This window comes from Paenibacillus sp. MY03 (assembly GCF_002165585.1).
Taxonomy (GTDB): domain Bacteria; phylum Bacillota; class Bacilli; order Paenibacillales; family Paenibacillaceae; genus Pristimantibacillus; species Pristimantibacillus agaridevorans.
Genome location: NZ_MXQD01000020.1, coordinates 57,672 through 161,754, shown reverse-complemented (window position 1 = coordinate 161,754; position 104,083 = coordinate 57,672). Strand labels below are relative to the sequence as shown.

The 104,083-nt window shown below is 53.6% G+C and carries 83 protein-coding genes (1 of these 83 running past the window's edge); 75 read left to right on the top strand and 8 right to left on the bottom strand.

The genetic code is table 11. The annotated features are described in order from the left end of the window. Nucleotides 1–343 precede the first annotated feature (343 nt). Entirely contained in the window at nucleotides 344–2,551 is a 2,208-nt protein-coding gene (locus tag B1748_RS19025) for an Ig-like domain-containing protein (RefSeq protein ID WP_087569509.1), read from the bottom strand. A 205-nt stretch (nucleotides 2,552–2,756) separates the two neighbouring features. Between B1748_RS19025 and B1748_RS19020 the strand changes: the two genes are divergently transcribed. The 4 genes from B1748_RS19020 to B1748_RS19005 are packed head-to-tail and all read left to right on the top strand — an operon-like array spanning nucleotide 2,757 to nucleotide 6,923. Next, nucleotides 2,757–3,845, top strand: a complete 1,089-nt coding sequence (locus B1748_RS19020) for a D-alanine--D-alanine ligase family protein (RefSeq protein ID WP_256975765.1) — start codon at nucleotides 2,757–2,759, stop codon at nucleotides 3,843–3,845. Between the two features lie 4 nt (nucleotides 3,846–3,849). Further along, the gene (gene alr / locus B1748_RS19015; RefSeq protein WP_143810334.1) at nucleotides 3,850–5,172 is read left to right on the top strand and encodes an alanine racemase; all 1,323 of its coding nucleotides are present in this window, start codon (nucleotides 3,850–3,852) and stop codon (nucleotides 5,170–5,172) included. Continuing rightward, nucleotides 5,156–5,872, top strand: coding sequence for a D-alanyl-D-alanine carboxypeptidase family protein (locus B1748_RS19010; protein ID WP_179215669.1), 717 nt, complete (start codon nucleotides 5,156–5,158; stop codon nucleotides 5,870–5,872). The genes alr and B1748_RS19010 overlap by 17 nt, the downstream gene beginning before the upstream one ends. Next, nucleotides 5,862–6,923 carry an acyltransferase family protein gene (locus B1748_RS19005; protein WP_179215668.1) on the top strand — a complete coding sequence of 354 codons (1,062 nt, stop codon included), beginning with the start codon at nucleotides 5,862–5,864 and terminating at the stop codon, nucleotides 6,921–6,923. Before B1748_RS19010 ends, B1748_RS19005 begins: the two co-directional genes overlap by 11 nt. Nucleotides 6,924–6,966: 43 nt before the next feature. Here the strand turns inward: B1748_RS19005 and B1748_RS19000 are convergent, their stop codons facing one another. After that, nucleotides 6,967–7,992, bottom strand: coding sequence for a YeiH family protein (locus B1748_RS19000; protein ID WP_087569505.1), 1,026 nt, complete (start codon nucleotides 7,990–7,992; stop codon nucleotides 6,967–6,969). 142 nt (nucleotides 7,993–8,134) lie between these two features. Between B1748_RS19000 and B1748_RS18995 the strand changes: the two genes are divergently transcribed. Further along, the gene (locus tag B1748_RS18995; RefSeq protein ID WP_087569504.1) at nucleotides 8,135–9,022 is read left to right on the top strand and encodes a LysR family transcriptional regulator; all 888 of its coding nucleotides are present in this window, start codon (nucleotides 8,135–8,137) and stop codon (nucleotides 9,020–9,022) included. Nucleotides 9,023–9,074: 52 nt separating this feature from the next. Here the strand turns inward: B1748_RS18995 and B1748_RS18990 are convergent, their stop codons facing one another. Continuing rightward, entirely contained in the window at nucleotides 9,075–9,881 is an 807-nt protein-coding gene (locus B1748_RS18990) for a helix-turn-helix transcriptional regulator (protein ID WP_087569503.1), read from the bottom strand. Between the two features lie 165 nt (nucleotides 9,882–10,046). Between B1748_RS18990 and B1748_RS18985 the strand changes: the two genes are divergently transcribed. The 33 genes from B1748_RS18985 (at nucleotide 10,047) to murA (ending at nucleotide 46,620) form a co-directional block, all read left to right on the top strand. Next, on the top strand, nucleotides 10,047–10,757 hold the full coding sequence (locus B1748_RS18985; RefSeq protein ID WP_143810332.1) for a hypothetical protein: 711 nt from the start codon (nucleotides 10,047–10,049) through the stop codon (nucleotides 10,755–10,757). Next, nucleotides 10,754–12,607, top strand: coding sequence for an FAD-dependent oxidoreductase (locus tag B1748_RS18980; protein ID WP_087569501.1), 1,854 nt, complete (start codon nucleotides 10,754–10,756; stop codon nucleotides 12,605–12,607). The genes B1748_RS18985 and B1748_RS18980 overlap by 4 nt, the downstream gene beginning before the upstream one ends. Nucleotides 12,608–12,906: 299 nt before the next feature. Continuing rightward, nucleotides 12,907–13,536 carry a uracil phosphoribosyltransferase gene (gene upp / locus B1748_RS18975; protein WP_087569500.1) on the top strand — a complete coding sequence of 210 codons (630 nt, stop codon included), beginning with the start codon at nucleotides 12,907–12,909 and terminating at the stop codon, nucleotides 13,534–13,536. Nucleotides 13,537–13,788: 252 nt separating this feature from the next. After that, nucleotides 13,789–14,937, top strand: coding sequence for a non-hydrolyzing UDP-N-acetylglucosamine 2-epimerase (gene wecB / locus B1748_RS18970; RefSeq protein WP_087569499.1), 1,149 nt, complete (start codon nucleotides 13,789–13,791; stop codon nucleotides 14,935–14,937). Nucleotides 14,938–15,129: 192 nt separating this feature from the next. Beyond that, nucleotides 15,130–15,363, top strand: a complete 234-nt coding sequence (locus tag B1748_RS18965; protein ID WP_087569498.1) for an AtpZ/AtpI family protein — start codon at nucleotides 15,130–15,132, stop codon at nucleotides 15,361–15,363. Beyond that, nucleotides 15,356–15,739, top strand: a complete 384-nt coding sequence (locus B1748_RS18960; protein WP_087569497.1) for an ATP synthase subunit I — start codon at nucleotides 15,356–15,358, stop codon at nucleotides 15,737–15,739. Before B1748_RS18965 ends, B1748_RS18960 begins: the two co-directional genes overlap by 8 nt. A gap of 9 nt (nucleotides 15,740–15,748) precedes the next feature. Continuing rightward, the gene (atpB, locus tag B1748_RS18955; RefSeq protein ID WP_087569496.1) at nucleotides 15,749–16,531 is read left to right on the top strand and encodes a F0F1 ATP synthase subunit A; all 783 of its coding nucleotides are present in this window, start codon (nucleotides 15,749–15,751) and stop codon (nucleotides 16,529–16,531) included. Nucleotides 16,532–16,638: 107 nt separating this feature from the next. Next, complete coding sequence (gene atpE / locus B1748_RS18950) at nucleotides 16,639–16,851, top strand: F0F1 ATP synthase subunit C (RefSeq protein WP_087569495.1); 213 nt, start codon at nucleotides 16,639–16,641, stop codon at nucleotides 16,849–16,851. A gap of 87 nt (nucleotides 16,852–16,938) precedes the next feature. Beyond that, nucleotides 16,939–17,421 carry a F0F1 ATP synthase subunit B gene (atpF, locus tag B1748_RS18945; RefSeq protein ID WP_087569494.1) on the top strand — a complete coding sequence of 161 codons (483 nt, stop codon included), beginning with the start codon at nucleotides 16,939–16,941 and terminating at the stop codon, nucleotides 17,419–17,421. After that, nucleotides 17,418–17,957, top strand: a complete 540-nt coding sequence (locus tag B1748_RS18940) for a F0F1 ATP synthase subunit delta (protein ID WP_087569493.1) — start codon at nucleotides 17,418–17,420, stop codon at nucleotides 17,955–17,957. The genes atpF and B1748_RS18940 overlap by 4 nt, the downstream gene beginning before the upstream one ends. 25 nt (nucleotides 17,958–17,982) lie before the next feature. Beyond that, entirely contained in the window at nucleotides 17,983–19,488 is a 1,506-nt protein-coding gene (gene atpA / locus B1748_RS18935; RefSeq protein WP_087569492.1) for a F0F1 ATP synthase subunit alpha, read from the top strand. 330 nt (nucleotides 19,489–19,818) lie between these two features. Further along, nucleotides 19,819–20,679, top strand: coding sequence for an ATP synthase F1 subunit gamma (atpG, locus tag B1748_RS18930; protein ID WP_087569491.1), 861 nt, complete (start codon nucleotides 19,819–19,821; stop codon nucleotides 20,677–20,679). Nucleotides 20,680–20,720: 41 nt separating this feature from the next. After that, nucleotides 20,721–22,124, top strand: a complete 1,404-nt coding sequence (gene atpD / locus B1748_RS18925) for a F0F1 ATP synthase subunit beta (protein ID WP_087569490.1) — start codon at nucleotides 20,721–20,723, stop codon at nucleotides 22,122–22,124. Nucleotides 22,125–22,148: 24 nt separating this feature from the next. Continuing rightward, nucleotides 22,149–22,541: a F0F1 ATP synthase subunit epsilon gene (locus B1748_RS18920; RefSeq protein ID WP_087569489.1), complete on the top strand. Its 393-nt coding sequence runs from the start codon at nucleotides 22,149–22,151 to the stop codon at nucleotides 22,539–22,541. Nucleotides 22,542–22,857: 316 nt separating this feature from the next. Continuing rightward, on the top strand, nucleotides 22,858–25,086 hold the full coding sequence (locus B1748_RS18915; protein WP_087569488.1) for a methyl-accepting chemotaxis protein: 2,229 nt from the start codon (nucleotides 22,858–22,860) through the stop codon (nucleotides 25,084–25,086). A 194-nt stretch (nucleotides 25,087–25,280) separates the two neighbouring features. Further along, nucleotides 25,281–26,945, top strand: coding sequence for a spore germination protein (locus tag B1748_RS18910; protein WP_087569487.1), 1,665 nt, complete (start codon nucleotides 25,281–25,283; stop codon nucleotides 26,943–26,945). Then, nucleotides 26,942–28,204 carry a Ger(x)C family spore germination protein gene (locus B1748_RS18905; protein WP_087569486.1) on the top strand — a complete coding sequence of 421 codons (1,263 nt, stop codon included), beginning with the start codon at nucleotides 26,942–26,944 and terminating at the stop codon, nucleotides 28,202–28,204. Before B1748_RS18910 ends, B1748_RS18905 begins: the two co-directional genes overlap by 4 nt. Before the next feature lie 9 nt (nucleotides 28,205–28,213). Then, on the top strand, nucleotides 28,214–28,453 hold the full coding sequence (locus B1748_RS18900; protein WP_087569485.1) for a hypothetical protein: 240 nt from the start codon (nucleotides 28,214–28,216) through the stop codon (nucleotides 28,451–28,453). 2 nt (nucleotides 28,454–28,455) lie between these two features. Next, nucleotides 28,456–29,607, top strand: a complete 1,152-nt coding sequence (locus tag B1748_RS18895; protein WP_087569484.1) for a GerAB/ArcD/ProY family transporter — start codon at nucleotides 28,456–28,458, stop codon at nucleotides 29,605–29,607. Between the two features lie 313 nt (nucleotides 29,608–29,920). Further along, nucleotides 29,921–30,286 (top strand): NADH-quinone oxidoreductase subunit A, encoded by a 366-nt coding sequence (locus tag B1748_RS18890; protein ID WP_087569483.1) that lies wholly within the window; start codon nucleotides 29,921–29,923, stop codon nucleotides 30,284–30,286. Next, nucleotides 30,277–30,795, top strand: a complete 519-nt coding sequence (locus tag B1748_RS18885; protein WP_087569482.1) for a NuoB/complex I 20 kDa subunit family protein — start codon at nucleotides 30,277–30,279, stop codon at nucleotides 30,793–30,795. The genes B1748_RS18890 and B1748_RS18885 overlap by 10 nt, the downstream gene beginning before the upstream one ends. Further along, nucleotides 30,792–31,550, top strand: a complete 759-nt coding sequence (locus B1748_RS18880; RefSeq protein WP_087569481.1) for an NADH-quinone oxidoreductase subunit C — start codon at nucleotides 30,792–30,794, stop codon at nucleotides 31,548–31,550. The genes B1748_RS18885 and B1748_RS18880 overlap by 4 nt, the downstream gene beginning before the upstream one ends. Nucleotides 31,551–31,558: 8 nt before the next feature. Continuing rightward, entirely contained in the window at nucleotides 31,559–32,659 is a 1,101-nt protein-coding gene (locus tag B1748_RS18875; protein WP_087569480.1) for an NADH-quinone oxidoreductase subunit D, read from the top strand. After that, nucleotides 32,659–33,669, top strand: coding sequence for an NADH-quinone oxidoreductase subunit NuoH (nuoH, locus tag B1748_RS18870; RefSeq protein ID WP_087569479.1), 1,011 nt, complete (start codon nucleotides 32,659–32,661; stop codon nucleotides 33,667–33,669). The genes B1748_RS18875 and nuoH overlap by 1 nt, the downstream gene beginning before the upstream one ends. Before the next feature lie 17 nt (nucleotides 33,670–33,686). Then, nucleotides 33,687–34,139 (top strand): NADH-quinone oxidoreductase subunit NuoI, encoded by a 453-nt coding sequence (nuoI, locus tag B1748_RS18865; RefSeq protein WP_087569478.1) that lies wholly within the window; start codon nucleotides 33,687–33,689, stop codon nucleotides 34,137–34,139. After that, nucleotides 34,140–34,670: an NADH-quinone oxidoreductase subunit J gene (locus tag B1748_RS18860; RefSeq protein WP_087569477.1), complete on the top strand. Its 531-nt coding sequence runs from the start codon at nucleotides 34,140–34,142 to the stop codon at nucleotides 34,668–34,670. A 4-nt stretch (nucleotides 34,671–34,674) separates the two neighbouring features. Beyond that, complete coding sequence (nuoK, locus tag B1748_RS18855; protein WP_087569476.1) at nucleotides 34,675–34,977, top strand: NADH-quinone oxidoreductase subunit NuoK; 303 nt, start codon at nucleotides 34,675–34,677, stop codon at nucleotides 34,975–34,977. A gap of 7 nt (nucleotides 34,978–34,984) precedes the next feature. Then, on the top strand, nucleotides 34,985–36,898 hold the full coding sequence (nuoL, locus tag B1748_RS18850) for an NADH-quinone oxidoreductase subunit L (RefSeq protein WP_087569475.1): 1,914 nt from the start codon (nucleotides 34,985–34,987) through the stop codon (nucleotides 36,896–36,898). Then, nucleotides 36,895–38,523, top strand: a complete 1,629-nt coding sequence (locus B1748_RS18845; RefSeq protein WP_256975763.1) for a complex I subunit 4 family protein — start codon at nucleotides 36,895–36,897, stop codon at nucleotides 38,521–38,523. The genes nuoL and B1748_RS18845 overlap by 4 nt, the downstream gene beginning before the upstream one ends. Nucleotides 38,524–38,526: 3 nt before the next feature. After that, nucleotides 38,527–40,080, top strand: a complete 1,554-nt coding sequence (locus B1748_RS18840; RefSeq protein WP_256975762.1) for an NADH-quinone oxidoreductase subunit N — start codon at nucleotides 38,527–38,529, stop codon at nucleotides 40,078–40,080. A 1,084-nt stretch (nucleotides 40,081–41,164) separates the two neighbouring features. Further along, on the top strand, nucleotides 41,165–44,596 hold the full coding sequence (locus B1748_RS18830; protein WP_087569473.1) for a S8 family peptidase: 3,432 nt from the start codon (nucleotides 41,165–41,167) through the stop codon (nucleotides 44,594–44,596). Between the two features lie 52 nt (nucleotides 44,597–44,648). Then, nucleotides 44,649–44,894: a DUF1146 domain-containing protein gene (locus tag B1748_RS18825; RefSeq protein WP_087569472.1), complete on the top strand. Its 246-nt coding sequence runs from the start codon at nucleotides 44,649–44,651 to the stop codon at nucleotides 44,892–44,894. Nucleotides 44,895–45,180: 286 nt separating this feature from the next. Next, entirely contained in the window at nucleotides 45,181–46,620 is a 1,440-nt protein-coding gene (gene murA, locus B1748_RS18820) for a UDP-N-acetylglucosamine 1-carboxyvinyltransferase (protein ID WP_087569471.1), read from the top strand. Nucleotides 46,621–47,418: 798 nt separating this feature from the next. On the opposite strand, the gene B1748_RS18815 is transcribed toward murA, so the two are convergent. Beyond that, nucleotides 47,419–49,074: a sensor histidine kinase gene (locus tag B1748_RS18815; protein ID WP_087569470.1), complete on the bottom strand. Its 1,656-nt coding sequence runs from the start codon at nucleotides 49,072–49,074 to the stop codon at nucleotides 47,419–47,421. Then, complete coding sequence (locus tag B1748_RS18810; protein WP_087569469.1) at nucleotides 49,071–49,748, bottom strand: response regulator transcription factor; 678 nt, start codon at nucleotides 49,746–49,748, stop codon at nucleotides 49,071–49,073. Before B1748_RS18810 ends, B1748_RS18815 begins: the two co-directional genes overlap by 4 nt. A 258-nt stretch (nucleotides 49,749–50,006) precedes the next feature. Between B1748_RS18810 and B1748_RS18805 the strand changes: the two genes are divergently transcribed. From B1748_RS18805 to B1748_RS18760, 10 genes are all read left to right on the top strand, one after another. Further along, nucleotides 50,007–51,746 (top strand): efflux RND transporter periplasmic adaptor subunit, encoded by a 1,740-nt coding sequence (locus tag B1748_RS18805; protein WP_087569468.1) that lies wholly within the window; start codon nucleotides 50,007–50,009, stop codon nucleotides 51,744–51,746. Next, nucleotides 51,743–52,504 carry an ABC transporter ATP-binding protein gene (locus tag B1748_RS18800; protein WP_373271285.1) on the top strand — a complete coding sequence of 254 codons (762 nt, stop codon included), beginning with the start codon at nucleotides 51,743–51,745 and terminating at the stop codon, nucleotides 52,502–52,504. Before B1748_RS18805 ends, B1748_RS18800 begins: the two co-directional genes overlap by 4 nt. Then, nucleotides 52,446–53,618: an ABC transporter permease gene (locus tag B1748_RS18795; RefSeq protein ID WP_087569467.1), complete on the top strand. Its 1,173-nt coding sequence runs from the start codon at nucleotides 52,446–52,448 to the stop codon at nucleotides 53,616–53,618. The genes B1748_RS18800 and B1748_RS18795 overlap by 59 nt, the downstream gene beginning before the upstream one ends. Nucleotides 53,619–54,028: 410 nt before the next feature. Then, a complete protein-coding gene (gene spoIID / locus B1748_RS18790) occupies nucleotides 54,029–55,252 on the top strand; it encodes a stage II sporulation protein D (RefSeq protein WP_256975761.1) in 1,224 nt (407 codons plus the stop codon). Nucleotides 55,253–55,584: 332 nt separating this feature from the next. Continuing rightward, a complete protein-coding gene (locus B1748_RS18785) occupies nucleotides 55,585–56,316 on the top strand; it encodes a M23 family metallopeptidase (RefSeq protein ID WP_087569466.1) in 732 nt (243 codons plus the stop codon). A gap of 177 nt (nucleotides 56,317–56,493) precedes the next feature. Further along, nucleotides 56,494–56,781: a sporulation transcriptional regulator SpoIIID gene (spoIIID, locus tag B1748_RS18780; RefSeq protein ID WP_087569465.1), complete on the top strand. Its 288-nt coding sequence runs from the start codon at nucleotides 56,494–56,496 to the stop codon at nucleotides 56,779–56,781. Between the two features lie 150 nt (nucleotides 56,782–56,931). Next, complete coding sequence (mreB, locus tag B1748_RS18775; RefSeq protein WP_087569464.1) at nucleotides 56,932–57,921, top strand: rod shape-determining protein MreB; 990 nt, start codon at nucleotides 56,932–56,934, stop codon at nucleotides 57,919–57,921. A gap of 244 nt (nucleotides 57,922–58,165) precedes the next feature. Further along, nucleotides 58,166–59,029 (top strand): flagellar hook-basal body protein, encoded by an 864-nt coding sequence (locus tag B1748_RS18770; RefSeq protein ID WP_087569463.1) that lies wholly within the window; start codon nucleotides 58,166–58,168, stop codon nucleotides 59,027–59,029. Between the two features lie 31 nt (nucleotides 59,030–59,060). Further along, the gene (locus B1748_RS18765; protein WP_087569462.1) at nucleotides 59,061–59,900 is read left to right on the top strand and encodes a flagellar hook-basal body protein; all 840 of its coding nucleotides are present in this window, start codon (nucleotides 59,061–59,063) and stop codon (nucleotides 59,898–59,900) included. A 20-nt stretch (nucleotides 59,901–59,920) separates the two neighbouring features. After that, complete coding sequence (locus B1748_RS18760) at nucleotides 59,921–60,415, top strand: DNA-directed RNA polymerase subunit beta (RefSeq protein ID WP_087569461.1); 495 nt, start codon at nucleotides 59,921–59,923, stop codon at nucleotides 60,413–60,415. 526 nt (nucleotides 60,416–60,941) lie between these two features. Here the strand turns inward: B1748_RS18760 and B1748_RS18755 are convergent. Continuing rightward, on the bottom strand, nucleotides 60,942–62,435 hold the full coding sequence (locus B1748_RS18755; protein ID WP_087569460.1) for an MDR family MFS transporter: 1,494 nt from the start codon (nucleotides 62,433–62,435) through the stop codon (nucleotides 60,942–60,944). Between the two features lie 56 nt (nucleotides 62,436–62,491). Next, a complete protein-coding gene (locus B1748_RS18750) occupies nucleotides 62,492–63,091 on the bottom strand; it encodes a TetR/AcrR family transcriptional regulator (RefSeq protein ID WP_087569459.1) in 600 nt (199 codons plus the stop codon). Nucleotides 63,092–63,298: 207 nt separating this feature from the next. Here B1748_RS18750 and B1748_RS18745 point away from each other — a divergent pair, with 207 nt between their 5' ends. The 20 genes from B1748_RS18745 to B1748_RS18650 all read left to right on the top strand — a co-directional run bounded on the left by B1748_RS18745 (nucleotide 63,299) and on the right by B1748_RS18650 (nucleotide 96,183). Further along, complete coding sequence (locus tag B1748_RS18745) at nucleotides 63,299–63,826, top strand: CDP-alcohol phosphatidyltransferase family protein (RefSeq protein ID WP_087569521.1); 528 nt, start codon at nucleotides 63,299–63,301, stop codon at nucleotides 63,824–63,826. Between the two features lie 178 nt (nucleotides 63,827–64,004). Continuing rightward, the gene (gene fabZ / locus B1748_RS18740) at nucleotides 64,005–64,436 is read left to right on the top strand and encodes a 3-hydroxyacyl-ACP dehydratase FabZ (protein WP_087569458.1); all 432 of its coding nucleotides are present in this window, start codon (nucleotides 64,005–64,007) and stop codon (nucleotides 64,434–64,436) included. A 38-nt stretch (nucleotides 64,437–64,474) separates the two neighbouring features. Beyond that, nucleotides 64,475–66,184, top strand: coding sequence for a phospho-sugar mutase (locus tag B1748_RS18735; protein ID WP_087569457.1), 1,710 nt, complete (start codon nucleotides 64,475–64,477; stop codon nucleotides 66,182–66,184). Between the two features lie 43 nt (nucleotides 66,185–66,227). Next, a complete protein-coding gene (locus B1748_RS18730; RefSeq protein WP_256975767.1) occupies nucleotides 66,228–68,342 on the top strand; it encodes a DUF5693 family protein in 2,115 nt (704 codons plus the stop codon). Then, the gene (gene csaB, locus B1748_RS18725; protein ID WP_087569455.1) at nucleotides 68,306–69,598 is read left to right on the top strand and encodes a polysaccharide pyruvyl transferase CsaB; all 1,293 of its coding nucleotides are present in this window, start codon (nucleotides 68,306–68,308) and stop codon (nucleotides 69,596–69,598) included. The genes B1748_RS18730 and csaB overlap by 37 nt, the downstream gene beginning before the upstream one ends. Before the next feature lie 7 nt (nucleotides 69,599–69,605). Further along, nucleotides 69,606–70,364: a WecB/TagA/CpsF family glycosyltransferase gene (locus B1748_RS18720; protein ID WP_087569454.1), complete on the top strand. Its 759-nt coding sequence runs from the start codon at nucleotides 69,606–69,608 to the stop codon at nucleotides 70,362–70,364. Between the two features lie 226 nt (nucleotides 70,365–70,590). After that, nucleotides 70,591–71,739 (top strand): glycosyltransferase family 4 protein, encoded by a 1,149-nt coding sequence (locus B1748_RS18715; RefSeq protein ID WP_087569453.1) that lies wholly within the window; start codon nucleotides 70,591–70,593, stop codon nucleotides 71,737–71,739. Nucleotides 71,740–72,221: 482 nt separating this feature from the next. Then, nucleotides 72,222–76,391 (top strand): S-layer homology domain-containing protein, encoded by a 4,170-nt coding sequence (locus B1748_RS18710; RefSeq protein ID WP_179215667.1) that lies wholly within the window; start codon nucleotides 72,222–72,224, stop codon nucleotides 76,389–76,391. A 595-nt stretch (nucleotides 76,392–76,986) separates the two neighbouring features. Next, complete coding sequence (locus B1748_RS18705) at nucleotides 76,987–79,872, top strand: S-layer homology domain-containing protein (RefSeq protein WP_179215666.1); 2,886 nt, start codon at nucleotides 76,987–76,989, stop codon at nucleotides 79,870–79,872. A 187-nt stretch (nucleotides 79,873–80,059) separates the two neighbouring features. Further along, the gene (locus tag B1748_RS18700; protein ID WP_087569450.1) at nucleotides 80,060–82,540 is read left to right on the top strand and encodes a hypothetical protein; all 2,481 of its coding nucleotides are present in this window, start codon (nucleotides 80,060–80,062) and stop codon (nucleotides 82,538–82,540) included. A 69-nt stretch (nucleotides 82,541–82,609) separates the two neighbouring features. Next, nucleotides 82,610–83,161, top strand: a complete 552-nt coding sequence (locus tag B1748_RS18695) for a hypothetical protein (protein ID WP_087569449.1) — start codon at nucleotides 82,610–82,612, stop codon at nucleotides 83,159–83,161. A 202-nt stretch (nucleotides 83,162–83,363) separates the two neighbouring features. Beyond that, nucleotides 83,364–83,645, top strand: coding sequence for an alpha/beta-type small acid-soluble spore protein (locus B1748_RS18690; RefSeq protein WP_087569448.1), 282 nt, complete (start codon nucleotides 83,364–83,366; stop codon nucleotides 83,643–83,645). Between the two features lie 235 nt (nucleotides 83,646–83,880). Further along, a complete protein-coding gene (gene metK, locus B1748_RS18685; protein WP_087569447.1) occupies nucleotides 83,881–85,089 on the top strand; it encodes a methionine adenosyltransferase in 1,209 nt (402 codons plus the stop codon). Between the two features lie 187 nt (nucleotides 85,090–85,276). Next, nucleotides 85,277–89,716 (top strand): Ig-like domain-containing protein, encoded by a 4,440-nt coding sequence (locus B1748_RS18680; RefSeq protein ID WP_087569446.1) that lies wholly within the window; start codon nucleotides 85,277–85,279, stop codon nucleotides 89,714–89,716. Nucleotides 89,717–89,938: 222 nt separating this feature from the next. Then, a complete protein-coding gene (locus tag B1748_RS18675) occupies nucleotides 89,939–90,319 on the top strand; it encodes a hypothetical protein (RefSeq protein WP_087569445.1) in 381 nt (126 codons plus the stop codon). Beyond that, a complete protein-coding gene (locus B1748_RS18670; RefSeq protein ID WP_087569444.1) occupies nucleotides 90,319–90,705 on the top strand; it encodes a type II toxin-antitoxin system RelE family toxin in 387 nt (128 codons plus the stop codon). Before B1748_RS18675 ends, B1748_RS18670 begins: the two co-directional genes overlap by 1 nt. A gap of 218 nt (nucleotides 90,706–90,923) precedes the next feature. Next, on the top strand, nucleotides 90,924–93,635 hold the full coding sequence (locus tag B1748_RS18665) for a stalk domain-containing protein (RefSeq protein ID WP_256975760.1): 2,712 nt from the start codon (nucleotides 90,924–90,926) through the stop codon (nucleotides 93,633–93,635). Nucleotides 93,636–93,751: 116 nt separating this feature from the next. Continuing rightward, entirely contained in the window at nucleotides 93,752–94,939 is a 1,188-nt protein-coding gene (locus tag B1748_RS18660) for a sensor histidine kinase (protein ID WP_087569443.1), read from the top strand. After that, on the top strand, nucleotides 94,920–95,645 hold the full coding sequence (locus tag B1748_RS18655; RefSeq protein WP_087569442.1) for a response regulator transcription factor: 726 nt from the start codon (nucleotides 94,920–94,922) through the stop codon (nucleotides 95,643–95,645). The genes B1748_RS18660 and B1748_RS18655 overlap by 20 nt, the downstream gene beginning before the upstream one ends. 94 nt (nucleotides 95,646–95,739) lie before the next feature. After that, on the top strand, nucleotides 95,740–96,183 hold the full coding sequence (locus B1748_RS18650; RefSeq protein WP_087569441.1) for a DUF488 family protein, N3 subclade: 444 nt from the start codon (nucleotides 95,740–95,742) through the stop codon (nucleotides 96,181–96,183). Nucleotides 96,184–96,306: 123 nt separating this feature from the next. Here the strand turns inward: B1748_RS18650 and B1748_RS36485 are convergent, their stop codons facing one another. Next, nucleotides 96,307–97,935 (bottom strand): LPXTG cell wall anchor domain-containing protein, encoded by a 1,629-nt coding sequence (locus B1748_RS36485; RefSeq protein ID WP_143810331.1) that lies wholly within the window; start codon nucleotides 97,933–97,935, stop codon nucleotides 96,307–96,309. Nucleotides 97,936–98,281: 346 nt separating this feature from the next. Between B1748_RS36485 and B1748_RS18640 the strand changes: the two genes are divergently transcribed. The 7 genes from B1748_RS18640 to flgK form a co-directional block, all read left to right on the top strand. Next, nucleotides 98,282–98,740: a hypothetical protein gene (locus tag B1748_RS18640; RefSeq protein ID WP_087569440.1), complete on the top strand. Its 459-nt coding sequence runs from the start codon at nucleotides 98,282–98,284 to the stop codon at nucleotides 98,738–98,740. Between the two features lie 177 nt (nucleotides 98,741–98,917). Further along, a complete protein-coding gene (locus B1748_RS37585; protein ID WP_256975759.1) occupies nucleotides 98,918–101,674 on the top strand; it encodes an ATP-dependent helicase ComFA in 2,757 nt (918 codons plus the stop codon). Next, on the top strand, nucleotides 101,671–102,501 hold the full coding sequence (locus B1748_RS18630) for a ComFC family protein (RefSeq protein ID WP_087569439.1): 831 nt from the start codon (nucleotides 101,671–101,673) through the stop codon (nucleotides 102,499–102,501). Before B1748_RS37585 ends, B1748_RS18630 begins: the two co-directional genes overlap by 4 nt. A 128-nt stretch (nucleotides 102,502–102,629) precedes the next feature. Then, the gene (locus tag B1748_RS18625) at nucleotides 102,630–103,052 is read left to right on the top strand and encodes a TIGR03826 family flagellar region protein (protein WP_087569438.1); all 423 of its coding nucleotides are present in this window, start codon (nucleotides 102,630–102,632) and stop codon (nucleotides 103,050–103,052) included. 97 nt (nucleotides 103,053–103,149) lie between these two features. Continuing rightward, entirely contained in the window at nucleotides 103,150–103,422 is a 273-nt protein-coding gene (gene flgM / locus B1748_RS18620; RefSeq protein ID WP_087569437.1) for a flagellar biosynthesis anti-sigma factor FlgM, read from the top strand. A 24-nt stretch (nucleotides 103,423–103,446) separates the two neighbouring features. Next, on the top strand, nucleotides 103,447–103,941 hold the full coding sequence (locus tag B1748_RS18615; protein ID WP_087569436.1) for a flagellar protein FlgN: 495 nt from the start codon (nucleotides 103,447–103,449) through the stop codon (nucleotides 103,939–103,941). Nucleotides 103,942–103,956: 15 nt separating this feature from the next. Next, a protein-coding gene (gene flgK, locus B1748_RS18610) for a flagellar hook-associated protein FlgK (RefSeq protein ID WP_087569435.1) crosses the window boundary here: on the top strand, nucleotides 103,957–104,083 show its 5' portion. It continues 1,409 nt past the right edge of the window; the window shows 127 of its 1,536 coding nt (coding positions 1–127); its start codon is at nucleotides 103,957–103,959; its stop codon lies off the right edge, out of view.

The following is a 104,083-nucleotide window of genomic DNA, read 5'->3' as shown; positions in this document are numbered from 1 at the left end:
GCCTAGCCAATGGCTTTTTGGCCAAGATCGACTGGTATATCCGTAAGAGGCTGATGATCTTCTGCCGGAAGAAGTTTAAAAGGTGGAGGCTGCGTCAATCCGGATTCTTCAAGATGCTAAAGGAAGCAGGGTTACAATCCGTCACGACCTGGACGAGTACGTACTGCGCAAGGTGAAGAACGTCGGAAAGCCGTATGCGGGAAAACCGCACGTACGGTTTGATGAGGAGGGGCTGGTAGTCCCAGCCCTTTACTCTACACGTGCCAGACAAGGCAAACTTGTATGAAAAAAAGCCTTCCAAACCGAAGAAATATCGGCTGGAAGGCTTTTTACCTTTATTTGATTATTTCACCGTTACCCGGAACGATGCGCTCTTGCCGCCGAAAGATGCCTTGATTGTAGCCGAGCCTTTGCTCACTGCGGTGATCTTGCCGTCTTTCACGGTAGCTACGCTTTCCTTGGACGAAGTCCATACAGCGGCTGTAGTGGTGTCAACGGGGCTGCCTGTGAGATAGACGGCCTGGATCGTTACGCTGTAAGTGCCGCCGATCGCGAGCTGTGCGGATTTGGATGACAACTGCAGCGACTTCAGCTTGGGAGTAACGAGTACAGGGATTTCTACCGTCTTGCCCTGGTAAGAGCCCGTTACCTTGGTCGTGCCTACATTAAGAGCCTTGACGGAAGAAGTGCCGCTTACGGTTGCGATATTGCTGTTCGCAACGGTCCAGTTCATCTTGGTGCCGATGGAAACTTTTTTGCCATCCTTATAATAGCCGTATACTTTGATCGACTTGGAACGGTTCGGATTAAGCTCGATGATGCTAGGATCCACCTCGAACCTCACGATTTCTTCCTCGATCTTCACGCGAACGGAGACTGTCTTGTTCAAGTACGTGCCGGTCAATGTGACGGTGGACGCCTCCAAGCCTTTCATCGATTTCTCCAACAACAGAATGTTGTCCGATGTTGTCTTCCATTCGATCGACTTGGAAATATCGGCTTCCTCGCCATCCTCATAGATCACGCTCACCTTCGGAAGATCGGAGGACTTGCCTGTGATGATGCTCAAATCCTTTGTCTCGGCGATAAGCTTAACCGGTTTGAGGTGGACAGTCAGCGTGACTTCGGCTTCGTAGCCTTGCGCCGTTGCGGTGAAAGTCGTTTCCCCCAGCGCCTTGGCCGTCCACTTAGTGCCGTCCAGCTCGGCGATCTCGTCATCGGAGTTCGTCCATTTCACGAGCTTGGAGATATCGATGGTGGAGCCATCGAACGTCGTTGCCGTAATCTTCGGCAGCTCGCCCGTAATGCCTTTGAAACCGTCGATTTCCGTTTTCTCGGCTTTGATCTTCCGGATGCTTGGATAGACGGTTACGTCGATGCTGCGGCTGATGCCCAGATGGGAAACGGTAATTTTGGTCGTGCCTACGCCCTTTGGTGTCACCTTGCCTTGCGATACAATGGCGACGGAGACGTCGGAGGAGGTCCATGTTCCCAAGGTCGTAATGGGTGTTTCATTGTTTTTGTTGTCCAGCACTTCTGCTTGAATTTGAAGCGGCGCGTCCTGTAATTGCATGTGGTATTCCTTCTCAGGCGAAAGCCTGATGGATTGGAAAGGTGTCCTAACGACTACGTTGAGCGTGTCCGTGACGCCAAGATGCGATACCGTAATCGTCGTCTTGCCCGCGCCTACCGCAGTGACGACGCCTTTGTCTACCGTGGCTACCTTCGTATTGGCGCTTGTCCACTTGGCTTCGTCCGTGACGTCAAGCGTGTTGCCCGTCTTCGGAGTAGCCGTGGCGGTCAGGACTCGGTCGTCCGACCCGATTTCCATATCAAGCAAGTCGCCGGGCTGTTCCGGACCGATCTCGATCGATTTGTAAGGGGAAGTAATCGTCAGCTTAATGGTGTCGGACTTGCCCTTGAACTTGGCCGTGATCGTTGCCGTGCCGGCACCGACTAACGTAATGCGGCCGGCGTCGACCGTCGCGACGGAGGAGCTTGACGAAGTCCATGTCGCGTCTTCCGTGATGTCGATGCTATCGGCGGAACCTTTCTTGCCGTCCAGCGTGAATACGACAGTCTCGCCCAGCTTAATGTCCGCAATGGACGTCGGCGCAGTGCTGCCGTTCTGAAGCAGAATAACCTCGTCGTAGACGAAATCGGATTTTGCCTTAATCGTTGCGCTGTAGCCTTTATAAGTAGCGGTAATGGTCGCCGTTCCCGAGCCGACCCCCGTCAATACGCCTTTGTCTACTTTGACCGCGGAGCTGTTCGATGTTTTCCAAGCAGCTTCCGTCGTGACGTCCTTCTTGGACGTAGAGCCCGATATGGAAGCCAGCACCGTGACGTTAACCTTGTCGTCCTCCACGAACATCTCGAGCGAAGAGGTGACGGAATTGTAATCGGCATCCTCGTAATCCATCTCGATTCCCGTGACTGTATCCTCGGCCGCCTGCGCGACCCCGCCGAACGTACCCAGCATAAGGGCTAATGCCAACGTCGCTGCAAACCATCTGCGGGCGTCCTTGAACGACAAGCTCCAACTTTTCATCAAATTCACTACATCCCTTTCCTTTCTTTCGTGGAATCAATTGCTTCTCTATTGTTATAACGGCATTTTCCCTTCGAAAATGAACAACAACAGCTTCGTTAACGTTAAGTTAAGCTTAAGCTTTTTTTATGATTTGCTTTCAATCCTTTTAATGATTGGGGTTTATCGTTAGTGGAAGATGTTCCATTCCCTTGAGGAGGCTGCAATGATGAAAATAAATTTGTTCGTGCTGTACGGCGGCAAATCTGTCGAACACGAGGTGTCGCTGAGAACGGCGTTCACGGTATTAAATGCGATTGATCGGGAGACTTACGATGTGTACCCCGTCTATATAACCCGCGAGGGAGTCTGGTGCTGCGACGGCCTGCAGAAGCAGAAGCCGGGCTCCATGGACGAGCTTGCGTCTTTGGGCGGCAACGATAGGGCGGGCAACGCCGCAGCATCCATCGGAGGCGTGTTGCTTCATTATTTCTCCATCCCCGGCAAAAAGGTCGCGCTGCCGCTGCTGCACGGCTCTTACGGCGAAGACGGTACCGTTCAAGGAATGCTGGAGCTGCTGGATATGCCGTACGTCGGCAACGGCGTGCTTGGGGCGGCGGCGACGCTCGACAAGGACGTAGCCAAGCGTCTCCTGGATCAAGCGGGGATCGGTCAGACGCGGTACATCTCCTTTAGTCTGGAAGAGTGGCTGGAGCAAGGTCCGGCGCTGATAAAGAAGGCGGAGCGGGAGCTGGGGCTGCCGTGTTACGTGAAGCCGGCAACGCTCGGTTCCAGCATCGGCATCAGCCGGTGCCAGGATGTCCGGGAGCTCGCGGAGGGCATCGAGGAAGCTTTCCGTTATGACCGTAAGCTTGTCATCGAACGGGAGATAAGGGGGCGCGAAATTCAGGTGGCGGTTATGGGCAACGATCGTCCGATCGTTTCGCTGCCGGGCGAATTCATTCATCGCCATACTTTCTTCGACTTCGAATCGAAATATATGGACAAGGAGCTGGTCATGTCCATCCCTGCTTCGCTTCCGGAAGGCGTGACGGCCCGGATTCGGGAGCTGGCGCTGCAGGCATATCGGGCGCTGTGCTGCTCCGGTCTTGCGAGAGTGGACTTTTTCCTGGATGCGGACGGAGAGCTTTATTGCAACGAAATTAACGCGCTTCCCGGCTTCACGGGCACCAGCATGTATCCCGTTATGTGGGAGAGGACGGACGGCACGACCTATGCCGAGCTCATCGGGAAGCTGATCGATTACGCGTTCATGAGACATGCGGACAAGGGGACCATTCGTTATACGAGGTGAGGACATGTACAGGGATACGGTTGCGCAAGTGGACTTAAGCGCCATAAGAGACAATATCGGGGACATCAAAGCCTCGCTGCCCGCCGGCGTTAAGTTGATGGCCGTGGTAAAAGCGGGGGGATATGGTCATGGCAGCGCGGAGTCGGCCGCGATGGCCGAACGGGGGGGAGCGGATATGCTGGCGGTCGCCTACCTGGACGAGGCGTTGGAGCTGCGGGCGAAGGGCATCTCCCTTCCCATCCTTATATTGACGCCGATCCATCCTGCCGAAGTGATGTTTGCGCTTGAGCATGAGCTGATGGTTACCGTAACGGAGGCGGACTGGTTCCGACGCATGGCCCCTTATCGCCCCTCCTCCTGCCTCGCCAAGCTTCAGGTCCATGTAAAGGCGGATACCGGACTCGGAAGGATCGGACTCCGAACTCGCGAGGAATGGGAGGCGTTCGTTCCTTGGCTGCAAGCGGAGGACGTGGAGGTCGCAGGGTTTTATACGCATTTCGCCACGGCGGGACAAGCGGATACAGGCTTTCTGGAGCGGCAGTACAGGACGTTCCTGGAGATGAAGGCATGGGTCAAAGCATCCGGCGTCGAGGTGTCGCAATATCACTGCGCGGGCAGCGCGGCCGCGCTGCGGTTCCCCGGGCTCGCCATGGACATGGTGCGGATCGGAGCGGCGATGTTCGGCTTTTACCCGGAGAAGCTGGTGAGGTCGGTATCGCTAAGACCCGCCATGAAGCTTAGGAGCACCTTGCTTCAAGTGAAGCTGCTGCGTAAAGGCGAATGCATCGGATACGACAACTCCTACATCGCCCAAGGGGACGAGTGGATCGGCACAGTGCCGATCGGGTATGCCGACGGCTGGTCCCAAAGTTTGCGGGGCTCGGAGATGCTGGTGGAAGGCAAGCGGGTGCCTGTAGTCGGCAAAATATGCATGGACCAGCTTATGGTCAAGCTCCCCGGGCATTGCGAGCAGGGAACGGAGGTCATTTTGATCGGGCGGCAAGGGGATGAAGTCATCACCTTCGCGGAGCTTGCCGGTTTCCTCGGGAGCGTTCCGCAGGAAATCTCGACGTCGTTAACCGGGCGAGTAGAACGTATCTATACGCGATTGGAGGAACCTGAACGTGAGGATGCAAAGTTCGAGAACCGAATATATAGAAGAAACGAGAGTGGCAAAGCCTTTGCGGGCGAGTGTGCCGCAGGCGGCGCTTCGGCCAGGCGCGGCGAAGCAAAAGGGCGAAGGGATCAGAAGGCTTGGCAGAGAGGCCGTCTATGGCGGACAGCTGGCGCTCGTCAACCGGGAGCATCCTGTGCGGGACTTCCATAATCCCGTCCTGAAGGGCGTCGCAGACGCAGATCTTCATGTGCTTGAAGAGGAAATCGCGTTGGAAACGGAATGTTTGGGCCAACTAGGGAAGCTTATTCGCGCTGCCGGCGCTTGGGAGGATATCGTCGTCGTCAGCGGTTTCCGAACGATGGAGGAGCAAAAGGCGATCTATAACGGTTCGCTTGCGGAGAACGGGCCTGTGTTCACGGCGAACTATGTGGCTTTGCCAGGTTGCAGCGAGCATCAGACGGGACTGGCCGTAGACGTGGGGGAGAAGACCTCGGGAGAGCTGGATTTTATCGCGCCTTCCTTCCCGGATCATGGCGCCTGCGCCGTCTTTAAGACGTTGGCGGCATCCTATGGTTTTATCCAGCGTTATAAGGAAGGCAAAGAAGAGCTGACGGGCATTGCGTGCGAGCCGTGGCATTTCCGTTATGTCGGCGTTCCTCACGCGGCCTGCATGGAGAGTCTAAACATGTGCCTCGAGGAATACATCGCTTATTTGAGAGATTTCTCTTACGCAGGAAAAAGGCTCGAGCATGCGGGAGACGGCTGGAGTGCGGAGAGTTATTACGTGGTCGCCCATCGAGATGGAGACACTCCCGTCCCGATTCCGGCCTGCGACGCGTATAGGATATCGGGCAACAATGCCGACGGCTTCATCGTGACGGTCTATTATGGAGACGGCCATGAGATCTAACCCCGCCGGAGGGCGCTACGGGGGCGTCGATGCCGTCAAGCTCGCGGCGGCGTTCCTGGTCGTCGCGATCCATACGGGACCGTTGCTCACTTACGGGGAATACGCTGATTTTCTGGTGACGGGCGTGTTGGGCCGATTGGCGGTTCCGTTATTTTTCCTGGCATCGGGCTTTCTGTTCTTCCGCAAGCTGACAGGCAGACCGCGAAAGAATGAACGGGCGCTGCGCAAATATGGCGGCAAAATCGCGATGCTGTATGCCATTGCCATCGTCATCTACCTGCCGCTTAACGTATACAAAGGCGATTTCGCCGGGAGCGTCACGGCCGGAGGGTTGCTAAGGGATCTGTTGGTCGACGGCACGTTCTATCATCTCTGGTACTTGCCGGCGTTATGGCTGGGCATCCATCTCGTCTATTTCCTTCATAAAAAAATATCGATTAACGGAGTGCTGGCCATTACTATCGTGTTTTATGCAATCGGCCTGCTAGGCGACAGCTATTACGGCCTGGCTGTTCGGTCCGACGTGCTTGAAGGCGTCTATGACTGGATGTTCCTATGGTTCGACTACACGCGCAATGGCTTGTTCTTCGCTCCCGTGTTTATAGCGCTTGGGTTATGGGTGGCGAAGCGTCCCGAGCGGACGCCTCGCGGATCTGGGCTGCTTGCGCTGTTCCTGCTGTCATTGGCCGGCTTATTCGGGGAGGGGATCGCGCTGCGAGCGGCAGACTGGCCGCGGCACGACAGCATGTACATCCTGCTGATCCCGGCGGTGGGAGCGCTCTTTCTGTTGGCGCTTAGATGGAGAATTCGCGTAAGCCCTCTTGCGGGCTCCCTCAGCCAGTGGATCTACCTCCTGCACCCCGCAGCGATCGTCGCCGTCCGCGGAATCGCAGGTGCGACGGGGCTTGACGCTTGGCTGGTCGGCCACTCGTTATTGCATTATGTGTCCGTGTGCGCGGTATCCATCGCGGCTGCTCTGACCGTGGCGCTGCTGACCGAGCGGCGCAGGCGAGCGCGTCGGCAGCAAAGTCAACCGGCGATTCAAGCATAAAGAGCGGGCTGTTGCGAATCGAAGCGCATCTTGTATAGAATGGTTACGCAACGAGCATAAAACCTAAACCCGATAATAACAACGAACCGATCAGGCCTGCCGCGAATGGTTTGACTCCCAAACGGCGGAAGGTTCTAATATCAACGTTGAGACCTAAACCTGCCATAGCCATCGCAATCAGTAAATAGGCTGCAAGCACAACCTGATTTGCGATGCTGCCAGGAATAATACCGAGGGTGTTAACGCCGCTCATAGCCAGAAATCCAAAGATAAACCAAGGAATCGGAATAGATCTCCAACTTGCTTTTTCTAGTTTCCCATCTTCGTTGCGTTGCGTCTTGTTAGTCCAAGCACCGATTATGATGGCCACAGGTACGAGCATAGCCACCCGTGTTAATTTGACCATAACGGCTATATCTACTGCCTCGTTGCCGCCAGGGGATGCCGCGGCAATGACATGAGCAACTTCATGCAACGTGGCTCCCGAAAAGATTCCGTATTGTGCATTGGATAATCCAAGAACAGGGTATAACATGGTATACGATAACGTAAAAATCGTACCAAGAATGGCTACAGTAGCTGCGCCAACGGCTGTTCCATCATCATTGGCTTTAATTTGGGGCGATATGGCGACGACGGCCGCAGCGCCGCAAATCGCTGTACCGCACGCAGTCAAAATGCCTAGCCGCTTTTCGACCTTAAAGAGCCTGGTGATGCCATACACTGTAAAGAGCGTAAAGGTTATTGCGATAACAGCTATGGTTAGCACTTTGGGACCGGTACGGGCAATATCTGCGAGGTTTAGCCTCATTCCTAACAGAATGATGCCGTAACGCAACAGCCTTGTACTGGAGAATTTAATGCCCGTCATTGCCTGTCTCGGTATACCGAATAACGCTCTCCATCCCATACCTAGCAGCAAGGCGATTACCAATTGGCCCATAATGCTTAAAAACGGAAAATGAGATAAATACTTTGCTATTAGCGCAAGTCCTAATGTCATTGCAATACCTGACTTAAATTCTATGTTGCTTTTCTTTTTCATCAGCGTGGCATATGCTTGATTCATGTTGTCTTCCCCCATATTGTTTCGTCATCGTCATTGTCATCGTCAATGTCTTTGACTTCACTATAAGGACTCGGTGATGGGATGGGAAATACGGATCTGCTATCTATATCATGAGAAAAACTAATGATTAGGAGCCTTGTCAATGATCGTAGAGACTCTTCGGGTATTTGTCGCAGTGGCAGAGCAGAGTAATTTCTCTCGAGCGGCCGAGATGTTGAATTTGTCCCAACCGGGCGTCAGTCTACATATTCGGAATTTAGAGAATGAATTCGGGACCAAACTCATGCATCGCTCTCCTAAGCAGGTCAAACTGACTGAAGCAGGGGAGCTTCTGTATACGCGAGCGAAGGCGATATTGGCCTCTTATGAGGCTGCTAAGTTCGACATCCAAAGGCTTCAGGATACGGTGACTGGTTCGTTGTTGATCGGCGCAAGTTTCACGATTGGAGAATATATCGTGCCTCGCTTGTTTGCGGATTTTGCGGAGCAATATCCCCAAGTCGAGATGAGTCTGACGATCGGCAATACGGAAGAAATCATTCGTGCGATTCGGGAGAATAGGATGGATATCGGTCTTGTTGAAGGGCGGGTTCCGACAACCGATCTACTGGTTACCCCCTTTATGAGGGATGAATTAATTATTGTAGCCGCTGCGGGACATCCGTTGACCCGTTTGCCTAATACAGAGCCCGAATTTTTACACCATCAAACATGGATACTACGCGAGAACGGTTCCGGGACACGAGCTTTCAGCGATCAATTTATTAATGAAAACGAGCTTCATGTCAAGCGTTCTTATGTTTTCAATAGTGGTCAAGGGGTGAAGGAAGCCGTTGCCGCTGGTTTGGGGATTGCGCTCTTATCACGCCGGGTTGCGCAGCGGGAACTGGAAGCAGGATGCCTTATTGAAATTCCTCTGAATGACATTCATCTTGAACGAAATTTTTCATGGATACGGATGAAGGATTCGATAACGACAATGGCCATTGATGTATTTACGCAAAAATTGCAAGGATTAAGTCTGAAATAAAGATGGACAGAGAACTGTCTTCCCTGCTGATGACATTCTGGTTCCGTCTTGCTCAGACTCTTGTATGCTGTCCGTTGCGATAGTCGCTGGGCGTTTGTCCGGTCAAGCTGTGAAAAGCTTTGTAGAAGTTGGCGATATTCGAATATCCGCAATCAAGCGCGATGGCGACCACGGTTAGGTCGGTTTCTTCCAAACGGGAGATGGCGTGCCCGATCCGCTTGTGTTTCAAATATTGAGACGGTCCAATGCCGTTGGCTTTCGTGAATGCCTTGGAGAAGGCGCTAGTATTCATATGCGCGATCGCGGCCAATTCGGCAAGCGTGATTTTACGGTCGTAGGCATGCTCGATGTAGGCAAGGACAGCGCCCATCCAGGGCGGGATGCGAGTAGCCTGGGCCGGCGCTACGGACTCCTTTCGCGCAATATGCGTCAAAAGCTCTGTCACATGGGCCGCAATCATAACCGTGCTATAGGCTCTTCGCGACCGATCCTCTTGGTCGATTTTCTGCAGCAGCTCCGCCAATGTCGAATCGGCATGGATGATGCGATGAGCGTAGCCAAGGCTGCGCTGCGTAAATAAAGCGAGCAGCCCGACGTCGTACAAGTAGCGCGGTTCCAGCTCTATAACCAGAAAAATCAAATCCTCTTTAACGCCGATCTCTTCGAGTCGGCGTTTCTCTTCGTTATTGAGCAATACCACATCGTTCCTCCGGATGGAACTTCGATGTCCTGCGATGTTCCAGACCGCCTCTCCTTGCTGCACCCAAACCGCCTTGAAGCAATGCGAGACATAAGTTTTATTCGACTTGTTAGCATTTTGAAAGGTTTGGCGACGCACCGTTAACGTATGGATATCCACAAGAACGCACCTCCGGGTCTCGAAATTGCGAATTCAAAAAAGGAGAGATATTGAACAAAAAAGGAGAAGAGAATTCCCCTTGATTTGATAAGCTTAGATTAACATGCAATATCGTTTGGCTGCAAAAAAGCATACAGTCAGATGAGGATGAATGGAGGAGTAATGGTGAACTATGATCTTGTTATTCTGGGCGCGACAACGACAGGACTTGGTTTGGCCCAGGCCGTGCAGCGCCGGAAGAAGACGCTGATTGTCAACGCGACGGAGATGGTGGCTTATGATGTTGTAAACAGCTACAAGCAGCCTGGCGTGTATACCCAGGGAGCCGCCTACAACAAACGGTTTCTTGACTTGCAGGCCGATGTATTGCTTGGCACCCGTACAATTGCCATTGAGACGGACCATTCGGGTTATGTGCTGAAGTTGCATGGTTCGGGCGGATATCAGACGGTCAGGACGGAACGATTGGTGGATACGACGTTGGAGCGAAGCGGGAAGCAGGTCGTCAAGACGCTTAACGCGGTAATCATCCAGCCGCAAGGAGCGGAGCTGCCTGCTGTTCAGTGGACGGGCATAAAGCTGGTGGCCGAAGAGCAGACGCATGCCTATCGTACGGCTATATTGAAGCTGGAATGCGAACAATCTTGGACGTTGGACCAGGCACGCCACCGCTTGGCGAATCGCTGGGCTCTGCGTCCCGAAGAGCTTGCGTCCTGGCGTATCGCTTCGATCGCGCATGTCTTCGACCAATGGACAGGCGATCGTCCGGCACAATTGGCGGAAGGATATACGTACTTGCCGGCGGAGGCCTATGCGGAGCCGGAAGAGAGCTTGCTGGCGGGCGTTGAACTGGGAAGGAGCTGGATGGCGGAATGAGACATCGGTATATGGAAGAAGGCCTGATCAGAGAGGTTGAAGTAGAACAGCCGGCCTTTGCGCAGCATGTTGATGTTCTCGTGGCGGGCGTAGGAACGGCGGGCGCATTGGCGGTCATTGCGGCTTCGGCCCAGGGGGCGAGCGTGCTAGGGATCGACCGATTGCCCGGCATCGGCGGCATGGGGACGATGGGGTATGTGTCTGGGTATTACTACGGTTTGCCCGGCGGGTTGCATGTGGACATCGACGAAGCGGCCGGGAAGATGGGCAGGGAGCACTTTCTTGATCGGGTAGAAGCCAAGAAAACGATTATGGAGGACCTGATCACCAAACATGGCGCATCGCTTGCGCTAAACACGGTAGTAACGGGCGTATTCATGGAAGGCGATACCGTCAAAGGAGTCTCCTTGTGGTCGGAAGGCAAACCGTGGCTGGTGGGCTGTCAGACGCTCATTGATGCTACGGCGGATGCGGTCGTATCGATGATGGCCGGCAGCGCCACGCGCAGCGGGCGCGAATCCGATGGGAGAACGATGCCCTTTACCAGCGTCAAGGTCTGGCTGACCGCGCATGGTTCGATCAGCCGCACCAACCACGACAGCGGTTACGTCAATCAGTACGACCCGTTCGAATTGTCGCGCGGCATTATGCAGGCCCATGCCAGCCAGCAGCTGGCAGTGTTCGAAGATGTTTCTAAGCGCGTGTTGTTTTTCGCGCCTTTTATCGGAATTCGCGAAGGCAGGATTATCGAGGCCGAACAAATGATCACGATTCAAGACGTCCTGGCCGGTCGCCCCGAAGCGGAAACGCTGTTCTACGGCTATGCGGATTTCGACAAACACGGCAAGGACCATGCTCTCGAAAGTATCGAGCTGCAGGACTTGTATGTGGCAGCCAACCTGAGCACGGCGTGTTTTTCGGTTCCTGTCACGCGGCGCGCCATGACGCCAAAAGGAATCAAAGGGCTGCTGGCTGCAGGTCGTCACATAGGTATGGACCACGAAGTTGCCAGTCTGCTTCGGATGCAGCGCGATATGCAGAAATGCGGGGAAAGCGCCGGCGTTCTGGCAGCATTGGCGGCCCGGAGCGGGGTGGATGTCGGTCAGGTGCCTTATGAGGAGGTTCGCGACATCTTGCGGGCGAGCGGCGCATTGACGGACGAACATAACCGGGGCGTCATGTTCGATGATTCCTTCCGACGGGAAACCATAGAGTGGATGAACGATCCGGCCGACATTCGCGAAGCGTTGGCCAGTGAAATGCCGGGCGTAGCTATCTATTCCTGCAAGCTGCTTGGCCGTTCCATTGCTCCGCATCTCATCGCTTGGTTGACAGACCGGGACGTCGAGCTTCGCTATGGCGCCGCGATTGCATTGGCTCTGACAGGAGATCCTGCAGCCGCTCCGGTTCTGCGGGAAATGGTAGAGCGGCGTGATGCATTATACTTCAAGGACTGCCGCCGAACGAATCAATTCCGCAGCGTCATCGCCGTTTATTTGCTGGGACGATTGGCGGACGCGGCAAGCGTGCCTCTATTGTCGCGAATGCTGACGGATGAGGAGGAATACGGGCGCCCGCTTTACCATGTCATCAAGGAACCGTCCTATAAGCTGAATACGTGCAAGGAATTCAACGAATTGTATTTCCAGCTGATGTCTCATGCGGCTGTCGCGCTCGTTCGGATAGCGGAGCGGCACGCGGAGCATGAAGCTTCGATCAAGTCGACGTTAGGGGAAGCGTTTGCTGATGAACGCCATATTCGCCGCACAACCTCTTTGCCGGAAGGGACGTTCGAATACGATACGATGGCCAATATTCGCCATTTCGCGTTAAACTTTTGCAGAGGCTAGCAATAGCCGCTTTCGAATAGCAAGCAGCCTGTGCGCAAGCGGCATGGGCCCCATTAAGAAGAGCCGCCTGTCGGGTAACCACCTGCCCGGGCGGCTTTTTTCGTGGCGAGCTTTGGCGGCGACCCTTCCCTCCCATGCAGGTATGGCGGCCTGCGGACCGGGCATGTTTTTTTATTTTTCCGACCTAGATGCAAGGCCCAAAGTACAGTGCTATAATATATGGGATTGTGAGCGTGATAAAGGCGAGGTTTCATTGCCACAATAGAAGGCATAAGGAAATGTAGGAGGAATTATGCTCCATGAGCAAATTGGTAATTTGTGATCACCCCTTGATCCAGCACAAGCTGACTTTCATCCGCAACAAGGAAACGAATACGAAGGACTTCCGGGAGCTTGTCGATGAAGTGGCGACTTTGATGGCCTACGAAATTACGCGCGAAATTCCGCTCGACACCATTAAAGTGCAAACGCCCGTGGCGGAGACGGTGGCGAAGGTCGTGTCGGGCCGCATGTTGGGTTTAATTCCGATCCTGAGAGCGGGTCTCGGCATGGTCGACGGCATTCTTAAGCTAATTCCGTCCGCCAAAGTGGGGCATATCGGATTGGCAAGAGACCACGAAACGCTGCAACCAAAGGAATATTATATAAATCTGCCGACAGACGCGCCGAACCGGTTGCTGATTGTCATCGATCCCATGCTGGCTACCGGCGGCTCCGCGATCGCGGCCGTGCAGTCGCTCAAGCAGCGAGGCTGCGACCAGATCAAGCTGATGTGCCTCATCGCCGCGCCTGAAGGCGTCAAGGCGTTCCAGGATGCGCATCCGGACGTCGATGTATACATAGCGGCCCTGGACGAGCGTCTCGACGAGAAGGGCTATATCGTCCCGGGCCTCGGCGACGCAGGCGACCGCATGTTCGGCACCAATTAAAATAAGGTTGTAATACAAATAGAAGTTCAAAAAGCTGCTTTTCAGCACCGAGAAGATTGGATGAAGCTAGAAGCTGAGGAGCGGAGCGTAGCAGAGCTACGTGAGCACCTGCAATGTTTCCGGAGGAAACATACTTCGTAAGCATATGCTTAGTGCCGGCTGAATTCAATATTCGATGTCGAGTAATCTCCTGGAATAGGCATCGTGATCAAAAGTAGCTTTTTGAACTACCTTTATTGGGAGTGGGATGTATTGTCTAAGATTAAGGTAATGACTATATTTGGAACCAGACCTGAAGCCGTAAAGATGGCTCCGCTCGTGCTGGAGCTGCAGAAGCGGGACCGCGACATCGTCTCGATGGTGTGCGTAACGGCGCAGCACCGCCAGATGCTGGATCAGGTGCTGGAGTTTTTCGAGATCGAGCCAAACTACGACCTCAACGTGATGAAGGAGCGCCAGACGCTGACGGAGACGACCGTACGCGTGCTGGAGGGGCTTGAGCCCGTCCTTGCCGAGGCGAAGCCGGATATCGTGCTCGTCCATGGCGACACGCAGACGACGTTTCTGGCCAGCTATGCGGCTTTCCTGAAGCAGATCAAGGTCGGGCACGTCGAAGCGGGCCTCCGGACGTGGAACAAGATGTCGCCGTATCCGGAAGAGATGAACCGGCAGCTCGCCGGCGTTCTGTCCGACATACATTTCGCTCCGACGGATTGGTCGGCGAACAATCTCCGCAAGGAGAACAAGTCGGAAGAGACGATCTATATTACGGGCAACACGGCGACCGATGTATTTCAATACACGGTAGACGATTCCTTTACGCATCCCGTCATCGAGTGGGCCCGGGGCAAACGGATGATTCTGATGACGGCGCACCGGCGCGAATCGCTGGGCGAGCCGCATCGCAACATCTTCCGTGCGGTCAAGCGCATTGCCGACGAGCACGAGGACGTCGCGATCGTCTATGCCGTACACCCGAATCCGGCGGTAAGGGAGCCGGCTCGCGAAATACTCGGCGACCACCCGCGCGTTCGTCTGATCGAGCCGCTTGACGTGTTCGAATTCCATAATATTTATCCTCACGCCTACATGATCATGACGGATTCCGGCGGCATGCAGGAGGAGGCGCCGTCCTTCGGCGTCCCTACGCTGGTGCTGCGCGACACGACGGAGCGTCCGGAAGGCATTCAGGCCGGCACGCTGGAGTTGGTCGGCACCGACGAAGAGCGCGTATACGAACGTGCGAACGCTTTGCTGAACGACACTTCCCTGTATTGCCGGATGAGCCAATCGGCAAATCCTTACGGCGACGGAAAGGCTTCCGAAAGAATCGTGGATGCGATCCTGCATCATTTTGGGAGAAATCCAAATCGGCCGGATCCGTTCACACAAAGTTCATAGTTGTCATGACTCCCTGCTCCCGAGTGCGAAATATACAGCATACAGTAGTACTGTACGGTTGCGAGGGCGGGGGAACCCACATTCTATAAGGGTTTCTCCAATTCCTTCCGCGCAAAAAACGCCGCTGTTTTCATTGACAAACCTTGCGGCGCTTGGATAAAATAAATGAGGATTGACAGGGGTTGTGGCGATATGAACCAGAATGGCAATCAAGACAATCCATGGAAGGCCGCGGCGATGGTCGGGGCTATTGGCGTGGATGTTGGAGTTTGCTTGTTTTTGGGCTATTGGCTAGGCTCCATGGCTGGGGAACGCTTGGGCGATCCGAAAGCCTGGACGGTCTCCGGACTGTTCGTCGGTCTGGCTGTCGGTATCCTTTCAGCCATTCTGATCGTCAGAAAGGTGATGAAGGGTTTCGATGGATAATATGTTGAAATCGGCATTTCGATGGTTGATCTACTTGCTGTCGACATGTTTGATTGTATGGGCATTCATCCCCACGGTTAAGCCTATAATGTTAGGTATAGCGGCGGGGCTTTCAGTCAGTGCTATGAATGCGTTTTTTTTGAAGCGCAGAGTAGGAATGATAGCGGATGCAGCATTGCGGGAAGGCAGCAAGCGAAAAGGTCTAGGATTTGGCAGCCGGATCGCGATGGTTCTGCTCTTGGCCATGTATGCCTTGAAGAATCCCGATGTAATGAACTTGCCGGCAGCACTCGCGGGCAGCATGGTTATGCCGTTCCTGCTACTGGCGGCGGCCATAGCTCAAACGATTAAGGAAAACAGCAGCGGAAAGGGGTGATACAGTACTATGCATTTATTTCCTATCGTGAACGTTTTTGGCTTGGACTTCGATTTGTCGGCGATCATCGCGATTCTTGTCTCTTGCGTGATCACCTTCATTGTTGCAAGATTGGCAGTTCGTAATTTGTCGGTGGACAAGCCAACCAAAATGCAAAATTTTATGGAATGGGTTACCGACTTCATGCACTCCACGATCGCAAGTTCAATGCCGGTTCACAAAGTCAGACCTTATTTGGCGTTAGGCATGACCCTGATCATGTTCATTTTGATCTCTAACTTGTTGGGATTGCCGTTCATGGTGGTAACGGATGCCCATGAACCTATCAAATGGCTAGGGATCGATCAGGCGTATCTTGACAGTCATGGAGGCGCTGCCCACATCGCTTGGTGGAAATCGCCTACAGCCGATTTGGCCGTAACGGCGGGCCTCGCGATTGTTGTGTTCGTGCTCGTCCATTTCCTGGGTCTGAAACTGAATAGAAAGCATTACCTGCACCATTATCTCCACCCGTATCCGGTGTTCTTCCCAGTCAACATTATCGAGACAATCGCTAAGCCGCTTACGCTGGCACTTCGTCTTTACGCCAACATTTATGCAGGCGAGGTTCTTATTTCGACCATCTTGATGATGGGATTCGCGGGTATTCCGTTCATGATCGCTTGGCAAGGCTTCAGTATTTTCGTCGGCGCCATTCAAGCGTTCCTGTTCACGGTTCTTACCATGGTTTATATCTCGCAAGCGACTGTTCATGATGATGATGAACATGTCGAAGCGGCAGCCAAGCATTAACGGCGGCAAGAGCAACAAGCTTTGGAATGCGGCAACACCCGTTCTGTAATCCAAGGTTATATATACATGAACAAATATGACTACCCAAAACGAGGAGGATTTTTCAAATGGAAGTATTGGCAGCAGCAATTGCAGTTGGTTTGGGCGCGATCGGCGCAGGTATTGGTAACGGTATGATCGTAAGTAAAACGGTTGAAGGTATCGCTCGTCAGCCAGAACAAAAATCGGCGCTTCAAACAACTATGTTTATCGGTGCCGGTATCGTCGAAGTTGTTCCAATCATCGGCGTAGTTATCGGTTTCTTGGCGTTCTTCAGCTAATAAGAATCGTACCCGGCGGGGAAGGCCTAGCCCTCTTCGCCTTTGTTTTGACCACAGAACCTTTATGAAACAGGAAGGAGTGCGGCTATGAGTTTCGTTTACACTAATACAATAATTACGATTGCGGCTTTTCTTATATTGTATTGGGCTTTGAATAAGTGGGCGTTTGGTCCGTTGTTCGGGATTATGGAGAAACGCAGACAGCTCATCCTAGAGCAAATGAATTCCGCGGAGTCCAGCCGTAAACAGGCCGAAGCTTCGATGGCGGAGCAAAAGGCTGCATTGGATCAAGCTAGGCAGGAAGCCTACGCGATTCTGGAGCAGGCCAGAACGACAAGCACGAAGCAAGCGGATGACATCGTTCAGTCCGCGAAGGCCGAGGCTGACAGACTGAAGGATAACGCGCTAAAAGATATCGAAAGCGAGAAAAACAAGGCGATCGCTGCGCTTCGTTCCGAAGTGGGCGGCATCTCCGTGCAAATCGCGTCGAAGATTATCGAAAAGCAGGTTGACGAGAAGTCGCAAGAGCAGATCGTTAACCAATACCTGAAAGAGGTAGGAAGCAAATGAGCCGCGACACGGTCGTAGCGAAGCGCTACGCTAAAGCGTTGTTTGAGCTCGCTTCCGCCGAAGGCGTCGTTTCGGAAGTGGAAGCGCAGCTAAAGCTGATCGCCGACGCTCTGAAGCAGGATGAGCAAATCGGCAAGTTTCTTTCTTTGCCGAGCGTGGATCCCGCAGCCAAACTTGCGGTATTGAAGTCTGCATTTGGCGACCGCATCTCGGTGCTGGTCCTTAATACGCTTCAACTTATGATATCCCGTGGACGCCAGTCCATCATTGCGAACGTACACGAAGCGTTCGTTAAGATCGCGGGCGAAGTGCTCGGACAAGCCCATGCGACGGTATATGCCGCTCGCGAACTGTCCGAAGCGGAGCTTGCCGGCGTCGTGGCCGAATTCGGCTCCATCACGGGCAAAAAGATCATAGCTGAGCAATCGGTCGATCCATCGCTGCTCGGCGGCATCCAGGTTCGCATCGGCGACCGCCTGTACGACGGAAGCCTGTCCGGCAAGCTGGATCGTTTACAAAAAACGTTTAAATTCTAAAGCACTGTAGATAGGGGTGAACGAATTGAGTATCAGACCTGATGAAATCAGCACGCTGATTAAACAACAGATCGAACAATATAAATCCGAGATTCAAGTCGTGGATGTCGGCACGGTCATCAACGTCGGTGACGGTATCGCCCGCGTACACGGCCTTGAGAACGCGATGCAAGGCGAGCTGCTCGAATTCGCGAACGGCGTAGTCGGCATGGCCCTCAACCTGGAGGAGTCCAATGTCGGCGTCGTTATCCTCGGTCCTTACACGGATATCCGCGAAGGCGACCAAGTGAAGCGTACGGGCCGTATCATGGAGGTTCCCGTAGGCGACGAGCTGCTGGGCCGCGTCGTTAACCCGCTGGGTCAACCGCTGGACGGCAAAGGACCTACGAACACAACTCATACACGCGCGATCGAATCCCCTGCACCGGGCGTTATCGACCGTAAATCCGTTCATGAGCCTATGCAAACGGGCATCAAAGCGATCGACGCGATGGTTCCGATCGGCCGCGGCCAACGCGAGCTTATCATCGGCGACCGTCAAACGGGTAAAACGGCGATCGCGATCGACGCGATCATCAACCAGAAGGGCAACGGCGTCAAATGTATCTACGTTGCCATCGGACAAAAACAATCCACTGTTGCAAACGTTGTGGAAACCCTTCGCCGCCATGGCGCTATGGACTACACGATCGTCGTAACGGCGAGCGCTTCCGAGCCTGCTCCGCTTCTGTTCCTGGCTCCATACGCAGGCGTATCCATGGCCGAGTACTTCATGTATAAAGGCGAGCACGTCCTGATCGTATACGATGACTTGTCGAAGCAAGCAGCTGCATACCGCGAGCTTTCCTTGCTGCTTCGCCGTCCTCCGGGCCGCGAGGCTTATCCGGGCGACGTCTTCTACTTGCATTCCCGCTTGCTGGAACGCGCTGCGAAGCTCAGCGACAAGCTGGGCGGCGGCTCCATCACGGCGCTTCCGTTCATCGAGACCCAAGCTTCCGACGTATCGGCTTACATTCCTACGAACGTAATCTCGATTACCGACGGACAGATCTTCCTGGAGTCCGACCTGTTCTACTCCGGTCAACGTCCAGCGGTTAACGTTGGTATCTCCGTATCCCGCGTAGGCGGATCGGCTCAGATCAAAGCGATGAAAAAGGTTGCCGGTACGCTTCGTCTGGACCTTGCGGCATACCGCGAACTTCAAGCGTTCGCGCAATTCGGCTCCGACCTCGACAAATCGACGCTTGCCCGTCTGAACCGCGGTGCGCGTACGATGGAGATTCTCAAGCAAGGCGTTAACGTGCCTATGCCTGTCGAGAAACAAGTTATGTCCATCTACACAGCTGTTAAAGGCCATCTGGATGACATTGCGATCGAGAATATCGGCCGCTTCGAGCGCGAATTCCTGGCATTCCTGGATTCCAATCATCCGGAGATCGGCGCTTCCATCCGCGACACGAAAGACCTTGTTGCGGACAACGAGAAAGCTCTCGTGGCAGCGATCCAAGCCTTCAAAAAAAGCTTTGCTTAAGAGGAAATTCAAAAAGTCCGCTTCCCATCACGAAGTATGCCAAGAGGCATAGTCGACATCGAATATTGAATGCAGGCGAAACTAAGCATATGCTTACGAAGTATGTTTCCTTCGGAAACATTGTAGGTGCTCACATAGCGCTGCTATGCTCCGCTCCTCATTTTCTACCTGCCTTCAATCTTCTCGGTGCTGGAAACCGAACTTTTTGAACCTCATTATGAGAGGTAGTTAAATAGATCCTCCTGCGCTCGGACTTAACAATTAGGTCCGGGCGTAGGCCCTTACCACGCCCCGGACCGATTAGGGGCACATGAAGGCGGGTGAAACCAAGTGGCAACAAACATGCGCGATATTAAACGCGAGATCAAGAGCAAACAGAACATGAAGCAGATCACGAAGGCGATGGAGATGGTCGCAGCCTCCAGGCTCAGAAGAGCTCAACAGGCAGCGCTGGCGTCCCGTCCTTACGCGGACAAGCTGAAGGAAGTCGTAGCCAGCATTGCGGCTGGTACGAAGGACGTCAAACACCCGATGCTGGAAACCCGCGAGATTAAGAAGACGGGCTATCTCGTTATCACCTCCGACCGTGGTCTGGCTGGCGGTTACAATGCGAATATCTTGCGTAAAGTGACTCAGACCATTCAACAAAAGCATAAATCCGCGGACGAATATGCGTTGTTCGTCATCGGGCGCAAAGGCCGCGACTACTTCCGTCGCCGCAATATGCCAATCGTTGAAGAGGTAATCGGATTGGCGGATTCCCCGACGTTCGCCGACATTAAGTCGGTATCGTCGTCGGCCGTCAAGATGTTTGCGGACGGGTCGTATGACGAGCTTTACCTGTACTACAATAAATTCGTCAATGCGATCTCGCAGATTCCGACGGAAACGCGCTTGCTTCCTCTCGAGGAGATTAGCGAAGGTACGAAGGTATCGACCTACGAATACGAGCCGTCGCCGGAAGGCGTATTGGAAGTGCTTCTGCCGAAGTTCGCCGAGACGCTGATCTACAGCGCGGTGCTGGACGGCAAAGCGTCCGAGTTCGGCGCGCGTATGACCGCCATGGGCAGTGCGACGAAAAACGCGACGAAGATGATCAGCCAGTTGACACTAACGTACAACCGCGCGCGTCAAGCGGCGATCACGCAAGAAATTTCCGAGATCGTTGCGGGAGCTAACGCACAATCTTAAAAGATAATTCGCATATACCGAAGGAAGCAGGAGGGAAAGCAATGAAAAAAGGACGCGTTGTATCCGTCATGGGTCCGGTCGTCGACCTTGAGTTCGAACGCGGCAATCTGCCGGAGATTCTGAACGCGGTTAAGATCGCCCAAAAAGCAACAAACGGCGGAATCGACATTAACCTTACGCTTGAAGTTGCCGTTCACCTTGGCGACAACATGGTTCGCGCTATCGCGATGAGCACGACGGACGGTCTGGTTCGCGGCATGGAGGCCGTCGATTCCGGCGCTCCGATCACGATTCCGGTAGGCGCTCCGACTCTGGGTCGCGTATTCAACGTACTTGGCGAGCCGATCGACGAGGCTGGCGACGTAACATCCGAAGTTAATCTTCCGATTCACCGCGAGGCTCCGAAATTCGACGAATTGTCCACGCAAGCGGAAATTCTCGAGACGGGCATTAAAGTTATCGACTTGCTTGCTCCTTACACCAAAGGCGGCAAGATCGGCCTGTTCGGCGGCGCCGGCGTAGGCAAGACGGTAACGATCCAAGAGCTGATCAACAACATCGCGCAAGAGCACGGCGGTATCTCCGTATTCGCCGGCGTAGGCGAGCGGACGCGCGAAGGCAACGACTTGTACCACGAGATGAAAGACTCCGGCGTTCTCAGCAAGACGGCGATGGTATTCGGACAAATGAACGAGCCGCCGGGAGCGCGCGCGCGCGTTGCCTTGACGGGTCTGACAATGGCCGAGTTCTTCCGCGACGAAGAAGGCCGCGACGTTCTTCTGTTCGTCGACAACATCTTCCGCTTCACGCAAGCGGGCTCCGAGGTTTCGGCCCTTCTGGGACGTATGCCATCCGCGGTAGGTTACCAGCCAACGCTGGCAACCGAGATGGGTCAGCTGCAAGAGCGTATCACATCGACGAAAAAAGGTTCCGTTACATCGATCCAAGCGATCTACGTTCCTGCGGACGATTACACGGATCCGGCTCCTGCCACGGCGTTTGCCCACTTGGACGCAACGACGAACCTGGAGCGTAAAATTTCCGAGATGGGGATCTTCCCCGCGGTTGATCCGCTGGCGTCCTCGTCCCGTATCCTGTCGCCTGAAGTTCTGGGCGAAGAGCACTACAACGTTGCTCAAGGCGTTAAGAAAATTCTTCAGCGCTATAAGGAGCTTCAAGATATCATCGCGATCCTCGGCATGGACGAGTTGAGCGAGGAAGACAAAATCACGGTTGGCCGCGCTCGCCGCATCCAATTGTTCCTGTCCCAGCCGTTCCACGTTGCCGAGCCATTTACGGGTAACAAAGGCATTTACGTTCCTGTTAATGAATCCGTACGCAGCTTCAAGGAAATCCTTGAAGGCAAACATGATTCTCTGCCGGAAGAAGCGTTCCGTTATGTAGGTGTCATTGAAGACGCCGTGAAGAAAGCCGAAACGCTTTAATAGCGGCAGGCGGGAGGAGTCCATATGAGTACCTTTTTGGTAGAAATCGTGACGCCCGAGCGCAAAGTATACGAAGAAACCGCGAACATGGTGAGCGTGAAAGGAGTGGAAGGCGAGTTAGGCATACTGCCTAACCACATTCCGCTCGTGACTCCGCTTCGCATCGCGCCTGTTACAATCAAGCGCGGCGGCGTAGTTGACATCATTGCCGTGAACGGCGGTTTCATCGAAGTGCGCAAAGACAAAGTTGTCATCCTGGCGGAAAGCGCCGAGCTCGCGAGAGACATCGACGTGAGACGTGCCGAAGCCGCTAAAAAGCGTGCCGAAGAACGTTTGGCCAAGCGCGAACAAATCGACTACCACCGAGCGGAATTGGCGCTGCAACGCGCGCTGAACCGTCTGAGCGTGGGCAGATAATACAGGATTGAACGAGAACGAAGCAGGGATTGACTCTGCTTCGTTCTTTTTTTGACCACAACTAGGCAATTCGATGCGAGACAGGCCCGAAACCTAACATAAATTTAGTTGCATATACCTATTTTGATTAAAAAGATAAAATAAAATGACCAAAAAACTCAAATATGATATTTTAAATATCAAAAATAATAGAATTATAATTATTTTGAAGATATTTGTCATTGCCCGATATAAAGTTATCCAAATGTCGATTCTTGTATGTTAATATAGTTAACATCGAAAGGGAAACAGTGGATAAGGATCGGGGGAGTTACGCATGTTTGACTGGCTTGGAGCAAAGACGGGATTCCCGCTGTGGATTTCGTGGCGACTGAACAAGGATATTAAAGAGGATGTCGAGCAAACGTTCGAAGGATTCGCAGAGACTCGCAAGGAATTGCTCATGAACTGGGCAGAGGATGAATGGCGCCAGCTGGAGAGACTTGGAGCCTCCATTCAAGAGGTATGGCAAGGGGATATAACGCAGCTGCAAATCAATGAATCTCTGGACAAGGTAAACACGCAGCTTGAAGTCGCATTCGCCCGAGCGATCGATATGACGGAGATCTTCTTGCTGGACGCTGAGCGGAAGGTTGTTGCAACCACGCACAGAGCTCATCTGGGAACGGCATATGGGATAGACAGCCTGATCCATGCCGGACTGGCTTACAGCGCTCAGGCCGGCAGCGTGGCGAAAAATTGTTTGTTCGGGCCTTACCATGACGAGTTGACGAAGTCCATCGGACCGCGTTCGTCTTCCTTCCACGATGCGATGACGCTGCTGTTCATGCTGCCGATTACAAGCGGCGGCAAGCTGCTTGGCACTTTATGCGGCCGTGTGCCGAACGACGTCATCGGAGACTTGATTCAGCGGGAATCCGGCCATATCTATCCCGACTCCGGAGACAACTATCTGTTTATGGCGGAGCCAGGTCTGAACAAGCAGATCAAGCCCGGGACTGCGTTGTCGCGAAGCCGGTTCGAGGATCGAACTTTTACGCATGGGGAGAACTTGAAGGATGGTGTAATGACGGAATGGGGCACGGTAACCGTAAGAGAACATACCGAGCTGGAGCTCCTGTTCACCGATCCCGCGACCGGCGAGCTGCATCCAGGGGTATCGAACACGATCCGCAACGGCAGCAATCTATTCGTGGAGTTCCCCGGTTATTCGGACTATCGGCATATTCCCGTAATCGGCAAGGGTGTAACCTTCCAGCTCCCGCATTGTCCGGACAAGTGGGGGATGATGTGCGAAGGCGATCTGGAGGAAGTGTACCGGCTTCGAAGCATCGGGTGGAGGCAGCGTAGACTACATCTGTTCGCAACGGCAGCAGCCAGCTTGTTGACTGCGGCATTAATCTGGATGATCGCGAGCGCGGCCGCTCCTTGGATAATCGTGGCTGCGGCCGGAGGCTTCAATCTGTTGTTCGGTCTCATCGTGATCGGCGCATTCAAGCGCAAAGAGGAGAACCGCGTCGTGCATCATATGCGTTCATTAACGCGATTTATCCGGATGAATGCAGAGGGCAAGGGAGACCTGACCCAGCGGCTGCCGCTTCAAGGATTCGATAACGACGAGCTGAAGGATATCGCGAAGTGGCTGAATAACATGATGGATTCTCTGGAAGGTATCATGCTGCAGGTGAAGCTCGCGGCCTCGGACGTTACGACAAGCCAACGGACGCTTCATGAATCCGCTGCGATTACGACAAGCTCGACCGGACGGGTTAGCAGCCAAGTCTCGAATATGATCGGCAGCATCCGGCTTCAGCTCAAGGACATCGACATGGCAAAGGAATCGGCCGACACGATGAGGGACACGCTCCTCCTCATGGAAGAGGAGGCCGGGCGCCAGATTAAGGTGGCACAGTCCGAGGTCGATCGGATCGGCGACAAGATGAAACATATCTCCGAGAAGGTCGGGGAGACGAACTCAACGATTCATACGTTCATGGATACGGTGCAGGAAATTCAGAATGTGCTGAAGGTAATTGAACAGATTTCGTCCCAGACGAATCTGCTTGCGCTGAACGCCTCCATCGAGGCGGCGAGGGTGGGAGAGCAAGGGCGGGGCTTCGCGGTCGTCGCGAACGAAATCCGGAAGCTGGCTACGATGACCAAAGAATCGACGGAAGAAGTCCACTCCATCACGCACAACATCTACGCCGAGGCGAAGAAGGCTTTCGCGTCCATGGAAGAAGGCACGAGGGTCGTCGAAGAGGGCAATCAGCTCGTGGCTGCAGCAATCGGCACCTTAAACGAGGTCGGGGGCAGGGATGCGCACAAGTCGGCAGTCGTTGAAGAAGTCGTACAGCTGCTGGAGAACATCGCGCTCGTCAGCCGCCAGAACCGGAAGGTGTCCGCCGAGGTGGAAGGGCGCGTGCAGGAGCTGATCGGCGAGATGAACAACGTGCAGCAAACCTCGCAGCACGTTGAATCCATTACGTCGCTGATGCATCAATTGGTCGGGCAGTTCAAGCTGACGGAAACGCGCGTTAGATAAGGGGATTCGGTTATATTCTGGAGATTATAATGGCAAAGCCGCACGGTCGACGCAAACGCGTCTTCCGGGCGGCTTGTTTGCGTTCGCGTACGGCTGATTCTCGGGCAGAGGCAGATGATGCCCGAGATACATAGTTTTACCATGGATGAGTCATCCTAATAAATAACACGACCGGAAGAAGGGAGGGGCCCGCCATGTTCGGGATGTATATGTCAAAAAAAGCCGGCAAGGACCAAAAGAAAGAACGGCGTTCGCCGAGCGCGGACAAACACGTGAACGAACAAATGAAAGATTACGAGCACCAGCCCGTTGTTCCGGTACTGACCGAGCTGCTGGACAAGATCAAAAAAGAGATGGGCGAGAGTTCGGATCTGATCATACGAGGTTTGGACTTGACTGATCGTCAAGGCAAGGACGGGGACAAGGATATTGCGCTTGTCTATATTCAAGGACTTATTGAAGATGAACGATTGGACAAGTTCGTGATTCAAACGATTCAACAGGATCCCGAGCTCCCTTCTCAGTTAAAGCAGCTAAAGGAACAAGTTCGGCAGACGAATGCGGACTCGCCCGAAGAGCCTGTTCTTGGCCGAATCAAGAGTCATCTCATCGCCATCGGATTAATTTGTGAAATCAAGACGTTTAAGGATTTGTTTGAGAAGCTGTTTCTAGGATACGCCCTCGTCTTTATCGAAGGCTCCCCCTCTGGTATCGGCTGCAATGTTTACGGAGGACCCAAGCGCTCGGTAGAAGAACCCAAGACAGAGATGATGATCCGCGGTCCCCGGGAAGGGTTTACGGAATCGCTTCGCGTAAATACGATTTTGCTTCGTCGGAAGATTCGCAGTCCGAAGCTTTGGATGGAGCAGATGAAGGTCGGCGAAATTACGCAGACTCCGGTCGCCATCATGTATATCAAGGGGCTGGCTGATGAAAGCGTGATCGAAGACCTCAAGCGTCGAATTAAGGATATTAAGAACGACGGCATCCTGGAATCCAGTTATATCGAAGAGATGATCACCGATCAGAAGTGGACTCCTTTCCCCACCATCATCAGCCATGAGCGGCCGGATGTCATAGCCAGCAATCTGCTGGACGGAAGGGTCGCTATTATCGTCGATGGAACGCCCTTCGTACTGGTGGTTCCGTCGACTCTGAACATGTTTTTTCAGGCTGCGGAGGATTATTATCAGAACTACCAGATGGCGACGTTTCTCCGCATGCTGCGATTCTCCTCGTTCTTTATCGCCCTTCTCATGCCGTCGATCTATGTCGCCATTATCGGCTACCATCAAGAGATGATTCCGACCCAGCTGCTGCTTAAGCTGGCTGCACAGCGGGAGGGCGTGCCTTTCCCCGCCTATCTGGAAGCTTTTATCATGGAGCTGGTGTTCGAGATTTTGCGTGAAGCCGTGCTCCGAATGCCGAGCACCGCGGGCAGCGCAATCTCGATCGTCGGCGGTCTCGTTATCGGGCAATCGATCGTTGAAGCGGGCATCGTGTCGTCGGCAGTCGTTATTGTGGTGGCCTTTACGGCCATCTCCAGCTTTGTCGCGCCGATATACAGCCTGGGCATCGCGGCCAGACTGCTGCGTTTCTTGCTGCTGATCGCGGCATCTACCCTTGGTTTCTATGGTATTGCCCTCGTCATGCTGCTCATTCTGCTGCACATGAGCAACTTGACTTCCTTCGGCATTCCTTATCTGAAGCCGTTTGCTCCGTTCAACTGGAAGGACTTTAAGGATACGCTGCTTCGCGTACCGCTCTGGATGATGAAGGAACGTCCGCAGCAGATAGGTGACCGCGACCAAGTACGAGACAACTCTGCTGCCGAGCCGAGAAGGGAGCCATCGCAATGAAGCGGAGACTTCCCCTGTGGCGAAAAGTATGGTCGGGTATGGCGATACGTCTAATCAAACGGCTTGCGCTGACAGTGATTATCGCATCCGTCCTGATACCGCTGACTGGCTGCTGGGATATTCGTTACTTGGACAAGCTTGGCGTCGTCATCGCGCTTGGGGTAGATGATGATCCCAGCGGCAAATTCCGCTACGAGTTGACGGTGCAGGTCGTTCTGCCGCAGAACGCGACATCGCGGGACGGAGGCGGGAACGGTAGTCCCGTCATGACATTGACGGATAAGGGCGACACGGTGTTCGAGGCCATACGCAAGATGTCTGCGAAGACTTCCCGCAGGCTGTTCTTCTCGCACACCCAGTTGCTGGTCATCCATGAATCCACGGCGAAGAAAGGCATCTTCCCGCTAATGGACTTGATCGATCGCAATGCGGATATTCGTACCGATATCAGCGTCGTTATCGCAAGGGGCGTTAAAGCGGCCAAGCTGCTGCAGATTCGAACTCAGATGGAATCGGTGCCGGCCAATCAGATCAAAGAGACGATTCTGGTGGATCAGAATGCGAAGGGGCAGTTGTACAGCGTCCTCGTCCGCGATATTACCCGAATCTCCAAGTCGGAGGGGCAGCAGATTGCGGTGCCTGCAGTCGGGGTGGAAGGTGACCCGGAGGCGGGCAGTACGAAGGAAATCGTCGACCGCATCAATCCAAAGGTGCTGCCCGAGCTTAAGACGATGGCGGTCTTTGACGGCGGCAGGCTGATCGGCTATTTGCCTCCGAAGCAGTCGCAGGGACTGACATGGTCGCTGAACAAGCTGCAGAACACGGTCTTGAAATTTCCGTGCGCAAACGGCAAGGGGCATTACATAATGGAAGTCATTCGCACGGATACGAAAGTCAAGGCGGAGAAGCCCAAAGGCGAGAGCGAGTGGCCGACGGTCAAGATGGAGATTCGGATGCAATCCAGCGTGCACGAAGTTACTTGTCCGGGCTTGTCCATTAACGATGAGCAAACGCTGCTCGCTCTGGAGGAGAAGCTCAACGCCGTAGTCGAAAAGGAGATCAAATCGACAGTCGATTGGCTTATGGATCGCAAGCTCGACGCGCTGGGATGGGGAGAGCAAATCTACAGGGACCAACCCGCGCTCTGGAAGCAGATGAAGGCGCGCTGGAAGACGATTTTTCCGCAAATCCAGTACGAAATTCATTGCATCAGCCATGTGGAATCCATGGGGGCAAGAACCGATGCCATAACGGAATGAGGTGAAGACATGCTGCATGTGCTCATCATAGTCGTTTGCGCGATCACCGTGACGATCTTTATCTGGAGGCGAAACCGGGACAAGGGGCAAGTCCGCGAGGCGAGCTGGGCGATCGTTATCCTGTGGGGAGCGGCCGCCCTGCAGATCGCCATTGCAAGGCATCTGCCGGTCAGTCTTCCGACGGATTGGATCTCGATGCTGCTGGAGCCGATTTACGTGCCGATCGTAGCGTGGTTAAAGGGGGGATAACAATGTCCATGAGGTCTGGCTATGTCAATAACGAAATCACGTCCAGGCAGGTATCCAAGTTGTTATATTTATTTTCGGTGGGAAGCGCAGCGCTCATCGTGCCGACGGCGACGGTCACCATCGCCAAACAGGACGGCTGGATTTCCATGTTATTGATCGTACCGGTTCAATATGCCATCGTGCTCGTCTATCTAGCATTGATGAGACGCTTTCCCCGAATGACGATCGCGCAATATGCGGAGTTTATTGCCGGGAGATGGATCGGGAAGTCTATCGCTCTAACGTTCGTGTTTTTTTTCTTCATCTTGAGCACTTTGGTGCTGCGGAACATGGTCGACTTCATGAGCAAGACGGTGCTGCCGCAAACGCCGACCTGGTTTATTAGCGGAACATTTATGATCGTTATCCTGTACGGCGTGTTTCTCGGCATCGAGACGATCGCCCGCACGGGAGAAATTTTGTACATATGGAGTCTGTTCGTGCTAGTTATCATCACCCTGTCGCTCATGAACCAAGTTCATATGGAGTTTTTTGAGCCCGTGCTTGCAAACGGCTTGATCACTCCGCTTAAAGGCATGTATCCCGTGCTGGGCTTCCCTTTGACGGAATGCGTCTTTTTGACGGCGATTCTGCCCATGGTTAAGGAGAGCGAGCGGGAGAAGTTGAACCGGGGGATTTTTGGCGCCGTCGCGGTGACAGGAGCGATTACGACGCTGATCGTTTTCTTGCTGATAGCCGTCATGGGATCGGGCGAGACAACTCGAAGCCCGTTTGCGGTATATGAGATGGCGAAGCTCATAAACATAGAAGAGATACTTGTTCGCGTCGAGATCCTGTTCGCCGTCGTCTGGATCGGCACCGTATTCGTAAAACTGTCGCTAAGCGTCTACGTTCTGTCGGTGCTGCTGGGGCAAGTGCTTGGACTGCGAGCCTACCGTCCGCTCGTATTCCCGCTCTGCATGCTCATTGCTCCGCTATCCTTGATCATCTACCGCAATGGCGTACATTCGACCATCTTCGCCATGAATGTATGGACCGTATACAGTGTCATGCAAGGGCTGCTCGTCCCTCTGCTGCTTCTGCTCGCGGCGCTGCTCATGCGCAAGCGAAGCCGCAAGGACGGCAGATTCCCTAGCAATGAGCCGAACGCGTAGCGGCGCGAGCTAGCCCAACTCCGTCATAGGGTTGTTCAAAAAGTCCGCTTCCCATTACGAAGCAATTCTGGAAGCTTACTCGACATCGATTATTGAATTCAGCCGAACCTTCCGGTGCTCACGTAGCTTCCACTACGCTCCGCTCCTCAGGTTCTAGCTTCATCCAATCTTCTCGGTACTGAGAACCGAACTTTTTGAACTCTCTTTCATAGACGGTCGTGGAAGCATTTGTTATAATTGTGAGGAAAAATGGGCGGCAACTTTCCTGGCAAGTCGAACAGATCCCATACCATCCTGTGACGGAGGTGATCCTGTGGAGAATTACGTCAATCACTATGTTGTCGTCGCGATCTTCGTCGTGCTGGGCATTCTGCTCCCCGTCGTCGCATTGCTGCTGGGCAGAGCGCTCCGGCCGCATAAGCCGACGGAACCGAAGAGCTCCACGTACGAGAGCGGCAACGAGCCCGTAGGCGAAGGTCAGGTTAGATTCAACATCCGGTATTATATGTTTGCGCTTATGTTTGTCATCTTTGATGTGGAAACCGTTTTCTTATATCCTTGGGCCGTTGCATACAATAAGCTCGGCCTTTTTGTTCTGATCGAAATGGTCATTTTCGCCGGCATGCTGCTCATTGGACTCCTATACGCATGGAAGAAGAGGGTGCTTAAATGGACTTGAGCCTGGAATCGATTAGTCTGGAAGAACGCAAGGAGTTGGAACGCAATGTATTCATGGGCACGCTGGAAAGCCTCAAGGCTTGGGCGCGCAGCAATTCGCTGTGGCCGATGACCTTCGGACTTGCCTGCTGCGCCATTGAAATGATGGGGACGGGAGCCTCTCATTACGATCTTGACCGATTCGGCGTCATGTTCCGCACGTCGCCGCGGCAGTCTGACGTCATGATCGTCTCGGGCACCGTGACAAAGAAGATGGGACCGCTGCTGCGCCGCCTGTACGACCAGATGCCGGAGCCCAAGTGGGTTATCGCGATGGGTTCCTGCGCGACCGCGGGAGGGCCCTACGTGAAGTCCTACGCCGTCATTAAGGGCGTGGACCAGATCGTCCCCGTCGACGTCTATATACCGGGCTGTCCGCCTAATCCGGCGGCGCTGATCTATGGCATCAACAAGCTGCAGGAAAAAATTCGCTACGAAGCCAAAACCGGAAAGCAGGTGACCGGCCGATGAGCGAGGAGGAGAAAAAGGAGCCCGGAGCACAGGACGAGGCAAGCGAGGCCGACGCGGCGGACGTGAAGGTGGAAGCCCAGCCCGGCCAAGCTGGCGTGGAAACGGCGGGAGCCGAACCGACGTCGGGGCCAGCCGTCGATCCGGAGCGCGAGGCGAAGCTGAAGGCGGCCGCGGAGGCGCGCGCCGCTAGAGCAGCTGCCAAGGCGCAGGCGGAAGGCGGCACGTCCGCAGGAGGCGGGGAGGGCGACTCCCAGGCGGAGGTGCCCAAGCCGCCGTCGATCCGGCTGCCGGAGCTCGAGCTGCTGCAGGCAGTGGTGCGCAGAGAAGTGGCGGACGATGCGCTGGACGAGGCGTATCTAAACGAGCTGAACGACGACATGCCCACGCTTGTGATCAAGAGCGGGCATTGGCCGGCGACGGCTCTGCTGCTCAAGGAGCATGACGAGCTGCGCTTCAATTATTTGCGCAATGTTACCGGCGTCGATTACGAGACGCATCTGGAAGTGGTCTATCATCTGTTATCCCTGGCAAGCAAACGGGTCGTTGCTATCAAGATCCGAACGGATCGGGACGGAGCGTCGGTGCCTTCCGCAACGCCGGTATGGAGATCGGCCGAATGGAACGAACGCGAAATCTATGACCTGCTGGGTATCGACTTTCCCGGCCATCCCGACATGAGGCGCATCATGATGCCGGACGAATGGGTAGGGCATCCGCTTCGCAAAGACTACGAACCACTGGATTCGGAGGTGTAGCCGCTACCATGATCCGCACAGAGGAACTGCTGCTTAACGTTGGACCCCAGCATCCCAGCACGCACGGCGTCTTCCGGATCGTAGTCAAGCTGGATGGGGAAGTCATCACGGAAGCGACTCCGGTTATGGGTTATCTGCATAGAGGAACAGAGAAGCTCGCGGAAAATTTGAATTATACCCAGATTATTCCTTATACGGACCGGATGGATTACGTATCGGCGATGACCAACAATTATGTCCTCGTCCATACCGTCGAGAAAATGATGGGGCTGGAAGTGCCGCTTCGCGCGGAATTTCTCCGTCTGATCGTCATGGAACTGCAGCGGGTGGCCAGCCACCTCGTCTGGTGGGGCACCTACCTGCTCGACATCGGCGCGATGAGCCCGTTTCTGTACGCTTTCCGGGACCGCGAGATGATTATCAATTTGTTTAACGAGCTGTGCGGCGCACGGTTAACCTACAACTACATGCGCGTAGGCGGCGTCAAGTGGGACGCTCCGCCCGGCTGGATGGATAAGGTCGAAGCCTTCATCCCCTATATGGAGAAGAAGCTCGAGGAATATGACAAGCTGGTGTCGGGCAACGAGATCTTCCTGGCGCGCATCCGAGGCGTCGGTCGATATGACGCGGATACGGCCATCAGCTACGGCTTGTCCGGCGCCAACCTTCGCTGCACGGGCGTGAAATGGGATCTTCGGAAGGAGGAGCCATACAGTCTGTACGACCGATTCGAATTCGACGTGCCCGTCGGCGCGAGCGGCGACTGCTACGACCGTTACCGCATCAGGCTGGAGGAGATTCGGCAAAGCCTCCGCATTCTAAAGCAGGCGGTCGCGCAATTTCCGAAGGATGGCGAGACGATGGGCAAGGTGCCAAGAGCCATTCGTCCGCCCGCAGGAGAAGCTTATGTGCGCATCGAGTCGCCGCGGGGCGAGATCGGCTGCCATATCGTATCCAAAGGCAAGGCTGAGCCGTACAGGCTCAAATTCAGACGTCCCTCCTTCGTCAACCTGGGTATCCTGCCCAAGCTGCTCGTCGGAGAGACGATGACGAACCTCATTACGATTCTCGGCGGCATCGATATCGTGGTCGGGGAGGTGGATTGCTGATGGGAGCTTGGCTGAACGAAAGCATGACCTGGGGCAACGCGTTCGTGTTGTTCATCTGGGCTGTCGTGTTTCTGCTCATTGTGCTTGGATTCGTCACGTATGCGATCTATTACGAGCGAAAGGTCATCGGCTGGATGCAGCTTCGCGTTGGACCCAACCGCGTTGGACCGCTGGGACTTCTGCAGACCGTCGCGGATATTCTGAAGCTGCTGATCAAGGAGGATACGATTCCACGCAAAGCGGACCGGCTGCTCTTTATCCTGGCTCCCGCGCTCGCGTTCGTGCCGGCCTTCGCGGTGCTTGCGGTCATTCCGTATACGGAGAAACTGTATTTTGCCGATCTCAACGTGGGGCTGCTCTATTACGTGGCGCTGTCCGGCATTACGACGCTGGGGATGGTGCTGGGCGGATGGGCCTCCAACAACAAATATGCGCTTCTGGGCGGCATGCGCTCGGCGGCCCAGATGATCAGCTACGAGGTGCCGCTTGTTATCTCCGTCGTCGGGGTCGTTCTGCTAAGCGGCAGCCTGAACCTGAGGACGATCGTCGCCGCGCAGGGAGATTGGTTCTGGCAGTGGAATTTTCTGCCGCAGATTATCGGCTTCGTCGTCTTTTATATCGCGGCCGTATCGGAGCTAAACCGGACGCCGTTCGACCTGCCGGAGGCGGAATCGGAGCTCGTGGCCGGTTATCACGTCGAATACAGCGGCTTCCGCTTCGCGTTTTTTATGCTTGCCGAATACGTCTACGTCTATGCCATCGCGGCACTGACTACGGTTTTATTTCTGGGAGGATGGCATCCTCCGGCGCCGTTTCTTGATTTCGTGCCGGGTCTCGTCTGGTTCCTGCTCAAGTTCGTCGCCGTCGTCTTTTCGTTCTTCTGGATACGCGCCACCTTCCCGCGCGTGCGCATCGACCAATTGATGGGGCTGGGCTGGAAGGTGCTGCTGCCCGTCGCGCTGCTCAACGTGTTCCTGACGGCCCTGTACCTGGAGCTGTTCGTCAAATAACGATTGGAGGAATCGCCATGCTAAGCGGAATGCTGCAAGGCCTCGGCGTCACGCTGAAGTCGATGACGTCGCCCAAGGTCACGACATCCTATCCCGACGAGCCGATTCATATGCCGGACCGCTTCCGCGGCATCCAGCACTTCATCCCCGAGCTGTGCATCGTCTGCAACCAATGCGCCCGCATTTGCCCGACGGACTGCATTACGCTGACGGGCAAGCCGAACCCGGATCCCGAGAAGCGGGGCAAGGTCATCGACACTTTCGATATCAACTTCGAAATATGCATCCTGTGCGATCTGTGTACGGAGGTGTGCCCGACGGAAGCCATCGTCATGACGAACCACTTCGAGCTCGCGACGTACAGCCGGGACGACTTGTACAAGGACGCCGAGTGGTTGACGGACAACAACACACTCGTGCGCAAGGATAACAACAACATCGGGGCTCCGGCCAAAGGAGGCGCCAAATAATTGTTTAACGTGGAGGTTAACGGACCATTTGTCGCCTTCTTCGTCTTCGCCGCCATTATGATCGGAGGCGCCGTGCTGATGATCAGCCTGGAGAAGGTCGTCCATATGGTTGTATCCATGGCGGCCGTCTTCCTTGGCCTTGCGGGGATGTACGTGCTGCTGGACGCGGAATTCGCGGCATTTGTCCAGGTGCTGATCTACGCCGGCGCCGTGTCGATCCTGATGGTATTCGGCATCATGATGACGAAACATAACGCGGCGAAGGAGCCCGTGCGCCCGCTGCACGAGACCTTGGCGGCCGTCGGGGCGCTCAGCCTGTTCGGGCTGCTGTTCTACGCGATCCGCCAGACGGACATACCGGAGAGTGGGGCAGCCGGGGCAGGCGGGGCGCCCGGTGCAGTAACGGACAACACATTAGCGATCGGCGAGCTGCTCTACACGGGCTATATCGTGCCCTTCGAGCTGTTGTCCGTTCTGCTGACCGTGGCTTTTATCGGAGCCATCTCCCTGGCCAAGAAGGAGGCGGAATAACGATATGCTGCCATCATACCTGACGCTTGCCGCAATTTTGTTCTGTATCGGCCTGTATGGCGCACTCGCCAAGCGCAACGCCATTATTGTCCTGTTATCGCTTGAGCTGATGCTGAACGCGGTCAATCTGAATTTGATTGCCTTCTCGAAGTATGGAGTCGTCCCGTCCTTGACGGGACAGATTTTCTCGGTCTTTACGATTACGGTCGCCGCTGCGGAAGCCGCAGTTGCCGTAGCGGTGCTTATCGCGCTTTTTCGGGCGCGCGGCACCGTGGACGTCGAACATATGAATGCCATGAGGAGGTGAAGCGGGTATGGACTTCTATACGAAATCGGCCTGGGTCATTCCGCTCATCCCGCTTGCCGCGTTTCTGGCGCTCACGGCGCTAGGGCGGAATTACCGCAAGGCCGGCGTCATAATCGGCACATTCGCCGCGCTGGCGTCGTTCGCGATGTCCGTGCTGGTGCTGGTGGAACGGTTCGGGCAGGATGCGGTCGACTACAACTATAGCTTCGACTGGATCCGAATCAGCGGCTATACCCTCGAGATCGGCTTCGAGGTGACTAATCTGACGGCGCTGATGCTTATCGTCGTTACCTTCGTCGCTTTGCTGGTCAACGTGTATTCGGCCGGCTATATGAAAAATGACGAACGAATTACCGTCTTCTACGGTTACATATCCTTGTTTACCTTCTCCATGCTGGGGCTGGTGCTGTCGGACAATATGCTCTCCCTGTACATCTTCTGGGAGCTCGTCGGCGTATGCTCCTTCCTGTTAGTAGGCTTCTGGTATACGAAACCGGCCGCCAAGGCGGCTGCCAAGAAAGCTTTCATCGTGACAAGAATCGGCGATGCCGCGCTCTTGATCGGCATTCTGCTCCTGTTCTGGTACATGCCGGATCATGCGCTTGGCTTTACGATGATAGAGAGCGTCTTCGAGGGGCAAGGAGGCATCATCGCCACCGGCATTACGACCGTTATCGCGCTGCTTATCTTCCTCGGCGCGGTGGGCAAGTCGGGACAATTCCCGCTGCATGTCTGGCTGCCGGACGCGATGGAGGGACCTACGCCGATCAGCGCGCTTATTCACGCCGCGACAATGGTGGCCGCCGGCGTCTACCTGTTGGCGCGTACGTTTCCCATTTTGGAGGCTTCCCTGTTCGCGAGCGATGTCGTCGCTTACGTCGGAGGCTTTACGGCATTGTTCGCCGCAACGATCGCTCTCGCGCAAAACGATCTCAAGCGCGTATTGGCCTATTCTACGATCAGCCAGCTTGGTTACATGTTTATGGCGATCGGACTTGGCTCCTGGACGGGCGGCATCTTCCATCTCTTTACGCATGCCTTCTTCAAAGCACTATTGTTCCTCGCCGCAGGCAGCGTTATCCATGCCGTCCATACGCAGAACATTCAGGAGATGGGCGGGCTGCACGCCCGCATGCGCGTAACGACGGCGACCTTCGCTGTCGGGGCGCTTGCGCTGGCAGGCATTCCTCCGCTGGCGGGCTTCTGGTCGAAGGACGCCATAATGGCGGTCGCGCTGGAGCAAAATCTCTTCCTCTTTGCGGTCGGTCTCGCGGCGGCGTTGTGTACGGCTTTGTACATGACGAGAGTGTTCGTGTTGGTCTTTCTTGGCAAGCCGAAAACGGGCTCGGAGGGCGGATTGGAAAGTCCGACCGTTCGCGCCGGCGGAGCGGGAGGGGCGAAGGAGTCGCCTCGCACGATGACCTTGCCGCTTGTCGTGCTTGCGCTCGCGGCTATCGCCGCGGGCTTCGTCGAAACGCCATGGAACGGCTGGCTTGGCGGCTGGCTGTCCGGCGAAGAAGCGGTTGCGCATGTGAGCCCGGCTGCCATCATAGGTTCAATCGCTGTGGCGGCAGCAGGCATATATCTAGGGTGGCGATTCTACGGATCAGACCGAACTCGTCCCGCCGTCGTCAAGGAAGCCGCGCCTTGGCTCGCAAGGCTGCTGGAGCGCAAATATTACGTAGACGAGGCTTACGAGTTCGTCTTCGTAAGAGGGCTTCGAGCTCTCGGCACCTTGCTGGGCGCCTTCGACACCTACATCATTGGCGGCCTTGTTAAGCTGGCGGGCTCGGCAGCCGGCATATCCGGCAAGATGGCTCTAAGGCTGCAGAACGGCAGCATCGGGACCTACAGTCTGGCCGCCGTCATCGGCATGGTCGTGCTTGCGGCCGCGATCATCGGAAGGAGGCTGTTGTCATGAGCATTATCTCCGACATTCCGGTATTGTCGATTCTGCTGCTGCTGCCAATGCTCGGACTGCTTGTTCTGTTGCTTATCCCCAAGAATCGTCATCGCGCCATCACCGCCGTTGCCGTCGTCGCGACGCTGCTTCCTATCGTGTTGTCGCTGTGGTTGTACACCGACTTCGACAAGCAGCAAGGGGGAGCGACTTACCGCGAAGACGCGGTCTGGCTGGAAGTGCCCGTTAATCATGAATGGACACAGGAAGCCGACATCATCTTCTCCTTCGACTATTCGCTTGGCATCGACGGTTTGTCTCTGCCGCTCTTGCTGCTGACGACGGTCGTGACGGCGATGGCGGCGCTTGCGGCCATTCACGTCAAAAAGCGGCGCAAGGCGTTTTACGCCTGGTTCCTGCTGCTGGAAGCGGGTATGCTAGGCGTGTTTATGGCACGCGATTTGTTTCTGTTTTTTATCTTTTTCGAAATTACGCTGGTCGCGGCTTACTTCCTGATCGGCATCTGGGGGTATTACAACCGGGAGAGGACGGCGAATCAATTCCTGATCTATAACGGAATAGGTTCCGCGCTCATGCTGATCGCTTTCGTCCTGCTCGTTAATACGGCAGGCTTCCGAATGGAGGAAACGGCCCGCGGCCTGGAGATGATCTACAGCGGAAGCTATGCCGATATTTTACGGAATCTGGCCGATCCCAATGCTTGGGTGAATCTGCCTGGCGCAGCGGCGGGCGGAACCAATCCGTTCGAGATGAGCGGCGGCATGGCCTGGACAATTTTCGTGCTTCTGTTGATCGGTTTCGGCATCAAGCTGCCGATATTCCCGTTCCATACCTGGATGCTGAAGGTGCATGCGGAAGCTCCTCCGGCCGTTGTCATGATCCACTCCGGCATCCTGCTGAAGATGGGGGCGTACGGCTTCATCCGCTTCGGCTTGCTGCTCTTTCCCGAGCAGGCGCGCGAATGGGCGGTGGCGCTTGCGACGCTTGGGCTCATCAACTTGCTGTACGGCGCCGTGCTTGCGTTCCGGCAGACGGAATTTAAGCTGGTGCTCGCTTATTCGTCGATCAGCCATATGGGCATCGTGCTGTTGGGACTTGCGGCTTTTAATGAAATCGGGCTGCAAGGGGCGATTGTCCAACTGGTATCACATGGCTTCATCTCCGCGCTGCTGTTTCTGATCGTCGGCAGCTTGTATGAGCGGACGGGAACGACGGAGCTTCCCGCGCTTGGCGGCTTGGCGAGATCCATGCCGTTTATGAGCGGCGTGCTGCTAGTCGCGGGACTCGCTTCGTTAGGTTTGCCGGGGCTCTCCGGCTTCGTCGGCGAGCTGCTGTCGCTGCTGGGTCTGTTCGAATCCATGCGCTGGGTGACGGCCGCCGCGGTGCTTGGCATTATTTTGACGGCGGCTTATATGCTGCGAAGCGTGCTTGGCATTACGTTCGGCGAGAGGCGGGAGGAGCATGCGGCGCTTAGGGATGCAAGGTTCGTCGAGGCGCTGCCCATGATCGTGCTGCTGGCGTTTATTGTGCTGCTGGGCTGCTACCCTGCCGTACTGACGGATACGGTGGGAGTCAGCGTCGAAGGGTTTATGGATCAATTATTCGCAACCAGGTCAGGGGGTTAGGTCATGCCGGACAATACGGGATTTTTGCCTCTTACTTGGCCCGACATGCTGCTCATGGCTCCTGAATTGCTGCTGGGCGTCTGTTTTATCGCTTTGGTCGTGCTGGACTTATTTCTCCCCAGAAGCGTAAGCCGCTCCTGGATTGGCGGTTTGACGCTGGCAAGTTTGCTGGGCGCTGCTCTGCTTGTGTGGCTACGCATGAACGAAATGAACGATGGAGCAGGAGATGCGGAGGTGCTCTCGCTCCTTGGGGACAGCTATCGGATCGACGACTTCGGGAGTTTGATGAAGCTGATCTTCCTGCTCGGCACGGCGCTCGTCGTCTTGCTGGGACTAGGGACGGCTTCGCGCGACGACGCCATTACGGATAAAGGCGAATATTATTACCTCCTGCTGCCGGCCGCGATCGGCGCCATGGCGATGGCTTCTTCCGCCAATCTGGTGACGCTGTACATCGGCCTGGAGCTGATGAGCATGACCAGCTACGTATTGGTTGCGATGCGTCGCAGGAATGATCGATCCGCGGAAGCGGCGTTTAAGTACGTCGTGACGGGGAGCATTTCGTCGGCGTTCATTTTGTTCGGCATGTCGTATTTGTACGGGGTCACCGGCTCGGTGCAGCTCGGCGGAATTGGCCAGGCCCTGCCTATGGCGGTGGAAAATTACGAGGCGTTCGTCTACGTCGGCTTCGGCATGATGCTGGCGGGCTTTGGCGTAAAAGTCGCCGCCGCGCCGTTCCATGCCTGGTCGCTGGACGTCTATCAGGGGGCTCCGACGCCGGTTGTCGCGTTTCTCGCGGTGGTATCCAAGGGAGCGACGCTTGCCGTCGTGTTGCGCATTTTGTACTCGACGGGATTGTTCGCCGCGATCGACGCGTCGGGCAAGGGAGTCGGCGACGATATGTTCTTCGCGGTGCTGTTGGTTGCAGCAATCGCAATGCTTGTAGGTACGCTCGCCGCGCTGCGGCAATTGAACGTGAAGCGGCTGCTGGCGCTGTCCGGCGTCGCGAACGCGGGTTACTTGCTCGTCCCGATCGGGCTGTCCATTACGATGGTACATAGCAACAACGTGACGGAGCTTATCTTCTATCTCGCGGCTTATCTGCTGATGACGATCGGCGCCTTCGCGGTATTGACGGTTGTAAGCCGCGCGGTCGGCCATGACGAGCTGAGGGGATTCGCGGGCATGTATTATCGGGCTCCGTGGACGGCGGCGGCCATGGTTATCTTTCTGCTGTCGCTGGCGGGACTGCCGATTTCGGGAGGTTTCTTCGGCAAGCTGTTCATCCTGTTGGGGGCGGCGAACGCCAAAGCCTACTGGATCGTGGCGGCGATGGTGCTAAGCAGCGTAATCTCGTATTACTTCTACTTTGGTTTTATTCGCCAGATGTTTATGCGGGGCGGCTCGGAGGAACGGATATCGATTCCGCCGGCAATCGGCATCGTAATCTGGTTCTGCGCGGCCGGCACGCTGATCCTCGGCGTTTATCCGGGATTGCTGGTGGAGGGGATCGACGCCGTGTTTTCGTTCCAGGGAGATTTGATGAACGTAGAATAGTACTAGAGTTGAGCAGGTTGGGAAGAGAGCAGGAAGAGAAAAACGGAAGAGAACAGGAACAGAAACGGAAGAGTACAGGAAGAAGGAAGAGCAAGGGAAAACGGAAGCTGGAAGAGAAACGGAAGAGAACAGGAATAGAACGGGAATATGGTGGGAGGCCCTCGTGGCGGAGTCGTTATGCATGTCATAATGACTTTGCGAAGCGGGGGCTTTGTTGTTGTGGGCGCGGAATGTTCGTTGTAGCCCTGGAATTTGCGGATCGGATTGCAGGGTGCGAGAGGGAGTTTGGAGGAGCTGTAAGCGATTTTTTCGGGTTGCAGGGTGAGAGAGGGAGTTTTTCGAGGTCTAAGTCGATGAGGCCGACCTAACTGTCCCGCGACGCTCGGATTTTGAGGTATAAGTCGATGAGGCCGACCTAACTGCCCCGCGACGTTCGGATTTTGGGGTATAAGTCGATGCCGCCGACCTAACTGCCCCGTAACGCTCGGATTTCGAGGTTTAAGTCGATGAGGCCGACCTAACTGCTCCGCGACGTTCGGATTTCGAGTTTTAAGTCGATGCCGCCGACCTAACTGCCCCGCGACGTTCGGATTTCGAGGTTTAAGTCGATGCCGTCGACCTAGCCGCCCCGCGACGCTAGGATTTCGAGGTTTAAGTCGATGGCATCGACCTAGTTGCTGCCGTCGCCCATTTCGATGGATCAGTTGGGGCATTAAACCGAGTTTGTGTGAGTTGCAGTCTGAGTGTGAGAGTAACTATTGGCGGATGGGGCTCGTGAGAATGAGGCGTAAGAGAGTGGCTAAATGTGATTTTTCTGCTGTGTGTGGGCAGGGATTCCGACGGGAATTCACCTTTCATGGGGCGAGAGAAATGGGGCAATGCAGGTCGGTCGACGGAATTAAAAAAATAAGTGGCGACGGACCGAAACCTTGAGGCTTGTACGAAGGTATAAAGGAGGAGAGTGATTCAGCAGGTTGGCAATGTAGGTCTTTTCGGCTGTTTCCTTTTTTGGTGCTACTAAAAGAAGGGGTTACGTATGGAGGGGTCGAATGACTACTAAAATACGTAAAAAGGCAGAATATTAATGATTACAATACGCAATTGGTTCACGCATAGACAATCGCTTTCGGACGCGCAGCCGCGCCTCGAGCGCCTCACCCCACCGGGAGGCGCTCATCGTCTTGCTCTCGCAGCGCGAGGCGGCTTGCGCCGCGCGCTGCTCGCCCTGCTGCTCGGGAGCGTTGCTCTCGGGGGGCTGGCCGTCGCCGGCCCAGTCCCCGCCCTGTCGCTCGCTCCCGGCAGCGAAGCGCCTGCCGCCGCGCATGCGGCAGGCGCAGCCTCTACGGAGCAGCCGCAGAGCTGGCTGCTCCGCTGGACCGACCCCGCGCAGGCGCATGAGCTGCGCGGGACAGAGGTGCTCCGCCGCCAGCCGGACGCGGCGGTGGAAGTGGTGCGTCCCGCCGGCGACAGCGGCGAGGACGTAGAGACCTGGCTGCGCCGTCTGCGCGGCGAGCCCGGGGTCGCTTACGTGCACCCTAATGGTATGGTGCACGTTCTCTCCGGCGCCGCCGGGGCAGACAGCGGGGCCGCCAATGCGGCCGGCACAGAGGGCGACGCAGGTACTCTTGATTCGAAGTACGGACGGGCAGCAGTGTCCAAAGCCTCGCCATCCAATCCATCTGCCGGCACTGACGACGTACAGGTTTCTTCATCAAGCAAGTCCGGATCGTTGGATTCAAAGAGCGAGCCGTTCAATCGCGCAACATCGCCATCGAATCCATCTGCTGGCACTGACGACGTACAGATTGCTCCGTCAAGCAAGTCCGGATCGTTGGATTCAAAGAGCGAGCCGGTCAATCGCGCAACGTCGCCATCCAATCCATCTGCCGACCCTGACAACATGCAGACTGATCCCGCATCATCGCCATCCGCTGCCCAGAGCGAACAGGAGGATCCAACGGCTTTGCCATCCGATGCGCCGAGCCAGTCTCCAGCCGTAGACTCTCCGGCGGAGGCGGGACTGGCCGCTGTGAAGCAGCAAGCCGTGAAGGCGAACGATCCGGAGCTGGCGAAGCAGACGCATCTGGGTCTGATTGGCGCCGCCGAGGCTTGGAAGACGGTTACCGGCAATACCGGCATTACGATCGCGCTGGTCGATACCGGCGTGGATCTTGACCATCCCGATCTGAAGGATAATCTGGTGACCGGCGTCAATCTCGTAGAGCGGGGCAAGCCGCCGGAGGATGACAACGGTCATGGCACCAGCGTGGCGGGCGTGCTTGCCGCAGCGGGCAATAATGGAGTTGGCGTGGCAGGCGTGATGTGGAATGCCAAACTTATGCCAATTAAGGCGCTTGACCAATGGGGCGACGGCACGGAGGAAGATCTGGGCGAGGCTATCTTGTATGCCATGAAGAACGGCGCCAAGATCGTTGTGCTGTCCGTCGGCCTGCACCGCGAGTCGCCATATATGGAGGACATCGTCAATCAAGCCGAAAAACAAGGGGTGCTGCTGGTCGCAGCCGCGGGCAACGACGGTGTGTCCCTGGGCTCCAAGGCGGCGGTGAAATACCCCGCTGCTTATCCGACCGTGCTTGCCGTAGGCGGAGCGCGCGCCGACCGCACGGCCGACACGCGCTCCAATCCCGGCTACGAGCTGGATATTATGGCGCCGTGGCATGTGTACACGACGGCCGTCGGAGGCGGGTACAAGAAGGAAGAGGGCACGTCGATGGCTGCCCCGCAGGCGGCGGCCGTTGCGGCGCTAGTCATGGAGCGAAACCCCTCTTTTAAACCGTATCAGGTAAGAGAACTGCTTCGTCAGACGGCGAGAGACATGGGGCCGGCGGGCTTCGATTCGACGTCGGGCTACGGTCTGCTGCAAGCCGATCGCGCCGTTCTTGGCACGTTGTCCAAGGATGCGCACGAGCCGAACAATTCCAGCGGAACGGCATCGACGCTGCCCCTGCGAGCGAATCTGAACGCCGAGCTGTCGTCTGCCAAGGACGAGGATTGGTACATGGTCGATATTCCTTATGACGGTAAGCTGATGATCGGGTACGAGGGCCGCGTTGCGGCTGGCAGCCCGACGCCTACGGTCCGCTTCGGTTATTACGAGGGCGGCAAGCTCGTGCGCGAGGAAGATACAAAGCTTGCCGGCAAGTCGATTGAATTCGCCGTAAATAAAGGGTCGGGACGAATCAAGGTGCAATTCAGCAATCCTGCTCAGACTCAGGCGCTGTCGTATGCTTTAACGACCTCTTTCACCATTCGCGAGGATGCTTACGAACCCAATGACCGTATAGGGGACGCCTACGCGCTGCAGCCGCGTTCGCAGACGGTGAGCGGCAATTTTCACAAGCAGGCGGACAGAGATTGGTACGTTGTCGATTTCAAGCAGAACGGCCAGCTCAAGCTGTCCCTGAGTACGAATACCGCTAGGATCGATCCCGGCATCTCCGTGCAGCGGGAGGGCCAGACGTTAATCATCTACGACGACCACGGAGAAGGCGCTTCCGAACAAACGCCAGTCATATCCGTCACCGCGGGCAAATATTATATTCGTGTTCACAATGCGATCTCTCTGGATGCAAGTCCAGTCGCAGGTACATATTCGTTGACCATGGATTTCCAGCCGGCGCTGGTCGACCCCAACGAGCCGAACGACAAGTCATACGAGGCTTTGTTAATGAAGTCGGGCACCGAATACGTAGGAGTAATTGATAAGTCCGGCGATACGGACTGGTTCCAATTCCGGCTGAGCAGCGACAGCGCGACAGGACTGACCGTGACAGGAGTGCCGCAAGGCGCCACGCTGAAGCTGGAGATCTTCGACAAGCGCATGAAGCTGTCAGGATCGGGGACGACTGATGCGGCTGGCAGCTTGAAAACGAAGGACCAGGTTCTGGAGACAGGGGTCTATTACGTCAAAATTACGGCGGACCGCGTGTTTCAGAACAATTATTACCGTGTAAAGCTAAGCATAGATGAGCTTGTCGCAGGCTTCCGGGATATATCCGGCCACTGGGCGAAGGATGCCATCGTCAGCTTAAAGGGCAAAGGCATCGTAAACGGCTCAGCGCCTTACCGCTTCGAGCCGGACCGTTCCGTAACCCGGGCGGAAGCCGTGACGATGATCATCAAAGCCTATAAGCCGATTGTTGCGGCGCCGTCTACGGGAATGTTCAAGGATGTTGGATCGCACTGGGCCCAAGATTCCATTGCAAAGGCCGTCGCCAAAGGCTGGGTGAAAGGATATCCGGACGGAACCTTCAAGCCGGATGAGCCGATTACGCGAGCGGAGATGGCTATCATTATCGGCAACGCCGAGGGTTTAAAACCGAGAATACAGACGACGAGACCGTTCAACGATGTCGCGTTGTACGATTGGTACACTCCCATGCTGAGCGCCATGAAGCAGGACGGCAAGCTTAGCGGCGTGGAAGCGAATCTGTTCAAGCCGAACGACACGGCAAGCCGCGCCGCATTCGCGACGTTGCTGTACCGATATGTATAATGCCGTGTCTGCCCTTAGGGGATATGACGGATGAGGAGGACGGTTGGCCAAGATGTCCGAGATATGGAACGCAACGGGAATGACGGGGTTATTTTCGATCGTAGTGGAACTGCTCAGTATTTTCTTCGTCTGGATACTGCTGCAGGAGGTAAAGTGGGAGACCTTCTTCCAATACCCCCGCCGGCCCAAGGCCAGAATGCTGCAGGTGGTGCTTGCGGTCGGGATCGGCCATCTGTTTGCCGGCTTTATATTGCAGTATTGGGGTTACAGCGTCATGCTTCGAGGTTTTGTCGAATAACATGCGCGAAACATGTCAACAATGGGTAATACATAGCTTCACATCTTGACGGCAATTGTCGATAACCATTCTAGGCGCTCCCGAATTGGCAATTGCAGCCCAGGATGTAAATCGCGGAGCGGCGGGGCAAATGAATCTTTCCAGAATAATTTGGGAAAAAAATGTTCTTGTCGATTATTGTTGCCAGATGTTATGATGAAGTTTAGTGAATGCTCGAGGACTGCCAAAAAACGACAGGTTCAAAGGCTATTTGAAACAGAAATTGCAATTCGCGGAGGGACACAAGATGACCAAAATTATCGTCCGCGGAGGCCAGCGCTTATCGGGAACGGTCCGCGTCAGCGGCGCCAAAAATGCAGTGCTCCCCATTCTTGCTGCCTCATTATTAGCGACGGAAGGAGACAGCGTCATCTGTGACGTGCCCCTCCTCGACGACGTTATGACGATCCAGAGCGTGCTTGCTTCATTGGGCGCTCAGCTTACTTATAATAACGAGACGATGCGGATCTCCGCACCGATTATTCATTCTTGCGAAGCTCCTTACGAGCTCATCCGAAAAATGCGCGCTTCCTTCCTGGTTATGGGTCCGCTATTGGCCCGCATCGGCAAGGTGCGCATCTCGCTTCCCGGCGGCTGTGCCATCGGCACTCGTCCGATCGATCAGCACTTAAAGGGATTCGAGGCGATGGGCGCCGAAATTACGCTAGGCCATGGCTTTATCGAGGCAAGCGTTAAGGATCGCCTAAAGGGCGCCAAGATTTATCTGGACGTGGCAAGCGTAGGCGCCACCGAAAACATTATGATGGCCGCCGCGCTGGCGAACGGCACGACTACGATCGAAAACGCGGCGAAGGAACCGGAAATCGTGGACCTCGCCAATTATATTAACGCCATGGGCGGCAAAGTGCGCGGCGCAGGCACCGGCATGATCCGAATCGAGGGTGTTGAGCGCCTGTCGGGTGCAAGACATAATGTGATTCCGGATCGCGTCGAAGCGGGCACCTACATGATCGCGTCCGCCATTACGGGCGGCGACGTGTTCGTCGAAGGCGCCATCGCCGATCACTTGATGCCGGTCATCTCGAAGCTGCAAGAGATGGGCGTCGAGATTGTGGAGAGCGACAACGGCATTCATGTAAAAGGACCTCAGTCGCTTAAGGGCGTCGACGTCAAGACGCTGCCGCATCCGGGCTTCCCGACAGATATGCAGTCCCAGATGATGGCTCTGCTGCTTGTGTCCGAAGGCACGAGCGTCGTCACGGAGACGGTCTTCGAGAATCGGTTCATGCATGTCGAAGAGTTCCAAAAGATGAATGCAAACATTAAGGTGGACGGCCGCTCGGCCATCGTAACCGGAGGCGTGCCGCTCTCTGGAGCAAAGGTGACGGCCACGGATCTTCGCGCGGGAGCTGCGCTGATCTGCGCGGCGCTTCGCGCCGACGGAGAGACGGAAGTAACCGGATTGCATCACGTGGATCGTGGTTATGTTGACATTACGGGCAAGCTGGCTGCGCTCGGCGCAGACATTCGCCGTGTCGCGCTGGAAGATGAGCCAGTGCTGGCAAGCACATCGGTACAGATCCAGCAGCATGCCGAGTCCGCACAGCCGAATCCGCAAGTCGCAGCAGCGAAGGCTGCAGCGGTTGCTGCATCCAGTGAACCGGTCGTCGCGTTCAAGCGCGACAAGGAAGCGGTTGTGCTGAAGGTGCAGCCGACCTGGGCGTAACATTTGCGCGCATCATTCTTATAACGGGAGACGACTTTACAGCCCCGGAGCGAATAGGCTCCGGGCTGGTCAAAGGAGTCTCCTGTTTGTTTTGCGGACAAATTGTTGTTCGGCTCATTTGCTACGGGACTCCCACTTCAAAAACTCTTCCTACTTGCATCCGTTTGACAACAACCAGGCCGAACGCGATTTGCGTATGGTCAAGGTCAAGCAGAATGTTCGCACGGAGCAGGGGGCGAAGGTCCTTGCCGTCTGCGGGGCGTGGTCTCCACTTTGATCAAGCAACGCCTTTCCGTTCTTTCTTCGCTATCCCAAGCTTTTCACGGAGCTCCGATTTTGCCAGGTACCTAAGTAGTAACGAAAAATCATACACAATACGCCTGAAAAGTTGGTGAGCGGGCGTATGAGTATGAAATATCATACACAATGCGCCTGAAACGTTGGTGAGTGAGCGTATGAGTATGAAAAATCATACACAATGCGCCGGAAAAGTTGGTGGGCGGGCATTTGAGTATGAAAGATCATACACAATGTGCCGGAAAGGTAGTTGAGCGGGCGTATGAGTATGAAAAATCATACACGATGCTTCGGGAAGGTTGGAGAGCGGGCTTGTGTATGAAAAACATACACGATGCGTAAGTCGGAATTTCAGGCAATCCGCGCATGCCGGCATGGGTTGTTCCCGTAGCCATTAGGCAGGCTGCAAGAACAACCCGTCTTTACTTTCAGGCGCACGCGAGGCTACCGGAACCGAGAGGTCTCAGAGGAGAGGCGCTATAAAGGTGGCTCGCGCCCGCTTCATCTCTGTACGGGCAGCCTCACGACAAAGCAAGCTCCCTGCGAGGAGGACGGCTCCCCATCAGGCCCGCCGTGCTCCGTGACGATCCCGATCGTGCCGCCGTGCAGTTCGACGATCTTGCGCGCGATGGACAGGCCGAGACCGCTTCCGCCGATGCTTCGATTGCGGGACGGATCGGCCTTGTAGAACCGCTCGAATACCCGCTCTCGTTCCTCAAGGGGAATACCGGGACCCGTGTCGCGAACGGACACGAGGATGACGCCGTCCTCTTCGGCCGCGGCTATAACGATAGCTCCGCCGCTTGGCGTAAACTTGATGCTGTTCGCCAGCAGATTGGTCCAGACGCCGTTCATTAGCTCGGTATCGGCCGTTAAGGCGAGCGGTTCGGCTTGGAGCTCGACGCGCAGCGACTTGCGCTGCCAGGCCGGTTCTCCGGCCAAAATAATTTCCCGCAGCTGGCGGTCCAATCGGTAAGGCGCGGGATGGAAGGGATGCTGTTCGGAGTCGAGAGAGGACAGCTTGAGCAGATTGTCGCTTAGCTTGGACAGCCGGCTGCTCTCCTGCTGAATGATTCCGACATACCGCTCCTTCTCTTCGATCGTCACGTCATCGGCGCGAAGCGCCTCGGCGAAGCCGTGAATGGATGTTAGAGGCGATTGAATCTCATGCGAGACATTGGCGACGAAATCCTGCCGCATCGACTCGATCCGTGACAAGCCCTTCGCCATTGTGTTCATACTGCCCGCGAGCTCGCCAAGTTCGTCACGGCGCTTGACCGGCAGCCGAACGGCGAAGTTGCCCGAAGACATGCGTAGCGCGGCATCGTTAATATGTTTGATCGGACGGACGAGGAAGCGCGCGGCGAACAAGATAAGCACGGAACCGATCGCCAGCAGCGCGAGGAGCAAGGTGGCCGTCGTCAGGATAAAGTTGCTGTTGCGCGGATATCGATTATGCTGCAGGAAGATCGACCACTGCTCGCCGTCCAGCGTGACGAGACGGCCGATGGATTCGCCGACCGAAGGCTGGCGTGGGGGCAAGCCGGAGCGATATCCCCATATGCGTGGACTGCCCTCTCCCGTCCATGACTCGGCAGGCACGGCTTTATCTGCTGCATCACCGCTATTCGCGGCATCGGCCGGCCGGCTGCTGTCAGCTTCCGCGGCGGTTTCCCGTTGCGAGCGTATGCCTGAGTACTCGTTATCGAAATCCGAGGCGCTGGCCGACTCATCGATTGTTCCCGTTGAGCTGCCTCTCGTTTCGACCTCAATAGAATCGCTGGCAGATACTCCGTTTGTTGCTTCTACCCCTCGTCTTTCCAACCAGGGCAAAACGCCTGGCGGCCGAAATCCGTTTACTCGCCGCTGGAGTTCCTCCGCAGACTCGCCAACCGAAATGCGTTCGCCCTTGGAGCTGACCGCAAGGATAGTCATGTCCTCGATATCGGCGATTTCTTCGAGGAACCCGGACAGCGAGGATGGTTCGACGACATGATGGAGCTGCCGTATCCGCTCGAAGGCATCGTCGTAGTTCTGGGCAACCGAGCCGCGGGATCCCTTGAACAACTGGTTCGTCAGCAGGAACGCCAGCGCGATGCTTAGCACGACAACCAGCAGGAACGTAGCGACAATGCGGACGTACAGGCTGCGCGTCATCCGGCCGTAGACTCCAGACGATAGCCGAGTCCTCTCACCGTCTCGATGCGGAAGCCGAAGCTCCCTTCGGGGAATCGGGTGCGGAGCCGTTTAATATGGACGTCCACCGTTCTCTCGTCGCCCTCGTAATCGACTCCCCATAGCTGGGTAATGAGATCCTCCCGAGAGAAGGTTTTGCCGGGATAGCTGGCCAGCCTGAATAACAGTTCGAATTCCTTGGGCGGCAGCGACAAGGTTTCCTCGCCGCAGCAGATGCGGAAGTCGGCATAGTTCATGCTGATGCTGCCCAACTCGATGTTCTGGGAAGCGGTAATCCGGTATCGTCTGAGCAGAGCCTTCACGCGAGCTTGCAGCTCCGGCGGGTCGAATGGCTTGACCAAGTAGTCATCCGCTCCCAGCTCAAGTCCCTTCACTTTGTGTATCGTCTCCCCTTTGGCCGTCAGCAGCAGCAGCGGAATGTCGTAGATTCCGCTCAATTCGGAGCATAACGCCCAGCCATCCATCCGGGGCATCATGATGTCGATGATGGCGAGGTCGGGCTTTACGGACTTCAGCTTCTCCAACGCTTCAATGCCGTCCCCAGCCTCCACGACCTGATGGCCGTCCCTCTTGAGAAATAATCCGATCAGCTCGCGAATGTTGGGATCGTCGTCGACGACAACGATTTTGGGCATGCCGGTGTCCCCCGATCTACACTAATTTCTGTACCCTCAAGCATATATGAACAAGCTTAGACCAAGCTGAACCGAATATGAAAGGAAGCTGAAAATCGTGAACCGGAACGAATGAGGATGCGTGCGATGCAACGTATCACTTCTGGTCCCCCGTTCGCCGGGAGCTGCGTTCGGGCAGTAGACAATGACGTTCATATGCCGTTCATGAACCCATGCTATAGTCCCTCTTGATATCGATAGTCGGAAGGTGGAGTGGACATGAAGAAGTGGATGATCGGCGTCGGTGTAGTGCTGGTAGTAGCGGCAGCAGGCTCCGGCGGCTACTATTATTGGGATGCCCAGCGCCCGTTGGCCGCCGCGGCCGAGGCGACGTCGGTCTCAGCAAGAGCGACGAGAGGGGATATTGTCCTCAAAGTGAGCGGTTCCGGCTCCGTGGCGGCCGAGACGAAGGAATCGGTCAAGGCGGGCCTTAACGGAACAATCGAGGAGCTTGGCTTTAAGGTGGGAGATCATGTGACTGCCGGGCAGGTGCTTGCCGTCTTCGAGAAGGAGGATGTGAGCGGCCAGATCGACCAGAAGGTGCTTAGCATCAAGAAGCAGCAATTGCAATTGGAGCAGTACGAGAAGCAATATAAGGAAACGGCTGTGGCGGATGAGGCGGATCCAGCCTCACTGGCATCGATTCAGCTTAATATTGAGGTGTTGAAGCTGGAGATGGCGGCTGGCGAGAAGGAACTGGCGGAGCTGAGGGAGCAGCAAGCGGAACGGCTGGAGGTTACAGCTGCGATTGACGGAGTGGTGACGGTCAGCGAGGTCGCTGTCGGAGATACAGTGCAAGCCAATACCATCATTGCGGATATCGTTGACTACAATGCTCTTACCTTCAACGTTCAGGTGGACGAGCTGGATATGCCTCAGATTACCGTAGGCCAGTCCGCGGAAATTCATCTCACCGCTTTTCCCGACAAGACGTTCGAAGGCGAGATTCTGGAGCTCGCCAAGGAGGGCTCGGTATCGGGCGGCGTGGCGGCATACGAGGTTGCCATTGCGCTCAAGGAAGTGGAAGGCGTTCTTGCCGGCATGTCCGGACAAGCGGATATGATTATCGATTCCCGCGAAAATGTAGTCGTCGTCCCTGTGGACGCGGTCGTGGAGCTGTTGGGCCGGACTTATGTCCGCGTTCCCGCCGAAGGCGCTTCGGACGCTTCCTCGCCGGAGACGGGGCAGCCCCCGGCAATGCCGGGCGGCGAGCGTACGGGCGGCGAGCGCTGGGGCGGCGCCGCAGGAGCAGGAGCGGGAGAAGGAGCGGCAGGTCCGGGAGGCGAGAGCTGGAGTGGCGCCGCAGGCGTAGGAGCGGCTGAAGGCGCGGTAGGTCCGGGCGGCGGCCGTAGATCCGCCGTGCAAGGCGGCGCTGACGGCGAAGCAGTGCCAGAGAGGCGGGCTGCCGGGGCTGGAGGGGATATGGGTGCTATTCCTGCTATGCCTGCAGACGGACAAATTCCACAAAGGCCATCATCCGGTCAAGGTTTCGCGGAAGGGGGAGTTCCGATGCCGTCCGGTCAAGCTCGCTCCCAAGAGGCGACTTTGGCTTCCTCCGCGCCGGGCGAGGCAGACGGTCAGTCCGCACCAGACCAGGCTCCGGGAGCCCAAGCCCCGGGTGTCGGGGGACAGACGACGCCCGACCTGGCAGGCGATGACCGAATAAGCGCCATGGCGGAGCGAATCGGACTTGGCGGTCAGTTGAAAGAAGTCACGGTAGGCCTTAGCGACGAAACGTATGTGGAGATCGTATCGGGCTTATCCGAGGGCGATACGGTGCTTGTCCCGCTGCCGCAGGGTACGGTTGGAACAGCCCCGTCGTCCGCGGGTACCGAGATGATGTTCCCGGGCGGCATGGGCGGCAGCTTTGGCAATTTCGGCGGCGGAGGCTTCGGCGGAGGAGGCCAGGGATCAGGCGGCATGCGCGGTGGAATGCCGCAAGGCGGCGGTGTCCGATGATGCAGGCGAATATGGAGCCTCTTATCGACATTCGGGAGCTGTCGAAGAGCTACCTAATGGGAAGAGAGAAAGTGCGCGTCTTAAACGAAATATCTTTGCAGGTTATGCCGGGTGAATTTGTTGCGATTGTGGGGCCCTCGGGTTCGGGCAAGTCCACGCTTATGAACGTTATCGGTTGCCTGGACGCGCCGAGCGAAGGAAGCTACAAGCTGGACGGCATAGAGGTGAAGGGGCTGAGCGACAACAAGCTGGCCAATATTCGCAACCGCAAGATCGGCTTTATCTTCCAATCGTTCCACCTGCTTCCGAAGCTGTCCGCGATCGAGAACGTGGAGCTGCCGCTCGTCTACCGGGGCATGTCTTCGAAGGAGCGGCGCGAGCGCTCCACCCGCGCGCTCGCGCAGGTCGGCTTGTCGGAGCGAATGTTCCACAAGCCAAGCGAGCTGTCCGGCGGTCAGCAGCAACGGGTCGCCATCGCTCGCGCGCTCGCCGGGCATCCGCCGATGCTGCTGGCCGACGAGCCGACGGGCGCTCTGGATACAAAGACCGGTCAAGAGGTGCTCGCGCTCATTGAGCAGCTCAATGCGGAGGGCCATACGATCGTGCTCATTACGCATGACCAGGAAGTAGCCCGCCGTGCTTCGCGCATCGTCGCTATGAGAGACGGCTGTATGACCGAGCAGGAGAGGAGGATGGAGCATGAAGTTGTCCCAAGGCTTCCGAATGGCCTTCTCCAGCATCCTGTCCAACAAGCTTAGAACCGTTCTGTCCATGCTGGGCATCCTGATCGGGGTGGCTACGGTCATCGCGCTGGTCGCCATGGGCGAAGGCTCCTCCCGTCAGGTCGAGGAGCAAGTATCCTCTCTCGGAACCAACATGCTCTCGGTAACGATTACCGGTCGCGGCACGGACACGACATTAACGAAGGACGAGGCGCTCGAGCTTGCCAACATCGAAGGCATAGCCGGCGTATCGCCGGTCGTCAGCTCTTCGGCGTCGGTGAAGTACGACAAGACGAGTACAAACGTCACCGTCGACGGCATTACGACGGAGTACGAGCTTGTGCAGGACTTCAGCGTGCAGAGCGGCCGGTATATTACGGCGATGGACGAGCGCAACAAGACGCGGGTCGCGCTGATTGGCGTTACGACGTCAGACGAGTTGTTCGGCGGCGACGATCCGCTGGGCAAGGTCGTACTTGTCAACGGCATGCGCTTTACGATCGTCGGCTTGCTAGAGCCTAAGGGAAGCTCGCTAGCCGGCTCCAACGACGAGAAGCTGCTCATCCCGCTGTCGGTTGCCCAGCGTATCTTCAATAGCGACGGCGTGCGGACGGTGTATATTCAGACAACGGAGATGGATGTCATGGACGCCGTGACGTCGAGGCTGGAGACCGAGCTGACGGGGTTGTTCCGCGGCGATTCGAACAGTTATCGCGTCTTCAATCAGCAGGATGCAATGGACACGCTCAATGCCGTTAACGAGACGATGAACACCATGCTGGTCGGCGTTGCGGCCATCTCTCTGATGGTCGGAGGCATCGGCATTATGAATATTATGCTCGTCTCCGTGACGGAGCGGACAAGGGAGATCGGCATCCGCAAGTCTCTTGGCGCCAAGCGGCGCGACGTGATGCTGCAATTCCTGATCGAGGCGATGTCGATCAGCACGCTCGGAGGCGCGCTGGGCGTAGCGCTCGGATACGCGGCTTCATTCGTCATCGAGACGGCGATGGATTCGCCGACGGCCGTCTCCTCGGATATGGCGCTGTACGCATTCCTCTTCTCGGCCTGCGTCGGCATCGTCTTCGGTCTCTTCCCGGCTTACAAAGCCGCCGGCCTGAAGCCGGTAGACGCGCTGAGGCACGATTAACGCTCCTGCGGCGATGATTTGATGGGGTAAGGAATAATTCGCCATTCCATAGCTAGTTTTTCCAACAAACAGGCAATAATCCGCCCTTCCGGCGACGATCGTTGCCTGTTTGGTTTGGCTCTAGAGAGATTTACTTCATTGACTCCAGCCGCTGCCGAACATGATTTTGTTCTTCTACCCTACCAATCGGGCTCATAGAATGTAGTACAGGCGGTTAAGAGGCGGTTAAGAGAATCCCTCTCAACCGTGCTGAATGAAAGAGGGCTGCGCAGCCTGTCAGGGAAGGAGCGTAGGGTAGCATAAGAGCAACAAGATGGTTTGGCAGGTCGAAGGCAATCTATATTCCGGGCAATAAGCAATGGTGGTCTGTCTTCGGGGTAGGAATTGCGCTGGGCTGTGTCGTATTCGGTATGCGATGGTTTCTGACGGAAGCGGACAATGGGCTCGCGAAGGATGTGTACACGGCGTCCATTCCCTTTGCGATCCGGGCTACAGACGGTGATCAAGGACAAGCAATCGAGGAATCTGGCAGCATACTGGAAGATGCGGTGGACTCGAAAACAGTTGACAAGCCGGGCACTCACGCTGGTGCTTTGCCTGTCGTCGAGTCGGAGGATGGGGACAAGCGGCCAACTGATAATGAAGCCGGTACGCCGGGTATTGAGCCTAAAGGAGCAGAAAGCGATGCGATGCCGCCGGCAACATCGCAGCAAGCTCCGGGAGACGTAACCGCGGAGGACAAGTCCGGGACGCAAGCCGAGCCTGCCGTTAAGGGCGCGCTTGAGGGAGTAACCGTCCGAGTCTATCTGACCGGGACAGGCACGGTAGAGAAGGTGCCGATCGAAACCTACGTAATGGGCGTGCTGGCGGGGGAGATGCCGATCGACTTCGAGCTGGAGGCGCTGAAGGCGCAAGCAATCGCGGCAAGAACCTATATCGTTCGCAGACTGGCCTCGGGCGACAATGAGCTGGCGAGCCGGGGAGCGGATGTCTCGGATACGGTGGAGCATCAAGTCTACGTGTCGAAGAAGGAGCTCGGCAGGCGTTGGGAGGGAGATGCGGAGGCGGAAAATCTGGCGAAGCTTGCCCAGGCCGTCCGCGAGACGGAAGGACTCGTTGTCACCTACGAGGGAGAACCGATTCAGGCAGCCTTTTTCTCGACCAGCAACGGATACACGGAAAATTCCGAGGAGTATTGGACGATGTCGCTCCCTTACTTGCGCAGCGTCGACAGCCCATGGGACAAGTCGATCTCGCCCCGATACGAGCAAGAGGAGACATTCGAGCTCTCGCGATTCTATAAGCTGATGGGAATGAAAGGAAAGAAGGCGAAGGGCAAGCCCTCTATTAAACTGGTCGACAAAACGGAGGGCAATCGAATCAAGTCTATATCCGTCAACGGGACGCCCTTTACCGGAAGAGAAGTGAGAGAGCGGTTGGGACTCGCATCCTCGCAATTCAGTTGGAAGATTGGCAAGGAGGGCATTACGTTTACAACCTACGGCTTCGGGCACGGAGTCGGCATGAGCCAGTGGGGAGCGAACGGGATGGCCAAGGAAGGCCGTACGGCCGTGGATATTCTACTTCATTACTACTCGGGGACCAAGGTCGAACAAGCCTCGAATCTACCATAAGAGGCCGCAAAAGTTCCTATCGATCACGAAGTGATACTCGAAGGATACTCTATTGCGCCGAAAGCCGTACTTCTTGAACATGTACGATTAGGTCGTGTCTGAAAACCCGCTCAGGGGCATCTTTCACCGCCTTTCCGCCCCCTGCTTCGTCACTTTTGCTTGACGTACCCCCGGTACGCCTTCACAAAAGTTCCTTGCATGGAACGAAAATTCGGCAAAATCTGCTCCCCTCGGAGTATTCAGACACGCCCTAGGATAAACTCTTAAAAAATGCTATGCCTCACGTATAAACCTAGCAGATCTGGCAACAATGGCTAGTGAGGTGATAGCTAATGAATGAACAAAACCAAAACAAAAACAAGCAAGAAACTCCCAAAAATAGTCTGGGAGGCGCGTCTGCCGCAAACTCTAGCAGCGGACTGAAGAAGCTATTCGCAAAGCGATGGGTTTCTCCAGCGATCTTCATGGCTGCGGCAGCAATTATCGTTACTCTCATGTGGATCTATCAGGGGTCGGGGGAGACGGACCAAGCGACAATGGGTCCGGACAACGCCGCTGAAGAAGCACAAGGGAACGAAGAGACAGGCAAGGGCGAGGATGTCGTGGGCGTGATCACGGACGACGAGAAGATGGCATGGCCGGTAGCCGATTACAATGCGCTGCAGAAGGAAACGCTGTATTATGATGCGGACGCAAGCGAGGCCGAGAAGGAAGCGGCGCTGATCCAGGTCGGCAATTCCTTTACGGCTCATACGGGCATCGACTTTGTTGATCCCAACGGTACGCCATTCGATGTTCTGGCGGCGCTGTCCGGCAAAGTAACTTTGGTGAAGCAGCATCCGACGAACGGCACTATCGTGGAGATTAGCCATGGCAACGGTCTGGTGACGGTGTATCAGAGCCTCTCGGACGTTCAAGTGGCTGAGGGTGACGACGTTGAGCAAAACACGATCATCGCCAAGGCGGGCCGCAGCGAGCTTGAGAGCGACCTCGACGTGCATCTCCACTTCGAGACGCGTCTCAACGGATCGCCGGTCAACCCGGCGGATTTTATCGTCAAGTAATTTCGCACTAGGACGAAAGTCGTCCGAAACCGCTGGCAGGCAAGGGATTTTTCCCTGGCCTGCTTCTTTTTTTGCAAAAATATTCACTTTCCGGGCTTGTCACGCTTGGCCACAACGAATATATACCCACTCCACTCATATAATGTACCAAACTATCTCGAGTAGGGAGGCGGGAACGTGCACGATTACATCAAAGAGCGAACCATTAAAATAGGCCGCTGCATCGTGGAAACGAAGCATACGGTGCGGACGATCGCCAAAGAATTCGGCGTGTCCAAGAGCACGGTGCATAAGGATTTGACCGAGCGGTTGCCGGAGATTAACCCGGACCTGGCCGACCAGGTAAAGCACATTCTCGAGTACCACAAGTCGATCCGGCATCTTAGAGGAGGCGAAGCGACCAAGATCAAGTACAAGAAAACCAGCTCCAAGAAGCGCGAAGTGCTCGCTGCGGGCAAGGTCTGACATTACCCGAATATTCATCAAAAATTGCTTGGCGAAGAGAGGATTTTGGTCTTTTTTGACGAATAATGTACGTTAGGGGTTTTTCCACGGATGTTGGAAGGCCAAATGGAACGCCTACGTACAATTTATTAGTTGGGGGACTTACGCCTTATGCTAAGCAAGGATATCGGGATTGATCTGGGGACGGCTAATGTATCCATTCATGTAAAGGGTAGAGGTATTGTGCTTGACGAGCCTTCGGTCGTTGCGATCGAAAGCGATTCGAAGCGAGTGCTCGCGGTCGGCGAGGACGCGCACCGTATGGTTGGACGTACGCCGGGCAACATTGTGGCGATCCGTCCGCTGCGGGACGGCGTCATCGCCGACTTTGAGATTACGGAAATTATGTTGAAAGCGTTTATTGACCGGGTGGATGGCCGCAAGTGGTTTAGCCGTCCCCGCATTCTGATCTGCGCGCCGACAAACATTACGTCCGTCGAACAGAAGGCGATACGGGAAGCGGCGGAGAGAAGCGGCGCGAAGGAAGTTTACCTGGAGGAAGAACCGAAGGCCGCGGCTATCGGGGCCGGCATGGACATCTTCCAGCCTAGCGGCAACATGGTTGTGGACATCGGCGGAGGCACAACGGATATAGCGGTGCTGTCTATGGGCGACATTGTAACGGCATCTTCCATAAAGGTGGCGGGCGACAAGTTCGACGATGCCATCATGAAGTACATCAAAAATAAGTACAAGCTTTTGATCGGGGAACGGACCAGCGAGGATATCAAGATCAAGATCGGCACTGTCTATGCGGAGAATCGGAACGAAGAGATCGATATTCGGGGCCGGGATATGGTGTCCGGCTTGCCGCTGACCGTAACGATTCGCTCTCACGAAGTGAGAGAGGCGTTGTGGGATTCTGTTATGTCGATCGTAGCCGCAGCCAAATACGTGCTGGAGCAGACGCCGCCGGAGCTGTCGGCGGATATCATCGACAGAGGCGTGATTCTGACCGGCGGCGGAGCGCTGCTGGGGGGCATGGACGCGCTGCTGGCGGACGAGCTTAAGGTGCCGGTGCTCATCGCGGAAAATCCTATGCACTGCGTCGTAAAAGGGACGGGCATTCTGCTCGATCACTTGGACAGGCTCAAGAAGTAAGCCCTGCGGCATAGGAGCTTTGGATGGGGACCCAGGCATAGGGGCGGCATGGCGGAGCAAGGGCGGACAAGCTTGGCAGAAGCGGCGGATTCCCGCAGGTAGGGCGCCTTAGGGGGGCGCGCCGAGGCGGAATATAAGTCTCTGGTCTCATGTTCAGCTATTAAGCGGTCTTGATTCCGGACCGATAAATATAGAAGAGTCATCACATTGAGCAGAACTTAGGACAGAACTTAGGAGGAGTACCGTGCTAAGAGGTCTATATACGGCAGCGTCCGGCATGATTGCGCAGCAACGCCGACATGATACGGTTACGAATAATATATCCAATATCAATACGCCGGGATACAAACAGACGAACGCCGTGACGCGTTCATTCCCGGAGATGCTTCTGTCCATGACGGGAGTGCAAGGCGCAGAGCGGACGGAGATCGGCCGATGGACGAGCGGGGTGTTCGCCGAGGAGAGCTTGTCCATTCATCTGCAAGGCGACTTGACGCAGACGAATCAATCCTCCGACTTCGCGTTGATCTCGGACATCGAAGTGGATGGCCTTACTTTCGACGCATCCGGCAAGAGGGTATCGGCTGACGGCGAGGTAGTCTTTCAGCCTCAGGCATTCTTTACGGTGCAGGATCCGTCTGGCGAGATCCGTTACACGCGCGGCGGCAAATTTACGTTAACGGGTGACGGCTTCCTGATGACAGGCGATGGTTCATTCGTGCTTGGCACGAACGGGCAGCCGATTACGCTGCCGCAAGGCGTAGGGCTCGACAACCTGGTGCTTACGGCGGATCAACGCTTTATCGACGAGAATGGCAACGATGTCGGCGCGCAGCTGCTCATCTCCCGGATCGAAAATCCGAATGATCTCGTGCGCGAAGGCAATGGCAACTTCCGCTTCAAGAACGGCGAGGGAGAAGTGCAGGCGATTGCAGCAGATGAGCGTATCGAAGTCAGACAAGGCTTCATAGAGCGCTCCAACGTCGATGCGGCGCAAGCCTCGGTGGATCTTATGGCGGCGCTGCGCGCATACGAAGCGAACCAGAAGGTCATCCAATTCTACGATCAGAGCTTGCAGAAGGCGGCGAACGAGATTGGCCGCGTTTAATGACTAAGGGAACAAGGGGGAATTACGCGGCATGAACGCTTCGATGATTAACGCCATGGTGTCGATGAACGCCCTCCAGCAGAAGCTGGATCTGTTATCGGATAATATTGCCAACGTCAATACGGTCGGCTACAAGAAGAAAGAAGCGTCCTTCGAGGATCTGCTGACGAACATGAAGACGCAGCCGGGTTCATTCGAACGACCGGGACGGCTGACGCCGTTGGATCTCAATCAAGGCTGGGGCGCGCGGGTGACGATGATTCAGCCCAATCTGACCCAAGGTCCGCTTAAGTCGACGGACAATGTTTCGGATCTCGCCATCGAAGGCAATGCCTTGTTCGAGGTCCAGGTGGATGGAGCGGGGACGCGCGCTTACACGCGCAACGGAGCGTTCCAGTTGACGATGCGGGCAAACGGTGATACGATTTTGGCAACGGAAGACGGTTATCCGGTTGTGGCGAACGTGCCTGACGGCAACGGCGGATTCGTGGAGGGCAACGTTGTGCTGCCGGCAGGGTACACGCTGCGCGTGGATGCCGATGGCACGGTTCGCGGCGTATCCTCCGAGAATACGATTGAGCTCGGCAGCATCAAGCTGCTGCAAGCTTCCCGCCCTGCGGCGCTTACGCCGGTGGCGGACAATTTGTTCACGATTGCGTTCGGCATTAATGTCGACGACGTCGTGCAGGAGATTGTGCCGACGATGGATAATCGGATCGCTCTGCGTCAAGGCTACTTAGAGCAGTCTAATGTACAGCTTACCGACGAGATGACAGAGCTAATCAATGTCCAGCGCGCTTATCAATTGGCAGCAAGAGCGTTATCGTCCAGCGATACGATGATGGGTATTGCGAACACGATGCGCGCGTAGGATGGAATGAAGGTGATCGTATGGCTGACGAACGAAGAGATTCGAGCCGTATCGAATTGGAAGACAGACCAGCCCCGGGCGGAGTCAGAGCAGGCGGAGCAACGGCCGAGCTGAGGACTCCTATGAGGAGCAGCGGATTGTCCCGTATGGAACGGCATGGCGGATCTTCGTCGAACTCGAGCACAGCGAATGATCAAGAGAAGGAAGTCCCTGCTAAGAAGGCGAAGCTGATCTTCGGCAAGAAGAAGTCGGAGGAGCCCGCGAAGCCGGAAGCGGAAGATCCGGTGAACGAACCGGAGTGGGATGAGGAAGCAGAAGAGGAACGCGAATACCCGAGATGGGCAGTCGTGTCTTTCTGGTTGTTCCGCAAGAGTATCGTCCCCGTCGTCATGATTGTGATGCTCATCGTCGGCTTGTATGCCGGATATGTGTTCCTCGGCGACGCTCCCAAGGATGAAGTGTTCAAATGGTCGACTTGGCAGCACTTGTACGACCTCGTTTTTGCAGAGTCTTGATTGGCTATATTCATTCCAGGCCCATGGCCTGACGCGCGAGTCCTCCTGGAGACGGGGGGCTTTTTTGTTGTTTAGGAGAGACGTTATTTGGAAAAATCCGTTTCGCTCGTGACACGCGAGTATGAAAAATCATACACAATCGAGTTGGAATGGTGGATTCGGGGCAAACAAGTATGAAAAATCATACACAATTGAGCTGAAATGGTGGATTTGGGGCACACGAGTATGAAAAATCATACACAATCGAGCTGGAATGGTGGATTCGGGGCAAACGAGTATGAAAAATCATACACAATCGAGCCGGAATGGTGGAATCGGAGCACACGAGTATGAAAAATCATACACAATCGAGCTGGAATGGTGGATTCGGGGCACACGAGTATGAAAAATCATACACAATCGAGCCATAACAAAAGCCCCTCCATCAGGAGAGGCTCTTTATCATGTCAATTAGCTCAAGGAACAAGGAGCAAGGAAGCAAGGAACTTGCAAGACTCCCTGCTGCCCTGCTGTCCCCGTTGCCCCATTAATGCGCTGCACTCACGCGTTGCTCAGCGGCTCCCTCTTCTTTAGGAGACACGGATCTTCTAATGAAGAAAGACAATACAAGAGCGACGATCGCGAAGATCATGCCCAGCCGGAAAGCGTCGTGGATACCTGCATTCAAAGCGAGGGCTCCAAGCGCAGGATCAGTCGGATCAGCCGCCGTAAGTGCATAATCCTTGGTTCCAGACGACATTACGCTGATGAAGAACGCGATGCCAAGTGCACCGGCAACTTGCTGGAGGGTGTTCATGATAGCCGTACCATGCGGGTAATACTGGCGAGTCAATTGGTTCAGACCATTAGTCTGAGCCGGCATCATGATCATGGACATCGCTATGCTCATGGTGCAGTGAAGCAGAACGATCGTCGATGTTGCGGTGTCGAGCGTGATGCGCGTAAAAAACCACATGACCAGCACGAGAATCGCGCAGCCTGGAATAACCAGCGCTCTCGGGCCGAACTTATCGAACAGCTTGCCTGTAACAGGAGACAGAAAACCGTTCAGAATGCCGCCCGGCAACAGTACGAGACCTGCTGCGAATGCGGTCATGCCCATACCTTGCTGCATCAGAATCGGAAGCAGCATCAGTGTGGAGAACAGCGACATCATAACGATGATTACCTGCACGGTGGCAAAGGAGAACATCGGAGCTTTAAACGCCCGAAGGTCCAGGATCGGCGTCTTGGAAGTGAGCTGACGCCAGATAAATAAGGCAAGCGCTACGGTTCCAGCAGCGACGAACGCGTATACGCGTGGATTCGACCAGCCGTTCTCCACTTCGCCAAGGCTGCTGAAGCCATAGACGATGCCGCCGAACGCGATCGTGGACAACAGGATGGAGAGGATATCAACCCGCGGTTTGGTTACATCGGTAACGTTTTTGAGGAAGATGAACGCAAATATGACCGCGAAGATCGCGAACGGCAGTACGAGATAGAACAACCATCTCCAGTTCATGGATTCCAGAATCAGACCGGAGAGAGTTGGTCCGATCGCAGGCGCGAACATGATGACGAGACCGATACTGCCCATGGCGGCTCCTCGCTTCTCGGGCGGGTACAGAACCAAAATCGTATTCATCATAACCGGCAGCATGAGGCCTGTGCCGAATGCCTGGATGATGCGTCCAACGAGCAGGAAGGAGAACTGCGGCGCAATGGCGCACACAAGCGTTCCGATGGAGAACAAAATCATGGCGCCGAGGAACATCTGTCTCGTCGTAAACCACTGCACGAGCAGGGCCGATGCCGGAATAAGCACCGCAACGACAAGCATGTAGCTGGTCGACAGCCATTGGATCGTTGTATAGGCGACGTTGAATTCCTTCTGAAGATCAACAAATGCGATGTTCAGCAACGTTTCATTAAGGATGGAGAAAAATGCGCCGATGATGAGAGAGATCAGTATCGGCAGTCGTTTGATATTGCCCAGATCGATCGATCCGGGTCCTTGCGCGGATGCTGCGCTTTGCATGAAAGGTACCCTCCGTATCCATAAAAAAATAAATCATTTTGTCTTGTAGTGTAGCCCTATTGTTCCCGTACAATTCCATGCAGCAGAACATGAAGAGCCGCTTTGTAAAGCTCCAATGTTTCCATTGGATTCATGCTGCCGGCCGTTTCGTTGATGCCCCGCACCATGCCTTCTAATATAATGCCGTATTGCCTGGCGTTGCCCGGCTTGAACTCTCCGTTGACAATGCCTTCCGTCATAAGGCCCTCGTAGAAAAGCCGATTCTTCTCGATCTTGGCCGCGAGCAGCTTTCTGACCATGCTGGATTCCTCGGCGTGGCCTTCAATAAACTCACACGCAGCCATATAGAGCGGATGAGCGAGCCCCTGCTTGGTGGAGAATTCAATCACTCCGAACAGTTGATCGGTCACAGTGTCGTAACTGGTCTTATGAACCTCCCAATTGCGATACCATTCTGTCTCGAGCAGCTCGGCAATATGTAGGAAAAGCCCTTCTTTGCTCTTAAAGTGATAATAAATGTTGGCTTTGCTGCATTGGGCGGCTGCAGCCATCTCCACGATGGAGGCGGCGTTGTACCCCTTTTTTGCGAATAACTCGCTTGCGACTTCGACGATTCGATGTTTGGTTTCTTCGCTTTGGAGTTGTTTTTTGTTCAAATTTCACCTTCTTTCTAAGTAGGAAAGTTGGGGCCGACTACATCATACTGAACGCTAAGTCAGTATTTTATCATGGAGGGAATTTTTAGGCAATCGGTCCCGGGACTGAGGTCGATATGGATTTGTTTTCATTTTCGAGGAGGTAGTTTATAATAGTTGGGAACCAAGGTAGACCATGTACGGACAATCGCCGGGGAGCGTGATGTGTTGAATCTGCCGAATTTGTTGACGTCGCTGCGTTTCGTCCTCATTCCCGTCTATATCGGAATATTCGTCAGCGGACACATGATTCCCGCGTTTCTTGTCGTGGTCGCCGCCGGCGTGACGGATGTGCTGGATGGTCATATCGCCAGAAGGTACGGCCAGGTGACTCCCGCAGGGGAGATGCTGGACCCGCTGGCCGACAAGCTGATGCTGTTCACGGTGATCGTGTCGCTGCTCGTTTCGGGGCATATTTCCTGGTGGGCGGCAGGTGCGATGTTTTTGCGCGATTTGGGAATGATAGCCGCAGGGCTTATCGCCCACTTCCGCAAAAAGAAAAACGTGCCGGCCAATTGGATGGGGAAGCTGACAACGGTCATGTTCTATGCGGCCATCATGTTCATCTTCTTCGAGGCGTCGTTTGCTTCGACATACTTATGGATTGTGATCGCTTTTTCGTTCGTGACCACGTTCGTCTATGCGGCCTCGTACCGGACATTGAACCCGCCTCAGCCCAAGACCCCTCACATGTAACGCTATAGCATCATCATCATCGCACAGGACAGAAAGAGGCCGGGCGACGAACGCTTCGGGTTCTTCGCCAAGCCTCCTTATCTTAACCTTCGCAAACTGCAGTTTTGCGCAGGATAACCTTAGTGTTTCTGACTAGGACATGTTTTATACGGACACGGACATGAGAGGAGCTTATTAAATGTTAGATATCAGCCAAATCCAGGAGATTATACCGCATCGCCCGCCTTTCCTGCTAATCGACCGCATCTTGGAGGTGGAGCCGGGCGTCAGAGCCGTCGGCATCAAAAATGTAACGATGAACGAGCCGCATTTTGTCGGCCACTTCCCGGGTTATCCCGTTATGCCAGGCGTATTGATCGTCGAGGCGCTGGCGCAAGTCGGCACTGTAGCTATGCTCATGGTGGAAGCGAACAAGGGCAAGCTGGGCTTCTTCGCGGGCATTGACGGCTTCCGGTTCCGCGATCAAGTGAAGCCGGGCGATACGCTCACGCTGGAGGTGCAGATTACGCGCCTCAAAGGACCGATCGGCAAGGGACAAGCTACAGCGAAGGTTGGAGATAAGATCGTTGCAGAGGGCGAATTGATGTTTGCGCTGTCGGAGCGGGCCTAGATAAAACCAAATTTCGATAAGTGGCGGAGGGAATCCTTATGATAAACAAAGAACAGATTCAATTGCAATATGAAAGCTGGTTGGGCGATCCATTGATCGATGCCGCGACCAAAGAAGAGCTGGCCGGCATCTCGAGCCAAGAAAACGAAATCGCGGATCGCTTTTACCGCAACCTGGAGTTCGGCACGGGAGGTCTGCGCGGCGTAATCGGCGCCGGCACGAACCGGATGAACGTGTATACCGTGGGCAAAGCGACGCAAGGGTTCGCGAACTGGCTGTTGTCGCAAGGCGAGTCGCCATCCGTAGTGATTGCTCACGACTCCCGCCGCATGTCGCCGGAATTTTCGCTGGACGCCGCGCTGGTGCTGGCGGGCAACGGCATCAAAACGTACCTGTTCCGTTCGCTCCGTTCGACGCCGCAGCTGTCCTATGCGGTAAGAGCGCTGAGTGCGAGCGGAGGCATCGTCGTGACGGCAAGCCATAACCCGCCGGAATATAACGGCTACAAGGCTTACGGGGCGGATGGCTGCCAATTGATCCCGGAGGATGCGGAGCAAGTCATCGCGGCTATTGCGCGGATCGATAGCTTGGGCGATGTGAAGCGGATTTCGCGCGAAGAGGCCGAGGCGCAAGGACTGCTGGTTTGGCTGGACGAGAAGGCGGATCGCGAATACGTAGAGACGGTCGTCGGAGAGAGTCTGAACCGGGAATTGCTGCAAGGGGAGCTGGGAGAAAAGTTCAGCATCGTATTCACGCCGCTGCACGGTACCGGCAATGTGCCGGTTCGCGAGGCGCTGAAGGGCGCAGGTTTCCGCAATGTACATATCGTGCCCGAGCAGGAGCAGCCGGACGGCAATTTCAGCACGGTGAAATCGCCGAATCCCGAAGAACGAGAAGCGTTTACGCTTGCGATCGAGCTGGCGAAGAAGGTCGGCGCGGATATCATCATCGGCACGGATCCGGACGCGGACCGCATGGGCGCGGTCGTGAAAAACAACGAAGGCGAATACGTGGTGCTGTCGGGCAACCAATCCGGCGCCATCATGGTTTATTACAAGCTGAGTTTGCTTAAAGAACGCGGCCTGCTGCCGGATAACGGCGTCGTCGTCAAGACGATCGTAACCAGCGAGATGGGCGCGGACATCGCGAAATCATTTGGCGTGGAAGTAGAAAATACGCTGACCGGCTTCAAATATATCGGCGAGAAAATGACAAGTTACGAACAAACAGGGGAGCGTTCCTTCCTGTTCGGCTACGAAGAGAGCTACGGCTATCTGAGCGGCACCTATGCCAGAGACAAGGACGCGATCGTCGCCTCGCTTCTCATCTGCGAAGCGGCGGCTTACTACAGCAGCCAGGGCAAGACGCTGTATGACGTGCTGCTGGAGCTGTACGCGGAGTACGGCAGCTATCTGGAAGGGCTGGAATCCCGCACGCTCAAGGGCATCGACGGCGTGGCGCAGATCGGCGCCATCATGAACGACTGGCGTTCGAACCCGCCCGCGGAGATTGGCGGCGTCAAGGTGACGGAAGTGCTGGACTACAGCAAGGGCCTGGACGGACTTCGTCCGGAGAACGTGCTCAAGTACCGTCGCGCGGACGGTTCCTGGTTCTGCCTGCGGCCGTCGGGCACGGAGCCGAAGATCAAGGTTTATTTTGCGGTGAAGCAGGATTCCCCGGAGTCGGCGAAGTCCGCTCTGCAAACGTTGAAGGAAGCCGTTATGTCCCGCGTCGACGGCGTTCAGTAATCGATAAGCAAGCTTAGAGGTGGAACGGAGGATTTACGTGCGTATGTTATGGCAGCGATGGAATAGGCAAGCGAAAATAGGGTTATGGGTCATTACGCTGATCGGAATCGTGGCGGCATTGCCGCTGGGCCTTCAAAGGATGACGATGGAGGACTCCGCCAATACGGTGGAGTACGCATTCGATTACAGGGATCTGATCGAGGTGGCTGAACATCAGGCGAACCCACGGGAGTTTCTGGACGAGCAACTGGGATTGCTGAAGGAAGCGGGCGTCAATACGATGGCCGTCTACGAAAGCACTCTGAAGGAGCTTAGCCAGGCAGGAAGGCTGACGTATTACAACGAGAAGGACGCCGCGCTTCTGCAGGGCAAGCTGCCTAGCGAACGCGTCAATTATACGTATATCCTGTTCGCGGGCGAGGAAGAGGAAGAGAAGGTGGGCAAGGTCGTGCGCGAGGCGCTTGACCGCTCGGGCGTCACTTACCGCGACTGGTCCTTCGGCGATCGGAAGGGCATGGTGGTGGAGCAAGCTCTGACCGCCGTTCATCTCAAGACGATGGACTTCGACCCGATGTCGCTGGAGAAGCTCCGCGAAAAGGGATTCCACATTCTCGCGAGATTCTCGGACAGAGTGGTCCCTTATGATGCAGAGCGTACCAGCGCGCAACTTGCCATGCTCAAAGATTATGGCGTGACAAGACTGCTGTTCGACGGCGAGAAGTCCAAGGGCGCAAGCGATCAAGGCGCTTTGGGCAGCCTGGATAGCTTCGGCACGCTGCTTAATGATTACGGAATCGGGCTGACGGCGATCGAGAATCTCAAAAAGCCGCAGCAAGGCATTCATAAACTTGCTTATTTGACAGATTATAATGTGGTGAGGGTGTATTCCTTATCGCCTGAAGACAGTATCGAGATGACACGCGAAGGCATTGCCGACCGCTTTCTCCTGGCAGCCAAGGATCGCAATATCCGCATGTTCTTCTTGAACACGATGCTGCAATCCAGCATGGATACCGGCAAGCTGAACCATTCCGCGGACAAGCTGGCGATGGTAATGGGCGGCGAGGACGGCGTTATCGCACAACTTGAGGAAGCTGGTTTCCCCCATGGGATAGCGCAGCCGTTCGAGTCCGTCAACGCCTCGTGGGAGAAGCCTGTTCGCGCCGTTGTAGCGCTTGGAGCCATCGCGATCATTACGCTTTTGGTCGCCGCATTTTTGCCCGCGCTCGCGATACCGGTGTTCCTGCTCGGACTCGTGGGATCGGCAGGCCTGTATGTGCTTAACAGCTCGCTTATGGAGCAAGCGCTCGCGCTGGGCGCCGCGGTAAGCGGACCGACGCTCGCGATGATCTGGGTCATGAACCGCATCTATGCCCGGACGATCGGCAATCGTCGGATGGTGGGAGGTGAAACCTGGAAGGTAGGCGGAGCTTCTTACGAAGGAGAACCAAGAACGCAGTGGGTATTCCCTGACGTGCCTGCCGGCAAGCGGATCGTCACCGCGCTGAGCTGGTTCATCGTCGGCACGCTGATTACGCTATCGGCGGTACCGCTCGTGTTCGGCCTGTTGCACAATATTACGTACAGCCTGGTGCTGGAGCAGTTCCGCGGGGTTAGCGTCCTGTTCTTTGCGCCGCTGTTCCTTGTAGCCTTCTACGTGTTCCTGTATGAAGGAAGCGACGGTCATGGCGTTGTCAAGCGCGCGATCGGCATCCTGTCTCGTCCCATTACTTTATTAATGGTCGTGGGCGCGATTGTCATCGGCGCTATTGGTTTCTACTATATCTCCCGTTCGGGCAATGCCGGACAAGTGAGCTCCATCGAGCTGCTGATACGCGGCTGGCTGGAATCGACATTCGGCGTACGTCCGAGATTCAAGGAATTTATGTTAGGCCATCCGCCGCTTCTGCTGGGCTTGTTTCTGGCGATTAGATACCGCGCGGCTTGGGTGCTCATTATCGTCGGAACGATGGGGCAATTGTCCATGGTAAGCACGTTTACTCACTTGCACACGCCTCTGTACATCTCGACGATCCGCACGCTGCTTGGTCTCGGAGCGGGCATTCTGATCGGACTCGTATGTATCGGAGCCTGGATCTTATTGGAGGGAGCTTGGCGCAGATGGGTTCAGCCTCACATTCGCAAACCGTCCGCATAGCCATATCCGGTTACTACGGCTACAGCAACAGCGGAGATGAAGCGGTCCTGCGCTCCATCCTGCTGGCACTCGAAGAGCAAGGGGCTGCTCAAGGCGTACGCGTCCAGCCGGTCGTCCTCAGCGCCGATCCGGCGTGGACGAGCTCCATGTACGGCGTGGAAGCGGCGCATCGCATGCGTCCGGCCGACATTTTGCGGACGCTGCGAGGCTGCGACGGCCTCATTAGCGGCGGCGGGAGCCTGCTGCAAGACGCTACGGGAACGAAGACGATTCCGTATTATACCGGAATCATGAGACTGGCCCAGCTGCTGGGCAAACCGACGTTCGCATACGCCCAGGGCATCGGACCGGTAAATCGCCGATGGATGGATCCGCTCATTCGCGGCGTTATGCGGCGAAGCGCTTATGTGTCCGTTCGGGATGCCGAATCTGCGGACTTGCTCGCACGCATTGGGGTAGCGCGAGAGAGGATCGAGGTTGTACCCGATCCCGTTATGGGGCTGCCGTTGCCGGAGGGCGCAGAGACGTCGGTGGATGCCGACGCATTGCAAGCGCCAAGCGGGGCGCTCGCGGCCGACCTCGCTGGATCAGCAACTGCGGATAACGCATCGCAGTTGTCGACGGGAATCGGCCAGGCGGCACTCGGGGAAGCTACGCTTCGCGGCGTCAAGCCGCCAGTCTCGCCGGACGCGTCTGTCACGCCGATCGTCGGCGTGTCGCTGCGAAGCTGGCGACAAGACGGCGCCGACTTGGCGCGCGCGGCGGAAGCGCTGATCGCTCTGTCTAAGCGCCGCCCCGTCACGCTGCGCTTTCTGCCGTTCCATACCCCTTCCGACGTCGTGACGTCGCAAGAGATGATCGAACGGCTGCGCGGCAAACTTGGCGAGGGAAGCTCGGCGGAGCTGGCCGCTCCCGGCGATGACCCGCAGCAGATGCTGCTGGAGGTAAGCCGTTGCGATGTTCTGTTCGGCATGCGTCTTCATGCGCTTATCTACGCGGCGAACCGGATGGTGCCGATGCTTGGACTGTCCTACGACCCCAAGATCGACCATTTCCTGCATCGCATTGGCCTGACGGCGATAGGCGATACGGAGCAGCTGGATCCCGAGCTTTTTGCCAACGAAGCGGTCGCGCTGCTCGACAATCCTGACGAATGGCGCAAGAAGCATGTACCCGCAATCGACCTTTTGAAGCAACAATCGCAACAACCGGCGCAACAAATCGTAACTTACTTGCGTCAATATAGATCGAGGTGATTTCCTCATGTCGAAACAACATCCAACCGTGACGATCTTTGGCATACCGTTCTCGAAGATGAGCATGGACGAGACGGTCCGTTATTTGACAACGGCAATCGAGGAAGGACGCCAAACGCATATCATTACGGCTAATCCGATTATGATTATGGCGGCTTTGGACAATCCCGCATTTGCTGACATCATGAATAAAGCCGATCTCATCGTACCGGACGGTGCGGGAGTCGTATGGGCTGCAAAATATGGCGGAAACCCCGTCGCCGAGCGCGTTACGGGCTTCGATCTTATGCATCGTCTGCTAGAACAGGGCGAGAAGCGGAGATGGAAGGCGTACCTGCTTGGCACATCGCAAGAAATTATCGAAGCGGCGGCGGAAAAGCTTCAGCTTCAATATCCGCAAGTTCGCATCGTCGGGTATCGCAACGGATTTTTTGGACCTGACGACGACGCGGAAATCGTGGATGAGATTGCCTCGCTTCAGCCGCATTTGTTGTTCGTGGCCAGAGGCATGGAAAAGGAAGCCTGGAATGTGCAGTACAAGGAGAGACTTGGCGTTCCGTTTATCATGGGCGTCGGGGGCAGCTTCGATGTCGTGTCGGGCAAGCTGAAACGCGCTCCGATGGTGTACCAGAAGCTTCGTCTGGAGTGGCTGTATCGGCTGCTGCAGGAGCCAACGCGCTACAAAAGAATGCTTGCGTTGCCGAAATTCGTCGTGAAAGTGATCCGCAACAAAGAAAATGTAACAAAATCCCGCCCAATTGGGTGAAACTACGCCTTTTTCAATGAAAATTGGTTGAAAACGGCGTTGGTATTTCTTTTTCGATCAGGGTATAATTCACTCTGGAGCAAAACGAAGAAGCGTTGGCGGCGACTGACGGATCGCAATCGTTCCCGAATCGTTCGCATAAGGTATCGTTTCGCAGTGAAAGATAACGGGGTAATAGCTTGTTAAGCGACCTGCTTAGGCTTTCAGAAAAAGGAGAGTTGTACACATGCCTATTGGCTTCTTGTATTCCATAGGATTCGTAATCGCATTATTGCTTGCATTGGGGATGACCCCGCTCGTTAAAAAATTCGCATTTAAGATCGGCGCCATCGACAAGCCGAATCATCGGAAAGTACATACGCGCATCATGCCGCGTATGGGCGGGCTGGCGATCTACGTCGCATTTGTGGGAGCCTTCCTGCTAGTGCAGCCGTTCATTCCCGAAGGGCTGTTGCGGCCGCAAGACGTCAATATGATTAATGCCCTGCTCGTCGGCGGTACAATCATCATCATTTTGGGCGCCCTCGACGACCGCTTCGAGCTGTCGGCGAAGGTAAAGCTGCTGGGTCAAGTCGCAGCTGCGTGCGTCGTTGTATTCGGCTTCAACGTACACATCGACCTTGTTAACGTACCATTTGGCGAAACCATGCAGCCAATCGCGCAATGGATCGGCATTCCGCTGACCATTTTATGGATTGTCGGCGTTACCAACGCCATTAACCTGATTGACGGACTGGACGGCCTCGCTGCCGGCGTCTCCGGTATCGCCATCGCAACGATTGCGATCATGGCCTCGCTGATGGGCTTCCAGCCTGTTATTTTGCTCAGCACGCTGCTTTTGGGCGGCATTATCGGTTTCCTGGTGTTTAACTTCCATCCGGCCAAGATATTCATGGGCGATTCGGGCTCCCTGTTCCTTGGCTTTAGCTTGGCCACCTTGTCCATGCTGGGCTTCAAGCAGGTTACGATCGTATCGTTCGTGACGCCGCTTTTGATCATCGGCGTGCCGTTGTCCGACACGTTTTTCGCCATCGTTCGCCGCTGGGTAAACAAAAAGCCGATCTTCGCGCCGGATCGCGGACATCTGCATCACCGTCTGCGCGACCTTGGCTTCAGCCATCGCCGCACGGTTCTGATCATCTGGGGAGTGGCTGCCCTTTTCGGAGCCATCGCTATCGTACAATCCGCTGTCGTGCAGTCCAGCGCGGCTAACTGGATTACGTTCGCCGTAATTTGCTTGCTCATGTTCTTCCTGCAGATTGGTGCCGAGCTGACGGGCATTGTCGACAAGACGCGTCGTCCGCTCATCAACTTCCTGGTGCGCATCGGCTTGATTAGAACCGCCAAGACGCAAGCGCAATCGCGCGGCAAATAAAGTCATTATTTTTGTATTCCGAGCTCCGCAACCTGCTTTTACGCAGGGCGCGGAGCTTTTATTTTTGGCTACACAAAAGCGCCAGGGGGTCGCAAGTCCCAAGTTGATCCCAATTGCCTCTAATATCCAAGACGTCCCTAAACATATGCCGCGCTCGAACCGATAAAGAAAGTACGTAACTTTTCTGATGTCAGTGCGTCTATCATGTAAATTATAGGAAAGTATGGGGTTTCTACATATTTGACCTATAATTCTCGGAATGAAACGTGCTGTGCCTCCAAAGGATGGCTCAGCCGTTTCACCTTGGACCAACTAAATCTGACTAAAGAGGAAGAGGGAGGAATATTATACGCGGCTTCGACATGTTCGGCGCGAGGGTCAAGCTTTCTGGCGACTTTAGACCTAATCCGTCCAAACGTTCGTATGCTCCATGCAATTAAACCCGTATTTAAGGAATGAACTACATAAAGGAGGAACATGTTTTGAAAAGAGCATTATCACTTATTCTGACCATCGCCTTGTTCGTCACGCTGCTGCCGAGCTTCGCAGCCACTCAGACGGCTTCGGCGGCGGGAGTATTTTTCTTATTCCCTAACGAGCACGACACGCCAACCAATGCCCGCATTGTATCCACTGAATCCATATCTCTTCAAGGGACGATTAATGGCGTTGTGGGCAGTTCCATCAGCTACAACGTTAAGCAAGTGACGGCTTCCGGCACGGTATTGAACACGACGGAAGAGATTACGACGGGGATCTCTACAACGGGAGACAATCGAATCACAGTCAGCAGCCTGATTTTGTTCCCTGGCCTTAATAAAATCACATTCAAAGGTATTGCTGGCTCCTCCGAAGTTAGCGAATCCATTTATATTGATTACCGGAACAGCCCGATGCTGTATGATCTTAAGATTACGTTCGAGAACAGGGATTATGAAATGCCTGAATCTCAGCCTACCATGCTGTACTCTACGGCACCTGCAATTCAAGACAAAGGTCAAATCGTCATATCGGGCAAGGCCCCGAACGCAACCAAGGTGACTATTGTCATTAATGGCCGCAGCTATGATTTCAACGTGTCCACGGCGTCGAGCGAAAGCCGCTTCAGCACGTCGCAGCTGACGATTGACAAGGGCATCAATAACATCACGTTTAAGGTTATTAATGGCGGGCAAGTCGTGGAAACAACTCGCGAGGTAGCCTTCTATAACGGAGAAGTTACTTACTATAATCTGAAAATCAAGGATTCTCAAACAACTCCGCAAGTCGTCAACCTTGAGAACAATCTAAACTTCCTGACGCCAAGTGTAGCTGCGAACCAGCTCCAAATCAGCGGAACGGCAATCATTCCGCTTCCGCTGCGCGATCTGCCATCCAATCCGAACAACATCATTGATCCAAACGGAGCAGGCGTTAACTTTGCTGCAGAATTGGCAAGTCGTCTCAAGATGGAATTGCAAGAAGGCAACGGAACAACACAAGTCATAACGCCAGTAGGGAGCAGCATTACGTATACTCCCGCGACCATCGATAACAATTCGACCAAGTTTATAAGCGTTAACTTCACCTATTTGTTACCTGAGCTTACGTTTGACCAATCCAACCGCATTCGTTTCATGGCGCCTAACAATTCTGCCTTCAATTATTCGAACTGGACAAGCTTCACCGTGCGCGATAGTGATGTTGCCTATATCTACGACATTAACTATCTGTCCGGCTTCGATAGCTCCATGACGAGTCCAACGACCAACGTGTCGCGTATTCTGGGTCTCCAAGGCACGGATATTGCGAGCGATGGCGTTAATGTATTTTCGATGCCGATGGCCGTAGAAATTCTGGTTGGTAATCATGCGGCGCTTGGCACAGCTTTAGGGAATTTGTTTAAAGTGAACGGGTTGCAAGAGAGCGACCCGAACGCTAAATTTAAACAAATCAATTCTGCAAGCACTACTCCTTTGACTGAGGTTGTCTACCGGACGGTTAATGGACAATCTGTGCCTTTTCTTAGAGCGTTCGTACAAATTAATGAGCTCCCGAGATCCGGGACCAACACAGTAGGCTTCACTCTGAACAGGACGACTGAAGTATCATCAGAGACGAAACAGATTATTGCAAAGCTGCTTTACGGCCCTCATATGAAGTTCGACAAAGTTGTAGACGGGATGAAAGTGGAGTTCGACTCTGTTCGTGAATCCAAAGACAGCCTGATTAGCAAACTGGGCGACTTGAAGGGTCAGCTCTTCAACGTTGTTAACAGCGCCGAAATTGGTTATGGAACCTCTGTCTTCCTTTATATTAATAATGTTGAGATACCGCTTGAGCAAGACGGAACGATTACCAAGTTCAAGCCGACTAATCTGGGCAGCACTAATACTGCGAACCATGAGGCAGCCAGAGATCGGATTTTTGGCGTGCTTAACAAAGCCGGGGACAACACGATCAAATTCGTATTCCGTTCGGAAAAGAACAACTATGAGAATACGCTGAAATTTACAATCGTACCAAGCAATCTGCCGGTTATTCCTGCACCGAATACGAATGGCGTTTTCCCATACAGCTTAAACCTGACAACACCGTTGCCGAACGATCCGAATTTCCCTAAACAAGGGACTGTATTCACAACCAAAGAAGCATACTACAACGTATATGGCACATTCGATTTCGTCGACCTGGGCAGCGACTTCAGCAATAATTCCAATACGGCTCATGCTGCGTTAGGGGATAAACAAAATTATATCGTGACGATTGCTTCGCCGAATTGGAAAACCAACGTAAAGTGGCATCTTGGCATGGAATTCACTCCAACTCGCGGCGGTGTTCCGCTTGCGGGGTACGAGTCGACTCCGTTCAATAGCACAGGCCCGAATTCGGCTTCAAATCCATCGACTGACGAAGCAGATATTGACTTCTTCTATGATGTAGACGGGCAATATTTCTATTATAAGATTACGAAACAAGTCATGCCGTCAGACGGAAGCGCGATGGTGTATGTCACTACCGTCTTTAATGCGGGCGAAGCAGGACCGCGGGCGACGCATCGTCTGGAGATCGATTCGGTATCGATTCCGTACACGATCCAGAAGCCGCTTAAAGAAGAGCTCGTTACGAATCAAAACTTCGTGGAGGTCATTATTTCGTCTCCAGGCGCGGATTCCATGACGATCAACAAACAGCCGGCGGAAAAAATAACTTACATTAATTACAATGAAGGCGAAAATCTAATTGAAGCGTTCCGAGTCGTCGTCAAAGATTTGCGTGCCGGAAGAGAAACGAAGATTGACTTCGAAATCACGCGCGGCCAAGACAAAATTAAAGAAGAATTAAAGATCAAATACGTACCGACGAATATCCCGGGCGCACAGATGCTGGAAACCATGAAAGCATCGCACAAGCTGTTTAACAACGCGCTTACTCTGACATTCGGCAGAAATACGCAGTTGATTCGCCCGAAATACAATAACTCGTCAGGCGAAGCGACGCAGGTATACAACGGCAACGATATTCTGTTCGCCATTGCCAACCCGAATGACGGCATCGTCAATCGTCATATGTACGATAGCCAACCGCCTAACTACTCGGCGAACAGCCAGGCGGAAGGCAATCTGCATATCGGATACCGATTCCAGGATCAAGCCCGTCAGTTCATCAAGGCGAGTCCGCTCTTCTGGATCGACGCTGGACTTGCAGACAATCCGGATCCGTCATCACCGGCCTATGACCCGATAACAAGCGGTATGGATCCATTCCCGTTCCCTAACGTTGTCGGCAAGCACACAGGCACATTCGCAAGCCGCTGGAACCAGTTCAACCGCGAATTGATCCCTAGCGCACCGGGCAGCCTGACGATTACGTATGACTCTAACGTGGTCCAAAGCGCGGGAACGACGATTACCGTCTTCCGATTTGATCCTTACAATAGTACTTGGGAGAACATTGGCGGCGTTGTCGACGAGAAGAAACGGACCGTAACGGTGCCGTTCACGAAGTTCGGCTACTACGTTGCCGTTAAGCTCACTCGCGGCTACAACGATATTACAGATCATCCTTATGCTCGTGAGGCCATGGAAGCGATCTTTGCCAAAGGCATCATGAACGCCATTGATCCAATCGGCATATTCGGCGGAGACCGCTATGTGACTCGCGGAGAGTTTACGCGCATGATCGTCAGAGCGATGGATCTTCCGCTTAACTACGAGGGAGATCACCACTTCTCCTATTACCCGGAGACGATTACGAATGCCAACAACGCTAGCGCGATCTATGACTATCGCTACATTGAGACGGCGGCAAGAGCCGGTATCGTTAACGGCAAGCGTCCAGGATTCTTTGACGAGGATGTAGAGCTTTCACGCCAAGAAGCTGCGACGATCCTTGCAAGGGCATTGCAGTTGAAGCTGGAGACCGATTCGACGAAAGCGAAGAGCGCGCTGGATAAGGTGTTTAAGGATTCCGGCACGTTTGACTTCTATTCCATCCCGTCCGTCCTGGCGATCCAGAAGAAAGCCTTCATTCAAGGCAAGCTGATTAATCCGCTTGAACCGAAGGATGGTTCCGTATTCGAGCCGAGAGCGCGTCTGCTTCGAAGCGATGCGGCGATTATCATGGCCCGTGTCATGAATGATATGAAGAAGCTTCCTAAGATTTATAACTAACTTTGCTTAACGGCGAAGGTCAGCGATTGTGCTGGCCTTTTCCGTATACATATTCGTTTCAATCGTCTAATGATTGGGTAATGAAGCTTGTACTAGTTTCATAGGTGCAAACTTATCCATGGAAAATGTTTAATATCGACGGTGCGTATGAAAACAAGCTATACTAACAAAGTGCAAAAGTGAGTGCGTAAAAATGAGACGATCCTCATAAAAAGATTTTCATGAGAATCGCAACTTTTTCGCGAAACCAACGTTTAAATACATGACGTTGTCACAAGGGCGACGAAATGATGGTTCAAAACGGCCTTTTACAAGGGAATAACTGGGATGATTTCTCAACTTCCTCTTTACGGTAGCATGAGCCCATTGTATAATGTTATAGTGATGCGGCTAGTCTAGCATCTATATTTTCATGGTTTACAAGTTTCTACGACATTGGCTTACATAGGGTTAACCATGTCTGTAGACATCATTTATACTAATATATGCTCAACTCTGGGAAGGGGGTGAATTGGCTATGAGGGAAACGAGCAATTCACTATCTGTACTAAACTCTCAACAACCGAAGCAATTTAGAGGAGGAGAAAAAAAGGTTATGAAGAAAAGTTTATCCCTGTTAGTTGCGATCGCAATGGTATTCTCCATGTTCGCAACTGTAGTATCCGCAGCAGAAGAACTTACAACAGAACAAAAGTATGAAGCACTTGTAGAAGCAGGCATTTTTGAAGGTTACGACGATGGTGAAGCTCACCTGGATCGCGAAATGACTCGCGCTCAAGCTGCTAAAATCATCGCTCTGCTGACTGGCTATGAAGAAGGCACTGAAGTTGACGACGCAGGTTTCACTGACCTGAAAGGCGCAACTTGGGCTGCTGACTACATCAACTATGCTGCTGGTCTAGGCATCCTTGAAGGCAAAGGCAACAAAAAATTTGATCCAAGCGCTAACGTAAAAGTTCAAGAGCTTGCTAAGATTGCTGTTGAAATCCTTGGTCTTGAAGTTGACGAAGACGCAGAGGTTGAGGGCGAAGTTGATGCTTGGGCTGTAGCTTATGTAGCAGCTGTAGTAGAATCTGGCCTGATCCCGGCTCAAGAAGATTACACTGCTCCAGCAGTACGTGAACTGCTCGTGATTGCAGCTTACGCTTTGGCTGAAATTATCAACACTCCAGACGAGCTTGCTCTGGCATCTGTAAAAGCTGTTGGCTCCAAAAAGATCGAAGTAAACTTCAACAAAGCTGTTGAAGATACTTCCAAAGCTTCCTTCGTAGTTAAAAAAGGCACAGTTTCTGCTAATGTTGCTAAGTCTGAATTTAATGCAGACAAAAACGTTGCAACGCTTGAGCTGAGCAGCAAGTTGACTGAAGGCGAGTACACTGTAACAGTTTCCGGTCTGACTGAAACTGCTTTGACAGGCAAAGTAACAACTACAAACGAAAAAGTAACAAAGATCGAAGTTCTTTCGACAGTTGCTCCGCTTGTAGACGGTTCTGACGCCGACACTACTAAAGACGATCTTTCGATCCCTTACAAAGTAACTAATCAATACGGTGAAGATGTTACAAAAACAACTTCCGTATACACATCCCTTGGCACTGCTAACGCGGCTAATGGCGTTGTAGAAATTGATGGCACTTATAAAGTAGGCGATATCGTTGCTTTCACAATCATTCACCAAGAGACTGCTACTTCTGTAGTTGCTACTCTGACTGTATCTGCTGAAAGCAAAATTGCTGAACTAGCTGTTACTGGTCTTTATAACAAAGATGGTAAAACATTGAGCGAAGATACTAACCTTTCCTCCGATCTGTTCTACCTGCTTGTTGATGCTAAAGATCAATACGGTATGGCTGTTACAAACGCAGCAAAAGCAACTAGCGATGTTATCGTAAACGAAACAAATATTGGTGTTGTAGTTGCTGGAGCATTCACAACTGTAACAGTGGACGGCGCAACAAAACTGGCTCTGCAATTGAATAACCCTGCTACTAAAACTACAGCAGTAGTTGGTCAATCAACTGTAATGCTGATCTCGAACACAACGGGCAAAAACGCTTCTCACAATGTAGTCGTTGCTGAAGCTGCTCGTGCTGATGTAATTAACCTGCAACAACCTGAATTGGTTGCTAAAGGTGAGAAAGCACTGATTCCAGTTGAAGCATTCGACAAAGATGGTAATGCAATCACTGATGTTAACTCTCTGAACCACGCAACTAAAGGTGTTAAAGTCACTGGAGTTACCGGTTCGAAATTCATTAAGAACGACAAAGGCATTTTCCTTGAAATCCCTGCTTCCAACTTCGCAGCTCTGACTGACAATGCAATTGTGTCCATCGTTGCTCAAACTGCTAACTTCAAAGTTACAACCTTGACGTTCACTGTAAAGGCAGCTGCAATCCCAACTGTAATCGTTGGTACAGATTCTGGTTTCAGCAAAACGCTGAAAGCTTCCGAAGTTAGAAACATCGCAGTATCGAACTTGGTTGTTGAAGACCAATATGGACGCGTTATGTCTGATGCAAGTGTTCAAGCTTACCTGACTGGCGGTAAGAAAATCGTAGTTGCTGATACAACTTCTGCGATCGTTACTTTGCCAACTCCAGTCGCACCTGCAACAACAAATGACATTGCTGGCACTGGTTCTGTAGCAATTACTGCTGGTACTTCCAATGGCACTGAAGTAATCACATTGACTCTGCATGACGGCACTAAACTTCTGACAGGTAGCGCTGCTGATGTAACTCTGCGTGTAACTGACGGTTCCGAGTATACTTCCTACTCCGTTGACGCTGTAGGCACTGTATATGACGAAGATGCCGCTGGGAAAACGGACAATGTTGCTTACAACAAAGAAGTAAAAGTCTACGGTGTATTGGCTGATGGTAGCAAAGTTCAATTGACTAAAGGTGCAGACTACACTGCTACTTCCACTAACAGTGCTGTACATGCTGATCTTAATGAAACTGAGACTGGCACAATTCTGAATGTTAGTTCTGCTCTGAGCTACGCTTCTGACAAAACAGAAGTTGTCCATCCAATCACTGTTACAATCAACAAAACAGGCGCTCAATTCACGCAAGATGTGACATTCAGCAAAGTAGCTCCTAAAGTTGCTTCTGTTAAGTTCGTTAATAACAATGCAACTAACGCAACTACAATTACTGCTGTAAACGTAACTGCAGGAACATTCAACCTTGCTAACCTGAATGCTGGTGCAAGCAATACAAACATCGTTGTAACTGATCAATACGGTGTATCCGTAGTTGCTGCAGCAAATACTGGTGTGATCACATTTGCAGACAGTACATCTGTAGTTGCTCCGAACGTTGTTATTCAACAAGTAACTGGTTCCGTAACTCCAACAGCAAATGGTACTCCTGCTGCTGCAGTTACTGACCTCGACGTTAACGAAGTTATCAAAGTTATCGTAACTTACGTTGGCGGTGCTTCCGCTGAGTTGACTGTAACTCGTGCATCTTAATTAACAAAAATGAGCCCGCTATGCGGGCTCTTTTTTTGTTTTTAAAAAAGAAAAGTTCATTTTGAATTCATACATTCATGTTAGAATGGTACTGTTTCAATTAAATGTGGCTAAAAGTGTCTGAAGCGAAACAAAATGCACATTAGACTCGTTTAAATAGGTATAAGATGGAGGAGGTCACTTCAAAATGAAATGGTCTAAAATTTTTATAACTGGTATTGCGACGGCAACGATTTTTAGTACAGTTCCAATAACAAACCTTAATGTAGCAACTGCTGCTTCCATTGAGCAAGTGTTAAGCGGTCAAAAGGTGAAAATCACAAATAATGCCACACTTACCATTCGTGATGCGCAGATCTTATCACAGGAGCAGGGGAAACTGTTAGCTTTTACGGTTGCCATTAATAATACCGGTACGACCTCGATTAATCTTATTGATTACTGGATGAGAGTCAAAAATAAATCAGGTAAAAATTTTAAATTAAAATTAGCTGAAATGGACAAAAATAAAGGAACAGTTGTTGCAGGTACTACTACATATTTAACTTATTTTGCTTATGTAGATGCAAACACCAAGTTAAGTGATATTATATACGATGCCGTAAAATGGGACTTCAGCGTTCCAAGCTATGAGAGAGTGTTAGGAACCATTACTACCCCCGCTAATGCGAGCGGTTTAACAGATGTGAATAAGAGTAGCACCATTCTCCTAAATAATTCACTCGTTAACGGAACGGTAAAGTCATACACCGCTGTAAAAGACCAAATTAACACAACTGCCACTATAAGATTTGAACTACAAAATACAGGTAATAAAGCTGTGGATTTAAGCAAGTTAACATTTAATATACAGACTAACGATTGGTCGGTATATAAAGCTGATGTTTCATTGTCTTCGAACTCAAGCCTTGGATCTAAGCAAACGACTAGTGTTCTATTAAACATTAGTTTGCCTAACAATGTAGCAGCCAAGACACTTTCCATAGTTCCTGCAATTATAGATGAAGCCAATAAAATTGAACTCCCATTGGGGGCATTTGCGTTGCCTTCATTAAGTTCTACAAAACCTACGGCAGTTAATAAAACATTCGTAGCACGAATCAATAGTGAAAATGTAGAAACATCTATTGTCTCTTCTGAGCTTCTCGATAACGACAGCAGACAAGAAGCCTCCATTGAATTTAAAATGAAAAATACAAGTGGAAAGACAACTTCTTTTAACAATGTTGAATTCTTTATCGAAACAAGCAATGGTACAATGTACCCGTTAGAATTTAATAAAGAAGAGATAGCTAAATTACTGCCAAATCTTGAATATACTGTTGTGCTTAAGGGTATCGTTCCTAATGATTTAAACTTGAATGCGAGCAGACTTATTATGAAACAAACTGATAGCGAAGGTGCACGAAGCTACCTTCTTGGATTATATGCCCTTAGCAATGATGGCATTTCAGTTGGAAATGATAATATCTATCGTACGAAAGATTATCAAGTCGATCTGTTATCCATCAACCGAATTCCTGATGAGGTGGATGATGTATTAGTTACCCAACTCTCTATAACCAATAACAGTAACAAAGCGATAAAATTACCTGCATTATCGGGTTACTACTTAGCTGATGGTGTTAAAGTAGAGACAACAACAAACGAAATAGCGTTGGACAATTCAATAAATATTGCGCCTAAAGCCTCCTATCAATTAGTTGTTTATACGAAGGTCCCTTATACTGCAGAAATCCATGATGTTGCTTTCGTTCTCACACAGAAAAATGGAGAAACTGCAAAAAATTTGTATCAATATAAGGCTCAATTGCCTGAGTCTGTAGGTCAGTCTATTAAATCGCCGTATGTTATTGATAACATAGGAAAAAGGGCTAGTATTCATGTTAAAAATGCAACGATTAATAAGAGCTCAAACAAAAACTATTTCTACGGCGAATTTGATCTGGTGAATAAGGAAATCCGAACTTCCAATGTCTCTCAATTGGGAGGATATCTAGAGGATTCTCAAGGTATCCTTGTACCAATCACATTTACAGGGATCGAGGATAAAGTATTACCTAATGGAAAAGTCTTGTATGCTGCATATGGATTGCTTCCTGAATCTTTCGACCAAAAAAAATATAAATTATACATTGGTCAAGCTATTGCAATTGGCTCGGTGGAACAAAAAGAAAAATTATTAGTAAACCCAGTAGCATACGCAATGAAAACACAAACCCAAGAATTGAATACGAATCTACAAAATATTCAATTTGGGGGTCATGTTCTCAATATCACTGAGGCGAGTGCTAATGTTCGAATCAAAGATGATTTTATCTATGAAGGCATTGATCTGAACTTGAAGTACGATCTTAATAAAGATGACACTTATCAAACGTTACCAAAAGATCAGAAAATCATAATTGAATTAGTTGACCAGGGTCCTGCGAAAGCCACATATTCCAAAGAATTTACTTTAGCGGACGGAGAAAATCAGATTGACCTTGGCAATCAAATTCGATTGCCAATCTATTATGCAGACGAAAAATTGATGACTAAAATCAGTAGCTTCCAGAAGTATACTCTAAATATTTTTACTGCTTACAATGATCAAAAGATGTTAGTGGCTTCGAGAGAGATTCAATGGTTTTACTCAGATTCTCCAGGAAAAGACGCAGTACAATAATAACTACCCATCTATCCCCCAATCTAGTATCCTTGTTTAGGGGATACTAGAAGGAGAGGAGACTTCGTAGTGAAACAGAAGGTATGGAAGCTGGCGGGAGCGGCGGTTCTGATCGCGACAGGCGTATGGGTCGGCATGGTGGCCGGTAATCCACTCGCGGCGAACTCAAGCGCCGTGACTCCAGGTACGATCGAAGATCCGGTCGTGACGAAGAGTTACGTGGATGAACAGATCGCGAAGCTGACAAATGGCGGAACGATCGGTAATGGTTCAGGCAACAACGGCAACAATGGAGGTAACAACTCAGGCGGCAATGGCAGCGACGGAGGCTCTAGTGGAGGAGCAGCAGTAAAGCTTGAAGTTGTCGAGCTGCCAGTAGGTAAGACGTTGATGGCGGCCGCAGGGACGGAAGCGGTTGTTCGCGTAGGCAAAGCTATCGCCTATAGCGCGACAACGGACGGTTTGTCCGACCTGACGGAAGGCATTGACATTAAGAACGGCAAAGACGTGCCTAAGAACCATCTTATTTGGTTTCCGCGCGATGGTCGTGGCATCAAAGGGCACGCAGACGAAACTGTTCCACTCACGTTAATTATTAAAGGCCCTTATACCATTCAATAATGGGTTACCCCATAATTCAGTCGAAGCAGCTGTTATCGCTTATACAAGCGGTAGCGGTTGCTTTTTTATAGGTGCAGCAGTTTTCCTAAATAATCACCGCATGTCATAATCTGCACATACTGACAATAGATTATACGCTTGAGGAAGCGCAGTCCGAAGCACAATAAGGTCGTAAATCAAACTTTCGGAGGTGCTTCCCATTATGAGTCGCTCAAATAAAGTGATTGTGCCGCAATGCAAATCGGTCCTGAATCAAATGAAATATGAAATCGCCGCTGAATTCGGTCTGATGAATGGCGGATATACGGCAGGTAGTGCGGATACTGAATTTGCTGGAGAGCTTGGCGCAGTCCATGCTTCCGGTGCGGGCAGCGTAAACTGGTCCACATTGTCCTCTCGCCAGGCAGGATCCGTCGGAGGAGAGATTACCAAGAGGTTGGTTTCCCAAGCCGAGCAAGTGATGAATGGCGGTTTGACGCTCTAAAGTGAACGTACGGATCACATATGGACCAGGAATGTCGCTCTAAGGCATACGCCCGAATCACATATTCGCTATGGTTGACAAGATCGGTGTCCATTGACACTAAGCGACATTTTCGGTATTATGACTTTTTAGAAGAAGAGTTGTCTAACAACCTTTTCCTTCGCGGAAAAGGTTCATTTTTTGTGTAAAACGTTTATCTTTATTAGATACTAAGGTTTGTAGGAGGTTGATAAGGATGTCGGTAAAAGGACGCCACTTATTCACATCAGAATCGGTAACAGAAGGCCATCCTGATAAAATATGCGATCAGATCTCTGATGCCGTACTTGATGCATTCCTCGCGGCTGACCCAAATGCGCGCGTAGCCTGTGAAGTTTCCGTCGCAACAGGACTCGTACTTGTTATCGGAGAGATTTCCAGCAAAGCGGATTTCATTGATATTTCATCGATTGCACGCAAAACAATCAAGGACATAGGTTACACGCGAGCGAAGTATGGCTTCGATTCGACCACATGCGCGGTTCTGACATCGCTTAATGAGCAGTCCGCGGATATTGCCCAGGGCGTTAACGCCGCGCTTGAATCGCGTGAAGGCAAAGATATGAGGCAGGAGAACGAAGATATTGGCGCAGGAGACCAAGGCCTGATGTTTGGCTTCGCGACCAATGAAACGCCTGAGCTTATGCCGCTGCCAATTGCGTTGTCGCACCGTATTGCGCGTCGCCTGGCCGAAGTGCGCAAGAATGATACGTTGGGCTACCTTCGTCCGGATGGCAAGACGCAAGTGACGATCGAATACGTGGACGGCAAGCCCGTACGCGTCGATACCATCGTTGTCTCCACGCAGCATGCCGAGGAAATTACGTTGGAGCAGATCCAGCAGGATATTATGGAGCATGTGATCAAGCCGGTTGTACCTACGGAATGGCTGGATGAACAGACGAAATATTTCATCAACCCTACAGGCCGTTTCGTTATCGGCGGTCCTCAAGGCGACGCGGGTCTGACGGGCCGCAAAATTATTGTCGATACCTACGGCGGTTATGCGCGCCATGGCGGCGGTGCATTCTCCGGCAAGGATCCAACAAAGGTTGACCGTTCCGCGGCTTACGCAGCGCGTTACGTGGCTAAAAACATTGTTGCCGCGGGCTTGGCCGACAAATGTGAGATCCAGCTTGCTTACGCCATCGGCGTAGCGAAGCCGGTATCCATTAACGTTGACACTTACGGCACGGGTAAAGTATCGGAAGAAATTCTCGTTGATCTGATCGCGAAGAACTTTGATCTTCGTCCCGCAGGCATTATCAAGATGCTGGATCTTCGCCGCCCGATCTATGCGCAGACAGCTGCTTACGGTCACTTCGGCCGTACGGATGTCGATCTGCCATGGGAGCGCGTAGACAAAGCCGAGAAGCTGAAAGCCGATGCAGGCGTACCTGCATAAGAGATCAAGCAAGATGCAAGCTAGCAGTTCTTCTTCATTCCTTCATCATTAATCGCAACCTTAACGTCGTTACTACCGTTATGTTCCATGACGGAGTACGGCGTTTTTTGTCGTTAGCCTAAATTATTGGGGCGCAAAAGCCGACAAATAGGGTACGAGCGTAAAGCCTAAGGAGTGAATATCGATCATGAAAGTAACCCGCAAGCTGTCTATACTACTTGCCATTGCCTTGCTTCTGCAGATCGGCTTGCCTGCTGCAGGATGGACCCTGAACCAGAGCGCCGTGACGGCGGCACCAGCAGGTCCTGTAACCGTTAGTTTATCGCCCGCCGATAATTTGACCGGAGTGCCGTTAGGCGCCAATCTGATCCTGACCTTCGACGAAGCCGTCCGGGCAGGGGCCTCGACCTCATACATATCAATATACAAATCGTCCAATAACAGCCTGGTGGAAGCGATCAGCGCCACTTCCGGACAAGTGAGCATCAGCTCCAATACGGTAACAATCAATCCATCGCTCGCTTCGACGAATTACAGGTTCGAGCTGAATACGGAATATTATGTGATGATTGATGCCGGAGCATTCCTCAACGTGTCGAACGGAGCGGCTTATTCGGGCATACAGAACGCGACGCGCTGGAACTTCCGCACCGTTGTGACGGAAGATACGGTGAGGCCGACATACGTATCTCGCACGCCGGAGGGCGGTACGCACGCCATTACGACCTCGCTCTCCGTCACATTCAGCGAGCCGGTCTATGCCGCTTCGGGCAACATCGTCCTGAGTTCGACAGATGATATGCGATATATACCGGTCACGGCAAGCAGCGTGACGGGCAGCGGCACCAATACGATCTCCATCATCCCGGACGGGGCTCTCATGCCCAGCACGACCTATACGGTTACGGTTGCAGGCGACAACTTCGAGGATGCGTCCGGCAACACGTTTGCGGGCATGTCCTGGTCGTTCACGACAGCAGCGGCGCCTCTCAACCTGGCTTCGACGGATCCGTTCCATCCTGCCGATAACGCCATTCTGGTACCGAATGACAGCAATCTTACGATACGATTTGATCAGGCGGTACAAAGAAGCGCCGGCAAATCTATCGAGATCCGCCGAGTTAGCGACAATGCGGTCGTGGAAACTATTGTGGCTAACTCCTCGAGGGTGACGCTTAGCGAAGGCAACACCGTCGCGACGATCGATCCCGTCTCTAACCTCGCCTCAAGCACGGCTTATTATGTCATTATCGAGCCAGGCGCGTTTACGAGACCATCACCGAATACGTCGGATTGGTTCTACGGCATCTCTGCGGCGACGATCTGGAACTTTACGACAGGTTATGGCAATGATGTTACGCCTCCAGGTCTCACCGGCGTTACGCCGACCTTCGGAGGCACAGCCAGCGGCACCAATACGCTGCTGACCCTAACCTTCAACGAAGATGTATACCCGAATACGGGCAACATCGAAATTCGTCAGTATAACGGAGGGACGTTGTTCCGCTCCATCCCTATTACGTCGCCGCGCGTAACGGGCGGCGGTACAAAGCAGATTACGGTAGATCCGAACAAATATATTTCATCTTCCGATCCGGCGAAGTCGTTCGTCAACAACACCCGATATTATGTCACGATAGGCAATCGCGCGATTAGAGACGGCGCAGGCAATTTCTACGCCGGCATCTCGAGCACAACGGGTTGGACCTTCACGGTTACGCAGGATGGCACGCGTCCGATGCTGAGCTCCTTGACGCCGGCGAATGGAGCTACTGCCGTTCCGGTCCAATCGCAATTCGCAGCCTTATTCGACAAGCCGGTCATGACCGGACCGGGAGCCATTACTTTTAATCCGGCGAGCTCGAGCGGCTCGGCTGCTTCCGTCACGGGATCCTTTAGCGTAGATCCCGCCAATAACAAAAGGATTCTGATAACGCCTAGCCAGCCGCTCGCGGCTAATACGAACTACTATGTCAATATCGAAGAGAATGCCGTGCTGGATCTTGTCGGTAACTCTTTTGTCGGGATTCTCAATACGTATCAGTGGACGTTCCAGACGATAGGCGGAGACACGACGCCGCCGACGATCACCAGATCGGAAGTGGGCGGCTCCATCATTCGCTTGATCTACAATGAGCCGCTTAATGCGGAGCTGAAGCCTTCGCCAGCGAGCTATTACGTCACAGTCGCCGGCGCTCCGCGCAACGTCACTGCCGTGAAGGTAGAGGGCAATATCGTCGCGCTGACGCTGGCAAGCTCTGTGGGCAGCAATCAGAAGGTAGTGCTGTCGTATACGAAGCCGGCTACCGGGCTAGTTCAAGATATGTCTGGCAACCAGGCGGCTACGATTACGAATCTGGAAGTATCGAACGGCTCGACGGGCACCGTGCCTGTCGTGAGCAGCGGAACGGCCTATGGCAACACGGTCAATCTTAATTTTAGCGAGTCGCTGTTCTCGGTTAACACCTTTGCTTACACGCAGTTCACGGTTACGGTCGGCGGGGTCAGCTACAGTCCGACGGCGATCTGGCATAGCGGGAACATCATTCAGCTGACGGTCAATGCTTCCATAACGAGCAATCAGCCTGTATACGTATCCTACACTCCGAACAGCTATCCATTACTCGGCGTGTCAGGCAATACGGTAAGTGCGTTCAGCAATTATACGGTGAACGGAGGCAATACGGGCGGCGGTACCGTAGGAGATTATTTCGCGCCGACGGTTGTAAACATCACGGCTAACGGAACGTTGGTGTCCGTCAAGTATAATGAACCGTTGAATTCCAGCACGGCGCCGGCCATTTACCAATATAGCATAACGGCCGACGGCAGCGCGAGAACGATCAGCAACGTAATTGTGGCAGGCGACACCGTTTACTTGACGCTTACTTCGGGAGTGGCGACGACGCAGCAAATTCTGGTATCCTACATCGCGACGAATGCGACGTTAAGGGATTATTCCGGCAACTCCGCGGCTTCGTTTACGAATATAACCGCTAACAGCGGTACGGGGACGGGCACCGGACAGATAGGCGCGCTAAGGGGCGCCATTCTGAAAGGACGGACATTGACGTTAACCTTCAACGAGACGCTTAACCAGGTGTCTGTGCCTTCGAGCAGCACGTTCGTTGTTCGCATCAACAATCTCGTCAGAACGATCAGTACCGTGCAAGTAGCCGGATCAGCCGTTATTCTTACATTGTCCTCTCCGGCTAATGTTGGAGAATCGGCAACCGTCTCGTATCTGCCGACAGGCGTGGGACTCGTGACGCTCGGCGGCCAGTCCGTGGCCAGCTTTACGAATGCCAACGTCGCGAACCAGACGACGCTGCTGGATAATCTGACCGGCGATTATGAAGCATCGGACGGCGGAGGCATCGCGATCAAGTATACAGGCGCGACAACAACGACCGACATTTCGCCTGCAGGCGTTTCCGCAAGCCGCTATACCGTGAGCAACGACAAATTTATAGCGGCTGTGACGACAGCGCGCAATGCGGGGCTGACAAGTCCGCGAATCGTGTTTAAGGTACCGGATCACGAACGGGCCGGTATTGCGGCGATCAGCCTTATCGCGCTGGAGATGGCGAGCAAGCAAGGCGGAGACGTGACGTTCGGAGTGGAGCATAAGGGCGCCACTTACGAGGTGCCGCTCAAGCTGCTGAACTTCGCCAAGCTGTCTTCTTCTGTAGGAGGCAATGGCGTATCCAGCCAGTTGCTCATCACGATTGATCAGGGCGCTAATGACCAAACAGCTGCTTTGTCCAAAGCGCTGAACTCATCCAAAGCCCAAATCGTTGAAGGTCCCGTCCATTATGAGACATTTGTAGTCAATGGTTCTACAAAGGTTGCTTTGACGGATTTCAGCGGTTATGTAGGAAGATCGCTAAAAACGACGGCCAACATCATTGAAAGCCAGTCTGCTGCCGTCTGGTTGGATCCGGTAACAGGTACGCTCTCTTACGTTCCGACGATATTCAAGGAGGAGAGCGGCGGAACGAGAGCCATATTCAAACGCAAGGGCAACAGCTCTTACGCGCTCGTCAAGAATACGTCGAGCTTTAGCGATCTGAGCACGCATTGGGCGAAGGATACCGTGCAAATGATGGCTCGCAAATTTATTGTCGAAGGACATTCGACAACGAAATATGAGCCGGACAAATCGATCACGCGCGGCGAATTCGCCACTTATATCGCCAAAGGCCTCGGATTGACGGGGGATAGAACGGCGGCGGCCAAGTTCTCGGACGTGAACAAAGACACGGTGATGGGAGCGTATATCGGAGCTGCATCCGCAGCCGGCATCGTTAACGGAGTCAGCGCCTCGTCGTTTAAACCGAACTCTCCTATAACTCGCCAGGACATGGCGACGATGATGATGCGCGCGGCGAAAGTGGCGGAATTGACCGTAACGCTACCAGGCAGTGTGGATTCGTATCTGCAACCTTTCGGGGATCGGGGCAGCATCAGCTCTTACGCCAAGACAAATATGGCGCAAGCGATCTATCTCGGCATCATTAACGGCAAGTCGAGCACAAGGTTGAGTCCAACGACGAACGCTACCCGTGCCGAAGGCGCGGTCATGATTCAGCGTCTCCTGGAGAAAGCCGACTTCCTCACACCGTAATTCAACCAGTAGGGCGGCAAGAACGGAATCCATCGATTCCGTTCTTGCCGTTTTTAAGTTAGGGCGTTCGCATTTTTACCATGCTGCATATAATGTGTTGTTAAACCACATTTGATATGTGATAATGAACATACAATGATCTATTTACGGAAATACTGAGAAGCGGTACGAACAATGAAGCCGTCCGTATTCATCATATTGGTGCAAGGGGAGGGAGAGACGATGATTCAGTCTGGTACTGTTACATCGGAAATGCTGGCATTCATCAAGAATCAAGTCCTTACCGTCACAGACATTACTCGGTCAACAAAGCTGACTGAAATACTGGATTTGTATGCCGCGAAACTTCCTAGCGAGGATGTTTTTGTGGTCCAGAACAGCAGAAATAAAGACGCGCAGGCGGTCATTGCTGATCTCGAATACTTTCAGGAACTGTTAATGTACAAAGAAGCTGTCGAGCAATCCATTGATGAAGTTATGCATCAACTCGTCCTGGAACGGAAAGACAAACCGGCTGAAATTGACTTGGCACACGTCATTGCCGATCAGGATCTGGATATGGAACGTATCATGAAACTCGCCCAGGACGGCGATTTTGAATAATGACACGCGAGGAAATCGAACAGCGATTGAATGCGCTGCTATCCCCCTATAACGTCGTTATAAAATTTGGCCAAGACGCCGTTGAAGACTTAGCGAGTTACAAGAAAGAGCAACGAGAGGAAATCATTGCGCTAATCATCAAACGTGGAATAAAAGGCCCGCTTATTAAGCCGGATGGCTTAGGTGACCCCTTGCATGGAGAGCTCCATGGGTTCACCAAAATCAAGCCTAAAAAACTCGGGTTACGTATTGTTTATCGCCCCTTGCAAAACGGCATGATACGAGTAGAAGTGATTGCCATCGGACCCCGGGATAAAAAGAAAGTTTACGCGCTGGCCGCCGGCCGCATCATGGAATTCAAAAAGGAAATGGATCATGATAGATGAGCAATCTGAGTTTGAAGCGCATTGAAGTTGGTTGGCGATAGTACGAAAGGGACCGTCAGGGTGGTTTGTCTCTGACGGTTTTTCTCAATGGCGATTAACAATATTTTTCGATACATGAAGGATGATAAGAGTCTTTTATGCAAATGGGCGTAACTTTTCTATTAAACTTGTAGTCTATTATAAGTAGACAACAGAGGATGGGAGAGTTGCAAAATATAATGGGCAAGTTGAAGCAAGGCAAACACGGTCGGATGAAGAGAAGAGGGCATTTAGGGACTAAAGTGATTATCGTGGCGATGAGCGGCATTCTCATTGCAGGACCGGTCGCGTCTATAGCGCCGGAGGGACTGGGGCAATGGCTGGCTCCTCATGTGAGCGCAGCGACGGCATCCCAGCTCAAGCTGAAGTCGCAATCGATCTTAACATCGGGCGCCAAGCGTCTGGATTATAGTTTTACTACAACAAGAAGCAATAAGAGCGTTAAGACAGACGTGCATGTGATCGAAGTCGATCTGTCGAATCCATATGTGTCGCTGGACACGATCAGCGGGAAGTCGGGAAGCGTCGGTCAGCGGAACAACATTCTCAATATGACCAAAGAAAGCGGAGCCATCGGCGGTATTAACGGCGATGTTTTCATCATGTCCAATAGCGAAGGCGCGCCGCTCGGGGCACAGGTGCAAAATGGCGTGCTGACTTCGACTCCTTCCAGATTGGGCGGCATGTACGCCTTCTCCCTTACGAAGGATCGCCAGCCTGTTATCGATTCGTATTCCTTTACGGGGACGGTTACGGCATCGAACGGGAATACGTTTAATCTGGAGGGAATCAACAAGTCCGCTTATTTTGGCGAGACGGACGGGATTACATACAGCCATTCCAACATGATTTATATCTATACAAGCGCATGGGGCGGCGCGGAGCGTCCGATGAATTCCGCGACCAAACCGACGGAAGCGCTGGTCATTGACGGAATCGTTACGGAAATTTCCGTTGAGACGGCCATAAAGACCGCCATTCCGGAGAATGGCTATATTCTTCGCGCCGGTCAAGGCGATGCTGCCAAATTCATAAGAGAGAATCTCAAGGTAGGCGAAGCCGTAACGGCGGATTACGCCCTGAGGTCGAAAACGAAAGGCGTCAATGTTGATCCGGCGTCATTCTCCATGCTGATCGGCGGACATACACTGCTAGTGGACAATGGAGCCGCTTCGGCGTTCTCGCGCGACATTGCAGGCGTCAGTGGCAATTCTTATACATCGAGATCCGGCATCGGCTACTCCAAGGACGGCACGAAGGTTTATTTGATTACGGCGGAGAAGTCGGGAAGCAACACGGGACTCAGTCTGAAGGAGCTTCAGCAAGTGATGGTACAGCTCGGCGTGTACAAAGGGCTGAATCTCGACGGCGGCGGCTCCACGACGATGACGGAGCGTCCGCTGGGCAGCACTTCCGTACAACTCGCCCACTCTACCCAGGAGAGCTCGCAGCGTGCGGTTTCCAATGGAATAGGCGTCTTTACGAACGCGCCGCAAGGTAGTCTTAAGAGCATGATGGTCAGGGGCTCTAACGTGATGCTGCTTGGCCAAAAAGTGACGTATGGAGTAAGCGCCTACGATACGTATTACAACCCGATGAGCGTTGATGCATCCGCGCAAACCTGGACTTCGTCCGCAGCCGTAGGTACGTTTAGCGGCAATGTGTTTACCGCGACGAAGATCGGCAAGACGCAGCTCACGGTCAAGTCGGGCGATGTGACGGCCAACTATGATGTCGAAGTTATCGGACAGGAGCAGATCGCTTCGATGAAGATCAACGCTTCCGCAGGCATGTTGTCGCCAGGCTCGACGCTTCAGGTGCCGATCACGGTCAAGCTGAAGAATGGCAGCACCTATAATCTGACAGGAGACTCGTTCGTTTGGGAATTCGTCGGCTTCGATGGCGAATACAAAAATGGAGCGATCTCGGTCGGTGAATTAAAGAAGGATGCGACGACAGGTTATGCGATTGCCCGTTACGACGGATATGGCACGACGGTTCCTTTCGTAAAAGGCGAGCAAGCGTCGGTTATTGAAGACTTCGAGACGGCCCGCTATGCCATTACTTCTCAGGTTACGCCGCCTGAAACAACGAAGGGTACGGTTAAGATCGTGACCGATCTGCCTGAGCAGAAGAGCGGCAAAGCGCTGCAAATCGGGTATGATTTTACGCAAGGAACGGGTACAAGGGCCTCCTATGCGGTGCTTGGCAACGGACTGACATTATCCGGTACGCCGTCTTCATTGACGATGGACGTCTATAGCGATACGAGCAATAACTGGGTGCGCGCCGAAATCGTAGACGCGGCGGGCAAGACGCATCTGCTCGACGTTGCGAAGGAATTGAACTGGACAGGCTGGAAAAACGTGAAGGTCGATCTTTCCGGAGTGGCGTTCCCGGCCAAGCTGAAGCGGGTCTACGTCGTTACGCTGGGACAAGCCGATGTCGAGAAGCTTCCCGTAGGCACTATTGCCATCGATAACTTGACGCTTCGTACGGCGACCGCCGTGAAGGAACCGGCTCGCGCTTCGATCGTGATGACGGCCGGCAGCACGAAGGCGACTGTCAATGGCAAGGCCTTGACCCTGGAGGCCGCTCCTCTGATTCAGCAGGGCTCCACCTACGTGCCGCTGAGGTTCGTGACCGAAGCCATGGGGGCAGAGGTCCTGTATGACGACAAGACAAGAAGAGTGACCGTCCTGAGGGGATCGCAAATGCTGGAGATGACGATCGGCAAGAAGGACTATACGCTTAACGGCGTTCGTTATACTTCTGATGTGGCGCCATTTACGAAGAACGGCAGAACGTTGATTCCGATCCGATTATTCTCGGAGAAGCTTGGTTTCAAGGTGAAATATGAGGATAAATTAAGACAGATTACGATAGATTAGGCTGGACGCCATAGGGCTAAAGTGTGGTATGATGTAATGGAATATCCAATAAAACCGTGTTCCCGGTCAGGATCTTCGGAACAACCTCTATAGGAATAAGGGAGTGCCAGGCTGCCGTGGATCACCTGACCGTTGACATTAATAGAGTTATTGCAAATGCCATCAAGGTGATGGAAGACAGCAAGTACCAAATATATGAAATCTGCGAATCGGCCCGTTCCGAGCTCGAAGCGCTTGAGCAGGAGCTGGAGCAAGTGCTCCAGGAGACGATTCGCACCATCGATAAGGTTGACAAGCTTGAGCAGGAATACCGGCTGGCCCGGATCAGGCTCACGGAGGTCAGCCGCGATTTCGTGCGATATAAGGAAGAGGATATTAAATCCGCTTACGAGAAGGCCACTCAGATCCAGCTGGATCTGATGGTCTATCGCGAGAAGGAGAACTATCTGAAGTCCCGCCGCGACGATTTGCAGAAGCGGGTTCGCAATGTGGAGAAGTCGGTGGAACGAGCGGAGATGATCGCTTCACAGATGAATGTCGTGCTGGAGTATTTGACCGGCGACCTGAATCAGGTGACGAGAATCATGGAATCCGCGAAGACAAGACAGTTGCTGGGACTCAAGATTATTCTGGCACAGGAGGAAGAACGCAAGCGGATCGCGAGAGAAATTCATGACGGCCCTGCGCAGTCGCTCGCGAATATCGTTTTGCGCACCGAGATTGCGGAACGCATGCTGATCAAGGGTCAATTCGAGCTGGTACAGAACGAACTGGTCGATCTGAAGGGACAAGTCCGCTCCGGTCTGGAAGAAATTCGCAAGATCATCTTTAATCTTCGGCCGATGGCGCTCGACGATCTTGGACTGATCCCGACGCTCAGGAAGTTCACCCAGGACTTCGAGGAGAAGGCCAGGGTCCATACCAAGTTCGAGCTTTCCGGCAAGGAAATCAGACTTCCATCAGCTATGGAGGCAGCTATTTACCGCATGGTCCAGGAGGCTTTTTCGAACGTGCTCAAGCATGCAGAGGCTTCACACGTTTCCCTCGAAATAAGCTTTCATCCCCAGATTATTACGCTTACCATACAGGATAACGGAGTAGGTTTCCGAGTTGAAAGCATCAACCAGCCGCCCAAGCGCAATGCGCATTTTGGCCTAATAGGCATGAGGGAGCGGGTGGAGTTGATCGAAGGAAGGATGGATATAGACTCAAATCCGGGACAAGGCACGAAGATTGTTATAGAGATTCCTACGACTTCCGAACATAGAAAGGAGATTGAGACTAATGAATCAGACCACGTCTAGCGGCCACAAGATCAAAATATTGTTGGCTGACGATCATCAACTGTTCCGCGAAGGATTAAAACGCATTCTCAATATGGAAAACGATATCGAGGTTATCGGCGAATGCGGAGACGGTATTCAGGTTATGGAGTTCTGCAATCATACCATACCGGAGATCGTTCTCATGGACATTAATATGCCCATCGAGACGGGGGTTGTAACCACCGAACGGCTTAAGTCGATGTTTCCTGATGTAAAGGTCATTATTTTATCCATTCATGACGACGAAAGCTACGTGTTCGAAACCCTTCGCAAGGGCGCGACGGGTTACTTGCTCAAGGATATGGAGGCGGAGTCGCTTATTAATGCGATTCGTTCCGTACAACAGGGCTATTCTTATATCCATCCCAAAGTCACGGGCAAGCTCATTAACCAGCTACGCCGGATGACCTACCTGGACGAGATGGGCGTTGCAACGGGCGCTGCGGCCGCGAAGGAAGCAGGCGTTAAGTATCACGCGTCGGAAGAGAGTCCGCTTACTCGCCGCGAGGCGGAAGTACTTCGTCTGATGGCGGAAGGCAAGAGCAACAAGATGATCGGGGAGTTCCTCTTCATCAGCGAAAAGACCGTTAAGAATCACGTCAGCAGCATCCTTCAGAAGATGGAAGTCGACGACCGTACGCAAGCGGTTATCAACTCGATCAAGTTTGGATGGGTGACGTTGTAAAATTCGATGGATCGTGAGAAGAGCTTGGAAGCTGCGAGGGTGCAGATTTCGGGGCTCTTTTTTGCATTATCGATGGTATAAGGTGGTCATTTGATTGAATAACAAGTATCTCAATCCATCTGGGAAATTATATACTTGCAATGCAAGCGGGTTGCATAAGGTGAATTTCGAGGCTGATCGATTGCTTATTACGCGGGCTGGCAATGAAATTAGGGATACAGAGACCGTTCGGGACCTCTCTCCCTCGCCTGATTTATTTCGTACGGCGCTGCAAGAATGGAAAAATAAGCTGGACGAAGAGGAATGGTGGCCCCTATATGAAAAAAGGTTCTTGAAAGAACTTGAATGGGAAACCAGAGTAAAGGCTTTGCGAGAAGTATATAAGCGGTTAATAGCCGGCAAGAATGTGGTCCTTATTTGTTTTTGTCCAGATCATCGTTATTGTCATCGTAAGTTGGTAGGGGAGTTCTTCAACAAGTACGGTGTCGAAGTGCAAGAGTTAAATCCAATTAAAGTTGAACAAATTAAATTGTTTTAGGAGTTACATATGAACGCGGGAGCAAGCTTCATTTGGATTGCTCGTATCGGGGAAGAGTCGGCAAAGATTAATGGAAATAAAAGCAGCAGGGCCCAGGGAGGCCGTGCTGCTTTCATTCCGGAATTATTTGGAGTTGCGTTGACGTTGTCTGAGTGTCAGCAAGCCGGAAACAAGAACGAAGCTTCCCAGCAAATAGTAGGGCATACGACTTGTATCGCCAGTCTTGGGCAGCGTATCTATCGGAGGCAGATTCTCATCTATTGCTTGATCAACCTTCTCGTCAGGCCCTCCTCTAGGAATCTCCTCCTCTTCGACGATAAAGATCGTCTCGGTTGGCTCTGGCGATTCTGGCGGAGTCTCCGACGGTGTCACAGTAGGTGGCACGGTAGGCGGAGTCGTAGATGGCGGTATAGTAGCGGTAGCGCTTGGCGGTACGCTAGGCGTAGCGGCAGGCGGATTTGTCGGCGGAGTCGTAGGTGTCACAGGCGGATCGGTCGGTGGAGTCGTAGGTGTCTCAACAGGCGGATCAGTAGGCGGAGTCGTAGGTGTCTCAACAGGCGGATCAGTAGGCGGAGTCGTAGGTGTCTCGACAGGCGGATCGGTCGGCGGAGTCGTAGGTGTTGCAGGCGGATCTGTCGGTGGAGTCGTAGGTGTTGCAGGCGGATCTGTCGGTGGAGTCGTAGGTGTTGCAGGCGGATCTGTCGGCGGAGTCGTAGGTGTTGCAGGCGGATCTGTCGGTGGAGTCGTAGGTGTTGCAGGCGGATCTGTCGGTGGAGTCGTAGGTGTTGCAGGCGGATCTGTCGGTGGAGTCGTAGGTGTTGCAGGCGGATCTGTCGGTGGAGTCGTAGGTGTTGCAGGCGGATCTGTCGGTGGAGTCGTAGGTGTTGCAGGCGGATCTGTCGGTGGAGTCGTAGGTGTTGCAGGCGGATCTGTCGGTGGAGTCGTAGGTGTTGCAGGCGGATCTGTCGGTGGAGTCGTAGGTGTTGCAGGCGGATCTGTCGGTGGAGTCGTAGGTGTTGCAGGCGGATCTGTCGGTGGAGTCGTAGGTGTTGCAGGCGGATCTGTCGGTGGAGTCGTAGGTGTTGCAGGCGGATCTGTCGGTGGAGTCGTAGGTGTTGCAGGCGGATCTGTCGGTGGAGTCGTAGGTGTTGCAGGCGGATCTGTCGGTGGAGTCGTAGGTGTCACAGGTGGATCGGTAGGTGGAGTCGTAGGTGTTGCAGGCGGATCAGTAGGCGTAGCCGAAGGAGACGGACTAGGCGTCGTACATCCGGTGGCCGATTGGAACGCATATTTGAGCAGGTAAAAATGTCCGGTTCCAGGCTGCAGATGCTCCTGAACAGGACCCAAGTAGAGGTCAAGCTGCGAAGGACCGCACGGAGGCAAGTCGATCGTGAGTTCATATTTGCCCGGCGAATCTGCCTTCAGCGTATGAGAAGAAAACAATACTTGGTCTTCGTAAGGCAGCGGCGAGCTGTCATACCTATAGTCGGAGAACGTAATTTCAACGCAGTCCATCGTCGTTTCGAAGTAGGCTGTCGCTGTCCCGTTGTTATGGATGACGATCTGTATCCCTTCTCGATCGACGGCATTGATGTTTTTGGTGTAAGTCTGGCAGATTGGGGCAGGTACAGGTGCGGGGATAGTACCATTGGCGGAGTTGTCGCCTTCGGCCCAAACAATGGAACTTAACGGAAATGATACAATTAGTATCATTGATAATAAAAAAGCAAGTCGTTTCTTAACGGTTGACATGCTTTCACTCTCCTTCTATCAGTAACTGCGGCTCTCCTCCGACATCCTGCAAGGCGATGCTAGTCGTTTCCCAACGCAATACGCTGTCCAAGTCTCCGGATGACTTCGGTAGCATAGGGCATGACATGGAATGCCGAATAGTCATTTGAATATATGCATAGGGCTTGTACAAAAATGATAACATATTATGAATATACGGCAAGGGTGTTATTTTGGGAGATGTTGGGGATTGGACCGAAATGATTGTCGAAATATGTAAGCGGATGCACATTATAGCTTCTTGTCCTGTTCTGCCGTAACCGATGGGCTCCTTTCGGCATATAGTGGCATAGAGGAGGTGGCTGATATGTTAGAGCTTCTGCTACTGGTCATCGGTTGTTATGCGGCTGCAGCGCTTCTGGTGCATCTGGCATACAGGTTCGGAGGGGAACGCGAGAAATTGCGCAAACATTACGTGCTGATCGCGGACGGGCGGCAGCCTCATATGGAATGGTATTTGCGATCCATACATTCTTTCTCGAGTTGGACGGGGAGTGACATACGGTTGACCGTTCTTGATCGCGGTTTGACAGACGAGTCGAAAGCGATCGTAGATCGGTGGAATCGCGAAAGCCATTTGGTAGAGATGTTGCGGACGGATACGGGCGAATCTGGCGTTACTGACGGCAAGAGTTATTCATCAAGCGGGGATGGAGCGGTTCATCTGTTATGGCTCCTTCAATCGAGGGGAATCGTATCCGAAAGGGATTATCCTGTATTGGTAGATTTACAAAATCCGGAAGACTTGTCTAAGATGCCTTTTTAGCTTATAATCGCCTTATATACCATAATAACTTGAGAGAATCCAAGTGAAGCACACTTGATTAATGCCGGCTAACGGCTTAATCGGTGTGCTTTTTTGTCGTGGACTTGAAGGGACGCAAGGAGACAGACGCCGGGCGAGATTAAAAAACAGAGCAGTTACGAAAAAGGGGGAACGCAGTTGAAAGCATATGTGTATTTGTTGAAGCAAAACGAAGAATGGACAGCTTGGATGACTCTGTCGCCCGAGGTGGATTACGCTTTTTGGTTCGGAAGAGGGAGCGCCTGGCAAGAGGCGGATTGCGCTTGGTACTGGCAGGAACCGCTGCCTCTCGGTCAGGCGGCCGAGGCGGTGCGGCTGTGGAAGGAACGAGGCCGGCGCGGAAGCAGAGCGTTGCTTGCGAAACAGGGATGGGCAGCCCTATGGGATCGGGGAGAGACCACAGAGGCCGTGTGGCAGGCAGAAAGTGTAGGCAAGTCGGATAGCCGCAGCAGGAAGCAGAGGAGAGCTCCTGGCGAAGCGGAGGCTGTCGGAAGGATGTCACGACTCATTGATGAAATCCGGACAGCAGACTTGGGGAGGCGAAGAAACTGGCTGTTCGATTGGGGAAAAGGAGCGGTGGCAGAGTGTTATGAAGGCGGCGGATTGTATGGAGGGAATGAGAGTGAAGAGAGTGGAGGGAAGTGTGGGTATGACGGGGACAGGCCTGGATTGGGGACGAATGGAGGGCAAGAAGGAAGAAGAGAGGTGCCACTGCAAGGTAAAGATAGGGGCGGCATTGGGGAGATGCGGAAAGCTGCTGCGATAGCAGGTAATGGTGGCGGCAGCATTAGGGAAGCACAGCATGTTAAAGCGTTAGCAAGAAACGGAGACGAACGGTGTTATGAAGGTGAGCGTGTCATTAGAAAGGGGCGGCGCAGAAGTGTGGTGCGCTGGAGCGCAGGTGACGGGCGGCAAGTTATGGATGCCGACCGGTGGAGTCATGTGGCGGCAATCGCGAAGCTTGCCGCCGGGCTCTTGCAGGGACGCGCGCTGCTAAGCGTGGAAGCGCGCGCCCTGCTCGCCAGCGCAGCCGTGCCCGGCGCCGAGGCCAACTGGAGCGAAGCGATCCAGTTGGCTGCGCTGCTCGGGCAGGTGCGCCTGAGCGGATCGGTCGCTGCCCCCGAGGGCAAGCGGGCGGACGCCCGGCGCCGACTCCGCTGCATGCGTTGCGGCAGCGGAGAGGCGCATCTGCGGCGCGCGCCATGCATGTCCTGCGGGCGCGACTGTGCCTATTGCGAGGCCTGTATTCTGATGGGCCGGAGCCGGGAGTGCGAGCTGCTCATTCGGGGCATGTACGACTCGCCCGTATGGAAGGAACAAGGGCTTGGCAGATGGAAGGCGCTCCGGCGTCAGCCGATGCCGGAACGACTTGGCAAGTGGGGACTAAGTCCGGCGCAGCGGGAGGCTACGGCGAAGGCGCTTCATTTTCTCGAAGAGCATCCCGTTGGAGAGAGAATGAAAGGCACTCGTGTACCACGCCTTAGTAATACGCTTGGCAGAGCGATCACGCGATTAATGCCGTCTGGCCGCTCTCGGAAATCTGGTGCAAGTGACATGGACCAGCAACCCGGAGATGACGAATCGGATACGCGTCCTCTACGCGGGAATCAGGAGCAAAGAACACGAACCGCGATCGAGGAGCGCTATAACTATTCAGGTCGGCGCGAGGGCGAGGGCGATAGAACAAGCGAGGGAACAAGCAATGGCATGAGCAAGGGAACAAGCGGCGGAACTAACAGTGGAACAAGCAAAGAAACAAGCAAAGTAACAAGCAAAGGAACAAGCAAGGACAAGGGGACTAAGCTGCATGTCGTAGAAGCGGGGGCATCTAGCACGCGGAGCTCCGTTCTGGAGGAGGACAAACCCTCACCCGATCGCAGCTTCCTTATTTGGGCGGTGACAGGAGCGGGTAAAACGGAGATGGTCTTTCCGCTGGTCGAGTCTATCATAAGCAGAGGGGGGCGCGCCTTGATTGCATCTCCGCGCAGGGACGTCGTATTGGAGTTGGATCCCCGGATACGGAAAGCATTCCCTGCATCGAACGTTGTGACGCTGTACGGAGGGAGCGAACAACGTTGGGACAGGGGAGAAATCACTTTGTCGACGACGCATCAGCTCATTCGATTTCACGAAGCATTCGATCTCGTCATCGTCGATGAAATTGATGCCTATCCGTACCATGGAGATCCTATGCTGTATTTCGCGGCAGACAAAAGCCGCCTTCCCGGCGCGCCAAAGCTGCTGTTGTCGGCAACCCCTCCTCGTGAGCTTCAATATGAGGCCAAGCAAGGCAGGCTGGCGCACGCGCGCGTGCCCGTGAGGTATCACCGACATCCGCTTCCCGTCCCCAAGTTGCTTCGTTCGCCAAGTGTCCGCCATTTGCTGGCAAAGGGGAGTGTGCCTGCCTCGCTCCTGCATGCCATTCGTCATTCGTTGGGGCGCGGGGCGCAGGTATTTCTATTCGTACAGCGTATTAGCGAATCCGAGCCTATGGCCGCGCTGCTTCGCAAGCAGTTGCCGGCGAGCGAGATCGAAGCAACGTCCTCCAAGGATCCTGACCGCGCTAATAAAGTCATTCGCTTTCGCACCGCCGAGACCCGATTGCTGGTGACGACAACCATTCTGGAGCGGGGTGTGACAGTTCCGCGGAGCGATGTTTTTATCCTTGATGCGGACGGCAAGTTATTTGATGAAGCGTCCCTTGTGCAGATGGCAGGGAGAGCTGGACGATCGGCAGATGATCCTGCCGGCAAGGTTTATTTTATCGGACCGGCCAGGACGGTCTCACAACTGCGGGCTGTTCGTCACATCAGGGGGATGAACCGAATCGCAGCGCGAAAAGGTTTCTTGCTCGAGGTTCGCCGTAGCGACAAGCAAAAGGAGAAGGGCACATGAGCTTTGTTCAGTGGCTGGCGGCATTAAAGAAGAGTTTGACCGGAGCGCATAATTTGGTGGATTGGCTGACTGTCGGAGCGGACAACTGCCTCGTGTGCAATGGAATGATTCGCGGGGAATCGCAGCATGATAGAACCGCCAAAGGGCTGCTATACTTGCGACAATCCTTATGTCATCGTTGCAGGGAGTCTATTCCATGGATAAATCGAGTGGAGTGCCCTCATTGCGGCCGGGATATGAATTGCGAAGATTGTAAGCGCCAGCCGAACCGGCATTTCCGGTTAAATCGAAGCGCTGTTGCCTATGATGCCGTGATGAGGAGCTGGCTGGCGATGTACAAATATCGCGGACTGGAGCGGCTTGGGCCTGCTCTGGCGGAGATGTTGTGCCCAGTATACGAACGACTAACCGAAGCGGCAGGCGGCCGATGGGACGCCATGACATATGTGCCAATCAGCGATATTAGAGCAGAGGAACGAGGATTTAATCAATCGGCCGCGATGGCCGAGTATGTCTCGAAGCGTTATGGCATTCCGTTGCATTCGCTGCTTAAGCGTACGCGGCATACCGAGAAAATGAGCTTCAAGACGCGAACGCAGCGTCTAAGAGATGCTCAGGGGTTATTCGCGCCGAGGGAAGCGGGTTTTCAAGAGCTTAGGGCAAATCACCCCCTCCATATTGGAGAAAAAGCCATGAATATATTGCTTGTAGATGATATTTTTACGACAGGTAGTACTGCGGATGCTTGCTCCAAGGCGCTCCAAGCGGGAGCCCGGTTACTGGATACAGAGGCATGCATCTATGTGTTGACATGGGCGCGATCCTAGAATCATCCTGTGCTGAAGTGGTGAAGGGACGTAACGCAATCGCCAATCATTTTGCTAATGAAATGAGCCTTGAATTCCGTTAAACTATAGTAAGAGCTGGTTTTTACGGACAAGGAGGTCGTTGAGTTATGAATTTGGATAATTGTCCTCGCTGCGGCAAGCTATTTGCCAAAAACTTCAGAGATGTTTGCCCGGTCTGCATTCGGGACATCGATAGAGAGTATCAGTTGTGCGCAGATTATCTGAGAGAGTTTAAAGGTGCGATGATTGGGGAGTTGTCGGACCAGACCGGCGTCTCCATCAAACAAATCACGAAGTTCATTCGAGAAGGACGTATTTCGATGGTTAATGCCCCAAATCTTTCTTACCCATGCGAATCTTGCGGTACATTAATCCGTGAGAATCATATCTGTGACAGCTGCCGCGCCCGTCTTGTTAAGGACACAAACCAGATGAGACGGAATGAAGCCAGCAAAGCGGCGATGACGGAGGAAGAGAAACGCGCAGCGCAGGCCGCATACCGTGGGATATCCCAGTATAAGGACAGATAAATCAACAATACTATTAAATAAAGCTTGACTAAAGCCGATAATACTTGCATAAGGTATTCGGCTTTTTTAGTTCCCGTAAATGAATGAGGTGGATAAATTGAAGATAAACGAGACCAATCGCATAGGCGGCACAAATCCGTACCAGAAACATTCGGAATTCAGGGCGGAGAGCGCCAAGAAGGCCAAACAAAAGGACGAAGTGCAAATTTCGGCCGCAGCCAAGGAGATGCTGACGACGAGCAAGCTTAACAGCACGGAACGTACAGAACGTCTGAACGAGCTCAAGCAATCCGTTGCCTCTGGCACATATCATGTCGATGCAGGCAAGATTGCAGAGAAGTTATTGCCTTATTTAAACAACAACAATTGAACGGAATAAAGGCGGGATGAGCGGATGTCGATGACAGGCATGATCGAAATATTGCAGCAGCAGTTGAACTTGTACGAGAGGCTGCTTGTCTGTGAGGAAGAGAAGAAACCGCTTATTCTAGCCAATGAAGTTGTTAAACTGAACGTTCTAACGCAGAAAGAAAAGCTGCTGACCGCCCAAGCCGATGAGTTGGAGACAAACAGACTGCTCATGACGGCTAGACATTTCAAGGAGCTGGGCTTCCGCAACCGCTCTGGCATATTATCGGATCTCATCAAGTCCGTCAATCATCCGGAAGAGAAGCGTCAGCTTATGGAGATGCACGAGTCGCTGACTCGCGTACTTACCAGGCTCAAGCAAATTAACGAAGAGAACCAGATGCTCATCCAGCAGTCATTGGATTTCGTTAATTTCTCGATCAGTCTTATGGTCGAAGATCCTAACGAGGACGTTACGTACCAGCATCCAATGAGCACCAACTACGGGAATAAGCGCAATTGGTACGATTCGAGAGCATAACGAGGAGATGAAACGATGAGATCGACCTTCCACTCGCTGGAGACGGCAAAACGAGGCATTTTCACGCAGCAGGCTGCGATCAATACGGTTGGTCACAACATATCTAATGCCAATACAGAAGGGTTCTCACGGCAAAAGGTAA

Excerpts from the sequence above, each read along its gene's own strand:
- B1748_RS19025 (WP_087569509.1), bottom strand. The coding sequence starts at position 2,551 with ATGAAAAGTTGGAGCTTGTCGTTCAAGGACGCCCGCAGATGGTTTGCA.
- B1748_RS19020 (WP_256975765.1), top strand. The coding sequence starts at position 2,757 with ATGATGAAAATAAATTTGTTCGTGCTGTACGGCGGCAAATCTGTCGAA.
- alr (WP_143810334.1), top strand. The coding sequence starts at position 3,850 with ATGTACAGGGATACGGTTGCGCAAGTGGACTTAAGCGCCATAAGAGAC.
- B1748_RS19005 (WP_179215668.1), top strand. The coding sequence starts at position 5,862 with ATGAGATCTAACCCCGCCGGAGGGCGCTACGGGGGCGTCGATGCCGTC.
- B1748_RS19000 (WP_087569505.1), bottom strand. The coding sequence starts at position 7,992 with ATGAATCAAGCATATGCCACGCTGATGAAAAAGAAAAGCAACATAGAA.
- B1748_RS18995 (WP_087569504.1), top strand. The coding sequence starts at position 8,135 with ATGATCGTAGAGACTCTTCGGGTATTTGTCGCAGTGGCAGAGCAGAGT.
- B1748_RS18980 (WP_087569501.1), top strand. The coding sequence starts at position 10,754 with ATGAGACATCGGTATATGGAAGAAGGCCTGATCAGAGAGGTTGAAGTA.
- upp (WP_087569500.1), top strand. The coding sequence starts at position 12,907 with ATGAGCAAATTGGTAATTTGTGATCACCCCTTGATCCAGCACAAGCTG.
- B1748_RS18965 (WP_087569498.1), top strand. The coding sequence starts at position 15,130 with ATGAACCAGAATGGCAATCAAGACAATCCATGGAAGGCCGCGGCGATG.
- B1748_RS18960 (WP_087569497.1), top strand. The coding sequence starts at position 15,356 with ATGGATAATATGTTGAAATCGGCATTTCGATGGTTGATCTACTTGCTG.
- atpB (WP_087569496.1), top strand. The coding sequence starts at position 15,749 with ATGCATTTATTTCCTATCGTGAACGTTTTTGGCTTGGACTTCGATTTG.
- atpE (WP_087569495.1), top strand. The coding sequence starts at position 16,639 with ATGGAAGTATTGGCAGCAGCAATTGCAGTTGGTTTGGGCGCGATCGGC.
- atpF (WP_087569494.1), top strand. The coding sequence starts at position 16,939 with ATGAGTTTCGTTTACACTAATACAATAATTACGATTGCGGCTTTTCTT.
- B1748_RS18940 (WP_087569493.1), top strand. The coding sequence starts at position 17,418 with ATGAGCCGCGACACGGTCGTAGCGAAGCGCTACGCTAAAGCGTTGTTT.
- atpD (WP_087569490.1), top strand. The coding sequence starts at position 20,721 with ATGAAAAAAGGACGCGTTGTATCCGTCATGGGTCCGGTCGTCGACCTT.
- B1748_RS18920 (WP_087569489.1), top strand. The coding sequence starts at position 22,149 with ATGAGTACCTTTTTGGTAGAAATCGTGACGCCCGAGCGCAAAGTATAC.
- B1748_RS18915 (WP_087569488.1), top strand. The coding sequence starts at position 22,858 with ATGTTTGACTGGCTTGGAGCAAAGACGGGATTCCCGCTGTGGATTTCG.
- B1748_RS18910 (WP_087569487.1), top strand. The coding sequence starts at position 25,281 with ATGTTCGGGATGTATATGTCAAAAAAAGCCGGCAAGGACCAAAAGAAA.
- B1748_RS18905 (WP_087569486.1), top strand. The coding sequence starts at position 26,942 with ATGAAGCGGAGACTTCCCCTGTGGCGAAAAGTATGGTCGGGTATGGCG.
- B1748_RS18900 (WP_087569485.1), top strand. The coding sequence starts at position 28,214 with ATGCTGCATGTGCTCATCATAGTCGTTTGCGCGATCACCGTGACGATC.
- B1748_RS18895 (WP_087569484.1), top strand. The coding sequence starts at position 28,456 with ATGTCCATGAGGTCTGGCTATGTCAATAACGAAATCACGTCCAGGCAG.
- B1748_RS18885 (WP_087569482.1), top strand. The coding sequence starts at position 30,277 with ATGGACTTGAGCCTGGAATCGATTAGTCTGGAAGAACGCAAGGAGTTG.
- B1748_RS18880 (WP_087569481.1), top strand. The coding sequence starts at position 30,792 with ATGAGCGAGGAGGAGAAAAAGGAGCCCGGAGCACAGGACGAGGCAAGC.
- B1748_RS18875 (WP_087569480.1), top strand. The coding sequence starts at position 31,559 with ATGATCCGCACAGAGGAACTGCTGCTTAACGTTGGACCCCAGCATCCC.
- nuoH (WP_087569479.1), top strand. The coding sequence starts at position 32,659 with ATGGGAGCTTGGCTGAACGAAAGCATGACCTGGGGCAACGCGTTCGTG.
- nuoI (WP_087569478.1), top strand. The coding sequence starts at position 33,687 with ATGCTAAGCGGAATGCTGCAAGGCCTCGGCGTCACGCTGAAGTCGATG.
- nuoK (WP_087569476.1), top strand. The coding sequence starts at position 34,675 with ATGCTGCCATCATACCTGACGCTTGCCGCAATTTTGTTCTGTATCGGC.
- nuoL (WP_087569475.1), top strand. The coding sequence starts at position 34,985 with ATGGACTTCTATACGAAATCGGCCTGGGTCATTCCGCTCATCCCGCTT.
- B1748_RS18845 (WP_256975763.1), top strand. The coding sequence starts at position 36,895 with ATGAGCATTATCTCCGACATTCCGGTATTGTCGATTCTGCTGCTGCTG.
- B1748_RS18840 (WP_256975762.1), top strand. The coding sequence starts at position 38,527 with ATGCCGGACAATACGGGATTTTTGCCTCTTACTTGGCCCGACATGCTG.
- B1748_RS18830 (WP_087569473.1), top strand. The coding sequence starts at position 41,165 with ATGATTACAATACGCAATTGGTTCACGCATAGACAATCGCTTTCGGAC.
- B1748_RS18825 (WP_087569472.1), top strand. The coding sequence starts at position 44,649 with ATGTCCGAGATATGGAACGCAACGGGAATGACGGGGTTATTTTCGATC.
- murA (WP_087569471.1), top strand. The coding sequence starts at position 45,181 with ATGACCAAAATTATCGTCCGCGGAGGCCAGCGCTTATCGGGAACGGTC.
- B1748_RS18815 (WP_087569470.1), bottom strand. The coding sequence starts at position 49,074 with ATGACGCGCAGCCTGTACGTCCGCATTGTCGCTACGTTCCTGCTGGTT.
- B1748_RS18810 (WP_087569469.1), bottom strand. The coding sequence starts at position 49,748 with ATGCCCAAAATCGTTGTCGTCGACGACGATCCCAACATTCGCGAGCTG.
- B1748_RS18805 (WP_087569468.1), top strand. The coding sequence starts at position 50,007 with ATGAAGAAGTGGATGATCGGCGTCGGTGTAGTGCTGGTAGTAGCGGCA.
- B1748_RS18800 (WP_373271285.1), top strand. The coding sequence starts at position 51,743 with ATGATGCAGGCGAATATGGAGCCTCTTATCGACATTCGGGAGCTGTCG.
- B1748_RS18795 (WP_087569467.1), top strand. The coding sequence starts at position 52,446 with ATGAAGTTGTCCCAAGGCTTCCGAATGGCCTTCTCCAGCATCCTGTCC.
- spoIID (WP_256975761.1), top strand. The coding sequence starts at position 54,029 with ATGCGATGGTTTCTGACGGAAGCGGACAATGGGCTCGCGAAGGATGTG.
- B1748_RS18785 (WP_087569466.1), top strand. The coding sequence starts at position 55,585 with ATGAATGAACAAAACCAAAACAAAAACAAGCAAGAAACTCCCAAAAAT.
- mreB (WP_087569464.1), top strand. The coding sequence starts at position 56,932 with ATGCTAAGCAAGGATATCGGGATTGATCTGGGGACGGCTAATGTATCC.
- B1748_RS18765 (WP_087569462.1), top strand. The coding sequence starts at position 59,061 with ATGAACGCTTCGATGATTAACGCCATGGTGTCGATGAACGCCCTCCAG.
- B1748_RS18760 (WP_087569461.1), top strand. The coding sequence starts at position 59,921 with ATGGCTGACGAACGAAGAGATTCGAGCCGTATCGAATTGGAAGACAGA.
- B1748_RS18755 (WP_087569460.1), bottom strand. The coding sequence starts at position 62,435 with ATGCAAAGCGCAGCATCCGCGCAAGGACCCGGATCGATCGATCTGGGC.
- fabZ (WP_087569458.1), top strand. The coding sequence starts at position 64,005 with ATGTTAGATATCAGCCAAATCCAGGAGATTATACCGCATCGCCCGCCT.
- B1748_RS18735 (WP_087569457.1), top strand. The coding sequence starts at position 64,475 with ATGATAAACAAAGAACAGATTCAATTGCAATATGAAAGCTGGTTGGGC.
- B1748_RS18730 (WP_256975767.1), top strand. The coding sequence starts at position 66,228 with ATGTTATGGCAGCGATGGAATAGGCAAGCGAAAATAGGGTTATGGGTC.
- csaB (WP_087569455.1), top strand. The coding sequence starts at position 68,306 with ATGGGTTCAGCCTCACATTCGCAAACCGTCCGCATAGCCATATCCGGT.
- B1748_RS18720 (WP_087569454.1), top strand. The coding sequence starts at position 69,606 with ATGTCGAAACAACATCCAACCGTGACGATCTTTGGCATACCGTTCTCG.
- B1748_RS18715 (WP_087569453.1), top strand. The coding sequence starts at position 70,591 with ATGCCTATTGGCTTCTTGTATTCCATAGGATTCGTAATCGCATTATTG.
- B1748_RS18705 (WP_179215666.1), top strand. The coding sequence starts at position 76,987 with ATGAAGAAAAGTTTATCCCTGTTAGTTGCGATCGCAATGGTATTCTCC.
- B1748_RS18700 (WP_087569450.1), top strand. The coding sequence starts at position 80,060 with ATGAAATGGTCTAAAATTTTTATAACTGGTATTGCGACGGCAACGATT.
- B1748_RS18690 (WP_087569448.1), top strand. The coding sequence starts at position 83,364 with ATGAGTCGCTCAAATAAAGTGATTGTGCCGCAATGCAAATCGGTCCTG.
- metK (WP_087569447.1), top strand. The coding sequence starts at position 83,881 with ATGTCGGTAAAAGGACGCCACTTATTCACATCAGAATCGGTAACAGAA.
- B1748_RS18680 (WP_087569446.1), top strand. The coding sequence starts at position 85,277 with ATGAAAGTAACCCGCAAGCTGTCTATACTACTTGCCATTGCCTTGCTT.
- B1748_RS18675 (WP_087569445.1), top strand. The coding sequence starts at position 89,939 with ATGATTCAGTCTGGTACTGTTACATCGGAAATGCTGGCATTCATCAAG.
- B1748_RS18670 (WP_087569444.1), top strand. The coding sequence starts at position 90,319 with ATGACACGCGAGGAAATCGAACAGCGATTGAATGCGCTGCTATCCCCC.
- B1748_RS18665 (WP_256975760.1), top strand. The coding sequence starts at position 90,924 with ATGGGCAAGTTGAAGCAAGGCAAACACGGTCGGATGAAGAGAAGAGGG.
- B1748_RS18655 (WP_087569442.1), top strand. The coding sequence starts at position 94,920 with ATGAATCAGACCACGTCTAGCGGCCACAAGATCAAAATATTGTTGGCT.
- B1748_RS36485 (WP_143810331.1), bottom strand. The coding sequence starts at position 97,935 with ATGTCAACCGTTAAGAAACGACTTGCTTTTTTATTATCAATGATACTA.
- B1748_RS18640 (WP_087569440.1), top strand. The coding sequence starts at position 98,282 with ATGTTAGAGCTTCTGCTACTGGTCATCGGTTGTTATGCGGCTGCAGCG.
- B1748_RS18630 (WP_087569439.1), top strand. The coding sequence starts at position 101,671 with ATGAGCTTTGTTCAGTGGCTGGCGGCATTAAAGAAGAGTTTGACCGGA.
- B1748_RS18625 (WP_087569438.1), top strand. The coding sequence starts at position 102,630 with ATGAATTTGGATAATTGTCCTCGCTGCGGCAAGCTATTTGCCAAAAAC.
- B1748_RS18615 (WP_087569436.1), top strand. The coding sequence starts at position 103,447 with ATGTCGATGACAGGCATGATCGAAATATTGCAGCAGCAGTTGAACTTG.